Below are 115,343 nucleotides of genomic sequence, written 5' to 3'. Positions count from 1 at the left end.
ATAAGCAATAGTCGGGCTAGAGCAAGGTCTTCCGCAGCACGATCATATGGTTCAGCAGCAAGCGGTTTTCCCTGATCGGGGCAGGATAGCGCTTCCGGTAAAAATCCTTGCGTAGACGGTCGATCTCGAAGCCGGCTTTCTGATAAAGATACAAAGGTCCCCATGCCGCATTGGATGTTTCGATGTCGAGCCGGCTAAAACCCAGGCTCCGGGCTGTTTCCGTGGCATGCTCCAGCATACGGAGGCCGATACCCTCGCCTTGCCTGGAAGGCTCCACAGCAAGATTCATGATCTCCATGCTATCTGCTCCAGTAACGGTCAGCACATACACAGCGATCATATTGTCCTCTTCTTCCCATACATAAACAGATGCATCGGGGAGATAATGCCCGATCGCCTCCTTCGTCTCATCGGCAAGCAGCAGCAGCGAATAAGGTACCTCCTCGCTTGCCCCCAATTTCCTGATCAAGCTTCTATTGTCGGATATCATGCAATCGTCCTTTTTTGCTGCAAAAAAGTAAAAAAGACAATAGCACAATCCCTGCTGATGAATTAACTTCGTGTCTCCTCACCGGCTGCATTTTGCTCCGCAGCATCTTCCCTGATACTTTTTCTGCTCTCGTCCTGGAAGCCGTTCTGCAAGGATTATTTTTTATCTAAAGCGTTGCCATATCCAGGCAACTATATCATCGTATGTCCACTTTCTATACTACTCGTCTCTGTATCCTTTCCGGCGGCCCCGGAATGGGCAAGACTACCCTGCTTCGTCAGCTGGCTGCTTTAGGCCATACCTGCTTTCCCGAAAGCGGGCGGGCGATCATCAGGCAGCAATTAGCCACCGGCGGCACAGCTTTGCCCTGGCAGGACCGGGAAGCCTTTGCCGGCCTGATGTTCCGGCAGGGGCTTGCCGACTATAACCTAGCCAGGACGCAAAGGGGACTCCTCTTTTTTGACCGGGGCTTGCCCGATGTAACCGGCTACCTGGAGTTTAGCGATCTGCCGGTACCGCCTGAAATAGAGCACGCCACGCATCTTTACCGTTATCATCCGCTGGTAGCTATGACCCCGCCCTGGAAAGAGATTTACGTCAACGATGCAGAACGGAAGCAAAGTTTTGAAGAAGCAACTGCTACCTACGATGTTATGCGTTCGGTGTATCTCCGCTACGGCTACCATCCTTTCGATCTGCCGCTGGTTGGAGTCAGGCAGAGAGCAGCTTACCTGCTTGCACGTATGAAAGCTTTGCGATAGGCATGAAAAATAATTAAAGGAAATTATCGTTTTACAATAATTACTTATAATTTTGCAGAAATTAATCAATAAAATGAAACAGGTTCGCGCCGTAGCCACCGGCCTTTTTTACCTTACCCGTATTGTCGCCGTACCCTATTTGCTCAGCGGAGCATATGCGCTCATCGCGATCGTTTTCCGCACAGCATCTTTTGACTTGGTCGAACACGGGCGCTTCGTAATCTTTTACCTCTTCACACGGGAGCCGTTCCTTATCGGTGATGAAAACACTACTTTTTACAAAACAGAGCTGGTCGCCTTCCTGCTCCTGTACGGTGTTTTCTTCTGGTCATTAGGCAATATCTTCCTCACCTTTCGCGGCCGGAGGATCTTTACACCTAAAGGGGTACAAAGACTGAAAATATTTTACTGGCTTAATTTCACTGTACCTGCATTGTTCCTCGTAGTACATCTCGGCATCTCTTATGAGGTCATGCTGATGATCGGCCTTACCATGTTACATGTTACCCTGGGTGTATTCGCCTATTTTATGGCAGCCATTTTCTCACAAGGTCTGAACCTTCAGGACGAACAGGATCTAATTTTCTAGCTATGCCCATTATCATCAACCTGGACGTAATGCTTGCAAAGCGGAAAATGCAATCCAAGGAACTGGCGGAGCTGCTCAACGTTACACAAGCAAATTTATCTATACTGAAAACCGGCAAAGCGAAAGGGATCCGTTTCGATTCGCTGGAAGCCATCTGTAAAGCGCTCGACTGCCAGCCGGGAGATATTCTCGAATACCGGCCGGAAGCGTAGCTCCGATCAACATTAAAAAAAAGAACGCTTTCGGGCGAAGGGGAAAGTTATGTCCGGCCGTGAATGGTCCGGCGATACTGCACCCTATCGCCCGGTTGGGCAAGCTATGCCTGCTACCATCTGAGACGATCCGATCTCTCCGCTTAAAAATCATATAAACATGAATACACTGATCATTAAAAACGTAAGCCATACCTACCGCAACGGCACCAGGGCTATGGACAATATTTCCCTGCAGCTGGGCAATGGTATGTTTGGCCTGCTGGGGCCCAACGGCGCCGGCAAATCGACACTGATGCGCTGCATTGCCGGATTGCAGCGGCCTGACGCCGGCGTGATCCTCTTCAATGGTGTAAATATTGTGCAGGAGCCGGTAGCGGTCAAAAAGCAGCTGGGCTACCTGCCGCAAGATTTCGGCGTTTATCCCGAAGTTTCCGCCTACCGATTGCTCGACCACCTGGCCGTGCTGAAGGGTATCGTTGAACGAAAGGCGCGCCAGGAGCAGATCCTGGGCCTGCTCGACAAAACCAATCTCTATGCTCACCGCCATAAGGCAGTCAGCAGCTTCTCCGGCGGCATGCGGCAACGCTTTGGAATTGCCCAGGCGCTGTTAGGTAATCCCGCGATCATTATCGTAGATGAGCCTACCGCCGGCCTGGACCCGGAAGAGCGTAACCGCTTCAATAACCTGCTGAGCGAAATAGGCGAACAGGTCATCGTTATCCTGAGCACGCACCTGGTCGAAGATGTACGCAATTTGTGTACGCAGATGGCGGTCATCAGCAAAGGCAGCGTGATCGCCGGCGCCCGGCCCGATATCCTGGTCGACGCGCTGCAGGGCAAGGTATGGGAGAAGCTGATCGACAAAGGCGACCGGGACCGGTATGCTGCGCATGTCGTGCTTTCCGCACAATTTCATGCCGGCAGGCTGGCGCTCCGCATATTGGCCGACATCTGCCCCGGCGACGGCTTTGCAGCAGCGACGCCCGGCCTGGAAGATGTTTATTTCGCCACGATCCGCCAATAGCTGAAACAACATTCATTATACAACCTACCTAAAATACAATGCCATGTTCCTTCGCTTAATGCAATTTGAATGGCTCTTCTGGGCAAAAAAATGGCCACTTTACCTGATGCTCGCCTTCTATACCGCACTGGGCCTTGCGGTAGCAATGGCTGCACATTTTCCTTTTCCCGAAACCAACAAAAACAGCCCGTATGTCAATACTTATGTAATTGGACTGATGTCGCTGGTCGCCATATTCTCCACTACCCTGATGGCGGCGCAAAGTCTCTTCAGGGAACAGGAAGCCCGCTTTGATACGATCCTGTTCGCGACGCCGCTACGCAGGCTGCCTTATGTCACCAGCCGCTTGCTCATTATCTTTCTTATCAATACGCTCTGCTTCGCCCTGTTTACGATGAGCCTGATGGCCGGGCATTTGCTGGCCGACCATAGCGGGGGAGCCTTCGGTCCGCTAAATGTGCTTTACTACCTGCAGCCCCTGCTGGTCCTGCTGCTGCCTAATATCCTGTTCTGCACTGCAGTAGCCTGCTGTATCGGGTTGACAGTCCGCAACAAAATGATTGTTTATGTTTCGGGCGTCCTGATCTACTTCCTGTACTGGGGCATAGCGATCTTCACTGATTCCCCGCTGATCGCCAACGCAGCGCCGGCAAGCGCTGCAGCCCTCCGGCGTTCCGCCCTGCTGGACCCCTTCGGCATCGCAGCCTTCCTGGAACAAACCCGCTACTGGCTGCCTGTAGAACGCAATACAAAGCTGGTTCAGCTGAAGGGTCATTTTTTAAGCAACCGTATCCTTTACCTGGCTTGCTCCCTGGTCCTACTGGCGATCGCCTACAGCCGCTTCCGCTTCACCCTGGCGCCGCAGCAGCAAAGATCCGGGAAGACCCGTTCACAGAGACCTCGCGCCACCGCCGCTTACACGCCCGTCCCGGTAAAGACCACCGGCCTTCGCTATACAACAGCAGTACTGCTGACCCAGCTGAAAACCGCCTGGGGCGGGATTACCGGCAGTCCCGCTTTATGGATCGCCTGCACCGGCTGGACCGGCTTCCTGGGCATAGAGCTCTTCAGCGCCACACAGGGAGGCAGCAGGGTCCCGCCCGAGCTGGCTACAACAGCGGTTATGATCAAGGAAATACAGTCGTCCCTGCCGACGGTCGGTTTGCTGCTGCTGCTCTTCTATGCAGGAGAAAGCTATCGCAAAAGCCGCGATTGCCGCATAGCGCCGATCGAGGACAGCACAGCAGCTTCTCCGGGAATAAAATTGCTTGCCCATTGGTTCGCTCTTTCCGGCATCATCATTCTGCTGCTGCTCTTCAGCATCCTGACCGGCATAGCCATCCAGTATATACGCGGGTACAGTATCATCGACCTGAAGCTTTATGCCTCCCTGTTTTACCTCACCGGCCAGCCGCTGGCGCTGAACGCAGCCCTTGTTCTCTGCCTGCAGCTGTTCACCCGCAACAAGCATACCGGCATCGCCTTGGCCGGCGCCGTATTGCTGCTGATGCATACGCCCGTCGGGAACATCTTGCTGCCGGCACATCCCCTGGCGCGCTATGGCAAGGCCTTTGACGGCGCCTATAGCGATATGAACGGCTTCGGCAATGCCCTCAGCGCCTTTGGCGTGCAGATGCGCTATAACCTGGGCCTTTGCGGCATCTTCCTGTCACTCGCCCTGCTTGCAGAAAGACGCAGGCAACGATGGTCCGGAGCCGCAACCGGGGCGCTGCGCTTTCCTGCCGGCGGCTGGTTATTGGTGATCTCAATACCGCTTGCCGGTACCGGAGCTGCGGTTCTCTACCAAAAAGCAATAACAGAAAGCAGCGCTGACCATTACGACCATCAGCAGGTTTTCGAGGAACGCTACCGCTTTCTCAAAGACAAAGCCCAACCGGTAATCAGCAGGGTGCAGACGGCCATCGACCTTTACCCTTCGGAAGAGCGCCTCATGATCTCGGGCGATTATACCCTGGTCAATCCGGGCAAAACAGGGATCGATACGCTATATGTGCACACAAGCGATCAAATGAAATGCCACTCGCTCTCCGTTCCCGGCGCCATCTTAAGCAGCAGGGACAGCCTGAACGGCTATACCCTGTTTGCACTGCCACAGCCAATGCAACCGGGAGATACCCTGCACCTGCTTTTCCGGCTGCAGTACACGGCGTCGCCTTTCCGGAAAAACGATGCAGCCAACCAGATATTATACAATGGTACCTTCAGCCGTATCAGCCGCTACTACCCGATACCCGGCTATGATGTCAATTCGGAGATCGACGACCCCAGGGAGCGAACACGAAGGAAAATGCCGGAAAGAAATAACCTGCTGCACTTATCCGACAACCGCGATACCAGCACCTTTGTGACGATGGAAACGCTTATTTCTACGGACAGCGGCCAAACCGCCATTGCCGCAGGATCGCTGCGCAAACAGTGGCAACATCAGGACAGGAACTATTTTCAATATGCTACGGAGCAGCCCATTCCTTTCCGTTTTGCCATCGCTTCGGCACGCTATGCAGTAAAGCGCCTGCTGCATCGGGGCATTACGGTCGAAGCATATTACCATCCGGCACACTGCAGGAATATTGACCATCTGATGCAGGTCGCTACGCAAACATTGGATTACTGTATCCTGCATTTCGGTCCTTACTCAGGTCGCAGCCTGGTATTGGTAGAAATTTCTTCATTCAGCAGGGGCTTCGCCGGAACAGCATATCCCGGCTGCTTGTTCATCAATGAATCCTTCGGCTTTAAGCATCAGCTCGATGGCCAGCCCGGCAGGGATATCATCAATGAAATGGCCAGCCATGAGATCGCTCATACCTGGTGGGGTAATGCCGGCATCGCACCCAGGTACCGTGAAGGCAGCACGCTGCTGACCGAAACATTGGCGATGTATACTGAGTTGATGCTCTACAAGCAGATGTACGGCGAAGCCGTGCTGCAAGAAAGGGTCAACATGCATAAGGATCTGTACTGCTCCGGGCGGGGCATGGCGCATGAGGTTCCATTGTACCGGGCAGCGCCGGAGATGGCCTACCTCTGCTACAACAAAGGCATGGTAGTGATGTACCAGCTGTATAAGCGGCTGGGCGAAAAAAAGATGAACCTGGCCCTGGGCCGTTTCTACAAAGATTTTACCTACCCGCACCCCGAGCCGCTTTCAACCGATCTCCTTCATGCGCTTTACCAGGTTGCCGACAGCAGCCAACGTCGGAAGATCGACGAGCTGCTGTGCCAGATCGTTACCTATACCTTCCGGATCAAGAGGGCCGGTCTGAGCCGCAAAGCCGGGCAGTATGTGCTGCTGCTTGATGCGTCCGTCTATAAATTTAAGGAAGATGGCAAAGGCGGGCAGCAGGAACAAAGCTTCGGGGAGCCGCTGGAAGCCGCTGTCTACTTTGAAGACGGCAGCAGGCAAACGCTGCTATTACAGCCAGAGAACGACAAAATCCTGGGACGCTATGCTTTCGCCCGGAAGCCGGAAAAGATCGTGCTGGATCCGGAAGGCCTTTTTCTCGATCTTTCGGGAGAGGACAAGAAACGCCGGCTGCAACTATTGCCTTAATGTACTACAAAGAGGCTGTATCAAAAGGAAAAATTTTTGTCCTATTGAGCGCAGTCGAAATACAACAAAAATTTTGTCTCAAGCCTGCTTACATTTCGACTCCGCTCAATGTGACAGGCTTGAGGTCTTTTGAGACAGCACACTTTGCTCTTAAAGTACCTTGCAGGCTACAGGTGCGGCACCCGGTTAACCGGTATGCCTTGCTGCAAAGTACCCGGCGCCGTGGGAGGATGCATCAGTGTGCTCAGTTTTGACTCCAGCTGGCTCATGATCGACGCCATATCTTCGCGGGTGATGAATTGCTCCAGGACATGCTCTTCTATTTCCTGGTTAAAAAAGGATTCGTTGAAGGTATGCTGTTCCGTTCTGTTCTTGTCCAGGGCATCCAGGAACAACTCTGCCCATTGCTGCACGGTATGCCGCGATAAGGTTCGTTGCATAGCGTTCAGGCGCTTCAGCTGCTCCCGTACCGGCATCACAAGGCTATCAAAGATAGCATCGGCCAGCTCCTGCTCATTGTGAGGATTGATGATCAGGGCCTGCTTCAGCTCCTGCGCTGCGCCGGCCAGTTCGCTCAGGATCAGCACGCCCGGCGATCCTGTCTTGCTGGCAATGTACTCCTTGCTGACCAGGTTCATCCCGTCGCGCAATGGCGTTACCAGCGCCACATCTGCAGCAGCATAAAGCCCTGACAGCATCTCCGGCTCCAGCGACCGGTACCAGTAACGGATGGGCTCCCAATCGAAGCTGCCGTAGCGCGTATTGATATCGGACACCCGTTGGTTGACCTCTTCTTTCAGCTCGTGGTACCGGGATACCTGGTCCCTGGACGGTACGATCAGCTGGAGGAAAACAACCCGCTCGTGAAGCCCGGGATGCTGCTCCAGGAAGCGGTCATAAGCATTTAAACGATGCAGGATACCTTTGCTGTAATCCAGGCGGTCTACAGAAAGCATCAGCTTACGGCTGCCGCAAAAATCGCGTATGCGGTCCCGTACTTTCATCGCTCCGGCGCTGCAGGACAGATTCCTGTATTTCTCGTAGTCGATGCCCATGGGAAAGGCGTCAACCGTAACGGTCCTGTCATCGGTCAGTATCTCGTTTGACAGAACCGATGCATCGAAAGCGCCGGCCTCAGCAAGCCGCTGGATGACCTCAAGAAAATGATCGGCATCCATTTGTGTATGAAAACCGATGAGATCAGCGCCCAGCAAACCTTTTACCAGCTCGTCGCGCCAGGGCAGGCAACGGAACATTTCAAAGCTGGGAAAAGGAATATGCTGGAAAAATCCTATCGATGCGCCGGGCAGGCGCTCCCTTACCCTGTCGGGGACCAGCAACAAATGATAATCGTGGATCCATATTTTGTCGCCCGGCTCTGCCAGCGCCGCTATCTTTTCAGCAAACCTGAGGTTGACTTCTTTGTATGCATCCCATTGACTGGCGCTGAAGCGGGCATAGTCGGGAAAATAATGAAACAGCGGCCATAAGGCCTCATTGGAGAAGCCTTCGTAAAAGTCTTTGATCTCCCGTGCGCTGAGTGGAACGGGGACCAGGCCCTTCGGCGCCAGCTCCTCTTCGATTCGCCGGAAGGTATCTGCATCGGTGGAGATGCCTGGCCAACCGATCCAGATCGTATCTTCTTTACTGCAAACACTGGAAAGCCCTGTAGCCAAACCGCCTTCGCTGTTGTGGCATTGCAGGGCATTCCCATGCAGGGTAATCTTAACCGGCAGGCGGTTAGAGACAATAATAGTTCTGGGTTGCTTCATTGTGTGCTGGTGGTTAAAACAGAATAGTGGCGTAAACAAATACTGCAAAAATTGTTCCCGGAAGACAAGTCCCAGGTTGTCTCTTTACAGCAATTAATGCTCAGTCGCTTACAGATAACCAGGAAACCACAGCCTTACCCGTCCCGGACAGGCGCACCTCATATTGTGCAAGGAAAACCCCAAAGTGTTACCTGGCGTAGCTTTCCCCATATGATAAGGCTTTCCTAATATTCAGATACCGGCCGGATATCAGGGCCTATACAACGATGTAAACCCTAACTTTTTGCGCCTGGTATTGTTACCTCTGTCCACACATTAAACCAATCGATCTTTTATGAGCACGAAGGCCAGGACAGCACCGGCCATACCGGCGGAGGGTATCAAAAGGGCAGTGATCAAATACGTGCGGCCCTCGGTAAACGGGGGACAATATCCTGCTAAGGGAGCCGTAGATTTCCTGCAGCATTTCAAAGCCAATATTATTGCCGATGGTCATGATAAGCTCTATGCGCGGGTATTGCTAAAGGCGCCCGGAAGCAAGGGCTGGCAATCCTTGCCAATGTCCCTGGTCAATAATGATCTGTGGGAAGCAGCCTACCGCCCGGATACAACAGGCCTCCTGGAATTCAAAGTACAGGCATGGGTCAGCGAACTGGACAGCTGGCATGATGCGGTAGAAAAGAAACAGCTGGCCGGCCTGGATACTACGCTGGAAGAGCAGCGGGGTATCCTCCTGCTCCAGCATAAGCTCAAGCTGGCGTCCAAAACAGAAGCCAGAACCCTGAAAGCATTTCTCGACGGTCGGGAACGCCTGCTACCCTCCGATATTCCCCCGGATTTATACAGCAGCCTGCTGCTGATGGTCCCCAAAGAACGGATCAGCATTTCCGGCAGCTATCTTATCGTCATCGAGCGCATCAGAGCGCAATTCAGTACCTGGTATGAGCTGTTCCCCAGGAGCTGCTCGCCCGACCCGGAACGGCAGGGCAACTTTGCTGACGTTGCCCTGCAGCTGCCCCGCCTGGCTGCGGCCGGCTTCGATGTGCTCTATCTTCCCCCCATTCATCCCATCGGCAGGCAGAAGCGTAAAGGGAAGAACAACAGTCTTATTGCCACGGAATCCGATCCGGGTTCTCCCTGGGCTATCGGCAGTGAAGAAGGCGGGCACAAAAGCCTTCACCCGCAGCTGGGTACCATGGCCGAATTCAAAGCACTGGTACGCGAAGCCAGGCAGCATGGCATCGAGGTTGCCATGGATATCGCTTTCCAGTGCGCGCCGGACCATCCTTACGTGCAGCAGCATCCCGAATGGTTCCGATGGCGCCCCGATGGTACGGTGCAATATGCAGAGAACCCGCCGAAGAAATATGAGGACATTCTGCCTTTTGATTTTGAATCGCCCGCCTGGCCCTCGCTTTGGGAGGAGCTGCGGAGCATCTTCCTGTTCTGGATCGGAAAAGGCATCAGCATCTTTCGCGTCGACAATCCACATACCAAATCGCTGCGGTTCTGGGAATGGCTGATCGCCTCCGTAAAAGCGGAATACCCGGATGTGCTTTTTCTCGCGGAAGCCTTTACGCGGCCGCATATCATGCAGCACCTGGCTATGACAGGCTTTACCCAATCGTACACCTACTTTACCTGGCGCAATACCAAAAAGGAGCTTCAGGAATACCTGACCGAGCTGACGCAGGGACCGGAACAATATTTCTTCCGTCCCAACTTCTGGCCCAATACACCTGACATCCTGCCGGAGCACCTGGTATCCGGTGGCGACAACATGCATGTGATCCGGCTGCTGCTGGCCGCAACCCTATCATCCAGCTACGGCATTTACGGACCGGTTTTTGAACGGGGCATCAATACTCCCATGCCGGGTAAAGAAGAATATATAGACAATGAAAAGTACGAGATCCGGCACTGGGAGGCCCTTCCCGATACGCCGGTCAGTGAAATGATCCGGAAGGTCAACCAGCTGCGCCGGCAGTTCCGGGCCCTGCAGCAGACGAATAATATCCGGTTCCTGGATACCTCTAATGACCAGATCATGGCTTATCTCAAGCACAGCGAAGAAGATGGCTTCCACCTGCTCATTGTGATCAGCCTGGATCCTCATTACCCGCAAAGCGCCTGGGTACAGGTACCCCTGGCGGAGCTGGGCGGAGACTGGGGCGGCGGCATTTACCTGTCTGACGAGCTGAACCGTGAGCATTACCACTGGGACCAGGACTGGAACTATGTAGCCCTGCACCCGAGAGATAAGCCGGCACATATTTTCAGCATTGCCAACGCAGACCGCCCATCCTAAACTATTTAAGCCCGAACAGATGAACAGTGCACCGGACAACCGATATTGGTACAAAGACGCCATCATTTACGAATTACACATCAAAGCCTTTTTCGACAGCAACGGCGACGGTGTGGGCGACCTGCAGGGCTTGCTGCAGAAGCTCGACTACCTGCGCGACCTGGGCATTACCGCCATATGGCTCCTGCCATTTTATCCTTCGCCGCTACGGGATGATGGTTACGATATCGCCGACTATTATTCCTTTAATCAGGCCTACGGTGATGTAGAGCTGTTCCGGGAGTTCCTGGCGGCAGCCCATCAGCAGGGTCTTAAAGTGATTACCGAGCTGGTGATCAACCACACTTCTGATCAGCATCCATGGTTCCAGCAGGCGCGACAAGCGCCCAGGGGCAGCCGGGAAAGGGATTTCTATGTATGGACCGACAACCCGGCCCAGTATAACGATGCGCGCATTATTTTCCAGGATTACGAGACCAGCAATTGGACCTGGGATCCCGTAGCGGAGCAATATTACTGGCATCGTTTCTTCCAGCATCAGCCCGATCTTAATTTCGACAACCCGGAGGTACAGGCGGAGGTTTTCCGTATTCTCGATTTCTGGTGCGGGCTGGGTGTCGACGGCTTCCGGCTGGATGCTGTGCCTTATCTTTTTGAAAGAGAGGGTACCAATTGCGAGAACCTTCCCGAGACCCATGCTTTCCTGAAAAAGCTGCGGAAACATGTCGATACGCATTATCCCGGAACCTTGCTGCTGGCTGAGGCCAATATGTGGCCGGAAGATTCGGCGGCTTATTTCGGCGACGGCGACGAGTGCCATATGAACTATCATTTCCCGGTAATGCCCCGTATGTTCATGGCCCTCCAAATGGAGGACCGCTACCCCATTACCGACATCTTCGACCAGACGCCGGCCATACCGGACAACTGCCAGTGGGCGATCTTCCTGCGTAACCATGACGAGCTTACGCTCGAGATGGTGACCGACGAAGAACGGGATTATATGTACAAGGTATATGCCTCCGACCCCAAGGCCCGGATCAACCTGGGCATACGGCAAAGGCTGGCCCCATTGATGCAGAACAACCGCCGCAAGATAGAGCTCATCAATTCGCTGCTGTTCTCCCTGCCCGGCACCCCGGTGATCTATTACGGCGACGAGATCGGCATGGGCGACAACTTTTACCTGGGCGACCGGGACGGTGTGCGCACGCCGATGCAATGGTCGTCCAACCGCAATGGCGGCTTCTCTGAGGCCAACCCGCAAAAGCTTTATCTGCCGCTGATCCTGAGCCCCGAATACCATTACGAGATCGTGAATGTAGAACTGCAATCGGCCAATCCCTCTTCGCTGCTCTGGTACATGAAACGGATGATCGACCTGCGCAAAAAATACAAGGCCTTCAGCCGGGGCAGCTTCCGTTTCCTTATGGTAGACAACCCCAAGATACTGGCCTTTATCCGCAGCTATCGCGACGAGACCCTGCTGGTTGTTGTCAATCTTTCCCGCTATGCACAGCCTGCCGAGCTGGACCTTCGCGAATTTGAGGGTTTCCAGCCAATCGAGCTGCAAAGCCGCAATAAATTCCCGGTGATCAAAGATACCCGCTATTTCCTGTCGCTGGGCGGATACGGCTTTCAATGGTTTGCCCTGCAGAATATCTCTGCTGCCGTGACTACGGAAACCGATATGCCCGACTTTATCCTGCAGCAGATGGAAGACCTTACGGAGAGCATGCCTAAAGAGCTGCTGCTGCAAACGATACTGCCCGAATGGCTGAAACGGGTACGCTGGTTCGGCGGCAAAGGCAGGGATATTCATCATATCGAGCTGGAAGACCAGCAAAGCCTGCCCGTTGCCGGCGACCGGCAGGTAATGTGGCTGCTCCTGAAAGTGCATTATTACTATGGCTTTCCGGAGATATACCAGCTCCCGCTGGTGTTTATTCCTAAAGGCAGTACGGAAGATATGACAAGGGACTACCCGCAAAGCATTATTGTGGATCTTACGCTGGGAGAAGAAGAGGGCTACCTCTGCGATGCGATGTATGATACCCGGTTGCACCGTTACCTGATGCTGCAGCTGATCGCCGGCCAGGGTTATCAGAAAGGTGTGAAAGTAGCGGGCAGCGGTACACAGGTTTTGCGGGATCTTGCCGGGCCGGAGACCGGAACACTTGCGTCGCGGCTGCTGAATGCCGAACAGAGCAACACTTCTGTTATTTTTGAAGATAAGTTCTATCTGAAGCTGTACCGCAAGGTGGATTATGATATTAATCCCGACCAGGAAATGATCCGTATGCTGACCGGTCCGCTGCAATTTGAGCATGCACCTGCCTTCCTGGGTACCGTCGACTGGATATCGGGCAAAGGCAACATTACCCTGGCGATGATCCAGCAGCTGGTCGAGAACCATGGCGATGCCTGGGCCTATATGCAGGAAAAGCTTACCGCTTACAACGACGATGTGCTTTCCATGCCCGCGGAGCAGCTGCCAGATATGACGCTTTGGGGTACGCTTACCGCTCCCTGCCGCTTTGAAGACCTGCCGGCCCCGCTTCGCGAGCTGCTCGATTCCGCTGTAGCGGAACAGTCGCGCCTGATCGGTATCCGCACAGCCGAAATGCACCTGAAGCTGATGTCGGCAAACGGCTTTCCTGCTTTCCGCCCCGAGCCTTATTCGTTGCACTACCAACGTTCCATTTATTCCAGTCTCATTACCCAGATACGGGAGGCCTTCCAGAACCTGGAAAGAAACCTGCCGGGGCTGCCGCCGGACATAAGGAACGTAGCGCAGACCGTCATTGGCTTACGGACGGAGATCATGTCTTCGATGAAAGCGATCTACAGCCGGAAGCTGGACCTGATGAAAATAAGGATACACGGCGATTATCACCTGGGCCAGATCCTGTTTACGGGAAAAGACCTGGTTATACTCGATTTCGAAGGCGAACCGGCGCGCAGCTATAGCGAACGGCGGCTGAAGTTCTCCTCGCTGAGGGATGTGGCCGGCATGATCCGTTCCTTTCATTACGCCGCCTACGGCAGCCTGTTCCTCGAAGGAGAAACCAGGAACGAAGATATACGGAAGCTTATCCCCTACTCGGAGCTCTGGAGCCATTACCAGGCGGGCATTTTCATGCAGGCCTACCTGGAAAAGGTAAAAGGTACGGGGCTGATACCGGATGAAGAAGCGGATATCCGTATCCTGCTCGATGTCTTCCTGTTGTCCAAAGCCTTTTATGAGCTGAATTACGAATTGAATAACCGCCCCGATTGGGTGATGATCCCCCTGAAAGGTATTTTAAGCATTCTTCAAAAAGAACCAGCAGCACATGAGTGTACGGAAAGTAAAGAGCCTTATTGAGGAAACGGACATTGATACGGCAGCGCCAAGCCTGCTTTCGGCATTTGATATCGGCCTGTTCCGTGAGGGACGGCATTATATGCTGTACCGGCACATGGGCGCACAGCTGCATACCCACAACGGTAAACAGGGCGTGCTCTTTGCCGTATGGGCGCCGGGAGCCAACTACGTGTCTGTGATCGGTGATTTTAACGGATGGGATAAAGGCAGCCATCAGTTGCAGCCACGGTGGGACAGCAGCGGCATCTGGGAATTGTTTGTACCCGATGTGCAGGCAGGAACGCGGTATAAATTTCATATCGGGAATGCATCCGGCTTCAGCGCCGATAAAGCAGACCCCTTCGGCTTTGAAATGGAAATGCCCCCACATACGGCATCAGTTGTCGGTGGCCACTCTGCTTTTACCTGGACTGACGAACGCTGGATGGCGCAAAGGCGGCAGCAGGACATCGCCGGGATGCCGCTGAGCATCTATGAGCTGCACGTCGGCTCCTGGCGCAGGATACCAGAAGAAGGCAACCGGTGGATGAGCTACCGCGAGCTGGCCGAATGGCTGCCCGCTTACTGTAACGAAATGGGTTTCACGCATGTAGAGCTTCTGCCGGTTATGGAGCATCCTTTTTATGGGAGCTGGGGCTACCAGCTGACCGGCTACTATGCTCCTTCTTCGCGTTTCGGAACGCCCGACGATTTCCGTTACCTGGTCAATGCCCTGCATGTGCACGATATCGGCATCCTCCTGGATTGGGTACCTTCCCATTTCCCCGGGGATGCCCATGGGCTCTACCAATTCGACGGTACCCATTTGTACGAGCATGCCGATCCCCGGGAAGGCTATCATCCCGACTGGCAGAGCTACATCTTCAACTATGGACGCAACGAGGTAAGGTCTTTCCTGATCTCCAATGCCGTGTACTGGCTGGACCAATTCCATATCGACGGCCTGCGCGTCGATGCCGTCGCGTCCATGCTCTACCGCGATTATTCCCGTAAAGAAGGCGAATGGATACCCAACCACCTGAATGGCCGGGAGAACCTGGAAGCGATTGCCTTCCTGCAGCAGCTCAACGATGCGGTGCACCAGCTGCAGCCCGGAACATTTACCATTGCGGAAGAGTCGACGGCCTTTCCCGGGGTTACACATCCTGTAGCGGGAGGTGGACTGGGCTTCGATTTCAAATGGATGATGGGTTGGATGCATGATACATTGGCTTATTTTCAAAAAGATCCTCTTTACCGTTCCTTTCATCAGCACCAGCTGACCTTCAGCATGCATTATGCCTTTTCCGAAAAGTTTGTGCTGCCTTTATCCCATGATGAGGTAGTCCATGGCAAAGGCTCCCTGCTGGCTAAAATGCCGGGAGACGAATGGCAAAAGGCAGCCAACCTGCGCCTGCTCTATGGCTATATGTTTGGCCATCCCGGCGCCAAGCTGCTGTTCATGGGCAGCGAATGGGGGCAGCGTCATGAATGGCGGCACGAGCATAGCCTCGATTGGGACCTGCTCGCGCATCCCTTCCACAAAGGGATACAGGCGCTGATCAAAGACCTGAATCACTTGTATACAACAATGCCCGCGCTCTACCACAATAACTATAGCCCGGAGGGATTTGAATGGATCGATTACCAGGATACGCTGAACAGTGTTTTCTGCTGGTTGCGCAAAGGTCATGAAGCCGGCGATCATCTCCTGTTCATTGCCAATGCCACCCCGCAGGTGCTCCGTCAATATGAGCTGGGCGTACCGCAGCAGGCAGCGCTGACAGAATACATGAACACGGATAAAGCCTGCTATGGCGGCAGCGACATCTGCAATGCCGGCCTCATTTTTCCACAGCCGCTTAACCGGCATGGCAGGCCATATGCCATCTCCGTAACGCTGCCACCCTTATCGGTATTGGTGCTGCAGCCGGCGGATAAGAACCTGGTGTTGCAGGAACAACCCTTGAAGTAAGAGGAGGCTTCCATCAGCGGTTATAACGCTGCGTCCACTCCCGTAAACGCTGCATCACCGCTTCAGCGGGCAGCTGCTTTAAGCGCCATACCCAATTACCATCGGTAGTGGAAGGGGTGTTGATACGGGCGCCGACACCAAGCCCAAGCAGATCCTGCGCAGGCAGCACCACAGCACAGGCAACCGATGCATAGGCCATGCGGCATAAGGCTTCCGCAACATTATCTTTTGTTATGGCGAAGCCCGCATAGGCAGACAGGTCCTTCCTGCTCTGCGCACCCAGCTGCTCATACCAGCCCAGGGTGGTATCGTTGTCGTGCGTACCCGTATAGGCGATGGACGGGCGATCGAAATTGTGCGGCAGGTCGCGGGAGCCCGGGAGATAGGGATTAAAAGCAAACTGCAGCACGCGCATACCCGGCAGGCGATAATGATCTTTGAATGCGAACACGCCCTGGTGGATCTCACCAAGGTCCTCGGCAATAAAAGGCATATGGGGAAAATGCTGCTGCAAAAGGTCGAAGAACAGCGCCTGCGGACCGGGCAGCCATGCTCCGTCGGTAGCAGTAAGCGCATCTCCGGGCAGCTCCCAGTAATCGTAGAAAGCCCTGAAATGATCCAGACGCACCAGGTCATAACGTTCTGTGTTGGCAGCCAGTCTTTGCAGCCACCACCCGAAGCCGGCTTCCCGCAAGGCTTCCCAGTTATACGTAGGCATGCCCCATAGTTGTCCCGTCTCGCTGAAGTAATCGGGCGGCACACCAGCCTGTGCTGTTTTACGGCCTTCTTCGTCCACCATAAAACACTGCCGGTGCACCCATACATCAGCCGAATCGTGGTCCATATAAAAAGGCAGATCGCCCATAAGCGCCACACCATATTGTGCCGCAAAGCGCTTCAGCCGCGCCCATTGCCTGAAGAAGAGAAACTGGAGCCACTGCTCGAAAGCGATCGCTTCGCTTTCTTCCTTCTTTACTGCTTCCAGCACGTCGTAATGCCGGTCCCGTAAAGGTTCCGGCCATTCGTACCAGGCTTGATTCTCCTGCTTCCGCTTCAGCACAACATACAAAGCATAATCTTCCAGCCAGAAAGTCTGTTTCCAGCAGAACTGTGCAAAATCCCGGCGCAGCACGGCAATATTACCGCTGCCGAAAACTTGCCAGGCCTGTCGCAGCAGCCGGCGTTGCTGTGCGATCAGCACTTTGTAGTCTACCCTATCCCCCGTCGGCCAGCGTACTTCTCTTATCGCCTGCCGGGGCAATAGTCCTTCGTCTGCCAGCTGCTCCAGGTCGAGATAAAGCGGCTCTCCGGCGAAGGCCGAAACAGCAGCATAAGGAGAATAAGCGCTTTCATGGGATATGGGGTTGAGCGGCAGCAGCTGCCACAAGCGCTGTCCAGAGCCCGCCAGGAACCGTATCCAGTCAAATGCTTCCCGCCCCAGTGTACCGATCCCACGGGCAGAAGGCAGCGCAAACAGCGGCAGCAATATACCGGCGTTGCGGCCCGGATCAGGAACATCCGCTGTAAAAACAGCTACAGGAAAAGCCGCCAGCTGAGCAGCTATATCCGGTTCATCGCTTGCCATTGTCTTTCCCGTGAACAGCGAGGTCCATTGCCGCGGTGCTCCGGGAGGCAGCCCCGGAAGGCGGACAGTAGCCGTAACCGGATCATCAAGCGGAATCATTACCCAAAGCCATTGCCGCCCGTAGCGGCGCAGGAAAGAAAGATAGGGACCATCAATCGGCAGCGGCTCGTAGGTGCCCAGGTGAAAGAGCTCCGGACATGACCTGCGCCATTGCAGCAGGCGATGCATACAGAAGAGCTTTATGGCTGCAGGATTTTCCATGGATAGCTGTGCCAGGCTGAAGTCCTTCTGCGCTACCCGTTGCAGCAATACCGCCCGGTCCGTATAATTCACGGGACGCCGGTTATCCGGATCGACAAAGCTGAGATCAGGGTATTCAGCGCCCTGGTAAATATCGGGTATCCCGGGACAGGTGCATTTAAGGACCAGCTGTGACAAAGATTGCCGTTCTATGCCCGCCTGCTGCCGTCGGAGATAGCGTCGCATTGCCATACCGGTGCCGCTGCGTTGATCGGCGACGGCAAGTCCATAGCGGATCAGCGCATGCTCGTAAGCCTCATCTGGCTTATCCCAGGAAGAATGATGCTTGGCCTCCCTGGCTGCCTTGCGCAGATAAGCAGATAAGCGTTCTGCAAAATCTGCTTCACTACCTTCGGGGCTCAGACTCCCGTACACCGCCAGCAGCACGGTATACTGGTCTTTAGGGCTCAGGTTGGCTGCATTGCTTTTCGCCATATCCATCCATTCGCTTATAGCCGCCTGCCAGCCAGCTACATCATAGCTGGTCCGGCGCAACCTTGCCCGTGCTTCTTCCCCTCTTTTGGTATCATGTGTAGCTGTGGCATTGAGCGCGAAGGGCGTTGTAGCCTGCCTTTTTTCCATTCGCTCATGAAAGGCGGAGACAGGCATGCCAAATGCAGCAGGCGTATCTCCCACTTCGTTGTGCGCCGGGAACCGCATGTAGTTATACATCAGCGTATCCTCCACTCCTTTCGCCATCAGCGGACCGCTGAGCTGCATAAACCGGCGCCAGAAGCGCAGCAGGCGTTCACGGTAAGACAGACCGGAAAGGGCCCCGGCCGAAAAGCAATGCTCAAAAAAGGTTAAAGCATGACTACTGACGGTACCCGTTTGGCCGGCCAAAGACAAGAGCTTATCAAAATCTTCCTGCTCTTCCCTGACGAAAGGCAGCCCCTGCGGGTAAAAGCGATATACCGGGCAGCAAGCCAGCAAAGCTGTTAGCAATGCTTTCAGGTCATGATCGGATACGGAGGCAGGCTGCTGCATGCCGGGGATCGCTTTCCACAGCCGCAGCAAATTTTCCAGCTCTCCCTGCATATGCTCCTCCAGCATTCTTCGCTTGTAAGCATACATTTGTTCCTGTACGCTGCCTTCGCCCGGCGCCCAGGTTGCATAAGCAGCCGTAAATGCAGCCTCTGCTGCACTGTCGGTCAGCACCTGGTTGACGGTGGCCAGGAAATCATAGCCGGTAGTACCTTGCACCGGCCATAGTGCCGGAAGGCTTTCTTCTGTTTCCAATATCTTTTCCACTACGATATAAACGTCGTCACCGGTATGTTCCCGCAGCTGCTCCAGGTAAGCCCCCGGATCATACAGGCCGTCTATATGGTCGATACGTATGCCCTGTACCAGGCCTTCTTCTATCAGCTGGAACAGCAGCCGGTGATAGTGCCGGAAGACCTCTGCGTGCTGTATATTGATCCCGATAAGGCTATTGATCGTAAAGAACCGCCGGTAATTGATCCGCGTATCAGTCTCCTTCCAATGGCACAGGCGATAAAACTGCTGCTCGCAAAGGCGCTGAAGCAAATCTTTATTCTCGCTGAGGACCTCAAGCCCCGCGGCAAAACGTGCAGCAACGGCAGTATCGGCCAAAGACCATTCCAGGTGGTTCAGCAGGAGCTCCCAGGCATCCTGGAAACCTTCGCTGTCCGTAACCTGCGATAGGATATCCAATTGCCTGCGCACGGGGAGGAAGGGAAAGTCGTCGAACAACTCGTGGTACAGGATATCGCCATAAGCTGTATAGTTCAGCGGGTAGCAGGCTTCGAAGTAACGAAGGTATAACCGGCCTTTTTCATAAACGATCTTCAGCTCGCCTGCCGCCAGCACATCGGGAAATGGTTGTCCCAGGAAGGGCGCCATCAGCGGCTCATCGGGGTTCTTGTCGAAATAATGATCGTAAAAGGACATCTTTCCTTTTTCAAGAAAATCGCATATCCAGGGATTAAGCGGCGTATATGCCATGTGATTGGGCACAAAGTCCTGGAGCCAGCCCATGCCACGCTGCTTCAGCTCGGCAGCCATCTCCCTGAACTCGCCCAACGTCCCGATCTCCGGATTGATCGCATTGGGATCGATACCATCATAGCCATGCCTTGAGCCCGGAACGGCTGCAAAGATGGGCGACGCATAGATGGTGCTGATTCCCAGCTGGTGCAGGTAAGGAATAATCGCCCTCAGATGGGCGAAGGTGAACTCCTTATTGAGCTGGACGCGGTATGTGGCTTCAGGAAGATACATGATCGTTGGACAGGATAAGAGCGGAACGGGGCGTTAAGGTCAATACTGTATCCCGATCATAACGTGATGCGCTATCGCCGGGGCCCATCCAGCATTGATCCGACGAGCAAAGCAATAGCCGCAGAGGAAAGGCATCTTCCCGCAGCCGGACCTCATGCGGCTGAAGGGAAAAGTTGAACAGGCAGTACAAGTGCTGCTCCTCATAGGTGCGCTCCAGGATCAACACTTCTTTAGACGAATCGCAGGACACTTCTACGGCAGCGCGGTCATAATTCTTTAAAGCGGCATGCGTCTTCCTTAGCTGTATAAGATGCCTGTAAAAGCGGAACATCGTTTCGTGCCGGTCACCGCTCCGCTCTGTCCAGTCGAGCCGGGAACGGAGCCAGGTTGCTTCGGCATTGGCCGGGAAAGGCTCGCCCTCCCGCTGAAAGGCAGCGAACTCGGCTTTCCGCCCGGCTTCCACGGCCTGTATCAGCTGCTTGTCACTATGGTCGGTGAAATACAGGAAGGGCGAAGAAGCCCCCCACTCTTCCCCCATGAATAGCAAGGGAACGAAAGGCGCCGTGAGCACTACTGCTGCCAGCAGCTTTGCCGTTTCCTGATCCGTCAGCTGAGACAGTCGCTCTCCCAGCATTCTATTACCTACCTGGTCATGGTTCTGTGCGAAGACGACAAAATGATCGCCGCTGATCCCCCAGGTCGGTGTGCCGAAATTGCGTTGCCTGTGTTCCGAGTATTGCCCGGTAAAAACATAAGCATTCTTCATCGCGACAGCCAGGTCTTCCAGGCCATTGAAATCGGCATAATAGCCTTCACGGTTCTGTCCCACAGCCACCCGCAGCGCATGATGGAACTCGTCGCTCCACTGCGCCCTTAAGCCATAGCCACAATCGGCCACGGGGCGGATATAACGGCTGTCGTTAAGGTCGGTCTCCGCGATCAGGTACTTTCGTTTACTTACAGTGTCGGCATATAAAGTCACGGCATCATTCAGGGCTTTGGTAATATGCTGCGGACTAAAGTCCCTGATCGCATGCACGGCATCCAGCCTGAGAGCGTCGATATGGAAGTCACGTAACCACATCAAAGCATTCTCGATAAAAAAGCGCCGTACCGGGTCGCAGCAGGCATCATCGAAATTGATCGCTTCGCCCCAGGGCGTTTTGTATTTGCCGGTAAAGTAAGGACCGTAAGCCTTGAGATAATTGCCTTCTGGTCCCAGATGGTTGTAGACCACATCCAGGATTACGGCGATGCCTTCGCTATGACAGCGGTCTACCAGCTCCTGCAAAGCCCTGGCGCCGCCATAGCTCTGCTGAACGGCAAAGGGAAACACACCATCGTAGCCCCAGTTGTGGCGCCCCGGGAATTGCGCCACCGGCATCAGCTCGATTGCGTTCACACCCAGGCTCCTCAAATAACCGAGCTTAGCCATAATCCCGTTGAAATTACCTTCTTCGCTGAAGGTACCGGTATGCAGCTCGTAAATAATGTAATCGCCAAAATCGGGGTTGTGCCATTGCTGATCGGTCCAGGGGAAATGCTGCAGATCCAATGCCTGAGAGGGGCCATGCACGCCGTCCGGTTGCGATAGCGATGCCGGATCGGGCAAAGGTTTGCCTCCATCAATAGAAAAACAGTACAAGTCATCGTCCGCTATACGATCGGTCTGTAAGGTCCAATAGCCGAATGCTCCTCGCTCCAGCGGCAAATGTTCGCCTGTAGTCTCGTCGTGCAGCACTACCTGTTCCCTGGCCTTTGGCGCCCACAGCAACACTTCGGCCCGCCCTTCATGGAAGCTGATCCCTAACTGTTTTCTCCGGATATCGGGTTGGTTCATTCTGGTCTATTTTTTCTTTTGCTGCAATACGACTACAGAACGCCCTGCCGCCGTCAGCTTTTCGCCACAGCGGTAAAGCGCCTGCGCCTCATTTTCTTCCTCCTGCGCCGTGTCTATGATCTTTATCCACTGTTCGCCATAGGCTGCGTCCGGCAGCCTGAAGGCTAAAGCCTCGTAATGGGCGTTGAACAGGATATAAAAATGATCGTCTGTGATCGGCTCGTTCTCATAAGTGTGTGCATTGATCCCCTGCCCGTTCAGGAAAACCGCCAGCGACTTGGCATAGTCATGATTCCAGTTCTCGTCTGTCATCTCTGTTCCTTCGGGCAGGAACCAGGCGATATCGGCAACCGATCCTTCTTTTAGCTTGGCTCCTTTGAACCAGCGGGTGCGGCAAAAGATAGGATGCTCTTTCCTGATCCGGATCAGCTTTTGCGTAAAGGCAAGCAGCACTTCGTCCTTATTTTCCCAGTCGATCCAGGAGATCTCATTGTCCTGGCAGTAGGCATTGTTATTGCCTTTCTGCGTGCGGCCGATCTCATCACCTGCCAGCAGCATGGGTACTCCCTGGGACAAAAAAAGCGTGGTCATCAGGTTGCGGACCTGCTGCCGCCTCAGCTTCAATATGGATTTATCGTCAGTATCCCCTTCTGCTCCGCAGTTCCAGCTCCGGTTATGGTTTTCGCCATCCTGGTTGTCTTCACCATTCGCTTCGTTATGCTTTTCATTATAGGAGACGAGGTCGCGCATGGTAAAGCCGTCATGCGCTGTAACGAAATTGATGCTGGCTGTCGGATAGCGGTCATCTTTATACAAATCAGCCGAGCCGGTGAAGCGGCCGGCAAATTCGGCCAGCATACTATCTGCTCCCCGCCAATAATCCCGGATACAATCGCGGAACATACCATTCCATTCGGCCCAGCCCGGAGGAAACTTACCCACCTGGTACCCCCCTTCGCCCACATCCCAGGGTTCGGCGATCAGCTTCACCTGGGAGATCACAGGGTCCTGGTGGATGATATCAAAAAAGGAGCCCAGACGGTCCACCTCATGCAGCTCCCGGGCCAGGGTCGAGGCCAGGTCGAAACGGAAACCGTCTACATGCATGTCCAGTATCCAGTAGCGCAGGCTATCCATGATCATACGCAGCACATTGGGCTGTACTGTATTGAGAGTGTTTCCCGTGCCGGTATAATCCATATAATAACGCTTCTCATCCTGCAACCGGTAATAAGACGCATTATCGATTCCCCTGAACGACAAGGTAGGTCCCAGCTCGCTCCCTTCGCCGGTATGGTTGTACACTACATCGAGGATTACTTCGATACCCGCTTTGTGCAGGTCTTTCACCATTTGCTTGAATTCATTGATCTGCCCGCCACATTCCGAGGAGGCCGAATAGCGGATATCGGGCGCATAATAATTAATGGTATTGTAACCCCAGTAATTGGTAAGGCCTTTATCGTTGAGGTAGCGGTCGGTAACGAAATGATGAACGGGCATCAGCTCGATCGCTGTAATGCCGAGCGCCTTAAGGTACCGGACAGAAGCAGGATGAGCGATAGCAGCATAGGTTCCTCTGATCTCCTCCGGTATATCGGGATTAAGCCAGGTATAACCCTTTACATGGGCTTCGTAGATAATGGTGTTCTGGTAAGGTATCTTCAATGGCCTGTCATCCTCCCAATCGAAGTCATTCGTCACAACGATCGCTTTCGGCAGATAAGGCGCGCTATCGGTTTTGCTCATCTTCAGGTCGCCGTCAGGACTGCCGATCTCATAGCCGAATAAAGCATCGTGCCAGTTCAGCACACCGGATATCGCCTTACCGTTGGGATCGATCAGCAACTTGTGCGGATTAAAGCGCAACCCTTCTTCAGGGCGGTAAGGACCATGTACCCTGAAGCCATACAGCTGGCCCGGCTTCAGTCCCGGAATATAGACATGCCACACACTGTAGGTTCGATCTGTGATCCGGACACAAGCCGATGGTGTCGCATCTTCCTTATGATCAAAGAGGCAGACCTCCACAGCCGTCGCGTTATCAGAAAACAATGAGAAATTAACTCCTTTGCCATCCCAGGTTGCTCCTAAAGGAAAGGGGAAACCAATGTACGTTTTCAGCTCCATAGCGAAGATCAACAACACAGAAACAGTATTGTTGACCCTGATCCATCAGGCTTTCCGGGGTATAACGATTTCTTATCAAACCAGCAGAACAACGCAAGGCTGTCTTAAGATACTTCAGGCGCGTCACATTGAGCGATTCGAAATGTAAACGGGCTTGAATCGTAATTTTTGTTGTACTCCGGCTACGGCCGAGCAGGAAAAAAATGGCGCCACCCGCTATGGCGTTCATAAAAAATGATTCAGCAGCATTCTTCCTAAAGATCTTTGAAAGGCATTTTCCGTTCATCTTTAGTGGCCCCTTTATTGCCCGCCAGCACATGCTGAAAAAAGAATTTAAGCGGACAGAAAAAGAGCGCAGCAGTGACCAGCAGATAGGTAGCGACCACAGTATTGACAATAATAAGCCAAAGCGGATGTACCCACACCAGCATAAAAGGCAGGGCCAGCCCCAGGCTGAGCCGCAAGATCATTTCCAGTGGCCGTACATTCAACCGGAGATCTCTTCTGCCACGTGCGCCGGCCAGCCTGCTCATTTCTTACCGGACGGACCGGATGCGGTCCCGGCCCCCTTCGCACCGTTCTTATTGACACGGAAAGCGACTTTACATATAGCGCCATAGGATTTGATCTGACCACCTTCTACATGTACCTTAAAATCTTTTACATAAACGGAATCGATATTGTCGACGGTATCGGCCACCTCCCGCACCGCATTCCGGATGGCATCATCGAAACTGGCTTCCGAAGCCGCAATGACTTCAATTACTTTTACTATAGGCATAGCTTTTGTGTTTAGCGGTTAAAAAATATTCTGCTGTAACAGCGCAAAAGCAATGCCACAGCTGGTGCGCGCACCTAAGGGCATAGCCTTCAACGGTCTTGTGAGAAAAGGTGGATAAAAGGAAATGCTGATACGGGAACCGTATTGCCGAATAAGTGCAAGAACAGCAACAGTTAGCATAGTCCCTGTTTCAATCCGATCTTATTGGGAATCATCATAAAGACCCCGGTGCCCCCGGTATCCGAGACGATATCAATCTGCCATTAAGCATCTTCACTTTGCTGCTGATGACTTCCGGAAAATCGCACAAAGGGCTATATATCTCGAAGAAGAGATCGTAAAGCTGCCGGAGCTAAGCCCCCTATCAGTGCAGGCAATTGATCCATAGTGGCCTGAGGGAAATTTTAAATGAAAAGGGAGAAGTGGTTACCTACCTCCTAAGCAAAGCCCCATTCGTGGAGCGGATTGCACCTAACATGAAAATACTTACACCTGGAGCAATTACCCATTGCCACCTCTTGTTGCAACCGCAATACAGGAAGCTTTCATTCTGAAGCACCTAATACAGGCAGACAATCCATATTTGTCTGTGATGAGCTGCTGGCATAGCATTTGAATCTATAAACATATTTCAACCTAAAAAAACATTGAACTATGCCAACACGAAATCGGGGAAATTACGATTCCGACAGAGACGACAGGGATTACAGAAGGTCCGGCGAACGCTCCTACAGCTCCGGCAGCCGTTACGATGAGGATTATGAGGATGACGACTATGATGATTATGGCGGTGGCCGTAGCCGGTACAATGACCGCTACGAGGACGATGACGACGATGATCGCTATAGTGGAAGGCGCGGACGTTATGACGATGAGTATGATGATGACGACTATGGAGATGGTCGCAGCCGTCGCGGATTCGCCGCTATGGACCGTGATGAGGTACGCCGCATCGCCGCTGAAGGCGGCAGGGCTTCGCATGGCGGAAGGGGCAGATACGATGAAGACGACTATGATGAAGATGATCGCTCAAACCGCGGACGGGGCAGATACGAAGACGACGAGTATGATGACGACTACGGAGATAGTCGCAGCCGCCGCGGATTTGCCGCTATGGACCGCGACGAAGTACGTCGCATCGCAGCCAAAGGCGGTCACGCTTCCCATGGCGGAGGCCGGCGACGCGATGATGACGATGACTACGACCGCCGTGGCGGAGGCCGCAGCTCAGGTGGAAACGGCCGCGGGCGCTATGATGATGACGATGACCGTGGTGGCGGAAGCCGCAGAGGCTTCGCCGCTATGGACCGGGATGAAGTCCGCCGCATCTCCGCTATGGGCGGGCACGCGTCCCACGGTGGCGGAAGACGACGCGATGACGATGATGATGACGACGACCGCCGTGGCGGAAGCCGCAGAGGCTTTGCAGCAATGGATCGCGACCAGGTACGTCGCATTGCCGCTATGGGGGGACACGCCTCGCATGGTGGCGGACGCGGTGGTAACGGCGCCGGACGTAGCAGCAACAACGGTGGACGCGGCGGTAATAGCGGTGGACGCGGCGGTAATAGCGGTGGACGCGGTGGTAATAATGGCGGAGGCAGAAGCAGCCGTCGCGGCTTTGCATCCATGGGCAAAGCTGAGGTGCGCCGTATCGCGGCCATGGGCGGCCGCGCTTCGCACGGCGGAAGATAACTTTCCCGTAAAACTCAGGAAGAGGGGCCCCGGATGACCGGTGGCGCCCTTCTTTTCTTTTACGGATAGCCACCTTGCCCGCCAAAAGCGTGAACACTGCCACGGTGGTACCGGTTCCGAATGCTTCCATGCCGGTACATCCTTTAAGAAACCATATTTCAACCATATGCTATGACACATGACTATGCACCGGATCAGGCATACCCCTTCCGGGCTGCCGGAACAAACAGCATTATCCCAGGTACTAAAAGAGCTGAACGCAGGCAAAAACGGCTCGATATGCTGTGTCATGCCTATTCCCGCTTGCCGGGGATTGCACCGGAATACTAAAGCCCTATTACAGGCAACCTGTCTATTGGATCAACCGTTACTGGGCCGGGCTGGACATTGCGCAGCTGCTGTATGAAGGACGCTTACCCGGAACCCAGGATTTCTTCGCTTGGTTCTGCGACAGCGATACCATAGCCAGGGAACAGGAAGGTGCATGGGATTGATTCCTGTAAGGTCATATCGTGATCTTGCCGCCCGTTACGGCAAGAGTTGCGCCGGAGATATAGCTGCTTTCTTCTGAAGTCAGGAATACATAGGAGGGTGCGATCTCCGCAGGCTGGGCCGGGCGTTTCATGGGGCTATCTTCACCGAAATGGGCCGGACCCGGGACTGTCGAGGGGATCAATGGTGTCCATACCGGTCCGGGAGCAACAGCATTGACCCGTATGCCCCGTTCCTGCTCGAGCAGGACCTGCGCGAGGTTGGCTGTAAAATTCTGAATGGCGGCCTTCGTCGCCGCATAAGCCAGCAGCGCAGCATTGGGGTGGTAAGCATTTACAGATGCGGTATTGATAATGACACTGCCGGGAAGCAGGTGCGGATCGGCAGCCTTGCAGAGATAGAACATGCTGTGCATATTGGTAGCGAAGGTCCGTTCCCACTCTTCGGCGGGGATTTCAGCGATCGTTTTATGCGACATCTGGAAAGCCGCATTGTTGACCAGGATATCCAGCCGGCCCCATTCCTTTATCGCCGTCGCCACAATTTTCCTGCAGTGCTCCTCTTCCCCGATATCGCCCTGCACCAGGATCGCCTGCTGCCCCGCATCCTTTACCCAGCGTGCCGTTTCCTGCGCATCGGCTTCTTCTGTATGATAACCGTAACAGATCATTACATCGGCGCCTTCCCTTGCATAGGCAATGGCCACAGCCCTTCCGATACCGGAATCGCCGCCGGTAATGATTGCCTTCTTTCCTGCCAGCCGTCCGCTGCCTTTGTAGCTATGTTCGCCATGATCGGCCTTGGGATTCATCTCTTTTTCCGTGCCGGGAACAGCTATCTGCTGCTGGGGGAAAGGCGGCGCGGGATATTTTGTCTGCGGGTCCTGCATCGGCTTGCTCATTGTTCTGATTTTGCGGATGAAAAAGTATCAGATGGTTCAACAGGGAAGCCCCCACTTTAGTTGCCGATGATTGCCGTCTTCTTTTTTTAAGAAAAGGATAACGCCGGCCGGAAGGGCTGAAGATAAGCTCCTTATACCGGTCAGCGCGTAGTTAACGCAAGGCAAATCAGGTATCCGGCGCAAACTGCGTATAACTATCGGCCCAGCTTATTGGTTAGCATTCTTATTCCAAAAGCCAAACCATGCAAGCTATCCTTGTATTTGATGAGGACAGGATCCTCAATCCCCGGTCGGTAACCGGCAGCAGCACCGCTGCCACGACTATCCGCTATGAGCAGACGCTCCCTGCATTGCCCGACCCTTGTCCGCCCGCCATTATCCTTGATATACGCCGCGACTGCAGCGAAAAAGAAGAACGTTATCAATTACTCGAAGCGCTGCTTCCCGGAGCGCTGGTGCTGATGATATCGGTGCCGGGCGATATACGTGCCCTCGAGGCGATCAATCAAGCGGCCGCTTCCGGAGCCCTGCATATTCCGTCCGATCTGCTGCGCCATATCGGGCAAAAGCTTGCCAGCACAGCAAGCCGGACCGATATAGCCGGCGAAAAAGAGCCTTATCGTGGAAAAGGCGAAAGCATGAAGGAAGTGCACCGGCTGGTAAGCCTCGTAGCGCCTACCGATTACCAGGTAATGATCTGCGGAGAAACCGGTACGGGCAAAGAAGTGATCGCCCGCATGATCCATAATACCAGCCGGAGAAAGGACAAACCTTTTATTGCTGTGGATTGCGGCTGCCTGAGCAGGGATGTGGCCGGAAGTGAGCTGTTCGGCCATGTCAAAGGGGCGTTTACCGATGCGGCCTGCGACAAAGCGGGTGTATTCGAGCTGGCTGACGGCGGTACGCTGTTCCTTGATGAGATTGGCAATCTACCCTATGACGTACAGGTATCGCTGCTCCGCTGCTTACAGGAAAAGAAAATCAGGAAAACAGGCGCGACCCGGGAACAAGCGGTAGATGTACGCGTGCTGGCGGCGACCAATGAAAGCCTCGACCAGGCGCTGGAAGAAGGCTCCTTTCGTTCCGATCTCTACTACCGGCTCAATGAAGTATCGATTGTACTGCCCCCGCTGAGGGAACGTACCGGCGACATATTGCCGCTGGCACACCAGCTGCTCGCTGCTATTGCCGCAGAGCTGGGCAAAGAGACAAGCGGCTTCTCCCCGGAAGCAGAACAAAGGCTGCTCAGGTATGCATGGCCGGGCAATATACGCGAGCTCAAAAATGCGCTGAAAAGGGCCTGCCTGCTTACTCCGGATGGCAGAGCCATACCCGCAGGCGTTTTACCCGGCGAGCCTGGCCCCGCTTTTACCGGACTCCCGGACAAAGCAGGCGCCGTCGACCTGAAGCAGGCCTCGGCAAAAGCAGAGCAGGAGCGGATTATAAAAGCCCTGGAAATGGCTCATTTCAACAAGAGAAAAGCGGCTGACCTGCTTCATGTACACAGGAAAACCTTGTACAACAAACTTAAGGAAATGAATATCGGGTAAAAGAGCGCGCGGACAGCGCCGATCGTATTTTTTGTCTTCGTTATAAATACCTGCGCTGTTTTGCGGTAAATACCCTTTTTGCTGTACCCTTGTATCTGTCATATCTTTAAGTCGAAATTGTTTGATTATTTTGGGTTTGGAATAAAGGGACCATGCCGAAACGACCTAACGAGAAACCTATCAAAAACAACCAAAGAGCAAACACTACCTACACTTCTCCCCCAGGAATAGCGCTGGTTCACATCGACAAATATTTTTCCGTGATCCACGCCAACGCAGCAGCGGCGGATATCTGGAAAATTGCCGGCGGAACTTTAATAGATGAGCATTTTATTGAAACCCACGGTTCCGGCTGGAGCAGCGAACAAAAGCAATGGCTGCAGGACGTCATCCGGAACAATACCTTTACGCCGCTTGATCTGCCGGCGGAGGGCAGCAACCTGACGACCTACAGACTGGACGACGGCAGTTATCTGCTGCTCTATATTTTCCATGAAACATCATCTTCAGATCTTTCTGCGTCGAATGAGCTCTTACGGCGGGCGGCTTTCCTGGAAGAGCAGCTGGTTACCGCCAGGCAGAAGCTACAGGTGCTCGTACAGCAGCAGGAGCAGGAAATTACCCGCGCTGTAACCGCCATGCAGGAACAGGAACGCCGGAGAATAGCAGAGCATCTGCATACAGAAATCGGGCAGCAGCTATCGGCAATCCAGATGCAGCTGGAACATCTTTCGCTCAGCGAGATCAGGAAAATGCTGAACAGCACGATACTGAAGGTAAGGCAGGTATCGTTTGAGCTGATGCCGGTCGTCCTAAAAGATTTTGGCCTCGAAACTGCTTTGCGCGACATGATCGGGAGAAGCCTGACAGAAAGAAATATCCGCTGCACGTTTGACTTCCGTCTCCTGACGACGTTGAATAGCGATACCCAATTGGTCCTTTTCCGTATGGCACAGGAGCTGATCAACAATATCGTACGGCATGCCAACGCGACATCAGTATCCATCTCACTTCGGGAGAGCGGGGAAGGCATTCACCTGGTGGTACAGGATAATGGCACAGGAACCGATACAGAAGCGCTGCAGAACGGGTTTGGATTGCTCAGCATCGAAAACCGGGTAAAGACGATGAACGGCACATTTTCATTATCATCACCTGTGAAGACCGGCACCAAAGCGGAGATTTTTTTTCCATTGCCTTCAGCGGATTAGACCATTGATCAGCGCATAACGGATCAATGCTGAAGAGTTCCGGACGCCGGTCTTTTCGATCAGGCTTTGCCGGTGCCCTTCTACCGTACGTTTGCTGGTATACAGCCTGTCGGCGATCTCCTGGTTGGTGTATCCTTCGCTGACCAGGGTCAGTATCTCCAGCTCCCTTTTTGTAAAATCAAATTCACTATGCTCCGGCAGGCATATATCCGAAGACTGGATCTGGCGCTCGAGCATCCTTATCGCCAGCTCCGAGCAGATATACCTTTCTTCCCGCAGACAGATGTGCCTGATGGCAAATGTCAGCTCGTCAGGGCTTACATTCTTGAGGATGTAGCCCAGCGCTCCGTTCTTAAAGGCCTGGTTGATGTATTCTACCTGGTCGTACATGGAAAGGATAATGAACTTGATCCCGGGATGATGTTCCATGACCATCCGGCACAACGACAGACCGTCGACATCGGGCATATTGATATCGCTGAGCACGACGTCAGGACGCAGCCCTTCTTCCAGCAGCTTCAGGGCTTCTTCCCCATGCGCGGCCTCAGCGACGACCTCCATGTCTTCCTCCTTGTTCAGTAAGGTTTTGATACCATTCCTGACAATGTTATGGTCTTCAATGAGTGCAATCCGGATCATAGATAACAGATTTATAAGCGGGATATCCTATTTTCTTATGCGATGCTGTGTTCACCCGGCCTTCAGCTTAACCAGCAGTACTAACTTTTAACATACAAGCCGGGAACTTGTTGCATGGTGCTCACCATTCAAATACAGGACAGGACAAAGCTAAGCACTTTACCTTGCCACTGCAATGTACGGCGCTCAGTAGCGTTAAATACGCTGTTCCCATATCTGACAAAGGAGATAGCTTCGCTATCTCCTTTGTCAGATTCCATAAATAGCAGCATGTCGCTAACGGCCCGTACCGACCTCTTCATAAGCGGTATTGACACCTTCAGCAACATCATTTTCTTCTTCATCCGCCATAGGATTGACATCCGATTCTGCGATATCGGTAAGCAGGGCATCTGTATCCTCTTCTTCCCATAAGGTCCTTTCCAGCAGATCTGCCGCCTGTTCATAGCCGAGCGTAAGCGCCAGCTGCACCAGGCTTCCGTAAGTAGCGATCTCGTAGTGCTCAATCTTCTGGGCCGCGATAATGAGCGCGGCATCCCGCGTCATCGTGCCCTCTTTGGTTTCCCCGATCATCGCTTCCGCTTCCTTGGTCAGGCCCTGCATCGCATCGCACTTTTTGGCTTCAGGCGCTACGCCCATGAGCCGGAATACCTTTTCAAGGCGGCTTTTATGCCTTTGTGTTACATACAGGTGATCCTCAAAAGCTTCTTCCAGCTCGTCGGTCGTTGCTGCTTCCTTCATCACACGAAGCTTTTCCACCAGGTGGTCTTCTGCCCAATAGATATCTTTCAGCATATCCAGGAAAAGCTTTTCCAGCAAAGGCCGTTTCTGGTCTTCGGCGGCATTGCCGCTACCGGCTTTATTGTTTGTTCTGTTTACCGTCGATGCAGCATTGCCGGCGGTACCGACGGTGTTGTCCTTTTTCATTAGCATTTTATTTTTGGGATGAAACATAAGTTGAAGACATTGATATAAACGGAGCAAACAGCGTACCGTAACCGACGACCGTTCAGTAACAGTGGATTGAAGCCGGGCGGGTCGATCCCGGCGGGGAATTTTGTACAACAAACGTAACGATGCCTACCCAGCCAACACTTTAAACACAAGCAGGCGTAAGAATTCTATCGCCAGCCGGCGTCCGTTCAGAACGTGAAAGTCTTTTCCTGCTGCGTTACCGAAATAGATTGATTCCTGGTCGTGATTGCAAACAGGATCAACAGGGCGCCCATAATAACATGCGGCAGGTAGGAGCGATCTCCGAAATTGAGCAGCCATGGCGAAGCCAGCAGGAAAACACCACAGATCAGATCGATCGACAGGTGGTTTTTGAAATTCAGCGTTCTGACGACACCCAGCTCGTACTTGGTCATCAGGCTATAGGCCAGCACCCCTATCCCCGCTCCCAGCAGGGCCACAGACTCAACTCCCTTTTTCCCGGGTACAAAGAGCCATGGACCGGCGATCAGGGCCAGGACAAGAAGGATATCCAATACAGCATGCACTTTCCGGGAAATGAACTTCATAGTACAATACATTATCAGCAGGAAAAACAATGCGGAACTTTCGCCCGCAATATACCTTCAGCAACTATTTTACTTTCTTACCTATTGCCTGGCAATGCTCCAGGTGGCTTCTCAGCACCGGCAGCTTGGTTGTCGCAAATTGCTGCAGCTCCGGGTCCTTAAGCTCCCTGGAAGCCTTTTCAAAAAGCCTGACGTCTTTTTCATGATCATCGATCATTGCTTTAATATAAGCTTTGTCGAAATCTGCTCCTGATTTTGCTGACAGATCGGCTTTAAGCTTTTGCTCATCCGTATCAGGTGTTGCCGGCAAGGTGATACCTTTTTTGTGCGCCAGGGCTTTGAGCTCATCGTTAGCGGCGCTATGATCCTTTACCATCATACCGCCAAAGTCCTTTACTTCGGCTGATACGCCCTTCTGCTGCGCCAGCGCTCCCAGTTCGACTTCTGCAAGCCCTCCGGCAGCGGCTTTCACAGCAAATTCTGCATCGTCCTCTGCAACCGCCACCCTGGCGCTTGTATCTGCTGCGCCATCTTCCCTGCTTTCTATCCTGGACTCGTTGATGCTATCGGCGGCTTCTTTGCTATCCTGTCCGCCATTGTTGTTACAGCTTCCCAGCAGCAGGGCAACTGCAACAGGGAAAAATAAGATGTGCTTTTTCATATCGTTTTATTTTAAGCGGATAACAAGCAAGACCGGCCCTATGTTTGAGCCGATGCCGCATCGGCTCAAACAGCCGCTGCCATCGTTGATGATAGCGCAAAAGATATACCAAGCAGGCACTGGATCGCAGGGGCTGTTTATCTTTCAGCAAACCAGGCCCTTAACCCCATTACTTCTCATAACCCGGCCGATGCCGGTTGTTACAGGCGTTACCTGGCTTGCACCCATTGTGCAAATTTTTCCGCTGTAAAAGATTTGATAAAAATAGTGCTACCCGGTTTCTTTACTGTTCAGCGTTTTGTGCATTCTGTCCGGTACGATTACTGCAGAACATAAATAATGACAGCGGCATTCACGATTAGCGTTTCTATTCATGCAAGCCGCGATCAGTAAGCCTGAACGCCGCCAGAGGCACAAAAGCCACCGTTGACACGGTGGCTTTGTTTTTGCGACTGGTTCGATCAATCGTGGCCTTCTGTTTTTACGATCTTGTTGTATAGCCCCAGGAGCAAAAAGGGCGCAGCCCATTGTCCCAGGAAAAGAGCTGTATGCTTACAGCCGGCAAGCTTGAAGGCAAGGGAAACGCCCATTGAGGTCAGCGCCCCGATAAGAAAAACCGTTGAGGGTACTTTAGCTGCTTGCTCTTCGATCGCTTTTGTCATCGCTCCTTCGTTTGGCATAGAAAATAGTTTTAGTAGTGAACAGATCCGGCAGCAGCAGGACCTTCCTATAGAACAGCGCCGCTGACCGCCGGGAAGATTTACACTGAATAGAGCATATGCCATGCCATATGTTCGGAGATTGATCAACAGTGATCTAAGAACGGCCGTGCAGCGCGGCAAGGCAAAAAGAGCCTCATTCCCGGCAAAGTTTTTCCTGTGTCGTGCGCCGGCAGAAGCAATTATTGCGGCCGTCATGCAGTGAAAGGATTTCACCTTGGTGGGTATTTCTGTCCACACTTTACTTGGAGCAAGAGGAATGCCCGATGGTCGAAGCTCATTTATCACAATGATCTGCAAGTGATTATTTCCCGGTGCAGCAAAGCGGTATATTTCTTGCATTACTTCTCAAGAGACCCGTTCGCTATTACACCAGCAAGAAGATTGCCCGGAATACAGCGATAACCATGGTATGCCGGAATATCCCAGGCAAACCACTACTGTTAAGCTTTTGAATATGGTAATTATCCTCGCCGGAATTGCCGGTACCTTTTTAATGACAATGTTTGTCCGGATGTTCGCCGCAGCTACCGGCTACCAGCTGGCTGTGCCCAGGGTGCTGGGTACTTTATTTACGTTCACAACGACTCCTTCCGGCAAGGTATCGCACCAGCCGGTCGCCCTGATATGGGGTAATATCCTGCATTACGCCATAGGCATCTTCTTTTCGCTGATCTATGCGCTATGCCTTACCAAACACTGGCTGCCCGCCGGAATTGGCGGAGGAATAGGGTTTGGCGCCCTTATCGGCATTGTAGCAGTACTATGCTGGCTGCTCATGCTGAAGCTGCATCCATTGACACCAAGGATACGGACAGGTATTTTTCTCAGCTCGGTCTATTTAGGTCATATCCTGTTCGGCCTTGTGCTGGCGCTGGTATACAGTGTGTATCCCGGCTACTTCCAACTGTATTGAAGATGAAGAACAGAGATGGTTTTTCTACAAGCTTATGGCAGGAATCCCTGAAAACGGAAGCTCCGGCTACTACACCCGGATCGGGGCCCTTCGATGTGATCATTATCGGGGCAGGCATTACCGGTATGACTACTGCGCTGCTGCTGCTGCAGTCCGGTAAAAAATGCCTTATCCTGGAAGCACATAATGTGGGCTTCGGCACGACATCGGGAACGACTGCCCACCTGAATACGGTGATCGATACACCTTACGCTGATCTCATCAGCAAATTCGGCAAACAGAACGCAATCCTGGTTGCCAGGGGTGCCGCCGAAGCCATTGCCATAATAAAAGGTCATGTCGACCAGTATCATATAGACTGCGATTTTGCGTACAAGGACGGCTATCTCTTCTCGCAGAATGAACGGGAACGCAAGCAATTGGACAAAATACAGGAGGGCCTTGAAGCTGTAGGTATTCCGGCAGCGCAGAGCGCAACCATTCCTGTTCCGCTGCCTTTTGATAAGGCGATCCGGTTCGGCGCGCAAGCACAGTTCCATCCCGTAAAATATCTTTCTGCCTTGCTGCAGCAATATATTGCTGCAGGTGGCAGCATAAAGGAGCATACAGCAGCAGGATCTATAAAATCTGAAGGTGCATTTCAAAAAGTGCATGCAGGCCAGGTAGAATATCGTGCTACAGACATCATATATGCCACGCACATACCGCCCGGCATCAACCTGCTGCACTTCCGCTGTGCGCCATACCGGTCCTATGTGCTTGCGCTGGAACTGGCCAATGATCAATATCCTGATGGATTGGCTTACGATCTCCAGGAACCCTATCATTATTTCCGGACGGCTACGCAGGCGGGCAAGCCACTCCTGCTGGTGGGCGGAAACGACCACAAGACGGGCCACGAACCCCATGCCGATCATGTCTTCAGCGAGCTGGAAGCGTATGCCCGCAAATATTATGATGTACGGGCCGTAGCTTACCGCTGGTCGTCTCAATACTACGAGCCGGCCGACGGCCTGCCCTATATCGGGCACCTGCCGGGCGGTGGCGAGCACCAGTTTGTGGCCACCGGGTACAGTGGCAATGGCATGATCTTCGGCACATTGGCAGCCCGGATCCTCTGCGACCTTATCGTATCGGGCGACAGTCCCTATGCTGGTCTTTTGTCGCCTTCAAGAATCAAGCCGGTAGCCGGCTTCAGCCGGTTTGTCAAAGAAAATGCAGACGTGCTGAAGCATTTTGTTGCCGACCGCATCAAACAGGAATCTTTAACAGAACTGTCGGCGCTGGCCAAAGGAGAAGGCCGCATCGTTCTTTATGAAGAAGAGAAGATCGCCTTGTATAAAGACGAGCAGGGAAAGCTATACGCGCTGCACCCCGTATGCCCGCATGCCGGATGCATTGTACAGTGGAACAGCGCTGAACGTAGCTGGGACTGCCCCTGTCACGGCGCCAGGTATACGGTGACCGGCGAAATGCTTAATGGTCCGGCCTCAGAAGGACTGCGTCTCATAGTTCTTGATGAATAAGAACGAATACCGGTAAATGAATTACAGCTTTTTTATCACAAAAAAACCATTTGTACTATGACACAAACCAAAACAGCGCCGGCAAAAGGCGCAACACGCAGCAAGCGTACGACACAGGAGGAAGGCGCCCTTATGGAATTGTTCGTCAACTCCCTGAAAGACATCAACTGGGCCGAAAAGCAATTGGTCAAGGCTTTGAAAAAAATGGCGAAAGCCGCGACCACCGAGGAGCTTGAAAAGGCATTTGAAGACCACATGACCCAGACAGAAGGCCATGTAGAACGCCTGACACAGGTATTTGAAAGCCTCGGCAAAAGACCGACTTCCAAGAAATGCGAGGCCATGGAAGGACTGATCAAAGAAGCGGAAGAGCTGATCGAAGAAACGGAAGAAGGTACCGAGGTACGGGATGCCGCACTAATTGCGGCTGCCCAGAAAGTGGAGCATTACGAGATAGCCAGCTATGGTACTTTGCGTACGTTATCGGCTACGCTGGGCCTGAAGGATGCAGAACGGCTGCTCCAGCAGACGCTCGACGAGGAGAAAGAAACAGACCAGCTGCTCAGCGAGATCGCCGAAGGCTATGTGAACGAAGCGGCGGCCAGTGAATAACGAAAACAAACCGTTATGAACAGTCATTGCAGTACTGCAAAGCACAGGCATCCGGCCGTGCTGCAGCTTAAGCAAATTGCCCCAAAAGGAGTCCTGTTGCTGACAGGACTCCTTTTATTCCTCGTATCCTGCCGGACCGGGAACCTGTCCCGCGGCGAAAGGGAAAAGCTGTCCCCGAAGATCTTTGTAATCACGGGCGCCTCCAGCGGCCTGGGCAGGGGCATTGCCCTGGAAGCCGGCCGATGCAGGGCAACGGTCGTGCTGGCATCACGGAACCGTTCCGAACTGGATAAAGTCGCTTCTGCCATCGAAGCTGCGGGCGGACGGGCACTGGTGATCCCTACTGATGTCTCTTCGGAACAACAGGTAGAACGGCTGGCGGATACGGTGGGCAAGCTGTTCGGGCGCATAGATATCTGGATCAATAATGCCGGCGTGGCGGCCGTTGGCCGGTTCTGGGAAACACCTCTTGCCGACCAGCGGCGGGTGATCGACGTGAATCTTAACGGTGTGCTGTATGGTAGTTTTTATGCCATGAAGCAGTTTATCCGGCAAGGTTCCGGTGTACTGATCAATATTGCTTCGGTAGAAAGCAATATACCGACTGCTTACCAGGCGGCCTACTCTGCCTCGAAAGCCGGGGTGCAAAATATCGGTAATACGATACGACAGGAGCTGCGCCTGAACGGGTATAAAAAGATCAGGGTGGTCACGGTCCTGCCTTATGCGTTGGACACCCCGCTATGGGACCATGCAGCCGTATATACCGGGCATGCTCCCCGCATGATGGCCCTGGACCCGCCCCGTAAAGCGGTGAATGTAACCTTGCATGCCTGCCTCCGCGGCAAACGGTCGATCGCTGCAGGCTGGAAGGCGAAAGCGGCCCTGGCGGCACACCGTATAGCACCGGGTCTTGTCGAACGCATCGGCTCCAACATGACACACAAATACCAGGCGACCCAGACACCGGAAAAGTCCACCGGACCGGGTAACCTTTTTCATACACTACCCACACCCGGCGTTGAAGGCGGCCTGAAAGAACGAATGAAAAAGGAAAGAAAAGAACGGAAAGAAGCGACAAAGCAGCCTTAACACCATTTACTTGCCGGTCTCCATATGCGCCGCGTCTACAGGCTTGGATTCCGGAGAGCCTTTTTGCCTTAAGAAAATGGAAAGGATCACGATAGAAGCAACCGACAGGAACTCGCTCTGCCAGTTCTGAAAAGTCTCAAACCAAAACTGCGGCTCCTGCATAAAAGCGAGGATTTCTTTAGGCGGCTTATGCTTTAAAGCCTCCTGCTCGTTAAACTCCCGGTAGCTACCATACAAGTGGCCGGCCCAGCTCAGCAGGAACAAGATCAAGAAAGCGATAGAAAGCGAATGCGTGTAAAGCTTCAGCCGCCAGCCGCCCTTCTTTACCGGGCCCGGTGCACCAGGCCGCGTCGGATCGGGCACCCGGTCCACTTCTTCCAGCCGGGTAAGGTCTTTCGATTCTGCTGAACCGATCTGCCGCAGCGAAATAGTCAGCACAACATACAAGGCCATCTGCAGGAACTCGCTCTGGAAATTTTCGAAAGTTGCTGCATAAAAATGCCCGCTTCCCAGGTAGCTGAGAAAACCGGTTGCGGCCACGCCTGCATCGGACAGGGTTTCATTATGCTCCCGCCATCCGAAGAAGGCCTGCGCCGCGAGGGCCAGCAGGAACAGGGATATAAAAACAATTGAGAGGCTGTTCCTGTAAAAAAAGCTTTTGTCTTTATGCTTCGCCATCATGCTCCTTTTTCGAATAAATGAATAATGGTTTTCCCGATCTGCTCGATAGCCAGCTCGATGATCTCCGCAGGCTCGCCAACGAAAATCTTTTTCCGTTCATGAATCTCGTTGCGGAAGCACACACAGTAGAACATGGTCCCCACGGGCTTTCCAGGCTGTTCACTCCCGCCCGACGTAGTGAGCCCGGTAACAGCCACTGCAATATCGGTGCTCATCAGCCGCTGTACCCGGCGGGCCATCTCCCGGGTTACTTCAGCTGATTCCGGCGTAAATGTTTCGATCATTGCTTTGGGAATACCCAGCACCTCTTCCTTGATACAAGCATTGTAGCAGACCAGCGCTCCTTTCAATATCTCGCCGGAATAAGGTGTCAGGGAAAAGGCATACACCAGCTTGCCGGCCGTAGCGCTTTCGGCAAAAGCGATGGTCAGCTTCCGGCCGGCGATCAGCCGGCTGGCCGTCTCTACTATTGTTTTATATGCTTTCATTACAAGAGACAACAATCAAATGACCTCTTGGTTGGATGGCAAAAAGCTTCTCCATTGTTATGCTTCCTGTGGTTCTTGATTACATGATCCGTCTATTAACCGTATATTGAAACCTTCAATAGGGGCTTTGACTTTTCCAATAGAAACATTTACATGTTTCTATGTTTTACACCTACCTTTGCTTCCGTATTCAATTTGTTCGGATGATGGACAATAAAAAATTTGAGAAGATCGCCCGTGCGTTAAGCGATGCCAGCAGGATCACCATTCTTCAGCAATTCAAAAAGAAAAAGGGTTGCCTGTATTGTGCGGAGATCACGGAGCTGCTCGACCTCACCCAGCCTTCCGTTTCCCACCACCTGAAGCAGCTGGTGGACGCAGATCTGCTGATCCCGGAAAAAGAAGGCCGCAACCTGAAGTATGTTTTGAATGAAGAAGTGCTGGACGATTATATCAGCAGCCTGAGTGCTTTAAAGGATTAATTATTTTCTTCTCCTGCTTACTATGAAATGCAGGCTTTAAATACATCGAAACATTTAAATATTTAAATAAACAAAACTGATGAAAAGATCGATCTATGCAATGGCCCTTGGCGCATTTGGTATCATTACCACTGAATTCGGTGTTATCGGTATCTTACCCAATCTCGCTAAAGTTTTTGACGTTTCCCTGGATACGGCGGGATGGCTGCTCAGCGCTTTCGCATTAACCGTTGCGCTGTCTTCACCTTTGATCACTGCTGTGACCGGCAGGCTGAACCGCAAGGTGCTGATGTCTGCCGTGCTGGCTGTGTTCGTGGTCTCCAACCTGCTTTCAGCTTTCTCACCCAATTTTACCGTACTGATGATCGCACGCGTGCTGCCGGCCGTGCTGCACCCGCTCTTCTGGAATATTTCACTGGCTGCGGCTTTCAAAGAATCGGGGAGCAAAGCAGTATCCGTAGTGATGTCGGGTGTGAGCATTGCCACGGTGATGGGTGTCCCTATCACTACTTATGCAGCGGAGTTCTTTCACAACTGGCAGGCCTCCTTCTTCCTGTCCAGCCTGGTGAGCCTTATCGCCTTTATGGGCCTGCTGTTCTTCGTGCCTTCGATGCCGGCGTCGAAGAAGACAGCTGGTGAAAGCCAGCTGTTCGTTTTAAAAAGCCCGCAGCTTTGGCTGAACCTGGTCTCCACCATCCTGATGCTGAGCGGCATGTTCTCCAGCTATGGCTACCTTGCTGCCTACCTGGAAAAGATCACGCAGATGAACGGTACGCAGATCAGCGTAATGCTGCTTTTGTTCGGTGGTTTGGGCGTACTGGGCAACTGGCTTACAGGCCTTGCGCTCAGCAAGAATGTGCTGCTGACCACGCGTGTCTTTTTCGCTTCGCTTATCCTTGTTCAGCTGCTGGCTTATACTTTCGGCGGCTTCTTTATACCCATGGTCTTTATTCTTTCCCTTTGGGGCGCGGTACATACCGGCGGTTTCCTGATCGGCAATATCCGTACCACCCGTTCGGTGCCGCACAGTGCGCTGGAGTTTGTCAACAGCCTGCTGACCTCCTGCTATAACATCGGCATTTCCCTGGGTACTATGCTGGGCGGCCTCATCATTGCCCGCTATGGTGTACACCAGGTATTGTGGATGAGCATCTCCCTCCTGGCTGCGACCCTGGCCCTGAGCTTCATACCGCTAGGCAAAAAGCAGGAAGCTACAGCACCGGCAGACGCTGAAGCGGAAAAAGAGCTACAGCCGGGCATCATGCGCGCTTAGCACCGGTTCTTGTTTGAGCAGGCCCGGACACAACGCATAAGCGTATGTGTCCGGGCTTGTTTATGTTCGCTGCAAAGCAGCGCCGCAAAGGCTACCTGTTTCCCATTACCATTTCACTACACATTTCCAGGTATTCTCCTGCAAAGCAGTTGCTTTTCCCAACGGCTGAACCAGGAAACAGGTCATATAAAAGCGTATATTATTTCGCTGCTGCTTAGCCTTCCTTCGTTGCAGGGAATAGTTTTGCACGCCATCAAACCCTGGATACCATGAACCGGCATTTATCGGGCACCGCCCTTCTTTTCTTCCTGTGCTGCTGCCTGTGCTTCCGTTCGGGAGCGCAATACAACCAGGAAGCGGGCTTCCTCAAGGCGAATGGCGTGTGGGTATTCGGTCAGAAGGCAGGGATGAATTTCAATACGGGTATACCTTTCATCTCATCGGTAGATTGCTGGGAAGGCGCCGCTTCTGTAGCCGATCCCAATACCGGCGAGCTCCTTTTTTACTGCGCCGGTCCGATATGCTTTAACCGGGAGCATATGCCTATGCCCAACGGCGATTCCCTGCTGGGCAACAGTTCTCAGCCCTTTAACGGTGTGGGCAGTACAATACAGGGTGTCTGTATTGTTCCCGTGATCGGCCATAAGGGCCAGTACTATGTCTTTTCGCTCAGGGGTATCAGCACTTCGCCGGGCGCGCCGGGGGAAAGCAACCTGTACTATTCCATAGTGGACATAGCGCTGGATGGCGGTAAGGGAGACATCATACCTGGTCGGAAAAATATACCACTCAATGACGCAAGGCTCAGCGAAGGCATGATCGCCATACCGGGCACGCAATGCGATATATGGCTGATGGTACACCTGCAGCTGCAACCGGTCTTCCTGGCTTATCACATCACCGCATCGGGTGTGGATCCGGTTCCCGTGACGACGCCAACCGTTTCCTATTTCCCTACTTATGAAAGTCATAGCATGGCGCTCGCTCCGGACCTGAAACGGATAGCTGTAGCGGAATGGGGCTATCTTGATATCAACGACCCCGGCGGTTTGCTGATCTATAAGCTGGACCGGTCGACCGGTACGGTATCGGACCCGGTACACCTGGGTGTGCTGGGACCCAGCGGCAGCTATATTGCGGCCTTTTCGCCCGATGGCAGTAAGCTGTATGCCACCTACAGGGAGCATCCTGAAATATTCGGCTCCCGCATAGACATCTACCAGTACGATGTCAGCACCCATGATTCGGCGACGATCACCGCCTCCAAAACGTTGATTGGACATATCGATACGACGGGCAACCTGCCCGGATACCTGCGGCAATACAATGGGAAGATCTATGTGACTACGGCGAGCAATTTTCTGCATACCATCAACAAACCCAATCTTGCGGGTATTGCCTGCGACTTCCAGGCCAAAAGCGTTCCCCTGCTTAATCCAAGCCGTACGGGGCTTCCAGCCGAAGTGCTGCTCTCGCCGACGGATACCGCCGTCAACCGGTACGACTCCATCGCGCTGTGTATCATTAACCAGCAGCAGGAGCCGGTAACGCTATCGGCTGATACGGGCGCTGATTATCGCTGGAACGACGGCAGCACAGGACGCACGTTAACCGTAAACAGTCCCGGCATGTACTATGTAGCTTACAAGGATATCTGCCGTACCCGTATCGACACGTTTAAGGTGAGCAGCTATGCTTTATCCCTTGACCTGGGACCAGATACGGCCTTATGCGATGTTCCTGCGCTGACGCTGGATGCCGGCGGCGTGCCCGGCGCCGCTTACCGGTGGCAGGATGGCAGCACCGCCAGCCAATACCGGGCTACAGCTACCGGTATATACCAGGTGACCCTGTCCCGGGACGAATGCAGAGCCACCGATTCCATAGCGGTTACCCTATCAACCTGCAACTGTGGCTTTGGTGTTCCCAATGCCTTTTCACCCAACGGCGATGGTATCAATGATCTGCTGCGGCCGGTGATCGCCCCCGAGTGTTCTGTACAGCATTACCGGTTCCAGGTCTTTAACCGGTACGGGCAGCGCGTTTATACCAGCACTGATCCTCAGAAAGGGTGGGATGGCCTCTTTGAGGGCCGCCCCTCAGACCTGGGCACTTATTTCTTTGAGCTCAGCTTCTTCGGCGGTACTCTTCAGCGTCCCTTCCAGCGTAAAGGCGATGTGACATTGCTCCGGTAGCCGTGTTACTTCCGTTATCGTAAAATCCCTTTTACTGCACCCACCAGCATTTCCGGGTTACGGGAACTACCTTTTTAAACATAGTCTATATCCCGGCAGTGTCAAAACATTTTTTTAATTTCGGCGGGATAAACTATGTCTCTCCTTCGCTATCCTTCACCGTTCCCGATACTGCAGACCTGTTTCCACAAGCCCGGAGGTTACCGAACAGGTTTTCGTTCCGGCTTCCTGTACTTCGTTTCCGGAGGGGCACATGCCTGCTCAGGAAGCAGGAGAAAAGCATTATGGTGCCTCTTAATCATGGCCGGCTTGCTGGGACATCATGCAGCAGGGCGCAGCAACCCGATCGATTCGCTGAAGGTCCTGGAAGAGGACGCCCTGGTAGACTATAGCTTCCGCTTGTTCAGCTACGAGATCCAATATGCCGATTCGGCAACCGCTTTCAGCAACCTGGATACAATGATGCAAATAGCAGCGGCCAGGAAATCCTGTCCACTGTATAACTGCGTCCTTTTCCTGAAGGGTAAATACCGTTTTATACAGGATGCCAGCAATAAATTCCGGACCATAAGCTGCCTTCCTTTCTTCAATGAAATGCTGGCCCGGCCCAGGTGTTCCGATATGCTTTATATAGAGGCGATGTTCTTTAAGGGTTATGCGCTCAGCAAAACACCGGCTTACTCCAAAGGCTTCGAGTATATTATCCGCGCCAAGGAAATGGCCGGAGAGAAAGGATTCAGCGCCTTTCCCAATACTTTTGAGCTGTATGCTTTGTTAGGGAATACTTTTTATTCTTTTGCCGACTATGACAATGCCCTTTCTTTTATGCTGGAAGGGGTAAAGTTCGAGCGTACCGTAGAGATGAGGGAAGTGGTGGATGCCTACAACACGATCGCGCTATGCTACCGCCAGATGGGCAACTACGACTCGGCAGGCTATTATTTCCAGCATGCCTTCGAGCTGGCCGGCAAGGCCCATGTGGCTGACTGGATCGGTATCGTAAGCGGCAATATCGGGGAGCTTCTGTTCCGCAAAAAGCAATACAGGGAAGCCCTGCCCTACCTCTACCGCGATGTGCAGATCAGCAAAGCGACGCAGCAGATCGCCAGCGCTGCCAGGGCCAGCATCGATATTGCGAAAATATACCTGGCCTTGTCGGAAAAGGACTCGGCCGACCGGGTATTGCAAAATGCTGCGCCGCTTATTTTTGCCGCTAACGAGAACAAAGTGTACGCGGGCTATTATTTCAATCTCTTTAAACTAAACAAAGAGCGGGACAAAGAGAAAGCCACGCTTTTCGTAGATTCCTTTCTATATTACCAGGAGAAAGCCGCCAAAGAAATGGACATCGTAGCGGCCGACCGGATAAAAAGCAAGCTGGAGGCGGAAAAGCTGCAGGCCGATATCAGGCTGCTGGAAAGCGAGAACCGGCGGCACCGCACCGAACGCAAAGGCGCCATCATCATTGTTATCCTGCTGATGCTGGCAGGATGGCAGCTGATCAGGCGGGTACAAATTGAAAGAAAACATACCCGGAGACAGCTGGGCAATGCCCGCCAGCTGCTCGATACCTATATCAGCAGCCTGAAGCAAAAAAGCAAGCTGCTGGAAGAAACCCGGCTCGAACTGGAACAGCTCAACCAGAAATCGGGCTACGACCAGCAGGAAAACGAAGAGATACTGAACAAGCTGCAGCAGGCGACCATATTGACCGAGGACGACTGGCGGGATTTCAAACATACTTTCAGCCAGATCCATACGCAGTTCTTCATCCACCTGGAACGTTACTTTCCGGGACTCACCAATGCCGAGATACGCTTGCTGGCGCTTTCAAAAATCGGCTTGTCCGTAAACGAGAAGGCGAGTGCCCTGGGCATCTCGCCTGACTCGGTCAGAAAGACCAAGCTACGCCTCTTTAAAAAGCTCGGTATTACGGAAGAAGAAATGTTCAAACGGATGGACAGCCGCTGAGCTGTTTATCGCAGCAGGGTAAGATCACCTTTCAGCTCATATACTTTCTTATCATCGCAGGTATAGCTCATGATATACATGTAGGTGCCGGCATTGGCAGCCGCTCCGTTCTTATAGCATCCATTCCAGCCCTTTTGTATATTGCCATTGTCGTACACCAATTTCCCGTAGCGGTCAAATACCTTCAGGGTCACCAGCTCCTGCCCGGGTTTCAGCGCGGGACGGAAGTAGTCGTTCAGCCCATCGTTATTGGGGCTGAATGCCGTCGGTACCAGGGCCTGGCAACAGGCATGCACCAGGGCTTTTACCGAGTCGGTGGCATGACAGCCGTAAGGGCTGTACACGGTAAGGTATACCATCTGCTCTTCTTTAAAGGAGCCGTGCACGCTCAGGCCTTCTGCCCCACCCAACATGCGGAAAGCCTTTTCCGGCGCCCAGTTATAATAGGAGCCCCCGACCTGCGGTACGGCGCTGAATTCCAGGGTATCGTAGGTGCAGCGCGAAACCGGGTCGTAAAGGATCGCGGCTTCCGGCAGCGCCCTTTCACTGACCAGCACCCGCAGGGAAGTATCGGCACAGCCGTCCAGCAGGCCGGCAACACGATAACTTCCGCCCGTAGCGGTTTTATACACACTGCCGGTTTCGCCGGTGATCGCCGTCCGCTCCAGCATCCATTGGTAAGTAGCTCCGGCATCGGGACGACCGACCGCCAGGCTCAGGGTGTCGCCCGCACACAGATCCTGCTTCTCCGGTCCGGCAATAGCAACATCGGGGCGTGGCTTAACCGCCAGGTTCAAAGTGTACAGCGTGCCGCAGAGATCGGCCGGCCCGCTCTTGATCAAGGTATCGTAAGTACCGGCCAGCCCCAGGTAGCGGCCGTAGAAGTTATAAGTGTTTCCCAGGCATACCGACGCGTTCACCGTCGTATGGGGGAATTCCGCCACTTCAATTACGCTGGTATCGCTTACTGCGACACAGTTGTAATTGCCGGTGAGGCCCTGCGGGCCGGTCATAAAGCGCACCATATAGGTGCCCGGTGTCAGTCCCGCAGTATTGAAAGTATAGCTGGTCGCGGCGCTTGCCGGCCCCTGGTTGAGCCAGGTAAGCCCATTGTCGGCGCTATACTGCCACTGGTATTCTGCCGGATTATAAGGGCTGTTGATCACATTGGCATCGAAATTAATGATCGTATTCTGACAGACGGTGCTGTTGAGCTTGGGCAGGATGTGCGACTCGGGGACACAGGGCTGCACCGTAATATCGTCGATGGCCAGATCGTTGCCATAGCCGGAACCCACAGAATTATTGACCAGCTGCAGCTTGATGGACGTGCTGGCGCCGTTATTGAAGACAACCGAATACTGGTGCCAGGCTTCATCGGCAGCCACATCGCCCGACTCGGAGCTGCCCAACACAGCATTGGAAACCACATCCACGGCCCGGAGCGTCATATTGGGATATTGATAAATAGGATTGGAGGTCAGCGAAGGCGGGTTGACATTCAGGATCCATACGGAAAGCTTCAGGGTCGTATTGGGACAAAGATCATTCATCGTATACTCAAAAAATACGGTTGCGGCGGTAGAGGGCGCATTGATAAGGAACATCAGCCCGTTAGGATTGCCGGTATGATCGGTTGTCGTTACCCAACCCTGCCCGCTTACCGTAGGTACCTGGACCAGGCCGGAAAAGTTGTCCACCAATACTCCGCCCGGAGGACCGGCAACGCCTACGAAGGTAGTAGAGGTAGAAGCCCCGGGTGCATAGGTGGCAAGTGGCGCGTACCAGGGATCGGTACCGTTGCCCTGCCCGAAGGTTTGGTTGACCAGGTACTGTCCCCATACACCGTTACAGCTGTTCTGCGCGTACAGGGAAATTCCTGCCGCAAATAATGCCCAAATGAGAAGTAAGGACCGTGTCATGCGCGATGGATTATTGGTTAAGGATTGCCGGCTACACATTAGGGAAACCGGGGTTTCGTGAAATTATTCATCCAAGACATAGATCGGCAGGGACAGGTATAGACAAAGCGCAAGACAACGGGGAAGACAAAAAAAAGGACAAATACACTATTGAAAATTAAATAATTACAATTGAATCATTGTATCATTCATGTGGCGGAGCCCACTTGCTCCTATATCAACATGCAGGCAAATAGAACAGTTCCGCAATGCTGCAGCTGTGCTGCTGCCCCAATATCCGGCTGCCGGACATTATGCTGCCCGGTCCAACGATACGATGCTCCTGCCCGGAAATACAATTGAAGAACGCGGCCCCGGCTCCTGCGGTTTAGCTTCGTGCTTCATCAATCAAACTCCTTTTTTATGAAGAAAAAACATTGAACCTGGACCGGAATTGGTCCTGCACAAAGGACGGGTCACCATCCTGACTGCTGCCCAGGAAGGTAATGTTATCAGTGGCCCGTTTCCCGATTTGTGCCAGACAGGGGTAAAAAGCGCCTGCCCCGGCTGTACCGTGCAGGCTACAGACGATTGCACCAATACACAGCAGGCGCCAGCGTGTGCCAGGGCCTTGGCTGTACTTTGAACAGTTGTGTCAGCGGTTAATCTTTATCATTCCGGCTGCTTAGCAGCCAAAAGAGCAAAGCCCGTGCATTTCTGCCCGGCAGCTGGAAAAGTATCCTGCGATTACCGGGAGCAGGCGGTATTCTGCTATCGTTTGGCCACTTTATAGACCTGAGTTCCCGAACGGACGAAATACATGCCGGGAGCCAATGAAGAAAGGTCGATATGGATCTCGCCGGGCGCATAGCGTACGGCAACCTGCCCCTCCAGGTTTTGCCCACGGAGATCCGATATTATCACTCCGGCCGGGGGACGGCTACCTTTATTGTAAAGCACTACCCTTCCGGTTGTCGGGTTGGGGTATAATATTATTTTTGCCGCGCAGTTTCCCGGACCAGCCGGTACAATGGAACTGTAAGCGGTCCTGCCCTCGCGACCGATGGCTGCCAGCCGGTACCAGCAGCGATCATCATCATTGTCCGTGTAGCCTGTCGCTGATGAGGGCAGCAAGGCCAGCCGCTGCCAGCTACGGCTATCGGCACTGCGCTCAACAGCATACTGTTCAGGAACAGGACCGGCATAGTGCCAGCTCAGCTGATGGCTGCAGTTCCGGTCTGCTACCGAAAAGGCGGTGAAACCGAGAGGAAGCGGTACTGTTCTTACCAGCACCGCTTCTATCGTGAACCCATTGATAGTACTGAAAGCTACATCGGTATTGCTGCCATTGGCTGTGAGGCTCACATTGCTGAGCGGCGTTTGCAGCTGCCAGGCTCCGGCCAGGCTTATCGTTACCACCCGGGTTTCCGGCACACGATACAGCCTCAATGGAGTGCTGCTGATCTGGCTATAGGTATAGGCTTCCCCGGGCGCCAGCAGACCCATATCGGGATTAGTGAGGCTCACCTGCAGCTCATTACTTCCGGCAACCTGCTGCAACAGGGTTACCGAGGGCTTATTCGCCTTCAGCAGCAGGCTTCCCGCCGGCAGCGTAGCGTTGGTATCCCATACCACATAGCTATAGGTAGAATCGGGTACATACAGCACCATATGCGCCTGGCTATCCTGCTTCAGCACCTGGAAATAGCTGTCAAAATCAGCGGCAAAATTTTGCGTAGTCGCTCCACCCTGCACCAACACGGCATATTGGTAGCTACCCGATGCGGGCGCTGCGCCATGATCGATGTAGGCTTTGGCAAAATCACCCGTAGTACTGGCGGTATTCGCCTGGTTGGGTGAGGTCTGGCTGCTTCTCTGCACGATAATGCTATGGGTATTGTAAGCACTTGCCGGTACCACAAAGCCGTTGCCAACAGCATCTGTAGCCCAGAAGGGACCGCCGGTCTGCGATAAGGTATAGTTGTTGCCGCTTGCCACTGCACCATTGACCAGGCCGGTATTACCGGTGCCGAAGGCGGTCTGAAACAAGGTGGTGTGTATCGGGTAAGTTCCACCGGCATCTCTGATATCGGAACCGAGGCAGAGGATCTTATCGCCGAAAAAGAAAGCGGTCTTTCGCGCCGTCATCCCTGTGGCAGAATTGATGTCTTTATAATCCATAGCAAAAACCCCGTTGTTGCCCAGCGCAGCATGTGCCAGGAAGCCCTTACCGTTGAATTGCCGCATAATGCTATTGGCCATAACATTAAAAGGCAGGCTGGCCACGGTAGTGCCGGGGATATGCGCCCAGTCCCAGCCGTTAAAGGAAAGGCCATTGCTGTCGGGTGTTACGGGATTGCCTTTAGCCAGTATTTCCAGGGCGCCGGCGGAAGTGTATTGCCCGAAAAGATTTTCCGTTGCTGAATTCTCATAATGCCAGTTGACGTTGCTGGTGCCTTTCATGCTGACCTGCCAGCCATTGTATTTATGCAAGCTGAGTCCGGCATAGGGAAAGCCGAATTGGCCGGTGGAAATTTTTACGGACGGCGCCAGGCCGGCATTCAGGGTGTTGGCCATATCCTGTATACCACCCATGGTATTGATCACGTTAATGCTTACCGTATTCGCCCGCTGCAGCGTTGTATTGGCTGCCGGCGAAATATTCCAGAGCCTGACGAATTCCTGTCCCGCATCGGCATGGGCAGCAGGATCGGCAATATAGAGATAGGCCAAAGCCGGACGCAGCGCATCCAGGACAGCGGTATTTTCCGGGAAGCGTCCTGCAAGGCCTCTGGGCATGGTAAAATCAATACAAAACCGGCGATAATTCATCACCGCATTCTTTACATTTTGCTCTGCGGCCGAACTCAAGGGATAGCTGCTTCCTTTCAGCATACGGATCAGGATGCTGGCCTGCTGTAACGCATCTACACCATAGGTATTGGCATATACCCCTCTGTGGTGATAAGTAAGGCCATCGGGCTTGATACAATCGCTCCAGCCGTGACCGGTGAGCAAGGCGTTATTGATAAAATCCTTCAGGAATGCCATATTGGTAATACGTGTGCTGCTGGTATCATCCTGCGCCAGTACATAGCAAAGACGCTGCTGGATCGACGACCGGATCACATCGGTATTGTATCCCGGGTAGGTAAAGTGGAAATAAGGAAACTCAGGACTGATAAAATAGGTCAACGCCTGCAGCGCCGCCAGATGGTGACCAAACTCGCCTGCTGCCGACAGATCCTCTTTCATTAGGAAGACAGATGTTGCATAAGCCGACGAACGTAAAGCCACACCATAGTGACTGGTAATTACTTCTTCAGTAGCCGGCAATACCCGGTAGGCAAAATCGGTGGTATCACTAATGCCTTTTGCTTTCATGTAGTTAAAAAGCATCAATATGGTATCCCGGAGCGGAAGGCTGTGATAATCCGGATTGGGATTGGTGGCAGGGCCTTTGATCTGGTATAGAAATACAAGCCGTACCAGCTTTTGCTCCACGAGGGTTGCATAAGCGCTTTGGTCAGTGCTGCTGGTAAAATCCCATGCAGGTCCGGGATTGGCGAAATCGTATCCTGAAAGGTTGCGGGCGCCATTCCCCGCATTACGAAAGCGGATATACCTGTCGTTGACGGAAGCATTGCTATAATTAACCCCTTCGCCGGTAAGCCAGTCCCGGTAGCGCTTTGCCAGGCTGTCGACAGGGCTGGTCTGGGCCCGGAGCGTCCAACCGGAGCAACAGAGCAGGAAGAGTCCGATTAATTTTTGTAGCATAGCCTTATGTTTTATGGGCTGTGATGCAGAACATCCCGAAAACGAAGCCAGCATCACCGCCTTTTCACTGTTATCAATTACACAAAATTCAGACAAAGCTGCAAGGGTGGCAATAACCCTAAAGGGTGAAAGCCGGTCGGTTGGGTAATCGCACCATTGTCCTGTAAATAAGGATGCCCGCAGTACCTGCGGGCATCCTTTATTGTTTGCTTCTTTTATTAAAAAGTAGGCGGCGGCGCATTCAGATCGGAATCCAGGAAATCGTTGATCATGGGGATCAGCAAATCCGTACGATACATCATACCGATATGGGTCGTTCCCGGCAGAATGGCCAGGCGCGATTGCGGCAACCCGTGCAGATCGCCCATCTTTCCGCCGCCTTTGGCCCGGAACAGCTCCAGGGCATGTTCGTAGCGGATACCATCGGCATCGCCAAGCGCGAAGAATATAGGCGCCTTTATCTTTTTTACCGCTGCCGACCAATCATAAGGCTTCAGGTCCATGCTCATCACCTTTTTGACAAATTCAGGGAAATGTGCCGGATCATTGCCCAGGCTATCATATTGCTTCTGTATGGGGCTACCCTTGAACATATCGGCATTGATGGCAGCGAAGCTGGCTTCCACATCAGGCCACCATCCATCGTGTGCATATGCACCGGACAAGATCAGCAGCCTGCGTACCTGCTCCGGATGGCGTACTGCTAGCTGGAAGGCAATGCCACCGCCCATACTGTATCCCAGGATGTCGGCGCTGTCTGCCTTAAGATGCTTCAGCAGTCCCGAAACATCGTCGGCCATGCTTTCATAGCTCATATCGCGCCCGATATCTCTTGTGCGGCCATGGCCCTGCATTTCGGCCACAATCACCTTCCGGTCCTTTGCCAGGAGCGGTATAATATGCGACCAGTTCAAAGGGATGGTCATGAAGGAACCATGTAGCAGCACCAGGGGTTTTCCCTTGCCATACACTTCATAATACATCTTTAGCCCGTTCACATCTGCATAGCCGCTTTCCGCCGGCTTAATGTCCTGGTGTGCTGTGGTTGTATCCTTCGCTCCTGTAACAGTACCCCCGCTTTTTTCCTGCGCCGGCTGACAGGAAGCCAGGAACAGTAGACTGAAGACAAGAGACAGGCTGGTTATCTTTTTCATATTCGCTGAGGTTTGATTGAGAATACAAATCTCGGCAACCCTGCGCTGTAATATGCAGCCTGTATGCGACAATTAAAGGGATAAAAACGACAGCCGGCGGAGGCTATGGCAATACTGGCCATTGCCACCAAAGCGCATTTTGCAATACCATATAACACTATGGCTTTAATAACCATTTTTCAACGGCTCTTGAAAAATCGGCTACGTCGATCGGGTGTCTGCTGGTGATGAGGTTCTTATCTGTTACCACGGATTCTTCCACTACATTACCTCCTGCATTTTTCAGGTCTGTCTGGATATTCCAGTAGCCCGTCAGCTTTCTTCCTTTCAGGATATCGGCAGAAGCCAATACCACGGGGCCATGACAAATAGCGGCTATCAGTTTCCCCACGCTGTTGCAATCGCGGATGAACCGGATCACATCTCTGTCATTGCGGAGATTATCCGGGTTCCAGGCGCCTCCGGGAATAAATACCGCGTCGTAGTCGGCGACTTTAATCTGGTCTGCAGTGCGGTCAAACTTTATCCAACCTACAGGCTGCAGATATTGAATGGCCATTACATGTGTCTTCGACATTTCGGGGTACATCAGGCCGTATCTCTCAGGAGCAGGATTGTATTTAGGCGCAACAATATCCACCTGCGCGCCCAGTTCCCTGAAATACCATACCGGTCCGGTCAGCTCGATCTCTTCAAAGCCGTCTGCAACAAGCACAGCAATGCGCTTGCCTTTCAGCGCTGCTTTGCTGGCTACGGGCGTAAAGAAGAAAGCTTTCAAGGCTTCGTTGCCCGGTGCATTTAACAGTTGGGATACGGGCATATTAACGACTGCCGCTTGTGTGGAGAGCTGATTCATTACGCGCAGCTCATGCGTATTGCTGGGATTGTTCATAGTTGTCTGAGCAGTTGTGATTGAAGCTGCAAGCACACTTAAGGCACCTGCTAAAGTAAGTTTGTTCATGGGTTTCATTTTTTTCATTTAGAAAATATAGGTATTGCAGCGAGGCTACTCCCGGATAAGCGGCGCAAACTCGATGAGTGTATGAAGCCCCTGCTGAAAGGGCAGCTTTTTAATGCGGGTATTTAAATAGTCGATCACCGGAAGTATAGGCGGAAAGTCAAGATGGTATTGGAATGCGTCCTTGCTTCTGAACTTTTCGTAAGTGACAAACCGGGTACTGTCTGCCTCCAGCTGCGACAATTGGTAGGTTACCACCCCGGGCTCACACCGGAACGCCGGCAGCGCTTTGCGATAGATGCTTTTGAAATCGTCCTGCGATCCGGGTTGTGCATCCACAAACAATATAATGGTGAGCTGGTCGTCCTCTTTTCGGGATGCCCTGCGCCATTGTTGCCTGGAAAGCGGCGCCAGGTCTGCTACATAGGTGATGGCTACCGGCCTTAGCAGTGCCTTTTTCGCCAGCGAAACCAGTGCCGCCGCCGCTGCACTTTTATCCGCTCTGCCTATGCCCGCCCTATCTGCCCATCGCTCGATCAGCCAAAGCGCGGTGCTGTCCTCCTGCTCGTAATAAGCTTCCGACATAATATTGTCTTCGTCGGTCAGGGATTGTTGCACATAGATGCCCATCGCTTTCCGGAATGCCGCCTGATGGGATTGTTTTACAGGATAACAGGTAAGCCTGCTTACAGCGTGAAGGCTATTCAGGGCGACCAGCACGGCTTCGCCAATCGCTTTGGCAGATTGTGGATTCTGCCCGGTAACGACACGCTGATCGCTTACTACATAGGATTGCCACAACCCGGCTTTTTCAAAATGAGCGCCCCGCGCTATTAAAGCCGATTCCAGCAGGAAGGGCACGACTTTATCCAGCTTGACAGCAGCTTCTTCTTCATTGGTAAAGGCATTGATCCTTTTACCATCCACTAAATATTGACCATCCGACAACCTGACATTGACCAAACCGGCCGGGCCGTGGCATACCGCGCTCACGATACCGCCCTGTTCGTAAACAGCCGCCGCTATCTTTGCCAACGCCTTATTATCCGGGAAATCCCACATAGCGCCATGACCGCCTGCGTAATGAATAGCCACGTAATGTTCCGGTCTGACCTGTGAAGGCTTGAGCGTGTTTTCGATCTTATGCCTGTAAGCTTTGTCATTCCAGAATTTCCGGTTCACCGGATCGCCAAGATTGAAGCCGTCCACAGGCGCTTTGCCTCCTTCCGGGCTTACGAAGTCGATCTCGTATCCGGCCGCTGCAAGCACTTCCCAGGGATGCGATACTTCCGATAAATAAAAGCCGGTGGGTTCTCCCGTATTGCCTTTCCGGTCATGGCTTGTTACTACGAATAAGATCTTCTTTTTCATCTTCACCGGGTTTTGTGCCTGCGCCAATGCGCTTACCAGGCCGAAGCATAGCGTAATCAACGCGGCTGTTGCTTTTGCCGTTGTTAAAAGTTTGAAGGTTGTCATAATTATTCGTTTTTGAATGCCCGCCAATAATGCACGAAGCGCTTTGCGTTACACAGCTATTGGGCTGATTTCAGCAATAGCTCCGCTACCTGGTGCGGCTGAGACAGGAAGGGCGAGTGGCTCGTGTTAACCGTATAGATCGTTCCGATGCCTGCCGCTGTGATCATCTTATCCTGGAGGCCGGGACTGATTACCTTATCCTGTAAGGTCTTGATGTATACTTTATCAACAGTGCCGAAATGCGCTTCAGTTAAGGTGACCTTAGTGGTAAAAGGGATCGCAGGCTCTGCCCGGTAATTGTCCAGAACGAGCTGCTTTGCCTGCGCAGATCCGTCGGCAATAAATAAGCTGGCCAGGTCTTCCTTCTTAACATCAATCGTCAGCTGATCCTGCGAGGGGATCAAAGAAGGGCCCAGCTGGGAATCGGGATCGCTGATCTCAGCAAGCGCCTGCCCCGACTGTGGCACAAACGCGCCGATATAAACGAGCTTCCGTATCCTGGCAGGGACCGTTTCCGCCACGGCCGTTACCACCATGCCGCCCATACTGTGCCCCACCAGTATCACCGGCCCTTCTACAGCCGAAAGCTCTTTTATGACTTTATCCCTGTATATATCGAGGCTGAGGGTATACGTCGGGGTAGTATCTTTTCCATGTCCGGGAAGTTCTACCACAACAACTTTGTTTCCTTTACGGCTAAGGTCATCCCGCACTTCGTCCCATACGTAAGGGGCCTGCCAGGCGCCATGTACCAGCACATAGGTGTTTTGTTTACGGTCATCGTCCTTGGCGCAGGAAAGAAGTGTTGTTGCAGCAAGTGCCGCGGTAAGCAATGTTGAAGCTGCTTTTTTCATCTTGTTTATATTTAAAATGTTCGATGCTTTTTTAAAAAATTGGGGCAAGGTGCTTGCAGCCGTCTTATGAGCCGGAAGGGCTGCAGGGCGCGGGTATGTCGAATCCGTTAAGGATCATGGCGATCAGGCAATAGCCGCCTACCAGGAAGTATAGCTCCGCGACGCCTTCTTTGCCCAGCAGGTCAGCAGCCAGGTTGTAGGTCGCATCGGGCACTATACGCCCACGCACCAAAGCGGCGGCTATGTCATGTGCTATGGCTTCCGGCTCGTTCAAATGAGCCGGCTTTCCTGCAGCGGCGAGGGTCGCAATGCTGCTTTGTGCAATGCCATATGCTCTGGCCATGATCTCATGGGCGTAGAGCTCGAAACGCGCACCCAATATACCCGCTACGGTAAGGATAGCGACTTCGCGCACCGCCTTCGGAAGGGTGGCATGGTGGTCGAGCGAACGCAAAAAGGTAAGCGCCGGCACGCCGAACTGAGGATATTGAAGCATAGCGGGGAATGGTCCCAGCAGCGCCCCTTGCTTATCCATCATATTGACCTGCCCCTGGCTGTGGCCTGTAAGTTTTACGATCTCTTCGTGCACGTAACGGGCCTCAGGGCTAAGCGCCTCCGGCGGTATAGGTTTGATGCGCATGATCACTTTTTTTATAGTATCCCCGAATTAGTTGGTAAAGGCTCCGTCGATCAATACAAATGCCATCCTGCAGGTAGCTCCGGAGCGGTTGGCCCAGGCATGGCTGGTACCATTCTGGATCACAATATCCCCGGCCTTCAGGGTTGTTTCTCCGCGGTCGAGTATCATGGTGATCTCCCCTTCCAGCACGATGCCATAGTCAACTGTCCTGGTCTTGTGCATCAGGGGGTGTGGCGCTCCCGGCTGTGCTGTAGAAGCGTTCTCATCACCCATCGATCTGAACTTAGCTGCCGCTTCTGCGCCTGTCAGGTTCCTGATGGCGTCGCCTTCCGGCGGGAATGCAATCACCCTGATCCGGGTACCATTTTCCGGTGGTGGCAATACAAGCCCGGGCTCATCGGTTTCACCGGGTTGAGCATGGATTAAAGCAGGGGCTTCCAGGGTATGCCATACTTCAAAAAAAGTAGGCCCGCCTGAGCCGCCCACCAATTGCACATGGCTGGGTGCGGCATCGGAAACAATGACGGATTTGTTATCGGCGTCGTGTCCTGTCACAATACGCCTGAATGTTTTTTGCTGCTGGCTCATGCTTTAATGTTATGTGTTTTTGATTTTTTGAAAACATACACGCCGAGGTAGTGGAACAGTACGCCTACCGCCCATGCCGGTGTTGACCATAAGGGCCAGGGATAGGTCCTGTCCGTGAGGTACCACACCAGCCAGATAGCCGGCGTAGACAAGAGGAAAACGATAAGATGGATCCTGAAACCCTTTTGGGGTTGGATGCTGGTAGCATTGTATCCTGCGGATGCTGTCATGATATGTAGTTTGAACATTAATGAATAATGATTATTTGCAGAAAGCTTTTGCTGATCTTGTTTGCTTTTCCAATGCAAGCTGCAAAGGAGGTTACACCAGGTACAAATGCATCAAAAAATAATGGCGACCGCTTGCCGCATATTGCGCCTGTTGGATACCGCAAAATTCCAACAGCCGCGTACCGGAGCGCAAGGACTTTTGTCACTAATGTGGTGTGATAAATGTCACAACCCGGCTGCGTTTAATGGATAAGGCAAATGCAGGCCTGTAGTAAGTCGGGAGGCATACATGTCATTACGTGATAGCATCAGGACCTAAACGATCGGCGGGTACACGACCTAGCAGCTTAAGTAAAGCCTGCTCAATGTTTCCCGGCATACGCCCAGGTAAGCTGCAACCACCTTTTTAGGAATACGCTGCAAAAGGCCGGGATGGGATTTCAGGAAGGCTTCATAACGCTGGCGCGCAGTATTGGAAAGCAATTGCTTTACCCGTTCTTCCAGGGCAACATACTCATTGGTGAGCCGGACTTTGAAAAAGTGCTCCATCTTGTGCAGCTCAGCCGATAATTGTTCCCTCCCGTAAAGCGTAAGGCACAGCACTTCGCCTGCTTCCATGCATTCGATAAACATACTTGCACGGTCATGTTTGAAGAACGCTTTATAGTCCGACATCCAGCAGTTTTCCTCTGCAAACTTTACGATATGCTCTTTACCATCATCAGCGAGATAATACACCCGGTAAATACCGGATAGTGCCAGGTATTCATATGGCACATCGTCACCCTCCTGCACCAGGTATTGGTAGCGCCGTACTTTTTTCAGGGAGAAGAAGGAGTGGATGAATGCCATTTCCCCGTCGCTTACCGGTGTTACCTCTTCTATGTTGCTGCGCAGTTTTTCCATAGTGCTCATTTGTGCGGAGGGCCTGCTCCGGGCGGGCACGATCCGGCGGATGCTGCAATGTCGCTCATAATGCTACGGGGTAAAAGAAACCACGCACTCATTTTCCAAAAAATAAGAGAATTCACTCAGGAAATTTCCTGGGATAATTGCAAATTTTGCATCATGAAATTTCTCATCATGAAAAAGACCGCGACATATAACCTGAAGTGTTTTATAAAAAAGATACTTCCCCTTCAGTTTGCTTTATGGCTGATACTGATAGCAGCCCCGCGTTTAACCGGGCAGGAGCATTCACCTGCTATCACGGCCTCACCAATGATACGGGACAGCTTACTGGTCAACCGGTATATAGAGATTGCCAGAAAACGGGAAGTTCCCCCCGACAGCGCCATCAAAATAGCACGTACGGCGTTGGTGCTGGCAAAGAAAAGAGGATTTAAAAAAGAAACAGGGGTTATATGGTATGTAATAGGGAACAAGCTGCTTCAAAAGGGCGACCGGGCAGGTTGCCAACCCTATATTGATTCCATCTCTATGCTGAATGCGCAATTAAAAGATGGTGAATTAACCTGTGTGCAGAATACGCTCGCAGCCCGTAAGAGCTACAGCTCAAACGATTTTGCAAAAGCCGCATTGTACTATTTCCGGGCCATACAGCCCGTTCGGGAAAATAAGGTGGATAATCCGCGTACCATTGCTGTATTATACCAGAACCTGGGCGTCCTAATGACTGCGCTGAAGGAAGATAGTATGGCCAACAGCTACCTTTCCATCGCCAGGGAATACGTCCTCAAAATAAAGCCTGTTGACTCGCCGATGCTGCTCAATGTTATACTATGCCAGGCGGGAACTTACGTAAAGCTTGATTCCAACGATGCGATCGGCTATTATAAGGATGCTTATGCGATTGCCAGAAACCTACATGACAGCTTGTTGTCCTATACCATATTGCTCAATTTAACGGAGAGCTATATTTTTCATCGACAATATGACAGTGCCGAATATTATTTCCATTTGGCGCAATCGGTCACGCAGCCGGGCATATCCATAATAAGGACAGAATTAGTATCCGGTTATCTGGCTTTTCTCAAAAAGGATTACGCCACATCGATCCTGCATCTGAAGCAAGCGTTGAAGCTCACTAATGGTGAAGAAAATCAGACTTTAGAAGTAATTTATGAAGGGTTCTCGGATACGTACGCAGCCCTTGGAGATTACCGAAAGGCATATGAGTTCCACCAAAAGTGGATGGACCAGCATACACTGCTGTATGACGGACAAAAGAAAGTAGTTGCGGACTTCATGCTTAATTTCCAGGCGCTGGAACATGAGAAAAACATGATACAGAAGCAGGCAGAAATATCCTTCCGGGACACTGCCCTGAAAAAACAGCAATCCTGGATCGCTGCAATGTGTGTGGTTTCCGGTTTGCTGTGCATCATATTAATACTCGCTTACCGCAACTATCGTCACAAGAAGTCCTTCTTAAACCAGCAAATGCATTCCTTATTGCAGGACCAGGAGATAGCGCGCCTGAAAGCAGAAGCCGAAGGCGCGGATAAAGAGCGGAGCAGGATAGCCTACGATCTTCATGATGGTGTGCTGGTCCGGCTGGCCAATGTAAAAATGAACCTTACGGGTTCCCCGGAAGCCGCAGTAAACGCCCATTACCAGGATGTCATCGGACAGTTGGATATAGCTACCCGGGAGCTCAGGAATACGGCGCATAACCTTATGCCGGAAATACTGCTGGAAGACGGTCTGGCACAGGCGATCTTCTATTTCTGCAAGGCCACGGAACAAGCTTCGGGCCTGCATATCAAGTTCCAGCAGATAGGACCGCCGCTTCCTCAATTGGTAATACAGGCGGAAACCGCTGTTTACAGGATCGTACAAGGGCTTGTCCAGAATATCGTCCAGCACGCGGGGGCTACCGCTTCGCTGGTCCAGCTGCAATATGCCGACAACCTCTGCTCCATAACAGTGGAAGATAACGGCCGGGGCATGCCCCATACGGAAAACAACAAGGGCTATGGTATCCGCAGCATCAGGAACCGGGTAAAGATCCTGCAGGGAACTTTCGACATCGAGAGCGAGCAGGGACAGGGCACTACCGTTTACCTGGAATTCGATGTAAGGCCCTTCCTGAATCATTCAGGTGCGGCATAGCGAAGGTTATGATATTTTATGACCATCAGTCATGCAAAAAGTTTATATATTAGCGCACATAAATGCAGCGCGCCGATGCCCATATCCGTTTCTATAGTAGATGACCATCCGCTTGCTACCAGCGGTGTCAGCGCCATGCTGGAAGGACATGGGAATATTGTCGTCAGGGGCGTCTATCATTCGGCCGCTTCCCTCATGGACGGCTTGTCTGTCTTTAGTCCCGATGTGCTGCTGCTGGATATACTGATTCCCGGCCAGTCTGGCAAAGCATTGGCGCCGGTGATCAGGCAGCAGCACCCTTCTGTTAAGATCGTGGTGCTTACCAGCCTGGACGCGCCGGCCATGGTATCGAGCATGATGCGCAGGGGCTGCTCCGGTTACCTGCTTAAAGATACGGATCGCCAGAACCTGATAGCAGCCATTGAAACCGTGTATACAGGAAAGGAGTTCATCGACCCTTCCCTGAAAGAGAAGATACTTGCCCATGTGCTGCATCCTGGTCGGGATAAGGACGATGTGGTACCTGAGATTACCAAGCGGGAAATGCAGATATTGAAACTGATCGCAGAAGAAAATACGACAAGGGAGATCTCAGAGAAGCTCTACATCAGTTTCCGTACCGTGGAGAACCACAGGTACAGCCTGCTCCAGAAGCTGGATGTAAAAAATACCGTCGGCCTGGTTAAAGTAGCCCTGAAGCTTGGATTGGTAAAATAGACATCCCCTTATACTTATCGTAACTGCCGTTCCCGGCTGAAACGGCTGAGCGCCCGCGTCCGCTGGAAGACGGCACAGGATTAATAGGTATTGTTTTATCAACAAATGCTTTAAGCTAGCATCCCTTTAATTGACGAGGACTTTGCGGTCAGACATGTCCGGCTATTTTTTGCTCCTGCTGGCACGCGCGCGCCCTACCAACGAATACACAACAAAGATGCCTGCGAAATGCACTGACCCCAATAAGTGTCTAATTTATTGGGGTCAGTGCATTTCGCATATAGCATGAAGGCCGAACTATTTTAGATGCTTATCCAGATAGTTTTTTAAATCAGTGACATAGCCATCAAAGAAGTCCTCAATTATTTTTTTATTGCCGGGGTTTAATATTTTGCCGTTGGCATCAAACACGCTCTCAGGATATGCTAATTTATAGTTGATCTTCCGGGAAGTAGCTATACCTATAAGCCCGCCGTTGGGCGCTATGCTGCTTTGCGTTCTTCCGGCAGCGGGTAGAACAAATTGAAACTCATTAAAGGGCACATCCCCTTCTGAAACCACATCATTGCCAGGGCTTATAACAAGCTTGGCGTCAAAAATAGTTGAAAAAATCTTGGAAGCGCGGCTATAGCTCACAAGCAGCGTGTCTTTTAGATCCGTGACCACGCCAATATAAGTTAGCGAAACAAGATCAGCGCCACATTTCTTTTTATCGCCGATCGTTGCAAAATCTCTGTAAGCCAAGAAGGTCTTCTTTACATCATTGGTATAATCCAGCTTAAGTCCACTATGGCTTTTTACATAGTTTACTACAGCATCGTAAAGCTGTTCTTTTGTTTTGCCAGGATAGGCCAGCTTTACATATTCAGGATCATATAATGGCCGCACTTTCCCAACGCACCCACCTGTAATTTCATTTTTCTCCGTGATCACTTCAAAATATTTTCCCTGTGCTTTGGCACCAAATGAAGAAAGTATAAAAGCAAAGACCAGTGCGGCTTTAATATTTTTCATAATAATGGTCAATTTATTAATTACGACTGTAGCTGCTTTTGAAATCCACTTTTGTGATCACTCCTTTTTTATCGGCATAAACTGTTGTTATGGTAACATACCGGCTGCTCCATCTTGTATCTTCCGCTGCTCTCTGCCCCGTTATTACCGTTTGTCCAAAACCATTTGTAGCCGTTTCAATATATCCCGGCGTATAGCTGCCGCCGGACGTATTGGTTACATTTTCGTACACCACAACCTGCCCACCGGTTTCGTCCGTAGCAGTTCTTGTTGGCACACCCCAGCTCTTATATAGCTCAGAAAGCTTTACCCCCACCCAGGAAGCTTTCCATGCCTCCCGGTTATAAATACCTCTTTTAAACTCGGCATAATACTTATCTTCTGCATAACGCTGAGCCAGGGCTTCTTTCGTTTTCTTATCGACTTTTGCTTCCTGCGCAAAAATGGATGTTCCTGAAAAAAGACAAAGAATAAAACAGAGGATATAAACGTGATTCATGAGTTTTCGATTTACTGGAATACAGTTAAGCTAAATCGACCAGAGTATTAGCCGCGAAGATCTGGCAACATTTTTAGTCTAGTGGACCAATGCTCTCCCACCAGGATGCAAGCAATTTCAGGATAGACTGCCTGGTCTGCTATTCCGTCGCTCGCCTGCGCAAATTTAATCCAGGTACCGTACAAAAACAATACTGGGAAACCGGTAGAAAATAGCATGACAAAGCACAAGTGGAAAATCCGGCGCTGATGTACCCATTTAGCCGGCTGACTATCCACCGGCAAAATGGGGTCAAGTTCATCGGATTTTCCACTTGGCAAACTTGATGAATCATTAGTCTTAACAGTTTTACCCTCACCTTTTCCTGAACTCCAGCTGACTTTATGAAGTATTTTTTTATTTATGTGTGATATTTCTTTCCCCTTTGCGAATAATTAGAAAACATGCAAAATATTTAATTATTCGACAATGAGAAAAATAATAATCCTCCTGGCATTCATGATCAGCTTAACACTTGCAGGAAAAGTGGAGGGGCAAAGTATACTGCAACAATATTTCAACGGAAATAAAGACAGCCTGCTAACTGAAGCTGCCCGGCTGATCAACATGCCCGCCCCAACCTTTAAACCGGTAAAACAGGCAGCTATTGACCCGACAGTACTTACAGACCTCGGTTTTGAACAGGATTATAAAACAGAAGATCACTTCTTTATAACAAGGGACAATAAAAAAATATTCTCATACAAGTTTCCAAAGGCATCACAAAACACTATTCTGCTGCTTCATGGAGTGGGGAGTACGGCCTGGTTGCAGAATAAAGCAGCCGGACTTTTACAGGAAGCAACGCAAGCAGAGATCTTTGCTATTGATTTCAGAGGGCATGGACAGTCGGAAGGCAAGGCAGGGGATGTTGATTATATAAATCAGTACGCAGATGATTTATCAGATATTATTGAAACCGTCAAAAAGGGGAAACCAAATGGTAAAATATTTATTGCGGCACACTCAATGGGCGGTGGCGTAACTTTAAGATATGCAATGGCCAATCACCAACAGAAAATTGATGGCTTCCTGCTTTTTGCGCCATTAATTGGTCACAATTCGCCCGCCATTCGCAAGGTTCAGGCTGCCGGGAGTGATAGTACAGAACCATTCATGAAAATTCATTTTACACGGATCATCGGCTTAAAAATGTTGAATGAAATTAATCATCATGAACAGGATAGCTTACCGGTATTGTTTTTCAACCTGCCGGAAACGATGCCGCTGAGGCAATATTCATACCGGGCAAATATAAGCATGGCCCCGGATAATTATACAGACGGCTTGAAATCTGTCAAAGTACCCATGCTTGTTTTGATAGGCGATCATGATGAGGTGTTTGCTGCTGACAAATTAAAAAAAGCTGTTATAGACAACAGCAAGGGTAAAGTGTACATTATTCAAGGAGCATCGCACAATGGAATACGGCACAATGCGCAAGCCTACAAACTAATTCAAAACTGGTTTCTCAACCTATAAGCCAATGCAGCAAGAAGAGCAGCAGAAAATATTCCAGAACATTCTTGAGCAGCATAAGGGTATTCTGTTTAAAGTGGCCCGTACTTATTGCAGGGATGAAGAAGACAGGCAAGACCTGATCCAGGAAATAATGATACAGATTTGGCAATCCTTGCATAAATACAATGACAAATTCCAAATTACAACCTGGTTGTATCGCATTTCATTAAATGTCGCCATTTCACACTATCGGAAAAGGAAGGTCCGAAAGGATAAATTCATTACACTGAAAGAGAATTTTACCCAGATTTCAGCAGCCGATAGCAGTGAAAAAGAACAACTGTTGCTACAATTGGAGCGATTTATTAGCGAGCTAAAAGAAATGGATAAGGCACTTGTGCTGCTTTACCTGGAAAATAAAAATTACAATGAAATTTCAGAGATATTAGGGATCACTGTGAGCAATGTTTCAACAAAGGTAGGACGTATTAAAGAGAAACTAAAAAGAAGATTCACTCAAAATAAGTAAACCAATGGAAGAAGTGACATTAAAGGAGCTTTGGAAATCATACAACCAGAAGGTTGAAGAAAACCTGGTTCTTAATCAAAAAAATGCGTCAGATATCTCAAAAATGAAAGTCAATAGTCTTTTGTCATCAATGAAACCGATGAAAGTATTTGCCCTGATTGTCGGCGCCATTTGGGTAATTGCAATTGGTTCTATGATTATTAATCTGTTTGTTTATGCCTATCATAAGGTGAGTTTGTTCTTTTTGTACTCGGCAGCCATCCAGGTTTTGCTTACCCTACTTGCAATAGGCGTATACATTTACCAATTAACCCTTATTCACAACGTTGATATTGATGAACCAATTTTGTCAACACAGGAAAAGCTTGCCCGCCTGAAAACTTCTACCCTTTGGGTTACAAGGCTTCTTTTCCTGCAACTCCCCGTTTGGACAACTTTTTATTTACCAAGAAGTGTATTTGTAAATGGAAATACTATGTTTTTACTCTTTCAGGGAATAATAACACTCACCTTTTCACTCGTTGCTATCTGGCTGTTCCTTAATATTAAATATGAAAACAGAAATAAAAAGTGGTTCAGGCTGATTTTTAATAGCAAGGAATGGTTGCCGATATTAAAATCCATGGAACTTTTAGAACAAATTGATGATTATAAAGAAAATAAGAAAATCATTTCGCGCGAACATCGCCGGGAATAGACGATAATGCTTCCGAAGAAGGAAAGGCAAAGCACCACCGCATGGAAATTGTAAAGATGTAGCTATGCGGCAGCTTAAAACCAATACAATAACTGGAAAATCCGATGAACTTGACCCCATTTAGCCGGTGGATAGTCAGCCGGCTAAACGGGTACATCAGCGCCGGATTTTCCACTACGTGCCAATTATGCAATATTTGAGCACAATGTTGTTTTTATCCTTACAGTTATTATGAATCCAAAAACGCAGCTGAATTTCAGCTGCGTTTTTTTATAATGAATGCACTACGCGTATGGTGGCAGTGTGCTCATTTCATTACACCTAACAACGACTGAAGTCCAAGGGCAGGGCTTTGACAATAAGGTTATAGTGGGGCTGAGCCGCGTTCCACCCAAAACGTTTTCGATATCTTTTGAAACCAGGCTTTGATCTGTTAAACTCATTAAGTGGCTTTTCTTTAAAACTAGCTTTTTCTTTTTCATTTCGATTTGAGTTTTTGATAAGTAATGAAGCAATGTTAAAGTGAGGAAAGATATCGGTGAATTTATGGAGACACCAATGACTATAGTTGTGAAGAACGAAAATTGCTTTCTTCCTTTTGATATGTGCTCATATTTCATAGAAATCTGCGTCATCCGTTGGATCAGTACCTGACTACCTGCCTTTATTTCGAGGATTTTTACTTGTTGATCATTAAAGTTTCAGAAATAGATTTTTGGAATGCTCAGCATCTGCTCCGAAACATTAAGCCTACTAAAGTTCAACCAAAAGAGGAGTTCCCATTACGAGGTTTAATAAAATGCTGGTGTGGCCAACATATGACTGCCGGTTTTTCAAAGGGAAAGAAAAAGTATTATCTCTACTATAGGTGCATTCATCATACGGAAAAGAACTACAGGGGAGAAGCTATGCATGATCAGTTTGCTGAATTGCTGGGAGCCATTAGCTTTTTTCGCCTGACCCGGTTGAATATATCACCAAGAAAGCCCGATCTATTCTTAAGGATTCTAAAACGAATCTGAGCAGGGTTATTACAACAAGAAACAGGTCGATCGCAGAAGTTCAGAAAAAGCTGGGCGGCCTGACAGAAAAATATGTCAATGACAAAATTGATGACGAGACTTACACTAAATTCAATCAACGTTTCAGGAAGGATCTTACTTTATTAAATGCTGAGGTACACCAGTAAATGCTGAAGTACACCAAGCAAATGTGCTGAATAAAAGCGATCCAATGGAGACACTTTCAGCATTATTTGAGCTACTAACTAACTTGCGAAATGTTTATGAAAATGCGTCTACAGAAAAGCGGCAATCTTATCTTCTCCCCCCAACTTTTACGATTGATCCTAAATAAAGTAGCTGACACACGCCCCGTGTGCACCCTACTCATAATGCGTAACGAAAAAAGCCTGCAGAATTTGCAGGCTTTTTTGTTTTTCTGTACCACGTACGGGAATCGAACCCGTGATTCCTCCGTGAAAGGGAGGCGTCTTAACCCCTTGACCAACGCGGCGTTGATTGCTTTGGGATGGCAAAGGTAATACTCTTTTTTACATTTCCAAAAAATCACAGAAAATTTTCCCAAAAATCACTTTGCCTTTATATACCTATCTACTTTAATTGGAAAATACTGCGCTTGCATTTACCTTTGCAGCGATTTTTTTAACACAGTAAAAATCCACAATAAAAAATGAGTAAAGTTAAAGTTGCTATTAATGGTTTCGGGCGTATCGGCCGCCTCGCCTTCCGTCAGATCTACAATATGGAAGGAATTGATGTCGTTGCCATCAACGATCTTACTGAGCCGAAAGTGCTGGCGCACCTGCTGAAGTACGATACTGCCCAGGGCCGTTTCGGGCAGGAAGTAAGCCACTCCGCCAATGCTATCACCGTTAATGGTCACGAAATTAAAATATACGCTCAGAAAGATCCTTCCCAGATTCCCTGGGGACAGCATGAAGTGGACGTAGTGCTGGAATGCACCGGCTTCTTCACCGACGCTGAAAAGGCCAAAGCGCACATTGCTGCCGGCGCCAAGCGCGTAGTGATCTCTGCTCCTGCTACCGGCGATCTGAAAACCGTAGTGTTCAATGTAAACCACGATATCCTCGATGGCTCTGAAACCATCATCAGCTGCGCTTCCTGCACCACCAACTGCCTGGCGCCTATGGCTAAGGTATTGCACGAGCAGTTTGAGATCAAAGCGGGCCAGATGACGACTGTGCATGCCTACACCAACGATCAGAACACCCTGGACGCGCCTCATGCCAAAGGTGATCTGCGCCGCGCCCGCGCTGCTGCCGAGAACATCGTTCCCAACTCAACCGGCGCTGCCAAAGCGATCGGCCTGGTGCTGCCCGACCTGAAAGGTAAGCTGGACGGCGGCGCACAACGCGTACCCACCGTAACCGGTTCCCTCACCGAGCTGACTACCATCCTGGGTAAAAAAGTAACCGCCGAAGAAGTGAATGCTGCAATGAAAGCTGCTGCCAATGAATCTTTCGGCTACAATGAAGATGAGATCGTATCCAGCGATATCATCGGTACCACTTTCGGTTCCCTGTTCGATGCTACACAAACCAAAGTGGTTACTGTAGGCGACGCTCAGCTGGTGAAGACCGTTAGCTGGTACGACAATGAAATGAGCTATGTTTCCCAGCTCGTGCGTACCGTAAAATACTTTGCCGGCCTGATCAAATAAGCCGGTCAGCAGTAATACTATTTAAATGCCTCCCTTAGCGGAGGCATTTTCGTATACAGACCTCTTGTGCTGGTAATAGCTTTGGCATACGGCACCATGTTCTTCCCTCTAGGCAGACAGGCTATTTACACATAAAGCCTTTGGTAAATTATTCGTTATTTAATGTTTGCACATTTTATTTCATTCAAATAGCAATTACTTTTGTGTACAATATTTGAAACGATTCTTCGTTTGAAACGCTAATGCCCTTCGTCCGTCTATACTTCAGAAAGTTCATGCTGGTTATCCTGGCCTTGCAGATACTGAACCTCAGTATTTACAATACGAACTTTTATTGCAGCAATTGCTTTTGCTCCGCAAAGAGCCAGCTGAAGGATGTCAATCCCATCGACTCCTTCGCCGAGCTGATGGTGGAAGATGTGGCCGGCTTTCAAAACGCCTTCCCCGAACCGAAACATAAGAACGATAAACAATCAGGAGAGCTGAAGCACAACATCACCTTCAAGATGTTCCACCAGGATCGCTTTGCCAAGGTGCCCGAACGCATCCTTTACCTCAACGACAATACCGCTGCAGAGCTTCCCCGCTTCTGCAACAATTACTCTTACCTGTTCTGGAAAGAGATTAACCATCCTCCCGCGTAATTCCGTTTTCTTTTAACGCATAGCTATGCTATGCGCTGCGATGTGCTGTAACCGCCATTGCCCACCGTTCCCCTTGCAGGGATCATGTTTTCATCTATTTTCTTTCTTTATGATTGTCCTCAAACATTCCGTTCGCGGATGGGGCTTGGTCCTGTGCATTACGCTGGGCCTGACTTCCCTGCTGCGCACTCTGCCGGCAGGCGCACAAACTGCAGCCGGCACGCTTTCCCTGACCCTGAAGCAAACCGAAAGACTTTTCCTGGAAAAGAACCTGGAGCTGCTGGCCCGGCACTACAACATCGAAGCCAGCAAAGCCCTGGTGCAGCAGGCACGGCTTTGGGACGACCCTACCCTGACTACGGATCAGAATGTGTATTCCAACCACAAATGGTTTGAGCACGGCAACAATCCCGACGGCACGCCCAAGGGACAGTTCTTTATCCAGGTGCAGCAGCTGATCAAGACCGCCGGCAAGCGCGGCAAGCAGATCAGCATGGCACAAACCGGCGTGGACATCAGCCAATGGCAATTCACCGAGCTGATGCAGCACCTGAAATTCCAGCTGCGCAGCGATTTCTATACCCTGGTACAGCTGCGATCGGTGCAGGACCTTTATGCCGAGCAGGATACCCAGCTGGATAAGCTGCTGGAAGGCATGACCGCGCAATTCAATGCGGGCAATATCGCCCGTAAAGACCTGCTGCGCGTGCAAGCCCTGCAGATCAGCCTGAAGCAGCAGATGGCCGATAACCTGAAGCAGATCGAAGACAGCCAGTCGGAGCTGAAAACCCTGCTGCAGATCACGGACGATACGGTGATATTGCCTGTAGCCGAAGCGGATGAAAATACCTTTCCCACCATCAGCATACCTGCGCTGGTAGACACGGCCAAGCAAAACAATGCCACCTACCAGCTGGAGCAGCTACAGGTGCAGTACCAGCGCCAAAACCTTGCATTCCAGAAAGCGCTGGCTGTGCCCGATGTTACGGTAGGTCCCAGCTACGACCATAACAGTAACTATACACCGCACTATGTAGGCCTCGGCTTATCCCTGCCCTTGCCGATGCTGAACGGCAACCGCGGCAATATCAAAGCCGCCCGCTGGCAGGTGAAGCAGGAAGAGACCAACCTGTCGCAGGCCGATGTACGGCTGCAGAATGATGTGACCGGCGCTTACCGGAAATACCTGTACACAAGGCAGCTGCAAACCAGCGCCCGGCAGGACTTCTATGCCGATTATAAAAAGCTGCAGGAAAACATTGCAGAAAGCTTCCGGCAAAGGCAGATCAGCCTGCTCGAATTCATCGACTATTTCAACGATTACGAAGAGGTCCGCACCAAACAGCTGCAGCTGCAGCTGGATAGCCAGCTGGCCAGAGAAGAGCTGAACCTGCAGCTGGGCGCCGATATCTTTTAATGCAATGGCCCTGAACCAGCCGCGCATCCGAACAAAAATCAATTCAAGAATATGAAATCTTCAATAGCAGTCACCCTCATTGCCCTGATCACACTGGCTTCCTGCAAGGAAAAGCAGGAGCAGAAAGAAGCAGCGAAGCCCTTTACCCTCAGCGATTCTATGCAGCACCTGATCCGGATTGATACCGTGTCGTACTGCAACATCAGCGACGAGCTGTCCCTGAGCGGCGAAGTCAGTTTCAACGAAAACAACCTGGTACGCATCTTTCCCCGCAGCAGCGGACAGGTAACCGATACCCGCGTATCGGTTGGCGATAAGGTAAGCAAAGGCCAGGTGCTGGCGGTGATCCGCAGCGCCGACGTAGCCGGCAATTACAGCGACCTTAGCAGCGCCAAAGCCGATGTATCCATTGCCAAAAGGCAGCTGGACAACGCGGAAGCATTGTACAAGAACGGCATCAGCAGCGAAAGGGAATACACCGAGGCCAGGCAGAATTATGAGAAAGCTTTGGCCGGTAAGGAGAAGGTGCAGGCTTCGATCAACATCAACGGCGGCGGACGTACCAGTGCCAGCGGCGAGTATGTGGTCGCCTCTCCTATCGATGGTTATGTAGTGGAAAAGAAAACCGCTACTGGTGCGTTTATCCGCCCCGATATGGGTGATAATCTCTTCACCATATCCGATCTGAAAAACGTATGGGTCTACGCCAATGTTTATGAAACGGACATAGCCAAAGTACGGGAAGGCTTTGAAGCCAGGGTAATCCCCGCCGCCTATCCCGACAAGGCCTATACCGGCAAGATCGATAAGACCGGCCAGGTGCTGGATCCGCAAAGCAAGACCATGCGGATAAGAGTGGTGCTGGAAAATAAAGACATGCTGCTGAAGCCCGACATGTTTGCCAAGGTGATCGTCAGCAATGACGAAGGCCAGAAGGCAGTCTGCGTGCCAACGGCAGCGCTGATATCGCAGGATGGCAAAACCTATGTAGTGGTGTACAATGGCAAAAGCGATATTAAGATCGCCCAGGTCACTGTGCTGAAGACTGTCAATGAGCGCACCTATATTACCGGTGGCGTGCAGCCCGGCACTAAGCTCATTACGGCTTACCAGAACCTGATCTTCAACCAGCTGACGAATGAATAGGTGCAATGCCGCCACCGGCGCGGCTTTTGTTTTTCCACAAACGACAATCAATGAATAAGATCATAAAGCAAATCATTCATTTCTCTTTGAGGCACCGGTACCTGGTCTTCTTCCTGACAGCTGTGCTGGCGGTGATCGGTTTTATCAGTTACCGGAATACGCCTATCGAGACTTTTCCCGATGTGACCAATACCCAGATCATCATTATTACCCAATGGCCGGGACGCAGCGCCGAAGAGGTAGAACGTTTCGTGACCATTCCCCTGGAAACGGCCATGAACTCGGTGCAGAAAAAGATCAATCTGCGTTCTACTTCCTCTTTCGGCCTGTCTTATGTACGCCTCATCTTCGACGATGATGTGGACGATGCCTTTGCCCGGCAGCAGGTCTTCAGCCGCCTCAACGATGCCGATCTCCCCGACGGGATCAAGCCCGATGTGCAGCCACCCTACGGCCCTACCGGAGAGGTATACCGCTATACGCTGGAAAGCAAGACCCGCAGCATCCGCGAGCTCAATACCATACAGGAATGGGTGCTCGACCGCCGTTTCAAATCCATACCCGGCGTAGCCGACGTGAACACCTTCAGCGGTGGGGAAAAGATCTACGAGATCAGTGTGAATCCCAACAGCATCAGCCACTATGGCCTTACTGCCCTGGATGTGTACAATGCTGTCAACAAAAGCAATATCAATGTCGGCGGCGATGTGATCGAGCGTAACGGCCAGGCCTTTATCGTAAGGGGTATAGGCCTGCTCAACAATGTGGATGAAATTAAAAATGTGATCGTCACCAAGATCAATGGCGTACCGATCCTGGTGAAAAACCTGGCCGATGTGGTCGAGACCGAAAAGCCCAGGCTGGGACAGGTGCACCGCGATAAGGAAGATGATGTGGTAGAAGGGATCGTGGTGATGCGCAAGGGAGAGAACGCTGCCGAAGTGCTATCGCGTATCCACGATAAAGTAAAGGACCTGAACGAAAATATCCTGCCCAAGGATGTGAAGATCGTGCCCTTCTACGACCGTACCACCCTGATGGACTTTGCTACGGAAACCGTGCTGCACAACCTCTTTGAAGGGATCGTGCTGGTAACGGTGATCGTACTCATCTTTATGGCCGACTGGCGCACCACGCTTATCGTGAGTCTGATCGTGCCGCTGGCGTTGCTGTTTGCATTCATGCTGATGCGTATGCGGGGCATGACGGCCAACCTGCTATCGATGGGAGCAGTAGACTTCGGTATTATTATCGACGGTGCGGTCGTCATGGTCGAGGGTATCTTTGTGGCCCTCGATCATAAAGCCAGGGAAGTGGGTATGGAGCGCTTCAACAAGCTCGCCAAGCTGGGCCTGTTCAAGCAGGTGGGTACCGAGATGGGTAAGGCGATCTTCTTTTCCAAGCTGATCATCATTACCTGCCTCATCCCCATTTTTGCTTTCCAGAAAGTAGAAGGTAAGATGTTTTCCCCGCTGGCCTTTACCCTGGGCTTTGCTTTGCTGGGTGCGCTCATCTACACGCTTACCTTTGTACCTGCCTTTGCCAGCGTATTGCTGCGCAAGAATGTAAAGGAGAAGCACAATGTGCTGGTCGTCTTCTTTGAAAAGACCATCGGGCGCGCCTTTCGCTGGGTATTCCGGCATCAGCGCCTCAGCCTCATCGCCGCGGTATCCTTTATGGTGCTCACCTTCCTTTCTTCCAGATTTTTAGGCTCCGAATTCCTGCCCGACCTTGACGAGGGCGCCCTGTGGGTGAAAGCGCAGCTGCCGATGAGCGCCTCCCTGGAACAGTCGAACGATATGGCCCGCAAGATGATGGACATTATCGAGAAATACCCCGAAGTCAATCATACCCTGGCACAGGTGGGCCGTACGGTGGACGGTACCGATCCCAAGGGCTTCTTCAATGTAGAGATCGCTGTGGACCTGAAGCAGAAGAAAGAATGGCCCAAGGGCGTGACCACAGAAAGCCTGGTCGAGGACATGAACAAAAAGCTGAGCCAGTTTCCCGGTATCCTGTTCAATTACTCGCAGCCGATACGCGACAATGTGGAAGAAGCCGTTGCCGGCGTTCCGGCATCGCTGGCCGTAAAAGTATTCGGCCAGGATTTCAATACGCTCAACGGGCTGGCGAACCAGGTAATGGACCAGCTGCGCACGGTTCAGGGCGTGGAAGACCTTGGCGTGCTGCGTAACCTGGGCCAGCCGGAATTCCGTATCGAGCTGAACCAGCAGAAGATGGCCTTATACGGCGTCAGCATTACCGACGCCAATTCTGTGATCGAGATGGCGATTGGCGGCAAGGCTGCAACGCAGCTTTATGAAGGGGAACGTAAGTTTGATATCCGCATCCGCTACGATAAGGAATTCCGTAATACGGAAGAAAAGATCGAGCAGCTGATGGTACCCACCCAGGACGGTTCCAAGATCCCGATTAAAGAGATCAGCGAGATCAAGGTATTGACCGGCCCCTCCTTTGTTTACCGCGACAACAACTCCCGCTATATTCCCGTCAAGTTCTCTGTACGTGGCCGCGATCTCGGCAGTACGGTTAAAGAAGCGCAGGACAAAGTAAAGGCCAACGTAAAGCTGCCTAAAGGCTATAGCCTTACCTGGAATGGAGAATTTGAGAATGCGCAGCGGGCATCCAAAACGCTTTCTAATGTCGTGCCGGTATGCCTGCTGGGTATCTTCATGATCCTGTTCGTGCTGTTTGGCAACGTCAAAGATGCTGTGCTTACCCTGATGAATGTACCCTTTGCGCTCATAGGCGGTATACTGGCCCTGCATATTACGGGTATGAATTTCAGCATCAGCGCCGGCATCGGCTTCATTGCGCTCTTTGGAGTATGCATCCAGAACGGGGTTATCCTGATCAGCGTATTCAAGAAGAACCTGGAAGCGAAGATGCACATCAACGAAGCCCTGGAGCAGGGCGTGATCTCGCGTACCCGCCCGGTGGTAATGACCGCGCTGATGGCCGCAATAGGCTTGCTGCCGGCTGCAATCAGCACCGGTATCGGCTCCGAAACGCAGAAGCCTCTGGCTATCGTCGTGATCGGCGGCCTGGTTACCTCAACGATACTGACCCTGCTTATTCTCCCCGTGCTGTATTATAAGGCTTACAACCTTATCCATAAAAGGGAGAACCGTAAGCTGCTCAAAAAGATTGGCGCAGTAGGCCAATAGTGCATGGGCGTTTTTTTCAATCCGGCCCTGTTCTTTTATTTTTTGTTGGAAAGGTGCCACCTCGCAGGAGGTGGCATTTTTTTGATTGCCTGCTAAGCACATTGGCTAAGGATCGCAGCGGTAGTCGAGCTTCAGCTGCCAGTTCAGGAAGAAGGCGTTCCGGAGAAATGTGGTGTCCCGCTCACGGAGGTCCCACAGCAGGGCCTTATCAATTACCCATCGATAGGTCAGCTTAGAGCGAAAGCGGTGTACAAACCGGAAGATCTCTTTAGCGTAAGTATCTGCCGGACACCGGGGCTTCATGAAAAAATAGAAATAAGGAACCGGCTCCTTCAACAGCAAACGTTCACCAATATCCAGCACCAGGCGATAGCGCACCATGCCATACCAGGTGCTGCCGCCTTTTGTTACAGTATACTCCGGGCTCAACCGGATAAGGCTGTCGCCTGAAGGGAAAGGAAGCAGGAGAAAAAAGTCATACTCCGGTTTGTCTTTTTCGGCAAATGCTGCCTTCTCTTTTATGTATTCAAAAGGGATCACTGCCGAATGCAGGTAGAGTACGGAATCGGCACGCTGCGGCACCAGGATGCCCAGCTGCTCTGTACAATGCAATATGCTGCCCATACGCGATCCATACCGCAGCAGGTTAAAGGAAGACATCTTCTGTTTCTTTCCCGTACGGGCCTCGATTGTTACCTGGGGTATTTCCGTAGAGATGATATCACGGTCCTGGGCAAACCCCGGAATGGCGATAGACAGGAACAGCAGAGGAGCATAGACAAACTTTTTCATGGGCAGCAGCGGATATACGGAATACTAACGCCCGTGCAAGCCTCAATAATATCAATAGCGGCCGGATTAACTTATGCACCAAAAGAAAATGCCGCACCAGGAGGTACGGCATTCGTAAACAAAAAGCAAAAGCTTATTTACCTTTCTTTTCTTCTGTTTCGGCCTGGCGCAGCGCACGGGTCATCACAACAGAAGCGATAGGCTGACGGGCGGGATTCATCAGCTCCACGTTGTCCAGCTTCACGTCTTCAACACGGATGTTGCCATTCAGCTGCAGGTTGGTAATATCTACATCGATGGAAGCTACCAGGTTTTCAGGCAGCGTACGCACCTTCAATGATTTCATTTTGATCACCAGGCGGCCACCGGCTTTTACACCTTCAGACTGCCCATGGAAATTCAGCGGCAGGTTGGCAATTACTTTGCGGCCTTCTACCAGCTCCAGGAAGTCGATGTGGTTCAGCGCATCGGTTACTACGTCAAATTGTTTGTCTTTCAGGATGGTGCGGTAAGACTTACCGTCGATCTTGATCTCGGCGATCTGGAACTCGGGGGTGTACACCAGGCCACGGAAAGCCATAACGGGTGCAGAAAAGTGAACTTCTTCCTTACCACCATAGATAACGCCCAATACTTGTCCTTGTGAACGCAGATCACGGGCTGCTTTTTTACCCATGTCGGTCCTCAGCTGTCCTTCGATAACAACAGATTTCATTTTTGTGTGATTTTTTACTACCCAAAGCCAAACGTTGTCCCGGCGAACATCTGTACTCTAAGCTGTGATTGATTTAAAATGTAAAGGTTGGCGGCATAAGCCGGCCGGGTTTTATTGCTTAAACAGTCATTTATCTGGTCCTGTAAAACGATACAGGCGCTTATTTATTTTTCCTCTGGCTGTGGATGAACAGGGAATGGATCGATTTGTTTTCGAATGTATTCCTGATCGCTACAGCAAACAATTCGGCAGTGCTCAGCACTTCGATCTTGCTGCACTGCTGCCTCAGCGGAATGGTATCGCATACCACCATGCTTTCCAGCTCTGAATTTTCAATATTCTCGTAAGCCTTGCCGCTCAATACCGGGTGGGTACAGAAAGCGCGTACGCTTAAGGCTCCCCTTTCCTTCAGGATGGCCGCAGACTTCGACAAAGTACCAGCAGTATCGCAGATATCGTCGATCAGCACAACGTTCCGGTTGGTCACATCGCCGATCACCGTCATGGAAGCGATCTCGTTGGCACGCTTGCGGTGTTTGTCGCAGATCACCATTTCAGCATTGAAATAGCTGGCCACCTCGCGCACACGGTTGGTGCTGCCTACGTCGGGGGACGCAAAGGTAAGGTTTTCCAGATTTAATTTTTCAATATACGGGATAAAAATAGCAGAGCTGTCGAGGTGATCCACAGGAATGTCGAAGAATCCCTGGATCTGGGGGGCATGCAGGTCCATGGTCATTACCCTGTCGGCGCCGGCGGTGGTCAGCAGGTTAGCAACCAGCTTGGAAGCGATGGAAACACGGGGTTTGTCTTTCCGGTCCTGGCGGGCAAAGCCGAAGTAAGGGATCACCGCCGTGATATAGCCTGCAGAAGCACGCTTGGCGGCATCGATCATCATCAGCAATTCCATCAGGTTGTCGGAAGGCGCAAAGGTCGACTGCACCAGGAAAACATAATCGCCGCGGATCGACTCCTGGAATACGGGCTGGAACTCACCGTCACTGAATTTCTGGACATTGATGTCGCCCAGCTTGTCTCCGTAAGCATTAGCGATCTTGCTGGCTAAGTATTCGGAATTCGTGCCGGAAAAGATTTTAACCGAAGGTTGCATTGGGAATGTGGAATGAGGGCGCAAAGGTAGGAATAAAATCAGGAATTCGGCACAGCCGGATTATTTTTTTGTTACGCGCAACCAGGCCTTGCGGCCGGGACGCGAAACGACCTGAACGCAGGCGAAAGCATGTCCTATCTCTGGCATGCTTTTTGAAAAGACAAAAATATAATATAAAAACACAATGCATTTCGAAACAGGGCAAGTATATCATATTTACAACCGAGGCAACAATCAACAACCGATTTTCTTCAAAAGAGGCAATTATCTCCTTTTCGTGGAGAAAATGAGAAAGCAACTTTTACCTGATTGCTCCATACTGACCTGGTGCCTGATGCCCAATCATTTTCACCTGATGATCGTGGCGCAGCCACATGGCTGTCAGAACCGGTCTGCATTTGGCAGCAAGCATATGCAGCAGTTGCCTTACAACTTCGGTGTATTACTCAGCAGCTATACACAAATGATGAATCGCCAAAACCATACAACCGGTTCTTTGTTTCAGCAAAAGACCAAAGCAAAAATGCTGATCGATATAAACGATATCTTACGCTGTATGCATTATATACACCAGAACCCGTTGAAGGCAGGGCTCGTAAAACATAGCTGGCACGATTGGGCTTATTCATCCTTACAGGAATACTTCGATGAAACCCCGGGAATTTGCGACCAGGAACTGCTGTTCACCTTAACCGGATATACGAGACAGCAGCTGAAAGAAGACTACGACACAGCGCTACAGACATATCACGGGTAAGAAGACGTGCCGTTCAGGCTGCTGCGCATCCCGACCGGCACACGCTCCGGCGGCCGGAACATGTGGTCAAACTTGCGGCCGGGACGCGAAAGCGACCTCCTGGCCAGGCGAATATGAAAAAGGCGCCTCACGGCGCCTGTAAATGTTTCTATGCTTTACCTTCCAGCTTAGCTGAAGGCATCTTTTATCTTTTCAAAAAAGCTGCGCTCCTTCCGGGCTTCCTCGCCGGGCTCAAAATTGGCGGAGTCCTTCAGCTTCTCCATCGCGCGGCGTTCGTCGTCGCTGAGCTGCTGGGGTGTCCATACCTTTACCTGCACCAACTGGTCGCCTTTGCCATAGCTGTTGATCTCGGGAAAACCTTTTCCTTTCAGGCGGAAGATCTTACCGCTCTGGGTCCCGGCCGGGATCTTGATCTTAGCCTTTCCGTCGATGGTCGGCACTTCTACCTGCGTGCCGAAGATCACATCATAAAAAGACAGGGGCAGCACGTATTGTACATCATTCCCATCGCGGGTAAGCTCGGGATGCTTTTCTTCTTCGATCAGGATCAGCAGATCGCCCGGCATGCCGCCCCGTTCACCTACATTACCCTTGCCGCTCATGCTGAGCTGCATGCCATCCTGTACGCCGGCCGGCACGTCTATCGTAATGGTCTCTTCGCCAAAGACGCGGCCTTCGCCTTTACAGGCCGTACACTTGGCGGTAACAATCGATCCTTCGCCATTACAGGTCGGGCAGGCAGTTACCGTTTGCATCTGGCCCAGGAAGGTGCTCTGCACTCTCCTTACCTGGCCGCTGCCATGACAGGTCGTACAGGTTTGTACCGAGTTCTTGTCCTTGGCGCCGGAGCCGTTACAGGTGCTGCAGTGCACATGCTTTTTGACCCTGATCTTTTTGGTCGCGCCATGGGCGATATCGGCATAGGACATTTTGAGCTTGACCCGCAGGTTGGAGCCCCTGGAGCCTCTCCGGCCACCGTTTTGGCGGCCTCCGCCAAAAAAGCTGCCGAACATATCGTCACCGAAGATGTCGCCGAAGTTGGAAAAGATATCCTCCATGCGCATACCGCCACCGCCGCCAAAACCACCACCGGCAGCGCCGCTCATACCGGCATGACCGAAACGGTCGTATTGGGCCCGTTTATTGCCATCGCTCAGCACTTCATAAGCCTCAGCGGCCTCCTTGAATTTTTCCTCTGCTGCCGCATCTCCCGCATTCCTGTCGGGATGGTATTGCATGGCCACTTTACGGTACGCCTTCTTGATCTCATCAGCCGACGCTCCCTTCTGGACGCCCAGCACTTCGTAATAATCTCTCTTGCTCATATACTTACCTGCCCTTTCCGAACAGCATTTATGTATTTAATTGAACTTTTTCGTTTTTCGTCTCTTCCACCAGCCATTGGCCAGTATGCCCAGGCCTACCACACTCCACAGCAACCACACTGTTCCATCTCTCCCCGTTGTCGCGGCATAGGTGATACCACCCAGGCCTATAGTCGTAACCACACCACCCTCCTGCATCCTGGTTTTAGCCGCCCGCCGCGCTTCCGCTATCCTGAGCGTCTCCGTCACGATCTCGGGGATCTTTTGCTCGCTTACCTTCCTGCACCGCAGGTAGGCTTGCAGATCCACACCCGGCGCAGTGCTCTTTTGCTTCAGACAATCCAGGATCAGTTGCCGGTTATCGGCAGGCTTTGCTTCCATAAGGGCCGGTTATTTGCCCACTACCACTTTGGCGTGGCGGATGATCTTATCGTTCAGATAATAGCCCTTCTGCACTTCATCCAGCACTTTACCTTTCAGCGCTTCCGCAGGCGCAGGAATCTCGGTAATCGCTTCGTGCAATTCCGTATCGAATTCCTGCTCTCTGCTTTCCATCGCCTTCAGGCCTTTTTGTTGCAATGTGTTTTTTAGTTTATTGAATACCAGGTAGATACCTTCTTTGATCTGGTTCAGATCTTCGCTGGTCTCCATTTGCTTCATCGCACGCTCTGAATCATCCAGCACATCAAGCAATGCTTTAATCACATCTTCTCCGGCATTTTTGATCAGCTCGATACGCTCTTTCGCATTACGCTTACGGAAATTGTCGAATTCGGCTACCAGGCGCACATATTTATCATTCGACTCTTTCAGCTCATGTTCCAGCTGCCGCACCCGATCATCTTCCTCAGTAGCCATTTCGTCATTTAAATGTGTGGTGCCTGCCAAACTATCATCCGAATTAAAGCTCATGGCAGCGTCCTCTATATTTTGCTGGTTTGTTTCGTCCTTGCTTTGGGCCTCATTCTGAAGCTTCTGGTCTTTGTTACTCATACGCTTTTTATTATTGAAAGGGTTAAACCGGTTCATCTTTTAAGTTATGTTCAATTTACTTGCCAAACCTTCTTTTTTGTCAATTTGACACTATTTAAATCCTTCAGTTACTTAGTATTGGCGGTTCAGCAACCAGGCGGCCAACTGGCGTAAAGGCTCTTTTCTTTCCCCGGGAAGGCTGATCTTATCTAAATGAGCAAATGAATACTCAGCGTATTGGTTGATCACATTTTTGCTATGCTCATCGATATTAAAATCGAGGTAAAGTTGCCGCACGCCGTTCACTTTTTCCTCCTCCTCTTTCTGCATCAGCGCTTCCATCACCGGGAGCGCGCCGGCAATTTCCCGGGTTTTCAGGGTCAGAAAGGTTTTTTTATTGGCCCTGATGTCGCCACCGGGCTTTTTACCGATCTTGTCCTCGGCGCCGAAAGTATCGAGGTAATCGTCCTGCAGCTGGAAGGCAATACCCATATTTTTGCCGAATTCGTACAGGTGCTGCGCATCTTCGTCGGGTGCACCGGCAACGATCGCGCCGATCTGGAGGCTGGCCGCCAGCAATACCGAGGTTTTCAGCTCGATCATTTTCAGGTATTCGTCAATGCTGACCTCTTCCTGCTCTTCAAAGTCCATGTCCCATTGCTGCCCTTCGCAGACTTCAATAGCTGTCTTATTAAAGATCCGGAAAACTTTCTGAAGATGCTCCGGCCGGATCTTTCCCAGGCAATCATAGGCGAAAATACCCATAACATCGCCCGAAAGAATACCGGCCGTGAGCCCATACCGGGCATGTACAGTGGGCTTACCCCTCCGCAGCGGCGCCTTATCCATAATATCGTCATGGATCAGGGTAAAGTTGTGGAAAAGCTCTACGGCCATGGCTGCATGGTAGGCATCTGGGTTAATGCCGCCAAACAGCTCCGCGGCCATCAGGCACAGGGCCGGACGTACCCGTTTGCCCCCCGCATCGAGCAGGTAGCGGCAAGGTTCGTACAGCCGTTCCTGGTGGCCGGGAAAGGGCAGATCGGTCTTTAGATATTGTTCAAAAAGGATGGAAATTTCAGGAAAGCTGCGCATGCGATCAATTTCTAGGAGCGCAAAGCTAAGAAGAAACCGGCAGCTTGCCGGCTGCTTTCTCTGCAGCAGTGAGCATGGTGATCAGCCGGGTTTCCTCTCCCGCTTCCAATGCCCTGCTAAAGAAAAAGGTAAAAATCGGGACCAAGCCACTTTTATGCATATTAAAGGTAATTTACCCGCATAATTCATAGCCAGTTACTTAAGAGCGTTTTGTCATGTGTTTATGACATATAAATCGGATTTATCTATGTTTAAATAGCCCGAAAGGGTTGTTTAATTTATCACAATTGGATACTTTTGAACAATTGGGCTGAATTTTTTTAATCAAAAAATAAAATTAAAGGGGCTTATGCAAAAAATCAGAGTGGGTTTGTTGATGATTGTTATGTGTGCATCTTCATTTTTTGTACAAGTAGTAAAGGGGGAAGAGAATTCCAGATTCAACGTTTCCCGTACCGGTATTAACCGGAAAGCAGATCAGGTTTATAACCAGATCAATTTTGGAAAAGACGAACCGCTCTCCAGAGAGGTGTTCAGGAAAGCCTACACCGGCTACCTGAACCTGAGGGAAGCCGGCAAGCTGAACCAGGAGCATTCGATGCTCAGCATTTGTGACTTCAGCCTCTCGGCTAACGTAAAACGCCTTTGGGTAATCGACCTCGAACAGGCAAAGGTTGTGTTTCATACCCTGGTGGCGCATGGACAGGGCACAGGTGAAGAATTTGCCGTTAACTTCTCCAACCGTGAAAATTCACATCAAAGCAGCCTGGGCTTCTACGTTACCCGGGAAACCTATAACGGCGACAATGGCTATTCGCTGAAGCTGGATGGCATGGATAATGGCTATAACGATGCGGCGTACAGCCGTGCGATCGTGATGCATGGCGCCGATTATGTCTGCGATTCCTATATCCGCGACAATAAGCGCCTGGGCCGCAGCTGGGGCTGCCCGGCGGTACCGGTGGCTCAGAGCAGGGCCATCATCAATACGATTAAAGAGGGCACCTGCCTTTATATTTATTATCCCAGCCGGCCTTACCTGGCGCAGTCCGTGTGGCTGAACCGTGCGCCGCATATTTCCGACGACGAGCTGATCAAAAGCGAATTCCAGAAGCTGAACAAGCAAAATAATATCGCAGCAGGAACATTGGCCCAGGCCGATACCAACCAGGATGCAGCAGCTACACCGGCAGTACCGCAGCTGCCCACCTACCAGGGCGTCCAGTTGGCTGTAGGTGCACAGTAACACAGTTTAAGATTATTCAAAAAGCAAGGATTGTCCCGACAGACAACCCTTGCTTTTTTTATAGAGGATACTATAACCTTTCGCTTGTCAGCAATCTATTGCCGAACCAGCCGCTTTGTTTCGTGGAGCGTACCATCCCCCGAATGTGCCGAAAGGGAGTATACCCCCGATGCCAGCCCGGGCAGCGTCCAGGACAGCGTTTGCGCTCCTTCGCTCAGCGCGAAGGAATGGGTCGCTACCTGGCGGCCATCCATACCAACCAGTGCAATATCCAGCCGGGTAGCGCTCTTCGTGATCACTTCGAGCTTCACAAGATCATTTCCTTTATCCAATAGTGTAGGATAAACTTTAAAACTGCTCTCCATCGCCATCTCCGCTACGCCTTTGTATTGACTGCCGGTACCGGAACACTGGTCGAACGTCGTAGATAAAGGCACGGACACAGGGAAACGGTATGCCGGCATGCAAACCACATCGTAATCCCCGTGCGGAAGGGAAGAGAAAACCGGGACTACAGGACGCTGTCCGATAGGGTATTCTTCGGCGCCGCAGGTATTCCCGTTGACGTCGGTAGCGATCATCCTGATCTCTTTCGTCGCATCTTTGGACGCGGCAAAAACAAACTGTTCCTTCCCGGTAAGGGGATCGCTGATGCTGACGGGTTGTGTCGCAGCCAGCGTGCCGGTGTAGATATTGAAGCGTTTAAAAAACTCGGCATTTCCCGTAAGCTTATCCACTCTCAGCAAGCAGGTGTTTCTCTCCGGTATAGTGCTACCCGAAGCCGGCATAATGCTGCAGGAAATGAAGTAGTCTTTATAGCCTTTGTCCTGCATAATACCCATACTATAATTCTCAGTTGTCTGATCCACCCAATAGTAGTCTGAACGCAGATGATTCAGTGTAACTGCATCAAAGCGGCTGAGGGTGATTTCCGAAGCCGTTGGCACGCCGACAAGGTTGTTGTCGCCCATGGTGTAGGCCATAACAAAATTGTTATTCACAGGATCGAAGATGACATCATGGTTAAGACTATAGGTAGGCACGATCACCTGCCGGAAATTGTCAACGATGGCTCCGCTGTTGTCGATGCTCATTAAGAAAGCGGCTCCGCCACCTGGTATGCTTTCCCCGGCGCCCGCGATCAGGTATTTGCCCAGGCCGTACCGGATCACCGAGGGGCTGATGCGCAGGACCGTCATAGCCGGCGCGCCTATGGCCGAACGGGTAGCCATACTTACCGAGTACTTTTTATCCCAGATAACGCCTCCTGCACCATCGATACGCAACACATTCAGGATGCAATCCTGGTCATAGGCCGGCAAGATTGTCTGCTGGCCCGATGCTGCGATGATGTAAGATTCGCCGGGCGCATCCTGTACCTGTTCGATACAGACCCCCTTGCCCAACCGGGAGTCGGCATAGCTTGCCATATTGCACGCGTATTCTTTCATCCATAGGAAAGTACCGGCATTGTCGAAACGGGCAGCAAACGGTTGCTGAATAAAGGGAGCCGTACGCGGCGAGCAGGTTCCCACTACAATGTAACCACCGCTTGCCGCATGGATCACCCGCTGAGGCATCACATAAAGGCTGGGGGCCCGGTGCAGGGTCTCAAAAAGAATATTCCCGTTATAATCCAGTTCCCGGAGCAGGATATTATCGTAGGGCAGTGTTCCCGTAACCGGATCATAAGTAATGTCCGTTGCCAGCAAGACCGATGTATTGGGGCTTGCTGCGATAAGGTCGACAGCACCGACCGGCATAGCGGCGGGATTGAACGACTGATAAGTACGCACATACTGAGCCGTTGCCGGTATCGGCAACAAGCTGCTGAAGACCAGGGCCAGCAGCGGAACGAAGTTTATTTTTTTCATAAAGGAAGGTTTTACAAATAAGTGTCAGGTAAAAATAACTTTGTACCAGGCGATCGCCCAAGTACCATTGAGCAGGTGTCGCCAAATGACAATAATTGTATCTCCCGGCAAATAGGTGTAAGCGATGATCCCCAGCAACCCCATCAGAACTTTCTTTTTACAGGCTATAATCCTGCTTGTTTAAGCATGCCGCATCAGATCTGTCCTTATCCTTCAGGAAGAGCGTTTCCGGTAACGGCTACAGGTACCGAAAAAAATAAAGCTGCCTCTTGGGCAGCTTTATTAAGGATGAATAACTCAGGTTTTATTTCTTCACGAAGCGGCCATTGAACGACGCAACGTCGTTGGTATAGCGGATGGTATACACCCCTTCGGCCAGCTGGGATACATTCAGCCGGATACCGCCCTGGAGCAACGTTACGCTGGTATTGCTGAGCACTACCCTTCCGAGGTGATCGTACACCGTAACTTCGTGGCGGGAAGACCTGGCCGTTCCGGGTATAGCGATATTCAGCTCACCATTTGTCGGGTTGGGATAGATCATCAGCTCCTGCTCACCGGCTGCTATGCCGCCAATGCTGCTTGTTCCTCCGGCTTTGAAGCCCAGGCTGCCACCGAATACGCCATAGTTGCTGGAAAATTCAGCATACTTATAGTTGCCCAGTGCATCGAGGCGCCAGTGCGTGGCATCGGCAACATTACCATTGGTATAAATATTTACCGCGCTGGCAGCGGCTGTAGCCGGATTGGTTGCCGCTGCCTGTGTTTTAAAGGCCACAGCAGAGAGCTGGTTGGCCTGTGTCAGCTGGGGAACAGAACCTTTAATATCCAACACATCCTGGTCCATAAAGGGAAAACGGACTACCACAGCCGCAGCTGGCTGGCTGCTCAGGGTCACGTTCCAGGTACGGTTGGCCTCTTTCCAGCCGCTGGCCGCGTAAGGGGCGGTTACTGCGCGACCGGTATTGGAACCGTAAGCGCTTTCGGTCGTCATCTTGATCTGGAAGCCGGCCTGGTCGACGTTACCGATGTTCTGCCCGTTGGTCCGGATCATCAGTATCATCTCATCGTCCGTATCTACCGCTGTATTGTTGTCGTAATAGTAGTAAGTCCATTGACCGTCGTTGCACTGGCGGTTGGCAATGCTCACCTTGCCGGCAGTGGCCAGCGTTTTACCCGGCGCTGCTGTAGACGTACAAGGATTGGTGGTCATGTTTTCCCGCAGCAGATTTCCGGGCAGCGGACCAAAGCCCAGCGCCAGGTTAATGCCCCAGTTGGTCAGGTGACAATAGCTCATGACCGTTCCGCCGGAAGCAGCCGGGTTAGGACCGGGCGCACAGGAGCCGTCCTCGACAGGATAGCAGTTGTCGATAGGACCGCCAGGCCAGCTGCAGCTGTGCGTGTGCGGTGAGCCGATATTGTGTCCCATCTCATGGGCGGAAGCCTCGACATCCCAGGAGAAAACCGGCAATTGGGGAATATTGTTCAGAATATAGTTGTCAGCAATACCAAAGGGCCCTACCCATGTCTGACCCATACCAGGTACATTTTCGAAAGATGGCGGTACGCAAAGGGTACGCAGCCAGGCCACCCCTCCTAAAGGAGGCCCCCCTCCCTGCTCGTAAGCCGTAACGAGATGAGCAATATCGCCATTGAAAGTATTGCGCACCAGTTCTCCGAAGCGGGCCAGGACCTCGGTGGAGCTGCCGAAGGTATAGCCGTCCGGCGCACTGTTCACGACCGTTTCGGAAACGACCGCGTTGATATCCTCATTGCTGTAGAGGGTGGAGATCACGTTGAACAATGTGAGCAGGTAGGTCGTGGCGTTGGCTACGCTATTGCCACGCTTCTGGTAAGTAAGGTAATCGGCGTTCATAGATACCCGCAGCTTGGCACAATTGGCAAAGCTGCCTTTGGCAGCCACTTTATCCCTTTTCACCTGTTCCATCGCTTCGGTTACCCCGCAGCGGAAGGTGTTTTTCGTTTTAATATCCGCCTCACGGAAGAGCAGGTAATTGTCCCTGTCCGCACCGGGATTTACATAATCCAGCACCAGGTTATAGTTACCGCCACCGGGTGTGCTGATCACTGCGGCTGCATCCTCACCGGTAAAGGTAAAAGCAGCCAGGGAGCGGTTTTCGCCGTCGACAATGCCACGGTAAAAGCTTCCGGTAGCTACCGATACTTCTTTCTTCTGCCCGTCGCTGTCCCTTTCATAGGCTCTGAACCCGTTGTCCAGGATGCTGTAGCTGTTCAACGTAAAATCAATGGCCTTACCATCCTGTCCCGGCAGCGACAGCCGGATAAGCGGCGTGTTCGCAGCTGCCAGTGTTTTCAGCACTGTTTTGTTGAGCTTCAGGTAAACCACGTTATTGATCTCTTTATCGATCAGCGGATCCCGCTGTACAGAAGGCTCGAATAGTCCGTAGGTAACCGCATCACGCATTTGTAGTTCGTTCTGTACCGCTGTTGCCAATCGGTTGGGCATTTCCTGCGCCTGAATTCCTGAGGTAGTCAGCAGGGCTGCCGCCAGGATGCCTGATGACCAGGCTTTCATCTGTAGTGATTTCATTTTTTGCCGGATAAAAGAATATTTCATGCGAAAGTATTACAAATCCAGGTAGCATGAACGACATATCCATGTCGCAAAAGGCCTGTAAAAGAAAAAACAGCAGGAAAACCCTGCTGTTTTAAGAAATTAATATTCGTCCGCTATCAGGCTACACCAAACTCCTTACGGATGATGTTCAGGGCGCTGCCGGCTTTGAACCATTCGATCTGCTGCTGATTGTAGGTATGGTTCACCACGATCTCATCTTTAGTACCGTCTTTGTGGTTAGCCACCACAGTAAGCGGTACGCCGGGAGTGAAAGTAGTAAGCCCAAGCACATCGATCGTATCGTCTTCCTGGATCTTGTCGTAATCGTCATTATTGTTAAAGGTAACGGCCAGCATACCCTGCTTCTTCAGGTTGGTCTCGTGGATACGGGCAAAAGATTTTACCAGCACCACGCGCACACCCAGGTGGCGGGGTTCCATGGCAGCATGCTCGCGGCTGGAGCCTTCACCGTAGTTTTCATCACCGACTACGATAGAACCGATACCAGCGGCTTTGTAAGCTCTTTGCACTTCGGGTACCGGTGCATAATCACCGGTCAGCTCATTTTTCACGCTATTGGTCTTCTCATTAAAGAAGTTGGTCGCACCGATCAGCATGTTGTTGGAGATATTATCCAGGTGACCGCGGAATTTCAGCCAGGGGCCGGCCATTGAAATATGGTCTGTCGTACACTTGCCTTTGGCCTTGATCAGGAGCTTCAGCCCTTTCAGATCGGTACCTTCCCAGGCAGGGAATGTTTCCAGCAATTGCAGCCTTTGCGATTCGGGAGAAACAATTACCTGTATGCCGCTGCCATCCGCTGCAGGCGCCTGGTAACCCGGATCGTCCACGGCAAAGCCTTTTGGAGGCAGCTCATAGCCTGAAGGAGCATCCAGCTTCACCTGCTCGCCGGCCTCGTTGGTAAGGCTGTCGGTAAGCGGGTTAAAGGTCAGGTCGCCGGCGATCGCCAGGGCGGTCACGATTTCAGGAGAGCCTACGAAAGCGTAGGTATTGGGGTTACCGTCCTGGCGGGCGGCAAAGTTCCGGTTGAAGGAGTGGATAATCGTATTTTTTTCCTTTTTATCAGCGCCTTCACGGGCCCACATACCGATACAAGGGCCACAGGCATTGGCAAATACCGTACCGCCGATCTTACCGAAGGTATCGATGAAGCCGTCGCGTTCGATGGTGAAACGCACCTGCTCCGAACCGGGGGTGATGGTGTAGGCTGATTTGGCTTTCAGGTTCTTGTCAACCGCCTGCTGGGCCAGGTTGGCTGCGCGGCTGATGTCTTCGTAGGAAGAGTTGGTGCAGGAACCGATAAGGCCTACTTCCAGCCTGGTAGGCCATCCGTTGGCTGCCGCCGCATCTTTCATTTTGGAGATGGGTGTAGCCAGGTCGGGAGAGAAAGGTCCGTTGATATAAGGCTCCAGGGTAGAGAGATCGAGTTCGATTACCTGGTCGAAATACTGTTCGGGGTTAGCATACACTTCAGGGTCGCCGGTCAGGTGTTCCTTAATGCCATTGGCGAGGTCGGCTACCGCTGCACGGCCGGTGGCGCGCAGGTAGCGCTCCATGCTTTCGTCGTAGCCGAAGGTAGAGGTTGTGGCGCCGATCTCAGCACCCATGTTGCCGATAGTACCTTTACCGGTACAGCTGATATTGGTAGCGCCTTCGCCGAAGTACTCCACGATGGCTCCGGTACCGCCCTTTACGGTCAGCTTGCCGGCTACCCATAGAATAATATCTTTAGGTGTAGCCCATCCGTTCAGCTTGCCTTTCAGGTGTACGCCAATCAGCTTGGGCATCTTCAGCTCCCAGGGCAATCCGGCCATCACATCACAGGCATCAGCGCCACCGACACCGATAGCGATCATACCCAGGCCACCGGCATTGGGGGTGTGAGAGTCCGTACCGATCATCATACCGCCGGGGAAAGCATAGTTTTCCAATACCACCTGGTGGATGATACCGGCGCCTGCTTTCCAGAAACCCAGGCCATAGCGGTCCGAAACGGAGGAAAGGAAATCGTAAACTTCTTTATTGGAATCCACGGCTACCTGCAGATCCTTATCCGCCTCTACTTTGGCCTGGATCAGGTGATCGCAGTGAACGGTAGAAGGAACGGCCACTTTATCGCGCCCGCAAGTCATGAACTGAAGCAAGGCCATCTGCGCCGTCGCATCCTGCATCGCGACCCTGTCCGGACGGAAGTCCACGTAAGCTTTACCCCGCTCGTAAGCAGCGGTAGCAGGCTTGTCCAGGTGAGCGTAAAGGATTTTTTCCGTCAGGGTCAACGGACGTCCGAGCAGCTGGCGGGCAATCTGGATTTTGCCCGGCATTTCAGCATAAACTTTTTGGATGAGATCTAAGTCGAAAGCCATTTTGAAAATGAAGATTTGAAAAAAAGTTGAATATTGAAGGGATCAGGAGGGGATTTTTAGACCAGTCAAGATTTTATTTGTCCCTTCTCCTAAACCGGCTCGCAAATTTACTTCATAAAAAAGAGAAAAGAAAAAAAAGACAGGATTATGACAATTGTTTTTTCTGATTTCACTATCCGATAGCATTATGAGTAACGAAGGTTGATTTTAATCAAGAGCAAAAAAGATTCCCTGAAAGGACCCTGGAACTACGCGCTGCACGCCGATGCCGTTCGTCCGGGACCAACAAAGAAGAAGTCAGGTTTTTAAAAACCTGACTTCTTCTTTGTTGGTATTTGTGCATGAAAAGCAGTAATCCGGGCTGCCTCCTTATTTTGTTGCGGGCGCGGCAGCCTTCTTATCTTTATTTTCCTTGTAGCGCATATCGGGCGTACCGTCTTTCTTCATTTTCTTGTTCTCTTTGTAACGCTTATCGGGTGTGCCATCTTTCTTGGTGTGTCCGGCAGTGGCAGACTTGTCGGCGGGCTTGCTGGTTTGCGCGGTAGCCGGCTTGGTCTTGGGCGCAGCTTTGTCTTGAGCAAAAGTGACTCCCGAAACCATAAGCATAAGGGCCAGGAGCAGTGAGCTGATCTTTTTCATTGTTGTTTCTTTTAATTTACCCTAAAATTAAAGCGGGAATATACATGCAGGTAATATTGTTTTGTTATCGGTTTGTGATTTTTACAATCCTTCACGCATGAGGCGCCGGCCGGGCGCCGGGCAAGCTGGTCAAACCTCTTCGATGGCCTTGCGCTCCTGCTCCGAAGGCGCGCCGTGCAAGCCGTTGTAAATGGCTTTCAGCTCGATCAGCATCTTTTCGATATAGACCATCTGGCTCTCAACAGGATTCATCGTATGAAAACCTTCTTCAGGAAAGGTTTTCAGGTATTTCTCCGCCACGAAGCCGTTGCCGGATTGCCGCAGCAGCTGTATATTGTCGCGGAACAGGTCGTCGCATTGGTACAGCATCTGGTAAAACTTCTCTTTCTCCTGCACCGGTATCTTTTCGACTTCCAGCTCCGTCTCTCCGTGGAAATTGTTCAACTCGCGCGTGATCCGCACGTTATGTGTCAGCAGGTAATAATAATTCGCATACCCCTTCTTGCGGCGCATCCCGGGCTCCTGCATGAAGCGGGTAAAAGAATCGAAGGCATTGCTGTTGCGCGACTCCGCCATACGCTTGAGCCTGGTCCAGGGCATACGTTCCTCGCTGCGGTAGAAGGTACCCTGGAAGTAATCGAAATTGGCCGTAATGGCTTGCGCCAGATAGCGGGGCAGATGATCTTTGTCCCAGGAAGGCAGCAGCAGGAAACCCGCGCCGATCGCCAGCGCCGACCCGATCAGCGTGCACAGGATACGGGTCTTCATCAATCCCGCATCGAAACCGGGATCGATGGCCAGCAGGCCCACCAGCATCAGGGTAATGAAAAAAGCCGCCACCGAGTATTGCCGCCGTAGGAAATAAATGAGGAATATAGAGCTGAAGAATACCAGGATAAAGCGGGATAACAGCGGGAAAGGCAGCAGCAGGAAGCCCGAGCCTACGATAATGCCGGCGATCGTGCCGGCGCTTCGCTCGATCCCTTTCTTTAAGGTAGCACCGAAATAAGGCTGGGAAACGATAATGGCCGTAAAGGCGATCCAGTAACCATGATGCCGCAGCTGCACCAGCGGCAGGTCCAGCGTATCGTGCAGGAAGAGCGCGAAAGCGCTGCCCTCGCTCAGCAGGAAGCCGATAAGGGTGCCCAGGAAAGCCGCAATGCCGATACGGATCGCATAGCGGGTAGTAATGCTGTCGAGGTTGAACAGCTGCCTGAGATTGTTCCTTACATACCGGGGATGGAGAATATTGAGCGTTTGTGCAAAGGAATAAGCCCGGTACACCCGTCGCTCGCCCGGCTGCGCCAGCAGCTCCAGCGATTTTTCCACCAGCTTGGCCACCCGTTCGGAGAGCACCAGCATTTTCTTTACCACAGCGGCGACACTGGGCTGCCCTGCCTCGGGCAGCTCCGCTATCTGCAGCGAGATCTTGCGCAGGCGTTCGATGCGGGAGGCCACCAGGATACGTTCCTCCTCCTTCAGGGTAAGCAGGTAGATTTCCATGCGCTCCCCTATCTGCTCCAACGCCCGGAACAAGCTGTAGAACTGTACCATGAATTTGCGGTCGCCGGTATGGCGGTACAGCTGCTCGGCCGTTTCGCTGATCTGTATGATGTGCATGCTCACCAGCGAAGCGCAGCGGCGGGTTTGCGCCAGGGCATATTTGGTCTTCTGGCTTTTGCTCACCTGGTCGGCGGTCTCTTCGAAGAGGAAGAGCGAGCTGTCGATAGCCGTGCGTACGTCTTTTTCCTTGAGGTAGATATCCCGTACCGAGCTGCGCGTGGCGGTACCATCCCAACCCTTGCCGGTAGCTTGTGCCAGGGCCGCCACCGATTTCCAGATCACGGCAATAGTGCGGCGGTAAGGCGTGCCGATACGGATAAAAAGAAAGCTGCTGAGCCCTACGATGACCGTCCACGAAGCGCCCAAAGCCACCCATCCGCAACGGGCCCACAGGGCTTCGCTGGTCGCAACGGGATAAGCGCTGGTAATGATGTAAAAAATATAAACGCTGAGGGCAAGCCCCATCCCCCGGTCACCCAGGTTTTTGAACAAACCGCTGAGGAAGCCTACGGCAAACATACCCGGCAGGCTGATCCATATAATATTGCCGGCAAGACTGCCGACAATACAAAACAGTATCGATAGCAGCGAGGCGCTGAGCAATAGCCGCACCCGCTGGCCTATATTGCCCTTAAGCTCGATAAAGGAAACGCTCTCGGCCGCTATCGCCATCCATTCCGCGCCGCTTTCCTTATCGAAGAAAGCACCCCAGAGCAGGGGTATGGTCACCGACATGGCAACCCGCAGGCCCCAGCCCCAGGCAGGTTCACGGTATTGCGACTGTAAACGTTTGTTGACAGATTGGTAAGAAGCAGCTAAATCCATTTGTATCTTGCAAGATAATAACTATTGTGTAATGCGATCAACAATTGCTGTATCCCTTTGATCTCTATTTTTTAAAGTTTTAACCAAAGTGTAATTTGCGGGTAGGGTTACCCTCTTTATTTTTACCGATTATTTATCGCAGCAGGTATGATGGGCAGGCTTCTTTTTTTGCTATTTTTTCTTTTCCCCGCTTTGCTTGGGGCACAAACCACAACTGATCCGCAAGAGGCCTTCAGGCAGGCCGCATTGACCGGCAAGCCGGTGCTGCTTGTTTTCCAGGGCTCCGATTGGTGTATTCCCTGCATCAGGCTGGAACAGCAGGTACTCTCGACAGAACAGTTCATGGCCTTTGCCCGTGACCGCTTCCTGATCCTGAAAACTGATTTTCCCCAGAAGAAAAAGATTCCCGCTGCGCTGGTGCAGCAATATGAGGCCCTGGCCGAGGTCTTCAATCCCGAAGGCCGCTTTCCCAAGCTATTGCTGCTGGGCAAGGACAAGCAGGCGCTCCACACCTTTCTGCAGGACTATGCCACTCCCGGGGCACTGATCGATGAGCTGGAAAAAACGTTAAAGGAAGCCCATGCAGCAATGTAAGCTACAGGCGAGGCTTATGGGCTCCGATTTTGAGCTGATCGTTACCGGCACATCCGAAACGCGGATGCAGCACTTGCTGCAGGCTGGCGTCGACGAGATCAGGCGGCTTGAAAGATTGCTCACCGAATTCGACGACAGTTCCGATACCGGCAGGATCAACAGCCAGGCCGGCATAGCTGCTGTACCTGTAGACCCGGAGGTCTACGCATTGATCGGCCGCTGCCTGCGGCTCTCTGTCCTCACCCAGGGCGCCTTCGATATTTCGTCCGGCGCGTTGAAAAGACTCTATAACTTCAAAGGCGCCACACCTGCCCTACCCTCTCCTGCCCAGCTGGAACAGGCCTTACAAAGGACAGGCTACCGGCATATCGATACCACGAAAGCCAACGAAGTCTTTCTCCGCCGCGAGGGCATGCGCATCGGGTTCGGCGCCGTGGGCAAAGGTTATGCCGCCGATTGTGTGCGGAAGCTATGGCAAAGCGAAGGCGTACTGTCTGGTGTCGTGAACGCCAGCGGCGACCTCAGCGCCTGGGGGCTGCGCCCCGACGGCCAGCCCTGGAAGGTGGGCATTGCCGATCCGCAACAGCCGGATCGCATATTGCTGTGGCTGCCGGTAGACCAGGCATCTGTCGCCACTTCGGGCAACTACGAACAATACTTCGAGCTCAATGGCATCCGCTATTCGCATAACATCGATCCGCGTACCGGGCAGCCGGCACAATGGATCAAAAGCGCAACTGTCGTCAGTCCCAGCGCAGAGCTGTCCGACGCCCTGGCTACGGCCGTTACCATTATGGGCATCGAGATAGGGCTCGACCTTATCGATCAACTGCCTGGCGTTCATGCCCTTATTATTGACCAGGAGAACCGTGTCCATACTTCCCAACAGATCGCAACCCATGCCTGAGCTAAAGAAATATTGTGCTTACACCTTACTGGCCGCAAGCTTGCTGAGCCTGGCATCCTGTGCTACCGTAAAGCCTTACCAGCGGGCCTACCTGAACGACAGCTATATGCAGGCCGGCAAGCTGGACGTCGAACACTTTGACGAAAACGCCCAGTCGTACCGCGAAGGCGCTTCGGGCGGCGGCACCGGCAAAAGCAGCGGCGGATGCGGCTGCAATTGATCTTTAATCCCCAACTTAGCCCGCTGTAACAGCTTACACCCATCGATGAAAAAGAGATACCTGGTCTTCGGTTTGCTTACCTCCGTCTTCAGCGCGAAAGCGCAGCAGGCAGAGCCTGTATACCGGAAACAGCAGCTGAAAGAGACCGAAGTGCAGGCCTTGTTTTCCTTTTATGGCCAGGATGGGCAACATTCGGCCGTTACCGGGGGTAAGGGTACCGAGCAGCTCACAGTTTATGCTGCCGAAGCGACCATAACCCGGCGGCCCGATTCGGTGCAAACCTTACAGGTCAACATCGGCGCCGATGTGATCACCTCTGCCTCTACCGACAATATCGACTATGTCATCAGCTCGGCCTCCCGCAGCGATATCCGCAGCCACCTCGGCCTCGGCTATAGCCGGAAGCTGGGCAGGAGCGGCATTACTGCCGGCCTGCGCACCGGTCTTTCCGTGGAGTCGGATTATACTTCGCTACCTGTGAGCCTGTCGCTTTCGTATACTACTCCCGATGGCGCTACCGAGCTGCAGATGGGCCTGCAATGTTATTTCGACGACCTGCGCTGGGGCCGTATCAACAAGCGGTATTGGCGGCCGGTAACCCTGATCTACCCTATAGAGCTGCGCTACAAGCAATGGTTTGATACCTACACCCGCAATTCTTATAACCTGGGCTTTGCCTGGTACCAGGTCGTCAACCGGAGAATACGCGTGGCGCTGATGCCCGAGCTGGCTTACCAGAAGGGCTTGCTGTCCACTCCTTTCCACAGGGTTTACTTCCGTGAGCTGTCTCTGGCAAAAGTAGAGAACCTGCCTATGGAACGCTGGAAGATACCGGTAGGGCTCCAGGCCAATATATTTGCCTTCCGTAACCTGGTCTTCCGCGCCTACTACCGCTTCTATTGGGACAACTTCGGAATCACGGCGCATACTTTCCAGCTGGAAGTGCCGGTCAAGCTAACCCCGCAGCTGAGCATCGCGCCGCACCTGCGCTGGTATACCCAAACGGCTTCGCGTTACTTTAAGCCTTATAAAGAGCACAGCACATCCGAAACCTTTTATACATCAGATTCCGACCTCTCTGCTTTCAACGATATCAAGATGGGACTTACTTTGCGCTATGCACCGCAGGCACGGATGGGCGGACATTTTTTCTTTGACGAAGCGGCGCTGCGCTATGCCTGGTACAAGCGCAGCGATGGTCTGTACGCGCATATGGTGACCTTGTTGCTGGATGTAAAACATTCCCGGATCAAACCGGTGAAAGATCTATAGCAGCCGCAAGCCTAAGCTCGTTTGGGTATTGCTCGCAGCGCCGCGAAGGCGCTGCGAGCAAGGATCATATTGCGGTTGCGATACCGGCGGGCCCTACAACGGCCTGAACGGAGGCCGGATCCGGAGCTTTCCCAGCTGTTGCCCAGGTTTTGCTCCTACGGAGCAAGGTCATATTTATTCATGGTGGCGCTACAAACGTTCGGCTCCTACGGAGCCTTCTGGCAAGATAAATGGACGTGACCATCAAATTGCGCCGTGTATTGGGGCTGGGTATTAGCTATGCTTGCATGTCGCTTGCTGTCTTGCCTTAGTGAGCAAAATAAAGAAGATAAATGTACCCACGGCTGCGAGCGATAAGATGTAAATACTCAGGATCTTTCCTTCCACATGCCACGCAAGCTGCATTCAAGATGACGGCAGGTGTTTTCAGCGGAGCTGTGTCTCAGCTATAAACACATCACGGTCATGCTGAGGTCTGCGCAGCAGCCGAAGCATCTCTTTTATTTTCTCACAAAGACACCAAGGCGCTAAGTATTAAATAGAATCCCGCAGCGGTGCTGAGCCACTGCGGGAAAAGATTAATGTTACGGCTACGACGCCAGTATCTTCGCCATTTCCAGCATCTTCATATCCAGCGGCGCATGCTGCTTGATGGCGTGGTCGAAGGAGGTATAGATGATCTCCTGGTTTTCCAGGCCCACCATCACCTGTGTCTTACCGGAGATGATCGCATTCACTGCGGCATAGCCCATGCGGCTGGCCTGCACCCGGTCAAAGTAGCTGGGGGAGCCGCCTCTCTGGATATGGCCCAGTATGGTGGACCGCACATCAAGCTCGGGCAGGTGCTCCATGATCTTCATGCGCAGCGCATCGGCGCCGCCGAAATCGTCGCCTTCCGCTACCACGATAATGTTCACCAGCTTCTTCCGCCGCTTGTCGTTGCCGATACGTTCCAATATGGCATTGATATCGGAAGTCTGCTCGGGCACCAATATGTCTTCGGCCCCGCAGGCGATACCGCTGTTGAGCGCAATATAGCCGGCATCGCGGCCCATCACTTCGACGATGAAAATGCGGTCATGCGCCTCGGCAGTATCCCTTATTTTATCAATGGCTTCAACGGCTGTATTCACAGCAGTATCGAAGCCCAGCGTATAATCGGTGCCGGCAATATCGTTGTCGATGGTACCGGGGATACCCACTGCTGGCAGCGAATGTTCCTTAAAGAAGACATTAGCCCCTTTGAAAGTACCGTCGCCACCGATCAGGATAAGACCGTCGATATGATGCTGCTTCAGCTGGCGATACGCTTTCTCCCGACCTTCGGTAGTCAGGAACTCCTTGCTGCGTGCGGTTTTCAGGACAGTGCCGCCTCTTTGCATGATATTGGATACCGAAGTGGTTTCCATATTGAAGATATCTCCTTCGATCATGCCCTGGTATCCCCTGCGGATACCGGCTATTTCCAGGCCGTTGTACAGCGCAGTGCGCACCACGGCCCTGATGGCGGCATTCATACCCGGCGCGTCACCGCCCGAAGTAAGCAAAGCAAGTTTTTTCATAGCTTTTAAGAACAGTTTATCCGCCAGGTTAGTTTGCACCCGTATGCCCGAAGCCTCCGGCGCCCCGTACGGTTTCGTTCAGGGCTTCCACTTCCGTCCACACGGCCGTTTCATGCCTGGCGATCACCATTTGCGCCACTCTTTCGCCATCTTCTATGGTTTGTGTTTCGTTGGAGAGATTAACGATCGGGATCTTGATCTCACCGCGGTAATCGCTGTCGATCGTACCCGGCGCATTGATCACGGTAATCCCTTTCTTGATGGACATACCGCTGCGGGGACGGATCTGTGCTTCATAGCCTACCGGCAGCTCAATGAAAAGTCCTGTAGGCACCAGGATACGCTCCAGGGGTTTCAGCGTAATGGTCTCCGGGATAAAAGCACAGAGGTCCATACCAGCCGAGCCTTCGGTCTGGTATTGCGGCAAAGCATGATGCGATTGATTGATGATATTGATCGGGAGCATTTCTTATATATTAGATGTTAGACGTTAGACGTTAGATCAAGATGCAGAACCACATGCCTGGTACTTGATACCTGGTACTTGGTTCTTAATACTTGATATCAGGCAATAATCGCCTGACGCAGGGGCTCATGTATCTTGCCGTTGGTGGCCAGGGTTTCCTTATCCCAAACGGTGTAAGGATTGTTGCGGAAATCGGTCACCTTTCCACCGGCCTCTTCCACGATCAGGTAGCCGGCGGCAATGTCCCAGGCATTCAGGTTATATTCCCAGAAGCCGTCGAAGCGGCCGCAGGCTACCCAGCAAAGGTCCAGCGCGGCCGAGCCCAGGCGGCGCACGGGGATACCACTGGTCACCATCCGTTCAAAGATGGAGAAAGGATTCTTGCCTTCAGGAAAATGGTAAGGAAAACCGGTCACCAGGAACACTTTCTCAAAGTCGCTTTTCTCCGATACCTTGATGGGCAGGTCATTCAGCGTGGCGCCTTTGCCTTTTTCGGCAAAGAACAGCTCGTTCATCATAGGATTGTACACCGCGCCCAGGATCATGGTCTCGTCTTCCATAAGGCCGATGCTGATACAGCACAAGGGAATACCGTGTGCATAGTTAACCGTGCCATCGATGGGGTCAATAATCCATTTATAGCGCGACTGTATCTCATGCGCACCGTATTCTTCGCCGATAATGCCGTGATCGGGATAGGCATCCCGTATGATCGATGTGATCAGCCTTTCGGATGCCTGGTCCACTTCTGTGACCAGGTTGTTGACACCATCTTTATGAGAAACAGCAAAGGGACCATTAAAATGCTTCAGGATCAAGGCCCCTGCCTCTTTTATCGCTTTGAGCAGCGTTTCTTTCATTCAGCGCTAATTGTAACACGAAAGTAAAATTCCGCTGCTATTTGAGCAAAACATATTTGCCGGCGCAGGGCCGGGGGCTGAATCCCGCAATGAAAAAAGCAGGAGCGTCGCGCTCCTGCCTTACTATGATGAAGATTATATATTACAGCTTAATCTCTTTACCCAGGTAATAATCGATTACTTTTAGCTTGAACAGGAGATCGTATTTAGCCGAAAGCGCATCTGCTTTTGCTTTGAACGCCGTATTCTGTGTAGTCAGCAATTCCACGGCATTCATCAGGCCCAGCTCGTAGCGCTTTTGCGCATAGTCGTAGGCCCGGGTGGAAGCCTCTTCAGCCCTGGCAGTGGCATAGTGCTTCTGTATGGCTGCCATAGCATCGTAATAAGCTTTATACACATCCTGTTTCAGCTTCAGCTTAGCCTGGTCAAGGCCGATCTGCTTGCTCTGTACGTCGACCTTGCTCCGGTTAACACTGGTACGGGCACTCCAGCCATTGAACAGCGGCACCGACAGGTTCAGCAGGTAGGTCTGCCTGAAGTTATTGCTGTACTGATCCCAAAAAGGCACATCTCTGGAAGAGAAAAGAATATTGGGTGTTTGAACCGGGGTGCGTACGCCATCAATGTAGACAAAATCAGTGCCAGTTGTATAGCCATCTACAGAAGTCTTGGTTTCCCGGTAGGTGGAAGCAAAGTTGGTTCCGAACTGACCGCTGAACGACAATTGGGGATAAAGCCCGCCTTTGGCTACAGCCAGCGCCCGGCGCGAAGCTTCGATCTTCAGCTGGTTGCTGCGGATAGAGCCGAAGTGCTTCTGGGCGGAAGCAAAAACCAGTTCTGGTGTAAGCCCGGCCAGCTCTCCTATCGGGATGCTGTTCACCTCGGGCGCAACGGGTACAAAGGGGGCGCTGATCTCGAAATTCATCAGCGCCTTCATGTCCAGCACCGATTGCTGATAAGTGGCCAACGCGGTGAAGTAACCCGAGCTGTCGGTAGCCACCTGGGCCTGCATCTGGGCCAGGTCCAGCTCAGGAGAACGCCCGGCTTTGACAAAGTATTCGGCCTGCTCCTGCTGCTTCAGGCTATACTGCAGCTGGCTTTCGGCCACATGGATCTGCTCCTGGGCCATCAGTATCCGGAGAAAGGCCGTGGCTACGTTCAGCGAAACGTCATCTTTCAGCTGCGACAGGTCGGCCGACGCCGCCTGGCGCAGCAGCTTATCCTGCTTAAGGGTATTCTGCTTCTGGAACCAGCCGAACAGCAATACATCCGCATTACCGCTGGCGCCGGCAAAGGTGTATCCATCCGTATTGAACTGGTTGGTGGTGGGATCGATAGAACGGCCATAGCTGCGCCCGACATTGGTCGAGGCCTGCACATTAGGCAGCATCGACAGCAGGCTTTGCTGCTGCTGCAGCCATGCCAGCCGTTCGTTCAGCACGCTTTGTTTGATATCAAGGTTATTGTCCACAGCATAGCTGATGCTGCGCTGCAGCGTCCAGAGGGAATCCTGGGCACCGGCAAGGCTGCTGGCAAGCATGGCTGCGACAAAAAGGGTCTTTTTTAGCATAGCGCAAATGTAATAATAAAAACAGGTGCTCCCGACAGGTCAGCGTTTGTCCGCAAAGATATTGATCCGGCTGCTATAGCCGCGGGGGGACGATAAAATTATGCATTCCAGTATTTCCGCAGCAACCATTCCCCGGCAGCTGTCAGCAGGATGATTGCAAAGAACCAGCGAAGGTCTATCAATGTGGTATAAGCCTTGTCCGTATGGATCAGGGGCTTTACCTGGCTGTTATTTTTCAGGCTGTCTGTAAGAGCTTCCATGTTGCGGTAGGTAAAGAAGCGGCCGCCTGTCTGTGCCGCCAGGCGGGCCAGCAGGTCAAAATCCGCATGGCTGCGCAGGCGCTCAAGAGGTACGGATTCCACCAGGAAATTGCCTTCGGACACGGCGCTCTTCCCATTGTAGCTGACCGTTCCTTTATAATGATAAGCTCCTGGCGCCAGCAGCCCCACATTCAGGCGGTAGCTGTTAGCGTTCTTTTCCATTTCATAGGCCAGCGCCTTACCGGCGCTATCGGTGAGCGACAGCCCGACCGCAGGGCCATTGATCAGCTCCCCGTTATCGTTGCGCAGCTCGGCATACAGGTTTACCGGCTCATTGTCGCTCAGCACATATTTGTCCATAAAGATGCGGAAAGGCCGGTTGTCTTTTTTAATGCTCAGCAGGCTGGCCGTCTGGCGGATCAGCTCGTCTACTACCTCATGCTTGCCCGAATTTTTATATTCATACAGCCGCCAGCGCCATAGGCCTTCACCGCAAAGCATTGCCTGCGGCGTACCATTGTTACGGAAGACCCATAGCGGATAATTGGTAGCGACATTACCGATCTGCTGCCGCAACAATACCTGCGCATCAGGAGCCACCGTATAGTTGCCGTAGGGCGCCTGCAACGGTGGCATCCTGGCCATTACCTCTCTTGTGCCCGGTGGCAGGTTGAAAAAGCTGAACGCCGTGTTGAGATTGGGCAAAGCATCGTTAGGATTGCCGCCGCCGGCAATTTTTACCAGGTCCTGCTGCTGGGACAAGGCATTCAGGTTACTTTGCCGGCCCAGGATATACCATACCGGTTTGCCGGCTGCCTGCAGCGTTGCGCCGCTCATCGCCGGAAGCTGGTGCGCAATAATAAGATGGTAAGAGGTAACCTGTGGCACATCGTTGCCAAAACGGACATCCACCTTATACTGGGGCACACTTTCCAGCGCCTCTCTTATCGCAGCAATATCGGGATGCGGCGCTGCTGCCAGCAGCAGCACTTTGGTTTCATCGTCAATCACCTCGACAAAAAAATCCATACGGTTATTGAGTGTATTCTGCTCGCCATCCTGTACCGGCACCGATACGGAGTAGCGCTGAAAGCCTTTTTGCTTCGCTTCCGTTTCAAAACGGAAGCTGGCAGTAAAGCGGTCCCTGTCGATCTTCACCGGCTGCTGTCCTATAACGCCGCCATCGTGGAGCAGGTTTACCGTCGTATTGCTGCCGTTCAGCTTGTCGGCCCGCAGGTCGATCATGATCTCGAACTTGCTGTTGAGCGCGACCGTCTTGTTGGCGTATACCCTGCCGATGCTGATGTCGCGAGGCAGCGTGCTGTCGCCCAGCCCCAGGGTATAGACCGGGACAGGGCTGCCCAACGGTGCATACAGGGGATCCAGACCTTCATTATAAATACCGTCGGTCGACAGGATAATTGCGCCGATATTCTGGTCCCGGTATTGTTCCGTGGCCGCCTGCAACGCCCCGGCAATATTGGTGCTGCGCTGGTCGTAGCGCAGCTGGCTGTCGCGCGACAGGTCGGCGCCGAAAGTCATGGGAACTACCGTATAATCCTTCTCCCAACCCGCTTTGAGCTTCTGTACTTTATCCCGGTAGGCCGCCGAATCCTTGCCCAGGGCCTCGTGCATGGAAGTAGAATTATCCTGTAGCCAGAGCAACAGGGGCTTTTCTTCTTCGGTATGGGTGGTGGGGAAAGCAGGAGCCAGCAGCAGCGCCGCCGTGAAAAAGCAGGTAAGGAAACGCAGCAAAGCGGGCAGCCACTTCACGGGGATATTCTTTCTCCGGTCGCTGCGGTAGAGCAGTACTGCAGGAATAAGACCAATGAGCAAACAGAGCAGCCAGTATATTAAATTCATTTAAACGTTCCGGGTTCCAGGATTTTAGTATGCAAGTTTAATGGAAAATGAGGGCTTCACAAATTATTCAAGCGAGATTAACGGCATTCGTCACCCGGCATTGCCGCCTTTGCTACCGTATTTGAACCACTTTAACTTTTACCCGATTTAACCCCGGTGTAATTTACGGCTCCAAGTCCTTGCGTCAGGCAATTTAATTTTCGGACATATGGCAACAAGCAACCAGACCAGGAACCAACATTTACTCGGACGCGCGGGCTTCGGTATCGATTATCATATGCTGCACCGGCTGGACGATATCGCGCCGCACAAATTATACAAGAAGCTGGAAAAGGCTTCTGCCGCCACACCCCAGGTATTGGATACGGTGAGCCCCTTTGTACGGCAGGCCCTGAATAGCGAGGAAGAAGATGGAGAAACGCCCACGATGGATGCCGATGCCCGCAAAGCCTACCGTGCCGAGCAAAGAAGACAGATCAACAAGCAAAGCAATACCGACATCCGGCAATTGAGCCTGGCCTGGATGAAGGAGATGGCGGAAAGCGAAGCCCAGCTAAGGGAAAAGATGGCGCTTTTCTGGCATGGACATTTTGCCAGCAGGGTCAACAACAGCCTCTACCAGCAACAATTGCTCCAGGTGATCAGGGAAAATGCCCTGGGCCGCTTCGGCGATCTGCTGCGGGGGGTAAGCAAAAGCGCTTCCATGCTATCCTTCCTCAACAACCAGCAAAACCGGAAGAAAAAACCCAATGAAAATTTTGCCCGTGAGGTGATGGAGCTGTTCACCATGGGACGCGGGCATTATAGTGAGCACGATATCAAAGAGGCGGCCCGCGCCTTTACAGGATGGGGCTTTGAACGCAACGGCGCCTTTGTCTTCAGGGAAAAAGTGCATGATGATGGTGTAAAAACGATACTGGGCCAGCGCGGCAATTTTGACGGCGACGCCGTGCTCGACATTATCCTGCAGCAAAAACAGACTGCTCAATTTCTTTGCACCAAGCTCTACCGCTATTTTGTCAACGAAAAGGCCGATGAGCAGCAGGTTGCCTGGCTGGCCGACCGTTTCTACAAAAGCGATTACCATATCGGCGAATTGCTGCACGACATCTTCACCAGCGAATGGTTTTACGAGGAGCGTCATATCGGTGCGCGTATCAAATCGCCGGTAGAATACCTGGCTGGTATCCGGCGGGTATTGCCCATGACCCTGCACAATGAAGAAGTGATGGTCCTGCTTCAGCGGCTGCTGGGGCAATGGTTGTTTAACCCGCCGAATGTAGCCGGCTGGCCGGGCGGCACCGCCTGGATCGACAGCTCCAGCCTGATGCTGCGCTTGCGCATTCCCGGCCTCATCCGTAGCGATGAGCCCATCAAACTCAAACCAAAAGGCAACGATGATGTACAAATGGGACAAAAGGAGCTGCTGCCGGCCGGCAAAGGTAAAGCCAGGAAGCCGGGAAGCAGCTACCAGATTGTGGCACAAATCGACTGGCCTGCGCTGGAAAAGGAGCTGAACAAAAGCGGGCAGGAAGCGCTGTACGATAAGCTGGAAGCCTTTCTCCTGCAAACGCCTGCCGGATCGGCCGATAAGGAAGCCGTGATGAAGCTGGTGGACATCAGTTCTGAGGAACGCTACCTGCAAACCCTCGTCATCACTTTCATGAGTACCCCGGAGTACCAGCTGTGTTGAGGGATTAGAGATTAGATGTTAGAGATTAGATGTTAGAAATTGGATTTCGGAGCCTGGATTTCGGAGCCTGGATTTTGGAATTTGATCATTGGAATTTGGAATTTAAATCATACCGGCTATGCTAATTCAACGCAGGACTTTTCTTAAGATGGGATCGCTGGCCACAGCCTCCATGCTTGTTCCCAAAATGCTGCAGGCCATCATCCGCAATGGTGCAGAAACGGTGCCTGCCGGCAACAAAGTGCTGGTGATCCTGCAGCTGAGCGGCGGCAACGACGGGCTGAACACGGTAGTACCGGTGCGCAACGATATTTACTACCGCTCAAGACCTGTGCTGGGCCTGCAACGGGAGAAGACGCTCGCCCTGACTGATGAAGCCGGACTGCATCCGGAGCTCAGCTTTTTTAAATCCTTATACGACGAAGGACAGCTGGGCATACTCAACAGTGTAGGCTATCCCGCGCCAGACCGCAGCCATTTCCGCAGTATGGACATCTGGCAGAGTGCCAGCGACAGCAGTGAGGTATGGCAGACCGGCTGGCTGGGCCGCTACCTGGACGAACAATGCAAGGCCTGTAACCTGCCTGTCCAGGCCCTGGAAATAGACGACACCCTGAGCCTTGCGCTGAAAGGCGGGCTGCAGAAAGCCATTGCCCTCAAAGATCCCCGGCAGCTCTATAACAACAGCCACAGGGATTACCTGAAACGCCTTTCCCAGGCGCATCACCAGCAGGAGCATGAGCAGCCTGTAGACTACCTGTACCAGACGATGGCCGGCACCCTGAGCAGCGCCGATTATATCTTTGAAAAAAGTAAGGCGAAGGCAACTACGACCCTTTACCCGAAAACCGAGCTGGGCAAAAGCCTGAAAACGATCGCCTCGCTCATTCTTGCCGACAGCAATACCCGTGTATATTATGTAAGCATCGGCAGCTTCGATACGCATGTTGGACAGGAGGGGCAGCAGGCAAGACTTTTCAGGCAGATTAACGAGGCCGTTAGCGCCTTCACGCAGGACATGAAGGATAACCATCGCTTTGAAGATGTGCTCCTGCTCACCTTCAGCGAATTTGGCCGCAGGGTGGCGCAAAACGCCAGCAACGGTACCGATCACGGCACCGCCAATAATATGTTTTTTATTGGTGGCGGCCTGAAGCAACAAGGTCTGCTGAATGCCCTGCCCGACCTGCAGCTGCTGCAGGACGGCGATCTCAGGTATGAGGTAGATTTTAAAAGTGTATACGCTACTGTGCTGAACCAATGGCTGGGCGCCGACGATGAAAAGATACTCGGCAGGAAAATGTCACGGCTCAGCTTTATCTGACCCGCAGCTGACCCTGGTATTGAACTAGTTTAGCTTATCTTTGTTTTACGTTTACTTTTAACCGTAATTAATGAAGATCAAATCGTTCCTGGCCAAACCTTATGCTTCCGTCGTACACAAAAGGATACAGAAATCCATGCAGACCGCTGTTGCCGACCAGCAGCACATCCTGCAGCAGTTATTGAAACAAGGGGTAAAGACCATCTTCGGCGAAGACCATAAACTGAAAGAGGTCAGGAATTACAAAGAATACAGCGCCGCCGTTCCCATCAGGGACTACGAGGCCATCAGTACTTACATCGACCAGATCAAAGAAGGCAAGCACAATGTCCTCTGGAAAGGCAAGCCGCTGTACTTTGCCAAAACATCGGGCACAACGAGCGGTGTCAAATATATTCCCATCAGTAAAGATTCCATTTCCAATCATATCGGCACGGCACGCAATGCTTTGCTGTGCTATATGGTCGAAAGCGGCAATACCGCTTTTGCCGATGGGAAGATGATCTTTCTATCCGGTTCCCCCACCCTTGAGCGTATTGCGGGCATTCCTACCGGCCGGCTCAGCGGCATTGTCAACCATCACGTGCCCGGCTATCTGCGTAAGAACCAGATGCCCGATTACGAGACCAATTGCATCGAAGACTGGGAAACCAAACTGGCAAAAATCGTAGACCAGACCATCCACCAGGACATGACGCTGATCAGCGGTATACCGCCCTGGATGCAGATGTACTTCGACTGGCTCATCGAGCAATCAGACGGGAAAAAGATCAAAGAGCTCTTCCCCAACCTGCAGGTGCTGGTGCATGGCGGCGTCAACTTCGAGCCCTATCGCCGGAAGCTGATGGACAGCCTCGGAAAACCGGTTGATACGATCGAAACCTTCCCGGCCTCCGAAGGCTTCTTCGCTTTCCAGGATACGTTGGATAAAGAGGGACTGCTGCTCAATACCAATTCCGGTATCTTTTTCGAATTTATTCCAGCCCAGGAAATTTTCCACGATAATCCTACACGTCTTTCTCTTGAAGAAGTAAAGCTGAATGAGAACTATGCACTTATCATCAACAGCAATGCCGGCCTGTGGGGATACAATATCGGCGATACCGTAAAGTTTGTAAGCCTCGATCCTTATCGCATCGTGGTTACCGGCCGTACCAAACATTTCATATCGGCCTTCGGCGAGCATGTGATCGCTGAAGAAGTAGAGCAGGCCCTGCTCCTGGCGACACAGAAATACCCGGCCCGTATCGTTGAATTCACCGTGGCGCCTATGATCCAGACTGATGGCGAGCTGCCCTATCATGAATGGCTGGTCGAATTTGAACAGGTGCCGGACAACCTGGCAGCTTTTACATTAGAGGTCGATCAGCAGCTGCGTGAAAAAAATATCTACTACGACGATCTCATCAGGGGCTCCATCCTCCAGCCCCTGAAGATAAAGCCGCTGCAGAAAAACGCTTTCATTGATTATATGAAATCGATCGGCAAGCTGGGCGGACAAAATAAAACCCCACGATTAAGCAACGACCGCAAGCTGGCCGATGCCCTGCTTTCCTGAACGTACAGTCCATTCTTTCGCTAAATAAATAGGTTGAATTGGGTTGACAGGAGATTGTGTAAACAGGTTGACCGCTGGTAGAAACGCAGCAATGCTACGTATCTACCCTGTATCTGCAAGCATCCGCCATCAGCCTCCAAGGCGTATCTGCAGCGTTGATGCACCAAAGCAGGTACAAAAAAATCAGCCCCCTGGACAGGGGGCTGTTAAACCAAACACCAAAACTATGGCACCTTCTTGATTGTTCTATTGCTTATTGGTTCGTGTTATTGCTTAATGATCTTTTTCTGAAGCAGCATTGTACCACTATCACTTGTTTTACCCTGCAGGAAGTAGATACCCGGCGCCAGGCGGCTGATATCCCACTCCTGGCTTACCGCATGGATCACCGTCTGCTCCACCAGCTTTCCGCTCAGGTCAAATACCTGGAGCTGCACCTGCATTGAGGACTTGCTGTTGTCGAAGCCGATGCCCAGCTTGCCGGCGAAGGGATTGGGATAAATGCTGATGCCATTATCTCCGGCAGTGATAGCTACTGATCTTACCGGGCTGTAGGTATATTGGTCATCGACATCTTCCATGCGCAGCCGGTAAAGGTTGAGCGCCGCCGTTGCGTGATCATCGGTGAATCGGTAGCTGTTCTTCTGCTCGCTGTTATTGCCGGTAGCCTTTACTGAGCCCAGGCTTGTCCAGCTAAGGCCATCTTTGCTGTATTCTATTGTGAAACCGTTTACATTAACTTCCTTAACCGTCTCCCAGGTGAGCAGCACGGCTCTATTGATCAATGCCGCATCGAAACGGATCAGCTGCAAAGGCAGCGGTGTAATACCAATCTGCTGAAATGTTTGCTGGCCGCAGAATCCGTAAAAGCTTGCTGTATCAGCGGGAGTCATGCTTGCCGGCCGCACGACGTTGCTGCCCTGCATACCAAAGTCAAAATAGCTTCCGTGCTGCTGGGGTGCATCCAGGCTGGCATCGTAGAATTTAATAGCGCTGTCGGGGCTGCTGTTCGCGCCGGTAAAGGTGCTCTGCTGGCGGGTATCGCCGGTAAAGTAGAACTCGCCACTGCCACTAAGCGGCGCATTGTTATGGAAATCGTGCCCGCGTACTTTGCCGCGGTAAGTATTGGTCCAGCTGCCGGCATTATTCTGTATCTTTCCGGAAGATGTGTTGGTGACCCAGACCAGGCCATCATTCACCAACACCGAAGCATTGTTGAAGCCGTTGCCCACCACGAAGCGGCAGTTGTTATATACGTTGCCGCCATTGAAGTTGATAAAGTTATCTACCTTAAAGAAGCCGTTGTTGGTCAGTGTGCCGCCACAGTTGAAGTTGCCGTTACGCACCTCGAAGCGGCCATGATTATTCAAGGTCGTACCGGGATTTACGGTGGCATCGCCCGACGCCGCTATCACGATACCACTGTTGTTGAAAGTCGCTCCGTTGTTCAGGGAAAACGTAGTATTAAAGGTGGTTGTAGCATTCCTGCTGTTGGTAAGCGTACCGGCGCCGTTGAAGTTGGGCGTACCGTTAAAGGTAAGGCTGTTGTTATTGATAAGGGCACCGCCATTACCGAAATTGATGTTGCCGGTCACCAGGGTGCCGTTATTCACCAGCGTACCGTTGAAGTTGTTAAAGTTCTGAATGCTGAGCGTAGCGCCGCTGGCAACTCTCAGGGTACCGCCGCTGGCGATGTTCACATTAGCATTGCTGATATTGGAAGTAACGCAGACAACCTGCCCGGCATTAACATCAATATTGTTTCCGGATGCGGTTGCGGTGCAATCCTGGGCCAGGGCGCTTGTTCCCGCTCCGGTAATAAGAGCGGAGAAAAGAACGGTGCTGATAAGAACGGATAACCTGGATTGCATGTGACCTATCATTTGTTTTGGTGGGCGCAAAGGTGCGCCGCATCTTCACATAAATTGATATAGATCACTGATAGTCCAACCGGCAAAGAAGTAACTTAGCAGCCTGAAATATAATCATCTGCTACTTCTATATTGACTCTTCACATTAACGATAATCAAAATGAATAAAACAACAGGATCGGCGCCTGCAGCGACCCTGAGCCGCTTTTCGCTGATGCTGATGACGATCAGCGCAGGATTGGTTGTAGCCAATATTTATTATTGCCAGCCCGTATTGGGCAAAATAGCGACCGAGCTGCGGCTGAGCGAGACCAGCGTGAGCAGCATTGCTACACTCACCCAGGTGGGCTATGCCGCCGAGCTGCTGTTCATCATTCCGCTGGGCGATATGCTGCAAAGGAAGAAGCTGATCCTGGTCGATTTCATTTTTATCGTGCTGGCGCTTTGCGGTATGGCCTGGGCGCAGAATATCTACCTGCTGGCAGGGATCTCGTTCCTGGTCGGGTTTACCTCGGTAGTACCCCAGCTGCTGGTGCCTATGGCAGCGCACATGGCCAGCGATAAAGACAGGGGAAGGGCCATTGGTACCGTTATGGGCGGCTTATTGATCGGCATTCTCTGCAGCCGCAGCATCAGCGGTTATGTGGGTGAGCACTTCGGCTGGCGCATGATGTTTAAGATCGCCGCGGCTGCTATGGTGATCAATGCTGCCGCGCTATGGCGTTTCCTGCCGGAGATACAGCCTCACTATAAAGGTACTTATGGTGGCCTGATGAAATCCTTGCTGCACTATGCCCGTACCGTGCCCGAGCTGCGTTTATCTGCAGTAAAGGGCGCGCTTGGCTTTGCCACTTTCAGCGCATTCTGGACTACCCTGGTCTTTCTGATGGAAGGTCCTCCTTTCTTCAAAGGAAGTGATGTGGCCGGCGCCTTCGGCCTGATCGGCGCTGCAGGTGCGATCGCTGCGTCTTTTGCAGGGAGGGCCAGCAGCCGCATTCCGCCCTATACACTTCATATTTTCACCATCGTGCTGATGGTTGTTTCCTGGGTGGTATTCGGCTTATCGGCCAGCAGCTGGGCGGGATTGATCATCGGGGTTATCTTGCTGGATATGGGATTACAGGCGACCCATATTACCAACCAGACGATCATCTTCGCCATTTATCCGGAGGCCCGTAACCGGCTCAATACGGTGTACATGGTCACCTATTTTGTAGGCGGATCGCTGGGCACTTTTATCGGCAGCTATGCCTGGGATCACTGGAAATGGCCCGGTGTATGCGGCTTCGGGCTGTCCTGCACAGGACTGGCCCTGCTGCTGCATTTTGCCTTCGGAAAGCGTGTAAGCGGAGTTTAGATATTAGATGTGAGATGTGAGCGCCTATATCTAATAGCTGAATTACCAGGGGTAAAATCCAAATGATCGAATTCCAAATTCCAAGCATCAATTTCCAATTTCTAACATCTAATATCCAAGGACCTACTGATGCGCGATACCGTTATTGATCAATAACAGCGGCTGATTTTTCTTCTTATAGGTAAGGAAAGTGCTGATCAGGGTCAGCTCTTCCGCGGATACATTGCTTTCCGATACATGCTCTTCGTGTTTGGGATTAGCAACGCGTATGGAATAGGCGCCCAGCTGGTCTTCCGTAAAGTCGGGAATCAGCAGCTTGCCTTTCACCAGGCTGTTGTGGCATTTGGCACAGCTGAGCTCATACAGCACACGCCCCTTTTCCGCCAGCTTCAGGTACTGATCCCGTACCGGCTGTGCCATGGCATCGGGAAATACATAGTCTATCTTAGGGCTTTTCTTTTGGGCCACGGAATTAGTTACGGTTAACGCCGCTCCGGCAGCCAACAACAATACAACAACCAGCTTCTTCATGTCTTTCTTATTTCTGTTTTTAATATTCACCGCCAACCTTTCTCCGGTTCAACGCAGGATTTTTTGAACGCGGCAGGCGTACAGGCGGTTGCTCAAATACGATCTTTTCGTCCAGGGCTTTGATAAAAGCGATCAGGTCTTCCTTTTCTTTCGGGCTCAGGTGCAGCGGGTCGGCAGACAAAGTCTGGTTATCGACCTTCAGCCCTTTACCGGCGCCGCCGCCGGCATCGTAGAAGTCGATCACCTCTTTCATGCTGCGGAAAACACCGTTGTGCATATAGGGTGCGGTATGCCCCCCATTGCGGATAGAACCGGTACGAAAGGCATGTAATGTCTCTTTGGCGGGATTGACTTTATAGCGGCCCTGGTCGGGCGATAGTTGGTGATAAGCCGTATCGGCCGGCACACCCAGCACCTCGAACTCCGAGCTGACGAAGGGCGGCTTTACGCCATTGAATTGGGGAACAAAATGGCAGGTACCGCATTGCGCTTTGCTCATGAACAGGTTGAAACCGGCTATGGCATCGTCCGGCAGGGATTTCCCGCCGTCGATAGCTTCATCGAAAGGCGCGTAGTAACGGCTGAATTTACTATAGTACATGGTGATTGCTGAAGTGATATGTCCCAGCGTGATCTCCGGCTCCTGCGGCGTATAGGCCAGCAAGCGCGTAAATGCTTTTTTATAATCGGCGCAGCTCAGCACTTTTTCCAATAGTTGCTGCGCGTCGCCGCCCATCTCTTCCGGATTGGTCATTACCCCAAGGGTCTGATCCTGGAGGGTAATGTGCGCGCCGTCCAGCATCAGCAGGTGATTGAAAGGGGCGTTGATGAGCGAAGGTGTATTGCGCGCTAAAGCGCCTTTACGATCAAACCGCAGGTTGGCCGGCTGCTGTATGTCGGTAAAATATTCTGTTGGTTTATGGCAGGAAGCGCAGCTGCGCAGGTTATTCCCTGATAAAATAGGATCGTAGAACAAGAGCTTCCCTACCCGGTCGATCTCGTTGAGCACAGCGGTATCCTTCACCCGGAGGAAAAGGCCTTTGGCACTGGAACCATTGTACACGGCTTTATCGAATATAGAAGCCGCCGTTTTGCTCAGCGAATAGTCGACCATGCTGCGCGAAGCCACGCGATAGCGCCGGATCATTTCCTGGCTGATCCGGTACAGGGGATTGACGTAATCGCGGATAAAAGTAAAATGATCGAATGCGCTATACGCCCGGGGCTGCTGCTGCACAAAAACCTGCATGCTCCGGTACAGCCTCAGGTAGTCGCCGGTAAGCGGCGTTTCCGGGAAACTTTCGTTGAAGGCCTTGTAAATGCTGTCTGTAGCACCCAGCATCGCGCTCAGCTCGGGAATGATCGCCGCCGTATCGGGGCATTCAAAGCCTGTGGTGTACAGGGCGGCAAGATTGAGCAGGAATAAGCGGTTGCAGAGAAAAAAATGGTGATGGTCTTTCAGGTTGCGGGTAATCGAATCGGCGCCGTAAACCGGCATAACGGCTATGGCTTCGCGGATCAGCCGCGCCAGGGTATCTTTATTTCCTCCCGGCTCTTCCAGGTATTGCGCAGCCAGTGTAAGCCCCGCCCCCTCACGCTTATAGGGTTTTTCAAATTTTTCAAACACTTCGGTCTCCCATTCCACCGGCAAGGGACCATTAATCTTTTTGTAGCTGACCGGTTCCAGGTAACGGAGCCAGAAGTCGGCTGCTTTCATGCGATTGCGGCAGGAGCGTATCGCTTCGCTGATCTTATCCACATGAGCCTCATTGCCGAGATCGCTGCTGTTCACCAGGTCGAGCAGGTCCCGCTCTTCGCCGGTAAGAGCATTCATGTAACGGTAATAAATAAGCGTGTAGGCGTTCGTGCTGCTGCTGTTGTTGAATGAAAGCAGGAGCACCGTAGAAAGGGCAACTAAGGTAAACAGTATAATTTTTCGATTCATATCGCACAAAAACGTTTCACCGATCCTTGATAAATCCGTTCGTTAATTCAAACGGGTGTACCGGTTGCGGTACACCCTGTCTGAATCTTTTCCAGGCTGTAAGGACAGCCCTTTATATCAAGCCTGGCTTAGTGTTTCACCACAAGCTTCAGCTTCACGGCATCCTGCTCGGATGCGATCTGTACAAAGTATACGCCATCTTCAACACCAGCGATATCCAGGCTAAGGTTTTGCTCGCCGGCCTTGAACTTACGGTCGATGGCAGGGATCGCTTGCTTACCCTGGATATCGAACAGGCTGATGATCATGCGCTGCTCTTTCACCAGGTTCAGTGCTACCGTTGCCTCGTTGCGGGCAGGGTTGGGATATAGCTTCACCGTACCGTTGATACCGGATACACCATTGATGCCTACCGGCTCGGAAGCAATGCCTTGCAGCGCAAAGCTGTAGCTGCCGTCGTTGGCGTCGTCGCTGGCTACCGCCAGGATAGCGGTGCGGATACCGGAGGCTACAGGAGCAAATTTCACGGTAATGGTCTGTGAATCGCTGGCGGAGATCTCAAGCGGGAAGGCCGGCGCAGACACCAGGCTGAACTCGGTGGCATTGCTGCCGGTGAAAGCGATTCCGGATACGGTAAGCTTACCGGAACCGGTATTCTGGATCACAAAGGTTTTTGTAGCCGTTGTGTTCTTCGCTATGGTGCCGAAGTCGGTATTGTTGGCAGTGCCCGGGGTCGGATCACCATTCATGATAGCCTGGTTGTTGCCTTTCACCAGGATATCGGGCGATACGCCGTTACCCGCCAGTGCAATGCTGTAGGTACTTTCATCGTAATCGTTGTTGGCGATATTCATGATCGCGCTGCGGATACCATCAGCGGCAGGTGTAAAGGTTACGCGGATGCTGTCTGAGCTGTTGGAAGCAATCGTCATGGGGAAAGTACCGCCGGCGAGGCTGAAATCAGCTGCCTGTGCGCCGCTGAAGCTTACGTTGTTCACCATCAGGTTACCCGGACCGGAGTTATGAATCCTGAAGGTTTTGGTCAGCGCCTGTGTGGTATTCACATTACCATAGTCAGTGTTATCCGCTACAGCAGGGCTATTGTCGCCGGCTGCGATATCGATACCGTTGCCGGTGACATTCATTTCAGAAACAGCGGCCGCAGAAGCCAGGTTGTTGAACACCAGCAGCTGGCCGCCTTCTGCTACTTCACCAGGAATACTGTAGTGCGCCTGATCCACCACCAGGAACTTACCGGGGCCAAGAATGGCCTGGGCGTCCAGGATACCGGAAGCTTCTTCGTCCTGTGTCAGGAAGTTGGCGCTGCCGTTGAGGAAGCGGGTGCTGTCGTGCGAACCGATCTGTACCAGCTCGTCGGTAGCGATGGTGTACTGCCATATCTTACCCAGGTGTGCGTTACCACCTACGTCTTCCACCAGCAGCACATGGCCGGAGTTGTCTATGGTGATGTTGTCCAGCATCTGCTGCCCTTCGTTTCCTTCAAGCACAGCGGTAATAGTACCACCGTTCTCCAGGCTGTCCAGGTTGTTGAAATGCAGCTTCCACAAACGGCTGTTGGCATTGAAGGCATTGGTAGTAGCAAAATAGAAATCGTTGTGGTTATTGGGATCCCAGGCGCCGTCTTCAGGACGCAGGAAGTTGGTTACACCGGCATTGTTACTATTGGTGTTGAGGGCAGAACCGGTCATGTTCTTTACATTACCCAGGTCAACCATGCTGAAGGTAGTATTAGGTGCAGGCACGCCGGCATTGGTTTCTATCAGCATATTGCTCACCGCTACGCTGTACAGCTTGCCATTGCTCAGACCGGCCTTTTCGATCTCGGAACCGCTGGTGGTCTTGTCGCCGATGTAGAAATAAACCTGTCCGGGTGTAGCGTCGTCCATACCGGCAACGATCGTTTTATCGCTGGCGTGGGGATTGGCGACAGAGTTTTCCCAGGAGAACTTGCCCAGTGAAGGCAGCTCGTAAGAAGTACCGGCTTCAGGACCGGTGGCAATGTGGGCAAAGCCACGGCCTTCGCTGCCGCTTTCTTCGCCGTTCATGAAGATGCGGGCCTGTGTTCCTTTACCGCTGGCGCTATTGTAGTAAGCCGAAACCGGCGCCAGATCGGCGGAGCAGAAGCGGCCTAACGCAGCAGCAGCAGTGGGGAAAGATCCGTTGTAGGTAATATAGCTCGAGGTCAGGGGATTCCACAGCTTAATGGTCTGTATCAGGTCGGAACCGCTCATTACCGTAAGGTCCGATTTATTGATGACCCATTTAGAAACGAAAGCACCGGTAGAGCCATGTGCGCGTACAGCGCCAACTGCATTGCCCAGCTCATGGTTCATCAGCAGGGTAAAGGTACCGTCGTTGTTGTCGTAAGCACCAAGACCATCGGGGACGCCTACCATTTTGTAACCGTTCACCACATCACCGGCGGTGATGAGCGAGGTGAACTGCATACCGGGCATTGCGGGTACCAGGTAAGGCGCCTGGCTGCTGGCAGTAGCTGTACGCCCCTGGCTCAGCGTAGGCGCCGGGAAGCTGAAGTTTTCGAGCTTGTTGCTGCCTTCCAATCCGTATTTGAAGACGTGGGAAAGATAACCGGTAGCCGTGGCAATACCATTGGCTGCAGGCGATACCTGGCCAAAGTCATTATCGTTACACACCACGATGGTGCTGTCGTTGATGATCGCCAAACCTTCTGATTTTTCCAGCGTAGCCGGCCAGCCGTTGGCGTTCAGGTCGAGGAACAGGGTTTTCTTTACTGCAGCAATGCCCTGGAAAGCCAGGCCGGCAGAATCGGTCAGCGCTTCCAGCGTCTGTCCGCCGTAGAGGCCTGAGTTCACGGCTGTTGCATTGTTGATATTGATCTTGTAAATACGTTTGATGTCGGTAGTACCCCTCAGCGCAGCTTCGATCACCAGGAAAGTGCTGTCGTTGATCGCAGCCATATCGCCGATCTTCCAGTCCTTTAAACGGATCTGGTTGGCGCCGGTACCGATAATGCCGTCGTTCAGGTAGACCAGCATACGCTGTGCGTTGGTAGCCGGGTCGATCTCGATCATACGGTGAATACGGGTATTCTCGCCGGTGCTGCTATTGGGATTCAGCAGCGGGCTCTGGATCAGCGCATACAGCTTGCCATTGGGGGCAATCGCCATCGCTTCGAAGCCACGGTTATTCTTACGGTATTTGAATATGGTATCGATCTGTACATCCTGGGGCTGAGCGCCGGCCAGGTTGGCATAGGGGCTGTAACGTTTAATGACAACACCATTGGGATTCAGCTTCCAGATGGTAGGGCCGTTCTCTTCGG

90 protein-coding genes and 1 tRNA gene (2 of these 91 running past the window's edge) are annotated in these 115,343 nt (G+C 52.0%); 42 read left to right on the top strand and 49 right to left on the bottom strand.

Going from position 1 to position 115,343, the window contains the following annotated elements; all coding sequences use genetic code 11:
• On the top strand, positions 1–4 hold the end of the coding sequence (locus DZC79_RS05205) for a nuclear transport factor 2 family protein (RefSeq protein ID WP_118950481.1). Its footprint begins 350 nt before the window's first position; only the last 4 of its 354 coding nucleotides appear in the window; its start codon lies beyond the left edge, outside the window; its stop codon occupies positions 2–4.
• Positions 5–16: 12 nt separating this feature from the next.
• Here DZC79_RS05205 and DZC79_RS05200 read toward each other — a convergent pair whose 3' ends face one another.
• Entirely contained in the window at positions 17–469 is a 453-nt protein-coding gene (locus tag DZC79_RS05200) for a GNAT family N-acetyltransferase (protein WP_157976936.1), read from the bottom strand.
• 224 nt (positions 470–693) lie between these two features.
• Here DZC79_RS05200 and DZC79_RS05195 point away from each other — a divergent pair, with 224 nt between their 5' ends.
• The 5 genes from DZC79_RS05195 to DZC79_RS05175 all read left to right on the top strand — a co-directional run bounded on the left by DZC79_RS05195 (position 694) and on the right by DZC79_RS05175 (position 6,653).
• Positions 694–1,251, top strand: a complete 558-nt coding sequence (locus tag DZC79_RS05195; protein WP_118950479.1) for an AAA family ATPase — start codon at positions 694–696, stop codon at positions 1,249–1,251.
• 73 nt (positions 1,252–1,324) lie between these two features.
• The gene (locus DZC79_RS05190; RefSeq protein ID WP_118950478.1) at positions 1,325–1,840 is read left to right on the top strand and encodes a DUF2975 domain-containing protein; all 516 of its coding nucleotides are present in this window, start codon (positions 1,325–1,327) and stop codon (positions 1,838–1,840) included.
• 2 nt (positions 1,841–1,842) lie between these two features.
• A complete protein-coding gene (locus tag DZC79_RS05185) occupies positions 1,843–2,052 on the top strand; it encodes a helix-turn-helix domain-containing protein (protein WP_118950477.1) in 210 nt (69 codons plus the stop codon).
• Between the two features lie 160 nt (positions 2,053–2,212).
• Positions 2,213–3,079 (top strand): ABC transporter ATP-binding protein, encoded by an 867-nt coding sequence (locus DZC79_RS05180; RefSeq protein ID WP_118950476.1) that lies wholly within the window; start codon positions 2,213–2,215, stop codon positions 3,077–3,079.
• A gap of 43 nt (positions 3,080–3,122) precedes the next feature.
• Positions 3,123–6,653 (top strand): ABC transporter permease/M1 family aminopeptidase, encoded by a 3,531-nt coding sequence (locus DZC79_RS05175; protein WP_118950475.1) that lies wholly within the window; start codon positions 3,123–3,125, stop codon positions 6,651–6,653.
• A gap of 167 nt (positions 6,654–6,820) precedes the next feature.
• Here DZC79_RS05175 and DZC79_RS05170 read toward each other — a convergent pair whose 3' ends face one another.
• Entirely contained in the window at positions 6,821–8,425 is a 1,605-nt protein-coding gene (locus DZC79_RS05170) for a bifunctional alpha,alpha-trehalose-phosphate synthase (UDP-forming)/trehalose-phosphatase (RefSeq protein ID WP_118950474.1), read from the bottom strand.
• 334 nt (positions 8,426–8,759) lie between these two features.
• On the opposite strand from DZC79_RS05170, the gene DZC79_RS05165 reads away from it, so the two are divergent.
• From DZC79_RS05165 to glgB, 3 genes are read left to right on the top strand one after another with little or no spacing between them, the layout of a single operon-like run.
• A complete protein-coding gene (locus tag DZC79_RS05165; protein WP_118950473.1) occupies positions 8,760–10,733 on the top strand; it encodes a maltotransferase domain-containing protein in 1,974 nt (657 codons plus the stop codon).
• 19 nt (positions 10,734–10,752) lie between these two features.
• Positions 10,753–14,100, top strand: a complete 3,348-nt coding sequence (gene treS, locus DZC79_RS05160) for a maltose alpha-D-glucosyltransferase (protein ID WP_118950472.1) — start codon at positions 10,753–10,755, stop codon at positions 14,098–14,100.
• Positions 14,069–16,054, top strand: a complete 1,986-nt coding sequence (gene glgB, locus DZC79_RS05155) for a 1,4-alpha-glucan branching protein GlgB (protein ID WP_118950471.1) — start codon at positions 14,069–14,071, stop codon at positions 16,052–16,054. Before treS ends, glgB begins: the two co-directional genes overlap by 32 nt.
• A 13-nt stretch (positions 16,055–16,067) precedes the next feature.
• Here the strand turns inward: glgB and treY are convergent, their stop codons facing one another.
• From treY to DZC79_RS05130, 5 genes are all read right to left on the bottom strand, one after another.
• Positions 16,068–20,183: a malto-oligosyltrehalose synthase gene (gene treY / locus DZC79_RS05150; protein WP_118950470.1), complete on the bottom strand. Its 4,116-nt coding sequence runs from the start codon at positions 20,181–20,183 to the stop codon at positions 16,068–16,070.
• The gene (treZ, locus tag DZC79_RS05145; RefSeq protein ID WP_118950469.1) at positions 20,170–22,023 is read right to left on the bottom strand and encodes a malto-oligosyltrehalose trehalohydrolase; all 1,854 of its coding nucleotides are present in this window, start codon (positions 22,021–22,023) and stop codon (positions 20,170–20,172) included. Before treZ ends, treY begins: the two co-directional genes overlap by 14 nt.
• Before the next feature lie 6 nt (positions 22,024–22,029).
• Positions 22,030–24,171 (bottom strand): glycogen debranching protein GlgX, encoded by a 2,142-nt coding sequence (gene glgX / locus DZC79_RS05140; RefSeq protein WP_232831760.1) that lies wholly within the window; start codon positions 24,169–24,171, stop codon positions 22,030–22,032.
• A gap of 236 nt (positions 24,172–24,407) precedes the next feature.
• Entirely contained in the window at positions 24,408–24,686 is a 279-nt protein-coding gene (locus DZC79_RS05135) for a YgaP-like transmembrane domain (protein ID WP_118950467.1), read from the bottom strand.
• Positions 24,683–24,934 carry a dodecin family protein gene (locus tag DZC79_RS05130; protein WP_118950466.1) on the bottom strand — a complete coding sequence of 84 codons (252 nt, stop codon included), beginning with the start codon at positions 24,932–24,934 and terminating at the stop codon, positions 24,683–24,685. The genes DZC79_RS05135 and DZC79_RS05130 overlap by 4 nt, the downstream gene beginning before the upstream one ends.
• 654 nt (positions 24,935–25,588) lie before the next feature.
• On the opposite strand from DZC79_RS05130, the gene DZC79_RS05125 reads away from it, so the two are divergent.
• Positions 25,589–26,629, top strand: coding sequence for a KGG domain-containing protein (locus DZC79_RS05125; RefSeq protein ID WP_118950465.1), 1,041 nt, complete (start codon positions 25,589–25,591; stop codon positions 26,627–26,629).
• A 284-nt stretch (positions 26,630–26,913) separates the two neighbouring features.
• Positions 26,914–27,123 (top strand): hypothetical protein, encoded by a 210-nt coding sequence (locus DZC79_RS05120; RefSeq protein WP_118950464.1) that lies wholly within the window; start codon positions 26,914–26,916, stop codon positions 27,121–27,123.
• Between the two features lie 11 nt (positions 27,124–27,134).
• Here DZC79_RS05120 and DZC79_RS05115 read toward each other — a convergent pair whose 3' ends face one another.
• Positions 27,135–28,022 (bottom strand): SDR family oxidoreductase, encoded by an 888-nt coding sequence (locus DZC79_RS05115; protein ID WP_118950463.1) that lies wholly within the window; start codon positions 28,020–28,022, stop codon positions 27,135–27,137.
• A gap of 242 nt (positions 28,023–28,264) precedes the next feature.
• Between DZC79_RS05115 and DZC79_RS05110 the strand changes: the two genes are divergently transcribed.
• Both DZC79_RS05110 and DZC79_RS05105 read left to right on the top strand, forming a co-directional pair.
• Positions 28,265–29,572 (top strand): sigma-54 interaction domain-containing protein, encoded by a 1,308-nt coding sequence (locus tag DZC79_RS05110; protein WP_118950462.1) that lies wholly within the window; start codon positions 28,265–28,267, stop codon positions 29,570–29,572.
• 152 nt (positions 29,573–29,724) lie between these two features.
• Positions 29,725–30,783: a sensor histidine kinase gene (locus DZC79_RS05105; protein WP_118950461.1), complete on the top strand. Its 1,059-nt coding sequence runs from the start codon at positions 29,725–29,727 to the stop codon at positions 30,781–30,783.
• On the opposite strand, the gene DZC79_RS05100 is transcribed toward DZC79_RS05105, so the two are convergent.
• The 5 genes from DZC79_RS05100 to DZC79_RS05075 all read right to left on the bottom strand — a co-directional run bounded on the left by DZC79_RS05100 (position 30,772) and on the right by DZC79_RS05075 (position 34,286).
• Positions 30,772–31,422, bottom strand: coding sequence for a response regulator transcription factor (locus tag DZC79_RS05100; protein WP_118950460.1), 651 nt, complete (start codon positions 31,420–31,422; stop codon positions 30,772–30,774). The two genes, DZC79_RS05105 and DZC79_RS05100, sit on opposite strands and share 12 nt — an antisense overlap.
• Before the next feature lie 276 nt (positions 31,423–31,698).
• On the bottom strand, positions 31,699–32,349 hold the full coding sequence (locus DZC79_RS05095; RefSeq protein ID WP_118950532.1) for a YciE/YciF ferroxidase family protein: 651 nt from the start codon (positions 32,347–32,349) through the stop codon (positions 31,699–31,701).
• A 215-nt stretch (positions 32,350–32,564) separates the two neighbouring features.
• The gene (locus DZC79_RS05090) at positions 32,565–32,945 is read right to left on the bottom strand and encodes an SPW repeat domain-containing protein (protein WP_157976935.1); all 381 of its coding nucleotides are present in this window, start codon (positions 32,943–32,945) and stop codon (positions 32,565–32,567) included.
• A 64-nt stretch (positions 32,946–33,009) separates the two neighbouring features.
• Positions 33,010–33,606: a DUF4142 domain-containing protein gene (locus tag DZC79_RS05085; protein ID WP_118950458.1), complete on the bottom strand. Its 597-nt coding sequence runs from the start codon at positions 33,604–33,606 to the stop codon at positions 33,010–33,012.
• 461 nt (positions 33,607–34,067) lie between these two features.
• Complete coding sequence (locus DZC79_RS05075) at positions 34,068–34,286, bottom strand: hypothetical protein (protein ID WP_118950531.1); 219 nt, start codon at positions 34,284–34,286, stop codon at positions 34,068–34,070.
• A 496-nt stretch (positions 34,287–34,782) separates the two neighbouring features.
• Between DZC79_RS05075 and DZC79_RS05070 the strand changes: the two genes are divergently transcribed.
• The 4 genes from DZC79_RS05070 to DZC79_RS05055 are packed head-to-tail and all read left to right on the top strand — an operon-like array spanning position 34,783 to position 38,471.
• Positions 34,783–35,241, top strand: a complete 459-nt coding sequence (locus DZC79_RS05070; RefSeq protein WP_157976934.1) for a hypothetical protein — start codon at positions 34,783–34,785, stop codon at positions 35,239–35,241.
• A gap of 2 nt (positions 35,242–35,243) precedes the next feature.
• Complete coding sequence (locus DZC79_RS05065; protein ID WP_118950455.1) at positions 35,244–36,767, top strand: FAD-dependent oxidoreductase; 1,524 nt, start codon at positions 35,244–35,246, stop codon at positions 36,765–36,767.
• A gap of 57 nt (positions 36,768–36,824) precedes the next feature.
• Positions 36,825–37,379, top strand: coding sequence for a YciE/YciF ferroxidase family protein (locus DZC79_RS05060; protein ID WP_118950454.1), 555 nt, complete (start codon positions 36,825–36,827; stop codon positions 37,377–37,379).
• A 15-nt stretch (positions 37,380–37,394) separates the two neighbouring features.
• The gene (locus DZC79_RS05055; RefSeq protein ID WP_118950453.1) at positions 37,395–38,471 is read left to right on the top strand and encodes an SDR family NAD(P)-dependent oxidoreductase; all 1,077 of its coding nucleotides are present in this window, start codon (positions 37,395–37,397) and stop codon (positions 38,469–38,471) included.
• Positions 38,472–38,477: 6 nt separating this feature from the next.
• Here DZC79_RS05055 and DZC79_RS05050 read toward each other — a convergent pair whose 3' ends face one another.
• Both DZC79_RS05050 and DZC79_RS05045 read right to left on the bottom strand, forming a co-directional pair.
• Positions 38,478–39,149, bottom strand: coding sequence for a DUF6766 family protein (locus DZC79_RS05050; RefSeq protein ID WP_118950530.1), 672 nt, complete (start codon positions 39,147–39,149; stop codon positions 38,478–38,480).
• On the bottom strand, positions 39,149–39,640 hold the full coding sequence (locus tag DZC79_RS05045) for a CinA family protein (RefSeq protein WP_118950452.1): 492 nt from the start codon (positions 39,638–39,640) through the stop codon (positions 39,149–39,151). Before DZC79_RS05045 ends, DZC79_RS05050 begins: the two co-directional genes overlap by 1 nt.
• A gap of 203 nt (positions 39,641–39,843) precedes the next feature.
• Here DZC79_RS05045 and DZC79_RS05040 point away from each other — a divergent pair, with 203 nt between their 5' ends.
• From DZC79_RS05040 to DZC79_RS05025, 4 genes are all read left to right on the top strand, one after another.
• Positions 39,844–40,122, top strand: coding sequence for an ArsR/SmtB family transcription factor (locus DZC79_RS05040; protein WP_232831759.1), 279 nt, complete (start codon positions 39,844–39,846; stop codon positions 40,120–40,122).
• A 79-nt stretch (positions 40,123–40,201) separates the two neighbouring features.
• On the top strand, positions 40,202–41,395 hold the full coding sequence (locus DZC79_RS05035) for an MFS transporter (protein ID WP_118950451.1): 1,194 nt from the start codon (positions 40,202–40,204) through the stop codon (positions 41,393–41,395).
• 269 nt (positions 41,396–41,664) lie between these two features.
• Positions 41,665–43,590, top strand: a complete 1,926-nt coding sequence (locus DZC79_RS05030) for a gliding motility-associated C-terminal domain-containing protein (RefSeq protein ID WP_118950450.1) — start codon at positions 41,665–41,667, stop codon at positions 43,588–43,590.
• 300 nt (positions 43,591–43,890) lie between these two features.
• Complete coding sequence (locus DZC79_RS05025; RefSeq protein ID WP_198666782.1) at positions 43,891–45,561, top strand: tetratricopeptide repeat protein; 1,671 nt, start codon at positions 43,891–43,893, stop codon at positions 45,559–45,561.
• Between the two features lie 5 nt (positions 45,562–45,566).
• Here the strand turns inward: DZC79_RS05025 and DZC79_RS05020 are convergent, their stop codons facing one another.
• The 10 genes from DZC79_RS05020 to DZC79_RS04970 all read right to left on the bottom strand — a co-directional run bounded on the left by DZC79_RS05020 (position 45,567) and on the right by DZC79_RS04970 (position 58,045).
• Positions 45,567–47,483, bottom strand: coding sequence for a gliding motility-associated C-terminal domain-containing protein (locus tag DZC79_RS05020; RefSeq protein ID WP_157976933.1), 1,917 nt, complete (start codon positions 47,481–47,483; stop codon positions 45,567–45,569).
• A 750-nt stretch (positions 47,484–48,233) separates the two neighbouring features.
• Positions 48,234–51,239 (bottom strand): chondroitinase family polysaccharide lyase, encoded by a 3,006-nt coding sequence (locus DZC79_RS05010; RefSeq protein ID WP_157976932.1) that lies wholly within the window; start codon positions 51,237–51,239, stop codon positions 48,234–48,236.
• 218 nt (positions 51,240–51,457) lie between these two features.
• A complete protein-coding gene (locus tag DZC79_RS05005) occupies positions 51,458–52,393 on the bottom strand; it encodes an alpha/beta fold hydrolase (RefSeq protein ID WP_118950446.1) in 936 nt (311 codons plus the stop codon).
• A gap of 157 nt (positions 52,394–52,550) precedes the next feature.
• Positions 52,551–53,354, bottom strand: coding sequence for a DJ-1/PfpI/YhbO family deglycase/protease (locus DZC79_RS05000; RefSeq protein WP_198666781.1), 804 nt, complete (start codon positions 53,352–53,354; stop codon positions 52,551–52,553).
• A 45-nt stretch (positions 53,355–53,399) separates the two neighbouring features.
• A complete protein-coding gene (locus DZC79_RS04995) occupies positions 53,400–54,827 on the bottom strand; it encodes an antibiotic biosynthesis monooxygenase (protein WP_157976931.1) in 1,428 nt (475 codons plus the stop codon).
• A gap of 56 nt (positions 54,828–54,883) precedes the next feature.
• Entirely contained in the window at positions 54,884–55,681 is a 798-nt protein-coding gene (locus tag DZC79_RS04990) for an alpha/beta fold hydrolase (protein WP_118950444.1), read from the bottom strand.
• A 64-nt stretch (positions 55,682–55,745) separates the two neighbouring features.
• The gene (locus DZC79_RS04985) at positions 55,746–56,321 is read right to left on the bottom strand and encodes a carboxymuconolactone decarboxylase family protein (RefSeq protein ID WP_118950443.1); all 576 of its coding nucleotides are present in this window, start codon (positions 56,319–56,321) and stop codon (positions 55,746–55,748) included.
• A 27-nt stretch (positions 56,322–56,348) separates the two neighbouring features.
• Entirely contained in the window at positions 56,349–56,909 is a 561-nt protein-coding gene (locus DZC79_RS04980) for a cupin domain-containing protein (RefSeq protein WP_118950442.1), read from the bottom strand.
• A complete protein-coding gene (locus DZC79_RS04975) occupies positions 56,906–57,139 on the bottom strand; it encodes a 2TM domain-containing protein (protein WP_157976930.1) in 234 nt (77 codons plus the stop codon). Before DZC79_RS04975 ends, DZC79_RS04980 begins: the two co-directional genes overlap by 4 nt.
• Positions 57,140–57,478: 339 nt before the next feature.
• The gene (locus DZC79_RS04970) at positions 57,479–58,045 is read right to left on the bottom strand and encodes a Crp/Fnr family transcriptional regulator (RefSeq protein ID WP_118950440.1); all 567 of its coding nucleotides are present in this window, start codon (positions 58,043–58,045) and stop codon (positions 57,479–57,481) included.
• Between the two features lie 315 nt (positions 58,046–58,360).
• Between DZC79_RS04970 and DZC79_RS04965 the strand changes: the two genes are divergently transcribed.
• Complete coding sequence (locus tag DZC79_RS04965; protein WP_198666780.1) at positions 58,361–60,214, top strand: tetratricopeptide repeat-containing sensor histidine kinase; 1,854 nt, start codon at positions 58,361–58,363, stop codon at positions 60,212–60,214.
• A gap of 75 nt (positions 60,215–60,289) precedes the next feature.
• On the top strand, positions 60,290–60,931 hold the full coding sequence (locus tag DZC79_RS04960) for a response regulator (RefSeq protein WP_198666779.1): 642 nt from the start codon (positions 60,290–60,292) through the stop codon (positions 60,929–60,931).
• Between the two features lie 297 nt (positions 60,932–61,228).
• Here DZC79_RS04960 and DZC79_RS04955 read toward each other — a convergent pair whose 3' ends face one another.
• Positions 61,229–61,945: a hypothetical protein gene (locus DZC79_RS04955; protein WP_118950437.1), complete on the bottom strand. Its 717-nt coding sequence runs from the start codon at positions 61,943–61,945 to the stop codon at positions 61,229–61,231.
• A 16-nt stretch (positions 61,946–61,961) separates the two neighbouring features.
• The gene (locus DZC79_RS04950; RefSeq protein ID WP_118950436.1) at positions 61,962–62,444 is read right to left on the bottom strand and encodes a hypothetical protein; all 483 of its coding nucleotides are present in this window, start codon (positions 62,442–62,444) and stop codon (positions 61,962–61,964) included.
• 468 nt (positions 62,445–62,912) lie between these two features.
• Between DZC79_RS04950 and DZC79_RS04945 the strand changes: the two genes are divergently transcribed.
• The 4 genes from DZC79_RS04945 to DZC79_RS21800 all read left to right on the top strand — a co-directional run bounded on the left by DZC79_RS04945 (position 62,913) and on the right by DZC79_RS21800 (position 66,192).
• Positions 62,913–63,965, top strand: coding sequence for an alpha/beta hydrolase (locus tag DZC79_RS04945; RefSeq protein WP_118950435.1), 1,053 nt, complete (start codon positions 62,913–62,915; stop codon positions 63,963–63,965).
• Between the two features lie 4 nt (positions 63,966–63,969).
• A complete protein-coding gene (locus tag DZC79_RS04940) occupies positions 63,970–64,473 on the top strand; it encodes an RNA polymerase sigma factor (protein WP_118950434.1) in 504 nt (167 codons plus the stop codon).
• A 4-nt stretch (positions 64,474–64,477) separates the two neighbouring features.
• Positions 64,478–65,170, top strand: a complete 693-nt coding sequence (locus DZC79_RS04935; RefSeq protein ID WP_118950433.1) for a hypothetical protein — start codon at positions 64,478–64,480, stop codon at positions 65,168–65,170.
• A 605-nt stretch (positions 65,171–65,775) separates the two neighbouring features.
• Complete coding sequence (locus tag DZC79_RS21800; protein ID WP_394342483.1) at positions 65,776–66,192, top strand: recombinase zinc beta ribbon domain-containing protein; 417 nt, start codon at positions 65,776–65,778, stop codon at positions 66,190–66,192.
• A gap of 421 nt (positions 66,193–66,613) precedes the next feature.
• Here DZC79_RS21800 and DZC79_RS04925 read toward each other — a convergent pair.
• Positions 66,614–66,685: transfer RNA gene (locus tag DZC79_RS04925), tRNA-Glu, on the bottom strand.
• 177 nt (positions 66,686–66,862) lie between these two features.
• Between DZC79_RS04925 and gap the strand changes: the two genes are divergently transcribed.
• The 5 genes from gap (at position 66,863) to DZC79_RS04900 (ending at position 74,268) form a co-directional block, all read left to right on the top strand.
• Positions 66,863–67,873: a type I glyceraldehyde-3-phosphate dehydrogenase gene (gene gap, locus DZC79_RS04920; protein ID WP_118950431.1), complete on the top strand. Its 1,011-nt coding sequence runs from the start codon at positions 66,863–66,865 to the stop codon at positions 67,871–67,873.
• Between the two features lie 275 nt (positions 67,874–68,148).
• Positions 68,149–68,517: a hypothetical protein gene (locus DZC79_RS04915; RefSeq protein ID WP_157976928.1), complete on the top strand. Its 369-nt coding sequence runs from the start codon at positions 68,149–68,151 to the stop codon at positions 68,515–68,517.
• 109 nt (positions 68,518–68,626) lie between these two features.
• Positions 68,627–69,934 carry a TolC family protein gene (locus tag DZC79_RS04910; protein ID WP_198666778.1) on the top strand — a complete coding sequence of 436 codons (1,308 nt, stop codon included), beginning with the start codon at positions 68,627–68,629 and terminating at the stop codon, positions 69,932–69,934.
• 51 nt (positions 69,935–69,985) lie between these two features.
• A complete protein-coding gene (locus DZC79_RS04905; protein WP_118950428.1) occupies positions 69,986–71,080 on the top strand; it encodes an efflux RND transporter periplasmic adaptor subunit in 1,095 nt (364 codons plus the stop codon).
• A 50-nt stretch (positions 71,081–71,130) separates the two neighbouring features.
• Positions 71,131–74,268: an efflux RND transporter permease subunit gene (locus tag DZC79_RS04900; protein WP_118950427.1), complete on the top strand. Its 3,138-nt coding sequence runs from the start codon at positions 71,131–71,133 to the stop codon at positions 74,266–74,268.
• 105 nt (positions 74,269–74,373) lie between these two features.
• Here DZC79_RS04900 and DZC79_RS04895 read toward each other — a convergent pair whose 3' ends face one another.
• The 3 genes from DZC79_RS04895 to DZC79_RS04885 form a co-directional block, all read right to left on the bottom strand.
• Positions 74,374–75,060: a hypothetical protein gene (locus DZC79_RS04895; RefSeq protein ID WP_118950426.1), complete on the bottom strand. Its 687-nt coding sequence runs from the start codon at positions 75,058–75,060 to the stop codon at positions 74,374–74,376.
• 133 nt (positions 75,061–75,193) lie between these two features.
• Positions 75,194–75,775 (bottom strand): 50S ribosomal protein L25, encoded by a 582-nt coding sequence (locus tag DZC79_RS04890; protein WP_118950425.1) that lies wholly within the window; start codon positions 75,773–75,775, stop codon positions 75,194–75,196.
• A gap of 160 nt (positions 75,776–75,935) precedes the next feature.
• Positions 75,936–76,886: a ribose-phosphate pyrophosphokinase gene (locus tag DZC79_RS04885; RefSeq protein WP_118950424.1), complete on the bottom strand. Its 951-nt coding sequence runs from the start codon at positions 76,884–76,886 to the stop codon at positions 75,936–75,938.
• Between the two features lie 286 nt (positions 76,887–77,172).
• Between DZC79_RS04885 and DZC79_RS04880 the strand changes: the two genes are divergently transcribed.
• Positions 77,173–77,643: a hypothetical protein gene (locus DZC79_RS04880; protein WP_232831758.1), complete on the top strand. Its 471-nt coding sequence runs from the start codon at positions 77,173–77,175 to the stop codon at positions 77,641–77,643.
• A gap of 167 nt (positions 77,644–77,810) precedes the next feature.
• On the opposite strand, the gene dnaJ is transcribed toward DZC79_RS04880, so the two are convergent.
• From dnaJ to DZC79_RS04860, 4 genes are all read right to left on the bottom strand, one after another.
• The gene (gene dnaJ / locus DZC79_RS04875; RefSeq protein WP_118950422.1) at positions 77,811–78,968 is read right to left on the bottom strand and encodes a molecular chaperone DnaJ; all 1,158 of its coding nucleotides are present in this window, start codon (positions 78,966–78,968) and stop codon (positions 77,811–77,813) included.
• 36 nt (positions 78,969–79,004) lie between these two features.
• Positions 79,005–79,349 carry a hypothetical protein gene (locus DZC79_RS04870; RefSeq protein ID WP_118950421.1) on the bottom strand — a complete coding sequence of 115 codons (345 nt, stop codon included), beginning with the start codon at positions 79,347–79,349 and terminating at the stop codon, positions 79,005–79,007.
• 9 nt (positions 79,350–79,358) lie between these two features.
• Positions 79,359–79,961: a nucleotide exchange factor GrpE gene (locus tag DZC79_RS04865; RefSeq protein ID WP_118950527.1), complete on the bottom strand. Its 603-nt coding sequence runs from the start codon at positions 79,959–79,961 to the stop codon at positions 79,359–79,361.
• 111 nt (positions 79,962–80,072) lie between these two features.
• The gene (locus DZC79_RS04860) at positions 80,073–81,035 is read right to left on the bottom strand and encodes a polyprenyl synthetase family protein (protein ID WP_118950420.1); all 963 of its coding nucleotides are present in this window, start codon (positions 81,033–81,035) and stop codon (positions 80,073–80,075) included.
• Between the two features lie 349 nt (positions 81,036–81,384).
• Between DZC79_RS04860 and DZC79_RS04855 the strand changes: the two genes are divergently transcribed.
• Positions 81,385–82,281, top strand: coding sequence for a murein L,D-transpeptidase catalytic domain family protein (locus DZC79_RS04855; RefSeq protein WP_118950419.1), 897 nt, complete (start codon positions 81,385–81,387; stop codon positions 82,279–82,281).
• A 95-nt stretch (positions 82,282–82,376) separates the two neighbouring features.
• On the opposite strand, the gene DZC79_RS04850 is transcribed toward DZC79_RS04855, so the two are convergent.
• From DZC79_RS04850 to DZC79_RS04830, 5 genes are all read right to left on the bottom strand, one after another.
• Complete coding sequence (locus DZC79_RS04850; protein WP_118950418.1) at positions 82,377–84,155, bottom strand: hypothetical protein; 1,779 nt, start codon at positions 84,153–84,155, stop codon at positions 82,377–82,379.
• Positions 84,156–84,459: 304 nt separating this feature from the next.
• Complete coding sequence (locus DZC79_RS04845) at positions 84,460–86,727, bottom strand: zinc-dependent metalloprotease (protein WP_198666777.1); 2,268 nt, start codon at positions 86,725–86,727, stop codon at positions 84,460–84,462.
• A gap of 143 nt (positions 86,728–86,870) precedes the next feature.
• Entirely contained in the window at positions 86,871–89,138 is a 2,268-nt protein-coding gene (locus DZC79_RS04840) for an aconitate hydratase (RefSeq protein ID WP_118950416.1), read from the bottom strand.
• Between the two features lie 369 nt (positions 89,139–89,507).
• Positions 89,508–89,777 carry a hypothetical protein gene (locus tag DZC79_RS04835; RefSeq protein ID WP_118950415.1) on the bottom strand — a complete coding sequence of 90 codons (270 nt, stop codon included), beginning with the start codon at positions 89,775–89,777 and terminating at the stop codon, positions 89,508–89,510.
• A 129-nt stretch (positions 89,778–89,906) separates the two neighbouring features.
• Entirely contained in the window at positions 89,907–92,165 is a 2,259-nt protein-coding gene (locus DZC79_RS04830) for an FUSC family protein (protein ID WP_118950414.1), read from the bottom strand.
• A gap of 192 nt (positions 92,166–92,357) precedes the next feature.
• On the opposite strand from DZC79_RS04830, the gene DZC79_RS04825 reads away from it, so the two are divergent.
• The 4 genes from DZC79_RS04825 to DZC79_RS04810 are packed head-to-tail and all read left to right on the top strand — an operon-like array spanning position 92,358 to position 95,158.
• Positions 92,358–92,759 carry a thioredoxin family protein gene (locus DZC79_RS04825; RefSeq protein WP_157976927.1) on the top strand — a complete coding sequence of 134 codons (402 nt, stop codon included), beginning with the start codon at positions 92,358–92,360 and terminating at the stop codon, positions 92,757–92,759.
• On the top strand, positions 92,746–93,666 hold the full coding sequence (locus DZC79_RS04820; protein WP_198666776.1) for an FAD:protein FMN transferase: 921 nt from the start codon (positions 92,746–92,748) through the stop codon (positions 93,664–93,666). Before DZC79_RS04825 ends, DZC79_RS04820 begins: the two co-directional genes overlap by 14 nt.
• Positions 93,659–93,886: a DUF4266 domain-containing protein gene (locus DZC79_RS04815; protein ID WP_118950411.1), complete on the top strand. Its 228-nt coding sequence runs from the start codon at positions 93,659–93,661 to the stop codon at positions 93,884–93,886. The genes DZC79_RS04820 and DZC79_RS04815 overlap by 8 nt, the downstream gene beginning before the upstream one ends.
• A 45-nt stretch (positions 93,887–93,931) precedes the next feature.
• The gene (locus DZC79_RS04810) at positions 93,932–95,158 is read left to right on the top strand and encodes a DUF3570 domain-containing protein (protein ID WP_118950410.1); all 1,227 of its coding nucleotides are present in this window, start codon (positions 93,932–93,934) and stop codon (positions 95,156–95,158) included.
• Positions 95,159–95,748: 590 nt separating this feature from the next.
• On the opposite strand, the gene pfkA is transcribed toward DZC79_RS04810, so the two are convergent.
• The 5 genes from pfkA to DZC79_RS04785 form a co-directional block, all read right to left on the bottom strand.
• Positions 95,749–96,720 carry a 6-phosphofructokinase gene (pfkA, locus tag DZC79_RS04805; protein ID WP_118950409.1) on the bottom strand — a complete coding sequence of 324 codons (972 nt, stop codon included), beginning with the start codon at positions 96,718–96,720 and terminating at the stop codon, positions 95,749–95,751.
• A 28-nt stretch (positions 96,721–96,748) separates the two neighbouring features.
• Complete coding sequence (gene dut, locus DZC79_RS04800) at positions 96,749–97,186, bottom strand: dUTP diphosphatase (RefSeq protein ID WP_118950408.1); 438 nt, start codon at positions 97,184–97,186, stop codon at positions 96,749–96,751.
• Positions 97,187–97,284: 98 nt separating this feature from the next.
• Complete coding sequence (locus tag DZC79_RS04795) at positions 97,285–98,046, bottom strand: inositol monophosphatase family protein (protein WP_118950407.1); 762 nt, start codon at positions 98,044–98,046, stop codon at positions 97,285–97,287.
• 142 nt (positions 98,047–98,188) lie between these two features.
• On the bottom strand, positions 98,189–99,616 hold the full coding sequence (locus DZC79_RS04790; RefSeq protein WP_118950406.1) for a TolC family protein: 1,428 nt from the start codon (positions 99,614–99,616) through the stop codon (positions 98,189–98,191).
• A 98-nt stretch (positions 99,617–99,714) separates the two neighbouring features.
• Positions 99,715–101,739: a vWA domain-containing protein gene (locus DZC79_RS04785; RefSeq protein ID WP_118950405.1), complete on the bottom strand. Its 2,025-nt coding sequence runs from the start codon at positions 101,737–101,739 to the stop codon at positions 99,715–99,717.
• A 208-nt stretch (positions 101,740–101,947) separates the two neighbouring features.
• Here DZC79_RS04785 and DZC79_RS04780 point away from each other — a divergent pair, with 208 nt between their 5' ends.
• The 3 genes from DZC79_RS04780 (at position 101,948) to DZC79_RS04770 (ending at position 106,314) form a co-directional block, all read left to right on the top strand.
• Positions 101,948–103,432, top strand: coding sequence for a DUF1800 domain-containing protein (locus tag DZC79_RS04780; protein WP_118950404.1), 1,485 nt, complete (start codon positions 101,948–101,950; stop codon positions 103,430–103,432).
• A 118-nt stretch (positions 103,433–103,550) separates the two neighbouring features.
• The gene (locus DZC79_RS04775) at positions 103,551–104,756 is read left to right on the top strand and encodes a DUF1501 domain-containing protein (RefSeq protein WP_118950403.1); all 1,206 of its coding nucleotides are present in this window, start codon (positions 103,551–103,553) and stop codon (positions 104,754–104,756) included.
• 70 nt (positions 104,757–104,826) lie between these two features.
• Entirely contained in the window at positions 104,827–106,314 is a 1,488-nt protein-coding gene (locus DZC79_RS04770; protein WP_118950402.1) for a GH3 auxin-responsive promoter family protein, read from the top strand.
• A 266-nt stretch (positions 106,315–106,580) separates the two neighbouring features.
• On the opposite strand, the gene DZC79_RS04765 is transcribed toward DZC79_RS04770, so the two are convergent.
• Positions 106,581–108,185 (bottom strand): T9SS type A sorting domain-containing protein, encoded by a 1,605-nt coding sequence (locus DZC79_RS04765; protein ID WP_157976926.1) that lies wholly within the window; start codon positions 108,183–108,185, stop codon positions 106,581–106,583.
• 160 nt (positions 108,186–108,345) lie between these two features.
• On the opposite strand from DZC79_RS04765, the gene DZC79_RS04760 reads away from it, so the two are divergent.
• Positions 108,346–109,542 carry an MFS transporter gene (locus DZC79_RS04760; RefSeq protein ID WP_232831757.1) on the top strand — a complete coding sequence of 399 codons (1,197 nt, stop codon included), beginning with the start codon at positions 108,346–108,348 and terminating at the stop codon, positions 109,540–109,542.
• Between the two features lie 123 nt (positions 109,543–109,665).
• On the opposite strand, the gene DZC79_RS04755 is transcribed toward DZC79_RS04760, so the two are convergent.
• The 3 genes from DZC79_RS04755 to DZC79_RS04745 all read right to left on the bottom strand — a co-directional run.
• Complete coding sequence (locus DZC79_RS04755; RefSeq protein WP_118950525.1) at positions 109,666–110,073, bottom strand: hypothetical protein; 408 nt, start codon at positions 110,071–110,073, stop codon at positions 109,666–109,668.
• Between the two features lie 19 nt (positions 110,074–110,092).
• Complete coding sequence (locus DZC79_RS04750) at positions 110,093–112,018, bottom strand: cytochrome-c peroxidase (protein WP_118950400.1); 1,926 nt, start codon at positions 112,016–112,018, stop codon at positions 110,093–110,095.
• A gap of 128 nt (positions 112,019–112,146) precedes the next feature.
• Positions 112,147–115,343, bottom strand: the 3' portion of a protein-coding gene (locus DZC79_RS04745) for an esterase-like activity of phytase family protein (protein ID WP_198666775.1). 565 nt of this gene lie beyond the right edge of the window; only the last 3,197 of its 3,762 coding nucleotides appear in the window; its start codon lies off the right edge, out of view; it ends in the stop codon at positions 112,147–112,149.

It is taken from the genome of Taibaiella helva, assembly GCF_003545695.1.
Lineage (GTDB): Bacteria > Bacteroidota > Bacteroidia > Chitinophagales > Chitinophagaceae > Taibaiella > Taibaiella helva.
The sequence above is the reverse complement of the archived record's forward strand: the minus strand, read 5'-3'. Positions and strand labels throughout refer to the sequence as shown.

What these genes read in the sequence shown, in the direction of transcription:
- DZC79_RS05195 (WP_118950479.1), top strand. Translation starts at nt 694, where the DNA reads ATGTCCACTTTCTATACTACTCGTCTCTGTATCCTTTCCGGCGGCCCC.
- DZC79_RS05190 (WP_118950478.1), top strand. Translation starts at nt 1,325, where the DNA reads ATGAAACAGGTTCGCGCCGTAGCCACCGGCCTTTTTTACCTTACCCGT.
- DZC79_RS05185 (WP_118950477.1), top strand. Translation starts at nt 1,843, where the DNA reads ATGCCCATTATCATCAACCTGGACGTAATGCTTGCAAAGCGGAAAATG.
- DZC79_RS05180 (WP_118950476.1), top strand. Translation starts at nt 2,213, where the DNA reads ATGAATACACTGATCATTAAAAACGTAAGCCATACCTACCGCAACGGC.
- DZC79_RS05175 (WP_118950475.1), top strand. Translation starts at nt 3,123, where the DNA reads ATGTTCCTTCGCTTAATGCAATTTGAATGGCTCTTCTGGGCAAAAAAA.
- DZC79_RS05170 (WP_118950474.1), bottom strand. Translation starts at nt 8,425, where the DNA reads ATGAAGCAACCCAGAACTATTATTGTCTCTAACCGCCTGCCGGTTAAG.
- DZC79_RS05165 (WP_118950473.1), top strand. Translation starts at nt 8,760, where the DNA reads ATGAGCACGAAGGCCAGGACAGCACCGGCCATACCGGCGGAGGGTATC.
- treS (WP_118950472.1), top strand. Translation starts at nt 10,753, where the DNA reads ATGAACAGTGCACCGGACAACCGATATTGGTACAAAGACGCCATCATT.
- glgB (WP_118950471.1), top strand. Translation starts at nt 14,069, where the DNA reads ATGAGTGTACGGAAAGTAAAGAGCCTTATTGAGGAAACGGACATTGAT.
- treY (WP_118950470.1), bottom strand. Translation starts at nt 20,183, where the DNA reads ATGTATCTTCCTGAAGCCACATACCGCGTCCAGCTCAATAAGGAGTTC.
- treZ (WP_118950469.1), bottom strand. Translation starts at nt 22,023, where the DNA reads ATGAACCAACCCGATATCCGGAGAAAACAGTTAGGGATCAGCTTCCAT.
- DZC79_RS05135 (WP_118950467.1), bottom strand. Translation starts at nt 24,686, where the DNA reads ATGAGCAGGCTGGCCGGCGCACGTGGCAGAAGAGATCTCCGGTTGAAT.
- DZC79_RS05130 (WP_118950466.1), bottom strand. Translation starts at nt 24,934, where the DNA reads ATGCCTATAGTAAAAGTAATTGAAGTCATTGCGGCTTCGGAAGCCAGT.
- DZC79_RS05125 (WP_118950465.1), top strand. Translation starts at nt 25,589, where the DNA reads ATGCCAACACGAAATCGGGGAAATTACGATTCCGACAGAGACGACAGG.
- DZC79_RS05115 (WP_118950463.1), bottom strand. Translation starts at nt 28,022, where the DNA reads ATGAGCAAGCCGATGCAGGACCCGCAGACAAAATATCCCGCGCCGCCT.
- DZC79_RS05110 (WP_118950462.1), top strand. Translation starts at nt 28,265, where the DNA reads ATGCAAGCTATCCTTGTATTTGATGAGGACAGGATCCTCAATCCCCGG.
- DZC79_RS05105 (WP_118950461.1), top strand. Translation starts at nt 29,725, where the DNA reads ATGCCGAAACGACCTAACGAGAAACCTATCAAAAACAACCAAAGAGCA.
- DZC79_RS05100 (WP_118950460.1), bottom strand. Translation starts at nt 31,422, where the DNA reads ATGATCCGGATTGCACTCATTGAAGACCATAACATTGTCAGGAATGGT.
- DZC79_RS05095 (WP_118950532.1), bottom strand. Translation starts at nt 32,349, where the DNA reads ATGAAAAAGGACAACACCGTCGGTACCGCCGGCAATGCTGCATCGACG.
- DZC79_RS05090 (WP_157976935.1), bottom strand. Translation starts at nt 32,945, where the DNA reads ATGAAGTTCATTTCCCGGAAAGTGCATGCTGTATTGGATATCCTTCTT.
- DZC79_RS05085 (WP_118950458.1), bottom strand. Translation starts at nt 33,606, where the DNA reads ATGAAAAAGCACATCTTATTTTTCCCTGTTGCAGTTGCCCTGCTGCTG.
- DZC79_RS05075 (WP_118950531.1), bottom strand. Translation starts at nt 34,286, where the DNA reads ATGCCAAACGAAGGAGCGATGACAAAAGCGATCGAAGAGCAAGCAGCT.
- DZC79_RS05070 (WP_157976934.1), top strand. Translation starts at nt 34,783, where the DNA reads ATGGTAATTATCCTCGCCGGAATTGCCGGTACCTTTTTAATGACAATG.
- DZC79_RS05065 (WP_118950455.1), top strand. Translation starts at nt 35,244, where the DNA reads ATGAAGAACAGAGATGGTTTTTCTACAAGCTTATGGCAGGAATCCCTG.
- DZC79_RS05060 (WP_118950454.1), top strand. Translation starts at nt 36,825, where the DNA reads ATGACACAAACCAAAACAGCGCCGGCAAAAGGCGCAACACGCAGCAAG.
- DZC79_RS05055 (WP_118950453.1), top strand. Translation starts at nt 37,395, where the DNA reads ATGAACAGTCATTGCAGTACTGCAAAGCACAGGCATCCGGCCGTGCTG.
- DZC79_RS05050 (WP_118950530.1), bottom strand. Translation starts at nt 39,149, where the DNA reads ATGGCGAAGCATAAAGACAAAAGCTTTTTTTACAGGAACAGCCTCTCA.
- DZC79_RS05045 (WP_118950452.1), bottom strand. Translation starts at nt 39,640, where the DNA reads ATGAAAGCATATAAAACAATAGTAGAGACGGCCAGCCGGCTGATCGCC.
- DZC79_RS05040 (WP_232831759.1), top strand. Translation starts at nt 39,844, where the DNA reads ATGATGGACAATAAAAAATTTGAGAAGATCGCCCGTGCGTTAAGCGAT.
- DZC79_RS05035 (WP_118950451.1), top strand. Translation starts at nt 40,202, where the DNA reads ATGAAAAGATCGATCTATGCAATGGCCCTTGGCGCATTTGGTATCATT.
- DZC79_RS05030 (WP_118950450.1), top strand. Translation starts at nt 41,665, where the DNA reads ATGAACCGGCATTTATCGGGCACCGCCCTTCTTTTCTTCCTGTGCTGC.
- DZC79_RS05025 (WP_198666782.1), top strand. Translation starts at nt 43,891, where the DNA reads ATGGCCGGCTTGCTGGGACATCATGCAGCAGGGCGCAGCAACCCGATC.
- DZC79_RS05020 (WP_157976933.1), bottom strand. Translation starts at nt 47,483, where the DNA reads ATGACACGGTCCTTACTTCTCATTTGGGCATTATTTGCGGCAGGAATT.
- DZC79_RS05010 (WP_157976932.1), bottom strand. Translation starts at nt 51,239, where the DNA reads ATGCTACAAAAATTAATCGGACTCTTCCTGCTCTGTTGCTCCGGTTGG.
- DZC79_RS05005 (WP_118950446.1), bottom strand. Translation starts at nt 52,393, where the DNA reads ATGAAAAAGATAACCAGCCTGTCTCTTGTCTTCAGTCTACTGTTCCTG.
- DZC79_RS05000 (WP_198666781.1), bottom strand. Translation starts at nt 53,354, where the DNA reads ATGAACAAACTTACTTTAGCAGGTGCCTTAAGTGTGCTTGCAGCTTCA.
- DZC79_RS04995 (WP_157976931.1), bottom strand. Translation starts at nt 54,827, where the DNA reads ATGACAACCTTCAAACTTTTAACAACGGCAAAAGCAACAGCCGCGTTG.
- DZC79_RS04990 (WP_118950444.1), bottom strand. Translation starts at nt 55,681, where the DNA reads ATGAAAAAAGCAGCTTCAACATTGCTTACCGCGGCACTTGCTGCAACA.
- DZC79_RS04985 (WP_118950443.1), bottom strand. Translation starts at nt 56,321, where the DNA reads ATGCGCATCAAACCTATACCGCCGGAGGCGCTTAGCCCTGAGGCCCGT.
- DZC79_RS04980 (WP_118950442.1), bottom strand. Translation starts at nt 56,909, where the DNA reads ATGAGCCAGCAGCAAAAAACATTCAGGCGTATTGTGACAGGACACGAC.
- DZC79_RS04975 (WP_157976930.1), bottom strand. Translation starts at nt 57,139, where the DNA reads ATGACAGCATCCGCAGGATACAATGCTACCAGCATCCAACCCCAAAAG.
- DZC79_RS04970 (WP_118950440.1), bottom strand. Translation starts at nt 58,045, where the DNA reads ATGGAAAAACTGCGCAGCAACATAGAAGAGGTAACACCGGTAAGCGAC.
- DZC79_RS04965 (WP_198666780.1), top strand. Translation starts at nt 58,361, where the DNA reads ATGATACGGGACAGCTTACTGGTCAACCGGTATATAGAGATTGCCAGA.
- DZC79_RS04960 (WP_198666779.1), top strand. Translation starts at nt 60,290, where the DNA reads ATGCCCATATCCGTTTCTATAGTAGATGACCATCCGCTTGCTACCAGC.
- DZC79_RS04955 (WP_118950437.1), bottom strand. Translation starts at nt 61,945, where the DNA reads ATGAAAAATATTAAAGCCGCACTGGTCTTTGCTTTTATACTTTCTTCA.
- DZC79_RS04950 (WP_118950436.1), bottom strand. Translation starts at nt 62,444, where the DNA reads ATGAATCACGTTTATATCCTCTGTTTTATTCTTTGTCTTTTTTCAGGA.
- DZC79_RS04945 (WP_118950435.1), top strand. Translation starts at nt 62,913, where the DNA reads ATGAGAAAAATAATAATCCTCCTGGCATTCATGATCAGCTTAACACTT.
- DZC79_RS04940 (WP_118950434.1), top strand. Translation starts at nt 63,970, where the DNA reads ATGCAGCAAGAAGAGCAGCAGAAAATATTCCAGAACATTCTTGAGCAG.
- DZC79_RS04935 (WP_118950433.1), top strand. Translation starts at nt 64,478, where the DNA reads ATGGAAGAAGTGACATTAAAGGAGCTTTGGAAATCATACAACCAGAAG.
- gap (WP_118950431.1), top strand. Translation starts at nt 66,863, where the DNA reads ATGAGTAAAGTTAAAGTTGCTATTAATGGTTTCGGGCGTATCGGCCGC.
- DZC79_RS04915 (WP_157976928.1), top strand. Translation starts at nt 68,149, where the DNA reads ATGCTGGTTATCCTGGCCTTGCAGATACTGAACCTCAGTATTTACAAT.
- DZC79_RS04910 (WP_198666778.1), top strand. Translation starts at nt 68,627, where the DNA reads ATGATTGTCCTCAAACATTCCGTTCGCGGATGGGGCTTGGTCCTGTGC.
- DZC79_RS04905 (WP_118950428.1), top strand. Translation starts at nt 69,986, where the DNA reads ATGAAATCTTCAATAGCAGTCACCCTCATTGCCCTGATCACACTGGCT.
- DZC79_RS04900 (WP_118950427.1), top strand. Translation starts at nt 71,131, where the DNA reads ATGAATAAGATCATAAAGCAAATCATTCATTTCTCTTTGAGGCACCGG.
- DZC79_RS04895 (WP_118950426.1), bottom strand. Translation starts at nt 75,060, where the DNA reads ATGAAAAAGTTTGTCTATGCTCCTCTGCTGTTCCTGTCTATCGCCATT.
- DZC79_RS04890 (WP_118950425.1), bottom strand. Translation starts at nt 75,775, where the DNA reads ATGAAATCTGTTGTTATCGAAGGACAGCTGAGGACCGACATGGGTAAA.
- DZC79_RS04885 (WP_118950424.1), bottom strand. Translation starts at nt 76,886, where the DNA reads ATGCAACCTTCGGTTAAAATCTTTTCCGGCACGAATTCCGAATACTTA.
- DZC79_RS04880 (WP_232831758.1), top strand. Translation starts at nt 77,173, where the DNA reads ATGAGAAAGCAACTTTTACCTGATTGCTCCATACTGACCTGGTGCCTG.
- dnaJ (WP_118950422.1), bottom strand. Translation starts at nt 78,968, where the DNA reads ATGAGCAAGAGAGATTATTACGAAGTGCTGGGCGTCCAGAAGGGAGCG.
- DZC79_RS04870 (WP_118950421.1), bottom strand. Translation starts at nt 79,349, where the DNA reads ATGGAAGCAAAGCCTGCCGATAACCGGCAACTGATCCTGGATTGTCTG.
- DZC79_RS04865 (WP_118950527.1), bottom strand. Translation starts at nt 79,961, where the DNA reads ATGAGTAACAAAGACCAGAAGCTTCAGAATGAGGCCCAAAGCAAGGAC.
- DZC79_RS04860 (WP_118950420.1), bottom strand. Translation starts at nt 81,035, where the DNA reads ATGCGCAGCTTTCCTGAAATTTCCATCCTTTTTGAACAATATCTAAAG.
- DZC79_RS04855 (WP_118950419.1), top strand. Translation starts at nt 81,385, where the DNA reads ATGCAAAAAATCAGAGTGGGTTTGTTGATGATTGTTATGTGTGCATCT.
- DZC79_RS04850 (WP_118950418.1), bottom strand. Translation starts at nt 84,155, where the DNA reads ATGAAAAAAATAAACTTCGTTCCGCTGCTGGCCCTGGTCTTCAGCAGC.
- DZC79_RS04845 (WP_198666777.1), bottom strand. Translation starts at nt 86,727, where the DNA reads ATGAAATCACTACAGATGAAAGCCTGGTCATCAGGCATCCTGGCGGCA.
- DZC79_RS04840 (WP_118950416.1), bottom strand. Translation starts at nt 89,138, where the DNA reads ATGGCTTTCGACTTAGATCTCATCCAAAAAGTTTATGCTGAAATGCCG.
- DZC79_RS04835 (WP_118950415.1), bottom strand. Translation starts at nt 89,777, where the DNA reads ATGAAAAAGATCAGCTCACTGCTCCTGGCCCTTATGCTTATGGTTTCG.
- DZC79_RS04830 (WP_118950414.1), bottom strand. Translation starts at nt 92,165, where the DNA reads ATGGATTTAGCTGCTTCTTACCAATCTGTCAACAAACGTTTACAGTCG.
- DZC79_RS04820 (WP_198666776.1), top strand. Translation starts at nt 92,746, where the DNA reads ATGCAGCAATGTAAGCTACAGGCGAGGCTTATGGGCTCCGATTTTGAG.
- DZC79_RS04815 (WP_118950411.1), top strand. Translation starts at nt 93,659, where the DNA reads ATGCCTGAGCTAAAGAAATATTGTGCTTACACCTTACTGGCCGCAAGC.
- DZC79_RS04810 (WP_118950410.1), top strand. Translation starts at nt 93,932, where the DNA reads ATGAAAAAGAGATACCTGGTCTTCGGTTTGCTTACCTCCGTCTTCAGC.
- pfkA (WP_118950409.1), bottom strand. Translation starts at nt 96,720, where the DNA reads ATGAAAAAACTTGCTTTGCTTACTTCGGGCGGTGACGCGCCGGGTATG.
- dut (WP_118950408.1), bottom strand. Translation starts at nt 97,186, where the DNA reads ATGCTCCCGATCAATATCATCAATCAATCGCATCATGCTTTGCCGCAA.
- DZC79_RS04795 (WP_118950407.1), bottom strand. Translation starts at nt 98,046, where the DNA reads ATGAAAGAAACGCTGCTCAAAGCGATAAAAGAGGCAGGGGCCTTGATC.
- DZC79_RS04790 (WP_118950406.1), bottom strand. Translation starts at nt 99,616, where the DNA reads ATGCTAAAAAAGACCCTTTTTGTCGCAGCCATGCTTGCCAGCAGCCTT.
- DZC79_RS04785 (WP_118950405.1), bottom strand. Translation starts at nt 101,739, where the DNA reads ATGAATTTAATATACTGGCTGCTCTGTTTGCTCATTGGTCTTATTCCT.
- DZC79_RS04780 (WP_118950404.1), top strand. Translation starts at nt 101,948, where the DNA reads ATGGCAACAAGCAACCAGACCAGGAACCAACATTTACTCGGACGCGCG.
- DZC79_RS04775 (WP_118950403.1), top strand. Translation starts at nt 103,551, where the DNA reads ATGCTAATTCAACGCAGGACTTTTCTTAAGATGGGATCGCTGGCCACA.
- DZC79_RS04770 (WP_118950402.1), top strand. Translation starts at nt 104,827, where the DNA reads ATGAAGATCAAATCGTTCCTGGCCAAACCTTATGCTTCCGTCGTACAC.
- DZC79_RS04765 (WP_157976926.1), bottom strand. Translation starts at nt 108,185, where the DNA reads ATGCAATCCAGGTTATCCGTTCTTATCAGCACCGTTCTTTTCTCCGCT.
- DZC79_RS04760 (WP_232831757.1), top strand. Translation starts at nt 108,346, where the DNA reads ATGAATAAAACAACAGGATCGGCGCCTGCAGCGACCCTGAGCCGCTTT.
- DZC79_RS04755 (WP_118950525.1), bottom strand. Translation starts at nt 110,073, where the DNA reads ATGAAGAAGCTGGTTGTTGTATTGTTGTTGGCTGCCGGAGCGGCGTTA.
- DZC79_RS04750 (WP_118950400.1), bottom strand. Translation starts at nt 112,018, where the DNA reads ATGAATCGAAAAATTATACTGTTTACCTTAGTTGCCCTTTCTACGGTG.